Source organism: Noviherbaspirillum cavernae, from assembly GCF_003590875.1.
GTDB classification, from domain to species: domain Bacteria; phylum Pseudomonadota; class Gammaproteobacteria; order Burkholderiales; family Burkholderiaceae_D; genus Noviherbaspirillum; species Noviherbaspirillum cavernae.
On record NZ_QYUN01000002.1, the window covers coordinates 3,666,125 to 3,778,646 of the forward strand.

Annotated in this window: 113 protein-coding genes, 3 tRNA genes and 1 riboswitch (1 of these 117 only partly in view); of the genes, 38 read left to right on the forward strand and 78 right to left on the reverse strand. The window is 62.1% G+C overall.

What is annotated here, in order from left to right; genetic code table 11:
• The 17 genes from D3870_RS17255 to D3870_RS17335 all read right to left on the reverse strand — a co-directional run.
• A protein-coding gene (locus tag D3870_RS17255; RefSeq protein ID WP_119741016.1) for a 2-hydroxyacid dehydrogenase crosses the window boundary here: on the reverse strand, window positions 1-822 show its 5' portion. Its footprint begins 120 nt before the window's first position; the window shows 822 of its 942 coding nt (coding positions 1-822); it begins with the start codon at window positions 820-822; the stop codon falls past the left edge of the window.
• A 64-nt stretch (window positions 823-886) separates the two neighbouring features.
• Window positions 887-2,896, reverse strand: coding sequence for an acetyl/propionyl/methylcrotonyl-CoA carboxylase subunit alpha (locus D3870_RS17260; RefSeq protein WP_119741018.1), 2,010 nt, complete (start codon window positions 2,894-2,896; stop codon window positions 887-889).
• Between the two features lie 54 nt (window positions 2,897-2,950).
• Window positions 2,951-3,982, reverse strand: coding sequence for a biotin synthase BioB (gene bioB / locus D3870_RS17265; RefSeq protein WP_119741019.1), 1,032 nt, complete (start codon window positions 3,980-3,982; stop codon window positions 2,951-2,953).
• Window positions 3,983-4,091: 109 nt separating this feature from the next.
• Window positions 4,092-4,877, reverse strand: coding sequence for an enoyl-CoA hydratase/isomerase family protein (locus tag D3870_RS17270; protein ID WP_119741021.1), 786 nt, complete (start codon window positions 4,875-4,877; stop codon window positions 4,092-4,094).
• 2 nt (window positions 4,878-4,879) lie between these two features.
• Window positions 4,880-6,487 carry a carboxyl transferase domain-containing protein gene (locus tag D3870_RS17275; RefSeq protein WP_119741023.1) on the reverse strand — a complete coding sequence of 536 codons (1,608 nt, stop codon included), beginning with the start codon at window positions 6,485-6,487 and terminating at the stop codon, window positions 4,880-4,882.
• A gap of 110 nt (window positions 6,488-6,597) precedes the next feature.
• A complete protein-coding gene (locus tag D3870_RS17280; RefSeq protein ID WP_119741025.1) occupies window positions 6,598-8,292 on the reverse strand; it encodes an AMP-binding protein in 1,695 nt (564 codons plus the stop codon).
• Between the two features lie 49 nt (window positions 8,293-8,341).
• Entirely contained in the window at window positions 8,342-8,713 is a 372-nt protein-coding gene (locus D3870_RS17285; RefSeq protein WP_242490017.1) for a YchJ family protein, read from the reverse strand.
• A 103-nt stretch (window positions 8,714-8,816) separates the two neighbouring features.
• Window positions 8,817-9,218: a rhodanese-like domain-containing protein gene (locus D3870_RS17290; protein WP_119741029.1), complete on the reverse strand. Its 402-nt coding sequence runs from the start codon at window positions 9,216-9,218 to the stop codon at window positions 8,817-8,819.
• Between the two features lie 12 nt (window positions 9,219-9,230).
• Complete coding sequence (locus tag D3870_RS17295) at window positions 9,231-9,836, reverse strand: 2-hydroxychromene-2-carboxylate isomerase (protein WP_119741031.1); 606 nt, start codon at window positions 9,834-9,836, stop codon at window positions 9,231-9,233.
• A gap of 33 nt (window positions 9,837-9,869) precedes the next feature.
• On the reverse strand, window positions 9,870-11,000 hold the full coding sequence (locus tag D3870_RS17300) for an acyl-CoA dehydrogenase family protein (protein WP_119741033.1): 1,131 nt from the start codon (window positions 10,998-11,000) through the stop codon (window positions 9,870-9,872).
• Between the two features lie 191 nt (window positions 11,001-11,191).
• Entirely contained in the window at window positions 11,192-11,860 is a 669-nt protein-coding gene (locus tag D3870_RS17305; protein WP_119741035.1) for an SDR family oxidoreductase, read from the reverse strand.
• Between the two features lie 139 nt (window positions 11,861-11,999).
• The gene (locus D3870_RS17310) at window positions 12,000-13,181 is read right to left on the reverse strand and encodes an acetyl-CoA C-acetyltransferase (protein ID WP_119742292.1); all 1,182 of its coding nucleotides are present in this window, start codon (window positions 13,179-13,181) and stop codon (window positions 12,000-12,002) included.
• 25 nt (window positions 13,182-13,206) lie between these two features.
• Window positions 13,207-14,997, reverse strand: a complete 1,791-nt coding sequence (gene aceK / locus D3870_RS17315; RefSeq protein WP_119742294.1) for a bifunctional isocitrate dehydrogenase kinase/phosphatase — start codon at window positions 14,995-14,997, stop codon at window positions 13,207-13,209.
• A gap of 2 nt (window positions 14,998-14,999) precedes the next feature.
• On the reverse strand, window positions 15,000-15,941 hold the full coding sequence (locus D3870_RS17320) for a pyridoxal-phosphate dependent enzyme (RefSeq protein ID WP_119742296.1): 942 nt from the start codon (window positions 15,939-15,941) through the stop codon (window positions 15,000-15,002).
• An 84-nt stretch (window positions 15,942-16,025) separates the two neighbouring features.
• On the reverse strand, window positions 16,026-16,463 hold the full coding sequence (locus D3870_RS17325) for a PaaI family thioesterase (RefSeq protein WP_119741037.1): 438 nt from the start codon (window positions 16,461-16,463) through the stop codon (window positions 16,026-16,028).
• Window positions 16,464-16,494: 31 nt separating this feature from the next.
• A complete protein-coding gene (locus D3870_RS17330) occupies window positions 16,495-17,679 on the reverse strand; it encodes an isovaleryl-CoA dehydrogenase (RefSeq protein WP_119741039.1) in 1,185 nt (394 codons plus the stop codon).
• Window positions 17,680-17,819: 140 nt separating this feature from the next.
• Window positions 17,820-18,257, reverse strand: a complete 438-nt coding sequence (locus tag D3870_RS17335; protein WP_119741041.1) for a MerR family transcriptional regulator — start codon at window positions 18,255-18,257, stop codon at window positions 17,820-17,822.
• Between the two features lie 142 nt (window positions 18,258-18,399).
• Between D3870_RS17335 and D3870_RS17340 the strand changes: the two genes are divergently transcribed.
• From D3870_RS17340 to D3870_RS17350, 3 genes are all read left to right on the forward strand, one after another.
• A complete protein-coding gene (locus D3870_RS17340) occupies window positions 18,400-19,464 on the forward strand; it encodes an MBL fold metallo-hydrolase (RefSeq protein WP_119741043.1) in 1,065 nt (354 codons plus the stop codon).
• Window positions 19,465-19,523: 59 nt separating this feature from the next.
• Window positions 19,524-20,453, forward strand: coding sequence for a DMT family transporter (locus tag D3870_RS17345; protein WP_119742298.1), 930 nt, complete (start codon window positions 19,524-19,526; stop codon window positions 20,451-20,453).
• Between the two features lie 304 nt (window positions 20,454-20,757).
• Complete coding sequence (locus tag D3870_RS17350) at window positions 20,758-21,162, forward strand: hypothetical protein (protein WP_119741045.1); 405 nt, start codon at window positions 20,758-20,760, stop codon at window positions 21,160-21,162.
• A 62-nt stretch (window positions 21,163-21,224) separates the two neighbouring features.
• Here D3870_RS17350 and D3870_RS17355 read toward each other — a convergent pair whose 3' ends face one another.
• From D3870_RS17355 to D3870_RS17385, 7 genes are all read right to left on the reverse strand, one after another.
• Window positions 21,225-22,046 (reverse strand): helical backbone metal receptor, encoded by an 822-nt coding sequence (locus tag D3870_RS17355; RefSeq protein WP_119741047.1) that lies wholly within the window; start codon window positions 22,044-22,046, stop codon window positions 21,225-21,227.
• On the reverse strand, window positions 22,043-22,828 hold the full coding sequence (locus D3870_RS17360) for an SDR family oxidoreductase (protein WP_199710692.1): 786 nt from the start codon (window positions 22,826-22,828) through the stop codon (window positions 22,043-22,045). Before D3870_RS17360 ends, D3870_RS17355 begins: the two co-directional genes overlap by 4 nt.
• A 159-nt stretch (window positions 22,829-22,987) precedes the next feature.
• Complete coding sequence (locus D3870_RS17365) at window positions 22,988-23,680, reverse strand: thiol:disulfide interchange protein DsbA/DsbL (protein ID WP_119741051.1); 693 nt, start codon at window positions 23,678-23,680, stop codon at window positions 22,988-22,990.
• Window positions 23,681-23,699: 19 nt separating this feature from the next.
• Window positions 23,700-24,362, reverse strand: coding sequence for an SPOR domain-containing protein (locus D3870_RS17370; RefSeq protein ID WP_119741053.1), 663 nt, complete (start codon window positions 24,360-24,362; stop codon window positions 23,700-23,702).
• A gap of 43 nt (window positions 24,363-24,405) precedes the next feature.
• Window positions 24,406-26,139 (reverse strand): arginine--tRNA ligase, encoded by a 1,734-nt coding sequence (gene argS, locus D3870_RS17375; RefSeq protein WP_119741054.1) that lies wholly within the window; start codon window positions 26,137-26,139, stop codon window positions 24,406-24,408.
• 132 nt (window positions 26,140-26,271) lie between these two features.
• Window positions 26,272-26,673 (reverse strand): gamma-glutamylcyclotransferase family protein, encoded by a 402-nt coding sequence (locus tag D3870_RS17380; RefSeq protein ID WP_119741056.1) that lies wholly within the window; start codon window positions 26,671-26,673, stop codon window positions 26,272-26,274.
• Between the two features lie 77 nt (window positions 26,674-26,750).
• On the reverse strand, window positions 26,751-29,039 hold the full coding sequence (locus D3870_RS17385; protein WP_119741058.1) for a S8 family peptidase: 2,289 nt from the start codon (window positions 29,037-29,039) through the stop codon (window positions 26,751-26,753).
• Window positions 29,040-29,109: 70 nt separating this feature from the next.
• A riboswitch (cyclic di-GMP riboswitch) is annotated at window positions 29,110-29,218 on the reverse strand.
• Between the two features lie 41 nt (window positions 29,219-29,259).
• Between D3870_RS17385 and D3870_RS22380 the strand changes: the two genes are divergently transcribed.
• On the forward strand, window positions 29,260-29,406 hold the full coding sequence (locus D3870_RS22380) for a hypothetical protein (RefSeq protein ID WP_158590495.1): 147 nt from the start codon (window positions 29,260-29,262) through the stop codon (window positions 29,404-29,406).
• A 3-nt stretch (window positions 29,407-29,409) separates the two neighbouring features.
• Here the strand turns inward: D3870_RS22380 and trfA are convergent, their stop codons facing one another.
• The 8 genes from trfA to paaX all read right to left on the reverse strand — a co-directional run bounded on the left by trfA (window position 29,410) and on the right by paaX (window position 39,892).
• Entirely contained in the window at window positions 29,410-30,336 is a 927-nt protein-coding gene (gene trfA / locus D3870_RS17390; protein ID WP_119741060.1) for a plasmid replication initiator TrfA, read from the reverse strand.
• 885 nt (window positions 30,337-31,221) lie between these two features.
• Window positions 31,222-32,667: an indoleacetamide hydrolase gene (iaaH, locus tag D3870_RS17395; RefSeq protein ID WP_119742300.1), complete on the reverse strand. Its 1,446-nt coding sequence runs from the start codon at window positions 32,665-32,667 to the stop codon at window positions 31,222-31,224.
• A gap of 269 nt (window positions 32,668-32,936) precedes the next feature.
• Window positions 32,937-33,698 (reverse strand): helix-turn-helix transcriptional regulator, encoded by a 762-nt coding sequence (locus D3870_RS17400; protein WP_119741062.1) that lies wholly within the window; start codon window positions 33,696-33,698, stop codon window positions 32,937-32,939.
• A 74-nt stretch (window positions 33,699-33,772) separates the two neighbouring features.
• Window positions 33,773-34,549: an ABC transporter ATP-binding protein gene (locus D3870_RS17405; protein ID WP_242490018.1), complete on the reverse strand. Its 777-nt coding sequence runs from the start codon at window positions 34,547-34,549 to the stop codon at window positions 33,773-33,775.
• Window positions 34,546-36,327: a branched-chain amino acid ABC transporter ATP-binding protein/permease gene (locus D3870_RS17410; protein WP_242490019.1), complete on the reverse strand. Its 1,782-nt coding sequence runs from the start codon at window positions 36,325-36,327 to the stop codon at window positions 34,546-34,548. The genes D3870_RS17405 and D3870_RS17410 overlap by 4 nt, the downstream gene beginning before the upstream one ends.
• The gene (locus D3870_RS17415) at window positions 36,327-37,382 is read right to left on the reverse strand and encodes a branched-chain amino acid ABC transporter permease (protein WP_119741065.1); all 1,056 of its coding nucleotides are present in this window, start codon (window positions 37,380-37,382) and stop codon (window positions 36,327-36,329) included. The genes D3870_RS17410 and D3870_RS17415 overlap by 1 nt, the downstream gene beginning before the upstream one ends.
• A gap of 265 nt (window positions 37,383-37,647) precedes the next feature.
• Window positions 37,648-38,784 carry an ABC transporter substrate-binding protein gene (locus D3870_RS17420; RefSeq protein ID WP_242490092.1) on the reverse strand — a complete coding sequence of 379 codons (1,137 nt, stop codon included), beginning with the start codon at window positions 38,782-38,784 and terminating at the stop codon, window positions 37,648-37,650.
• 124 nt (window positions 38,785-38,908) lie between these two features.
• Window positions 38,909-39,892, reverse strand: a complete 984-nt coding sequence (paaX, locus tag D3870_RS17425) for a phenylacetic acid degradation operon negative regulatory protein PaaX (RefSeq protein WP_242490020.1) — start codon at window positions 39,890-39,892, stop codon at window positions 38,909-38,911.
• A gap of 168 nt (window positions 39,893-40,060) precedes the next feature.
• Here paaX and paaA point away from each other — a divergent pair, with 168 nt between their 5' ends.
• From paaA to paaK, 9 genes are all read left to right on the forward strand, one after another.
• On the forward strand, window positions 40,061-41,062 hold the full coding sequence (gene paaA, locus D3870_RS17430; RefSeq protein WP_119741067.1) for a 1,2-phenylacetyl-CoA epoxidase subunit PaaA: 1,002 nt from the start codon (window positions 40,061-40,063) through the stop codon (window positions 41,060-41,062).
• 21 nt (window positions 41,063-41,083) lie between these two features.
• Window positions 41,084-41,368, forward strand: a complete 285-nt coding sequence (gene paaB / locus D3870_RS17435) for a 1,2-phenylacetyl-CoA epoxidase subunit PaaB (RefSeq protein ID WP_119741069.1) — start codon at window positions 41,084-41,086, stop codon at window positions 41,366-41,368.
• Between the two features lie 22 nt (window positions 41,369-41,390).
• Window positions 41,391-42,146, forward strand: coding sequence for a 1,2-phenylacetyl-CoA epoxidase subunit PaaC (paaC, locus tag D3870_RS17440; RefSeq protein ID WP_119742308.1), 756 nt, complete (start codon window positions 41,391-41,393; stop codon window positions 42,144-42,146).
• Entirely contained in the window at window positions 42,140-42,658 is a 519-nt protein-coding gene (paaD, locus tag D3870_RS17445; protein ID WP_119741071.1) for a 1,2-phenylacetyl-CoA epoxidase subunit PaaD, read from the forward strand. The genes paaC and paaD overlap by 7 nt, the downstream gene beginning before the upstream one ends.
• 211 nt (window positions 42,659-42,869) lie before the next feature.
• On the forward strand, window positions 42,870-43,946 hold the full coding sequence (gene paaE / locus D3870_RS17450; protein WP_119741072.1) for a 1,2-phenylacetyl-CoA epoxidase subunit PaaE: 1,077 nt from the start codon (window positions 42,870-42,872) through the stop codon (window positions 43,944-43,946).
• A 46-nt stretch (window positions 43,947-43,992) separates the two neighbouring features.
• Entirely contained in the window at window positions 43,993-44,784 is a 792-nt protein-coding gene (gene paaG / locus D3870_RS17455; protein ID WP_119741074.1) for a 2-(1,2-epoxy-1,2-dihydrophenyl)acetyl-CoA isomerase PaaG, read from the forward strand.
• A 3-nt stretch (window positions 44,785-44,787) separates the two neighbouring features.
• Window positions 44,788-46,311: a 3-hydroxyacyl-CoA dehydrogenase PaaH gene (gene paaH / locus D3870_RS17460; RefSeq protein ID WP_119741076.1), complete on the forward strand. Its 1,524-nt coding sequence runs from the start codon at window positions 44,788-44,790 to the stop codon at window positions 46,309-46,311.
• Window positions 46,304-46,765 (forward strand): hydroxyphenylacetyl-CoA thioesterase PaaI, encoded by a 462-nt coding sequence (paaI, locus tag D3870_RS17465; protein ID WP_119741078.1) that lies wholly within the window; start codon window positions 46,304-46,306, stop codon window positions 46,763-46,765. The genes paaH and paaI overlap by 8 nt, the downstream gene beginning before the upstream one ends.
• A 65-nt stretch (window positions 46,766-46,830) precedes the next feature.
• Entirely contained in the window at window positions 46,831-48,135 is a 1,305-nt protein-coding gene (gene paaK, locus D3870_RS17470; RefSeq protein WP_119741083.1) for a phenylacetate--CoA ligase PaaK, read from the forward strand.
• Window positions 48,136-48,231: 96 nt separating this feature from the next.
• Here the strand turns inward: paaK and paaY are convergent, their stop codons facing one another.
• Entirely contained in the window at window positions 48,232-48,831 is a 600-nt protein-coding gene (gene paaY, locus D3870_RS17475) for a phenylacetic acid degradation protein PaaY (protein ID WP_119741085.1), read from the reverse strand.
• A 127-nt stretch (window positions 48,832-48,958) separates the two neighbouring features.
• Between paaY and D3870_RS17480 the strand changes: the two genes are divergently transcribed.
• From D3870_RS17480 to D3870_RS17505, 6 genes are all read left to right on the forward strand, one after another.
• Window positions 48,959-49,918: an MBL fold metallo-hydrolase gene (locus tag D3870_RS17480; RefSeq protein WP_119741087.1), complete on the forward strand. Its 960-nt coding sequence runs from the start codon at window positions 48,959-48,961 to the stop codon at window positions 49,916-49,918.
• Between the two features lie 26 nt (window positions 49,919-49,944).
• The gene (locus D3870_RS17485; RefSeq protein WP_119741088.1) at window positions 49,945-51,639 is read left to right on the forward strand and encodes an FAD-dependent oxidoreductase; all 1,695 of its coding nucleotides are present in this window, start codon (window positions 49,945-49,947) and stop codon (window positions 51,637-51,639) included.
• On the forward strand, window positions 51,636-51,833 hold the full coding sequence (locus tag D3870_RS17490) for a DUF2783 domain-containing protein (RefSeq protein WP_119741090.1): 198 nt from the start codon (window positions 51,636-51,638) through the stop codon (window positions 51,831-51,833). Before D3870_RS17485 ends, D3870_RS17490 begins: the two co-directional genes overlap by 4 nt.
• A 195-nt stretch (window positions 51,834-52,028) precedes the next feature.
• Window positions 52,029-54,077, forward strand: a complete 2,049-nt coding sequence (paaZ, locus tag D3870_RS17495) for a phenylacetic acid degradation bifunctional protein PaaZ (RefSeq protein WP_119741092.1) — start codon at window positions 52,029-52,031, stop codon at window positions 54,075-54,077.
• Between the two features lie 599 nt (window positions 54,078-54,676).
• Window positions 54,677-55,177 (forward strand): CesT family type III secretion system chaperone, encoded by a 501-nt coding sequence (locus tag D3870_RS17500; RefSeq protein ID WP_119741095.1) that lies wholly within the window; start codon window positions 54,677-54,679, stop codon window positions 55,175-55,177.
• Between the two features lie 22 nt (window positions 55,178-55,199).
• Window positions 55,200-57,536: a flavin monoamine oxidase family protein gene (locus D3870_RS17505; protein WP_119741097.1), complete on the forward strand. Its 2,337-nt coding sequence runs from the start codon at window positions 55,200-55,202 to the stop codon at window positions 57,534-57,536.
• Between the two features lie 299 nt (window positions 57,537-57,835).
• Here D3870_RS17505 and D3870_RS17510 read toward each other — a convergent pair.
• Window positions 57,836-57,912: transfer RNA gene (locus tag D3870_RS17510), tRNA-Met, on the reverse strand.
• Between the two features lie 147 nt (window positions 57,913-58,059).
• A tRNA-Arg gene (locus D3870_RS17515) sits at window positions 58,060-58,135 on the reverse strand.
• 200 nt (window positions 58,136-58,335) lie between these two features.
• Between D3870_RS17515 and D3870_RS17520 the strand changes: the two genes are divergently transcribed.
• Window positions 58,336-59,208: a c-type cytochrome gene (locus D3870_RS17520; protein ID WP_119741100.1), complete on the forward strand. Its 873-nt coding sequence runs from the start codon at window positions 58,336-58,338 to the stop codon at window positions 59,206-59,208.
• 63 nt (window positions 59,209-59,271) lie between these two features.
• Here D3870_RS17520 and D3870_RS17525 read toward each other — a convergent pair whose 3' ends face one another.
• The 5 genes from D3870_RS17525 to D3870_RS17545 all read right to left on the reverse strand — a co-directional run bounded on the left by D3870_RS17525 (window position 59,272) and on the right by D3870_RS17545 (window position 62,035).
• Window positions 59,272-59,955, reverse strand: a complete 684-nt coding sequence (locus D3870_RS17525; RefSeq protein ID WP_119741102.1) for a YiaD family glycine zipper/OmpA-like lipoprotein — start codon at window positions 59,953-59,955, stop codon at window positions 59,272-59,274.
• A gap of 119 nt (window positions 59,956-60,074) precedes the next feature.
• Window positions 60,075-60,470: a hypothetical protein gene (locus D3870_RS17530; RefSeq protein ID WP_119741105.1), complete on the reverse strand. Its 396-nt coding sequence runs from the start codon at window positions 60,468-60,470 to the stop codon at window positions 60,075-60,077.
• Window positions 60,467-60,880, reverse strand: coding sequence for a phage holin family protein (locus D3870_RS17535; protein ID WP_119741107.1), 414 nt, complete (start codon window positions 60,878-60,880; stop codon window positions 60,467-60,469). The genes D3870_RS17530 and D3870_RS17535 overlap by 4 nt, the downstream gene beginning before the upstream one ends.
• A gap of 25 nt (window positions 60,881-60,905) precedes the next feature.
• The gene (locus D3870_RS17540) at window positions 60,906-61,208 is read right to left on the reverse strand and encodes an ElaB/YgaM/YqjD family protein (RefSeq protein WP_119741109.1); all 303 of its coding nucleotides are present in this window, start codon (window positions 61,206-61,208) and stop codon (window positions 60,906-60,908) included.
• Between the two features lie 332 nt (window positions 61,209-61,540).
• Complete coding sequence (locus D3870_RS17545) at window positions 61,541-62,035, reverse strand: energy transducer TonB family protein (protein ID WP_119741111.1); 495 nt, start codon at window positions 62,033-62,035, stop codon at window positions 61,541-61,543.
• Between the two features lie 270 nt (window positions 62,036-62,305).
• On the opposite strand from D3870_RS17545, the gene D3870_RS17550 reads away from it, so the two are divergent.
• On the forward strand, window positions 62,306-62,797 hold the full coding sequence (locus tag D3870_RS17550) for an SRPBCC family protein (RefSeq protein WP_158590496.1): 492 nt from the start codon (window positions 62,306-62,308) through the stop codon (window positions 62,795-62,797).
• A 39-nt stretch (window positions 62,798-62,836) separates the two neighbouring features.
• On the opposite strand, the gene pip is transcribed toward D3870_RS17550, so the two are convergent.
• A complete protein-coding gene (gene pip / locus D3870_RS17555; RefSeq protein ID WP_119742310.1) occupies window positions 62,837-63,808 on the reverse strand; it encodes a prolyl aminopeptidase in 972 nt (323 codons plus the stop codon).
• 263 nt (window positions 63,809-64,071) lie between these two features.
• On the opposite strand from pip, the gene D3870_RS17560 reads away from it, so the two are divergent.
• Window positions 64,072-64,148: transfer RNA gene (locus D3870_RS17560), tRNA-Asp, on the forward strand.
• Window positions 64,149-64,199: 51 nt separating this feature from the next.
• On the opposite strand, the gene D3870_RS17565 is transcribed toward D3870_RS17560, so the two are convergent.
• The 3 genes from D3870_RS17565 to D3870_RS17575 all read right to left on the reverse strand — a co-directional run bounded on the left by D3870_RS17565 (window position 64,200) and on the right by D3870_RS17575 (window position 66,713).
• Entirely contained in the window at window positions 64,200-65,102 is a 903-nt protein-coding gene (locus tag D3870_RS17565) for a recombination-associated protein RdgC (protein ID WP_119742311.1), read from the reverse strand.
• Window positions 65,103-65,150: 48 nt separating this feature from the next.
• Window positions 65,151-66,236, reverse strand: coding sequence for a DNA polymerase IV (gene dinB, locus D3870_RS17570; protein WP_119741116.1), 1,086 nt, complete (start codon window positions 66,234-66,236; stop codon window positions 65,151-65,153).
• A gap of 156 nt (window positions 66,237-66,392) precedes the next feature.
• Window positions 66,393-66,713 (reverse strand): hypothetical protein, encoded by a 321-nt coding sequence (locus D3870_RS17575; RefSeq protein WP_119741118.1) that lies wholly within the window; start codon window positions 66,711-66,713, stop codon window positions 66,393-66,395.
• A gap of 218 nt (window positions 66,714-66,931) precedes the next feature.
• Between D3870_RS17575 and D3870_RS17580 the strand changes: the two genes are divergently transcribed.
• Window positions 66,932-68,131, forward strand: coding sequence for a methyltransferase (locus D3870_RS17580; protein WP_119741121.1), 1,200 nt, complete (start codon window positions 66,932-66,934; stop codon window positions 68,129-68,131).
• Between the two features lie 59 nt (window positions 68,132-68,190).
• On the forward strand, window positions 68,191-68,409 hold the full coding sequence (locus D3870_RS17585; RefSeq protein ID WP_119742313.1) for a hypothetical protein: 219 nt from the start codon (window positions 68,191-68,193) through the stop codon (window positions 68,407-68,409).
• Between the two features lie 18 nt (window positions 68,410-68,427).
• Here the strand turns inward: D3870_RS17585 and D3870_RS17590 are convergent, their stop codons facing one another.
• Genes D3870_RS17590 through D3870_RS17600 form a run of 3 tightly spaced genes read right to left on the reverse strand, consistent with a single transcriptional unit; the run spans window position 68,428 to window position 69,288 of the window.
• Window positions 68,428-68,673, reverse strand: a complete 246-nt coding sequence (locus D3870_RS17590; protein ID WP_119741124.1) for a hypothetical protein — start codon at window positions 68,671-68,673, stop codon at window positions 68,428-68,430.
• Window positions 68,674-68,721: 48 nt separating this feature from the next.
• Window positions 68,722-69,051, reverse strand: coding sequence for a DUF2288 domain-containing protein (locus D3870_RS17595; protein WP_119741126.1), 330 nt, complete (start codon window positions 69,049-69,051; stop codon window positions 68,722-68,724).
• Window positions 69,052-69,078: 27 nt separating this feature from the next.
• Window positions 69,079-69,288, reverse strand: a complete 210-nt coding sequence (locus D3870_RS17600; RefSeq protein ID WP_119741129.1) for a SlyX family protein — start codon at window positions 69,286-69,288, stop codon at window positions 69,079-69,081.
• 121 nt (window positions 69,289-69,409) lie between these two features.
• On the opposite strand from D3870_RS17600, the gene D3870_RS17605 reads away from it, so the two are divergent.
• A complete protein-coding gene (locus D3870_RS17605) occupies window positions 69,410-69,679 on the forward strand; it encodes a hypothetical protein (protein ID WP_119741131.1) in 270 nt (89 codons plus the stop codon).
• A 61-nt stretch (window positions 69,680-69,740) separates the two neighbouring features.
• Here the strand turns inward: D3870_RS17605 and D3870_RS22385 are convergent, their stop codons facing one another.
• The 4 genes from D3870_RS22385 to ahpC all read right to left on the reverse strand — a co-directional run bounded on the left by D3870_RS22385 (window position 69,741) and on the right by ahpC (window position 72,576).
• The gene (locus tag D3870_RS22385) at window positions 69,741-69,893 is read right to left on the reverse strand and encodes a hypothetical protein (RefSeq protein ID WP_158590497.1); all 153 of its coding nucleotides are present in this window, start codon (window positions 69,891-69,893) and stop codon (window positions 69,741-69,743) included.
• A gap of 33 nt (window positions 69,894-69,926) precedes the next feature.
• Window positions 69,927-70,178, reverse strand: coding sequence for a hypothetical protein (locus D3870_RS17610; RefSeq protein ID WP_119741134.1), 252 nt, complete (start codon window positions 70,176-70,178; stop codon window positions 69,927-69,929).
• A 153-nt stretch (window positions 70,179-70,331) separates the two neighbouring features.
• Entirely contained in the window at window positions 70,332-71,921 is a 1,590-nt protein-coding gene (gene ahpF / locus D3870_RS17615) for an alkyl hydroperoxide reductase subunit F (RefSeq protein ID WP_119741136.1), read from the reverse strand.
• Between the two features lie 94 nt (window positions 71,922-72,015).
• Entirely contained in the window at window positions 72,016-72,576 is a 561-nt protein-coding gene (gene ahpC / locus D3870_RS17620; protein ID WP_119741139.1) for an alkyl hydroperoxide reductase subunit C, read from the reverse strand.
• A 247-nt stretch (window positions 72,577-72,823) separates the two neighbouring features.
• Between ahpC and D3870_RS17625 the strand changes: the two genes are divergently transcribed.
• Window positions 72,824-73,285 carry a helix-turn-helix domain-containing protein gene (locus D3870_RS17625; protein WP_119741141.1) on the forward strand — a complete coding sequence of 154 codons (462 nt, stop codon included), beginning with the start codon at window positions 72,824-72,826 and terminating at the stop codon, window positions 73,283-73,285.
• A 26-nt stretch (window positions 73,286-73,311) separates the two neighbouring features.
• Window positions 73,312-73,977 carry an IS630 family transposase gene (locus D3870_RS17630; protein ID WP_242490045.1) on the forward strand — a complete coding sequence of 222 codons (666 nt, stop codon included), beginning with the start codon at window positions 73,312-73,314 and terminating at the stop codon, window positions 73,975-73,977.
• A gap of 18 nt (window positions 73,978-73,995) precedes the next feature.
• Here the strand turns inward: D3870_RS17630 and D3870_RS17635 are convergent, their stop codons facing one another.
• The 8 genes from D3870_RS17635 to D3870_RS17675 all read right to left on the reverse strand — a co-directional run bounded on the left by D3870_RS17635 (window position 73,996) and on the right by D3870_RS17675 (window position 81,429).
• Window positions 73,996-74,598, reverse strand: a complete 603-nt coding sequence (locus D3870_RS17635) for an IS630 family transposase (RefSeq protein ID WP_119741143.1) — start codon at window positions 74,596-74,598, stop codon at window positions 73,996-73,998.
• On the reverse strand, window positions 74,562-74,948 hold the full coding sequence (locus D3870_RS17640) for a winged helix-turn-helix domain-containing protein (protein WP_119741146.1): 387 nt from the start codon (window positions 74,946-74,948) through the stop codon (window positions 74,562-74,564). Before D3870_RS17640 ends, D3870_RS17635 begins: the two co-directional genes overlap by 37 nt.
• Window positions 74,949-75,039: 91 nt before the next feature.
• On the reverse strand, window positions 75,040-75,723 hold the full coding sequence (locus D3870_RS17645) for a DUF3313 domain-containing protein (protein WP_119741149.1): 684 nt from the start codon (window positions 75,721-75,723) through the stop codon (window positions 75,040-75,042).
• A 531-nt stretch (window positions 75,724-76,254) separates the two neighbouring features.
• The gene (locus D3870_RS17650; RefSeq protein WP_119741152.1) at window positions 76,255-76,884 is read right to left on the reverse strand and encodes a glutathione S-transferase family protein; all 630 of its coding nucleotides are present in this window, start codon (window positions 76,882-76,884) and stop codon (window positions 76,255-76,257) included.
• A 114-nt stretch (window positions 76,885-76,998) separates the two neighbouring features.
• Complete coding sequence (locus D3870_RS17655; protein ID WP_158590498.1) at window positions 76,999-78,168, reverse strand: helix-turn-helix transcriptional regulator; 1,170 nt, start codon at window positions 78,166-78,168, stop codon at window positions 76,999-77,001.
• 135 nt (window positions 78,169-78,303) lie between these two features.
• Window positions 78,304-79,425: an NAD(P)/FAD-dependent oxidoreductase gene (locus D3870_RS17665; RefSeq protein ID WP_242490093.1), complete on the reverse strand. Its 1,122-nt coding sequence runs from the start codon at window positions 79,423-79,425 to the stop codon at window positions 78,304-78,306.
• Window positions 79,426-79,610: 185 nt separating this feature from the next.
• The gene (locus D3870_RS17670; protein WP_119741163.1) at window positions 79,611-80,249 is read right to left on the reverse strand and encodes a LysE family translocator; all 639 of its coding nucleotides are present in this window, start codon (window positions 80,247-80,249) and stop codon (window positions 79,611-79,613) included.
• A gap of 139 nt (window positions 80,250-80,388) precedes the next feature.
• Entirely contained in the window at window positions 80,389-81,429 is a 1,041-nt protein-coding gene (locus D3870_RS17675; protein ID WP_119741165.1) for an NAD(P)H-dependent flavin oxidoreductase, read from the reverse strand.
• A gap of 189 nt (window positions 81,430-81,618) precedes the next feature.
• Here D3870_RS17675 and D3870_RS17680 point away from each other — a divergent pair, with 189 nt between their 5' ends.
• Together D3870_RS17680 and D3870_RS17685 are read left to right on the forward strand one after the other, a co-directional pair.
• Window positions 81,619-82,197: a hypothetical protein gene (locus D3870_RS17680; RefSeq protein ID WP_119741168.1), complete on the forward strand. Its 579-nt coding sequence runs from the start codon at window positions 81,619-81,621 to the stop codon at window positions 82,195-82,197.
• A gap of 258 nt (window positions 82,198-82,455) precedes the next feature.
• A complete protein-coding gene (locus D3870_RS17685) occupies window positions 82,456-82,752 on the forward strand; it encodes a TFIIB-type zinc ribbon-containing protein (RefSeq protein WP_119741170.1) in 297 nt (98 codons plus the stop codon).
• A 196-nt stretch (window positions 82,753-82,948) separates the two neighbouring features.
• On the opposite strand, the gene D3870_RS17690 is transcribed toward D3870_RS17685, so the two are convergent.
• The 4 genes from D3870_RS17690 to D3870_RS17705 form a co-directional block, all read right to left on the reverse strand.
• Window positions 82,949-83,896, reverse strand: coding sequence for a homocysteine S-methyltransferase family protein (locus tag D3870_RS17690; RefSeq protein ID WP_119741172.1), 948 nt, complete (start codon window positions 83,894-83,896; stop codon window positions 82,949-82,951).
• Window positions 83,897-84,114: 218 nt separating this feature from the next.
• Window positions 84,115-84,960: a YihY/virulence factor BrkB family protein gene (locus tag D3870_RS17695; RefSeq protein ID WP_119741175.1), complete on the reverse strand. Its 846-nt coding sequence runs from the start codon at window positions 84,958-84,960 to the stop codon at window positions 84,115-84,117.
• A gap of 34 nt (window positions 84,961-84,994) precedes the next feature.
• The gene (locus D3870_RS17700; RefSeq protein ID WP_119741178.1) at window positions 84,995-86,044 is read right to left on the reverse strand and encodes a patatin-like phospholipase family protein; all 1,050 of its coding nucleotides are present in this window, start codon (window positions 86,042-86,044) and stop codon (window positions 84,995-84,997) included.
• 430 nt (window positions 86,045-86,474) lie between these two features.
• A complete protein-coding gene (locus D3870_RS17705) occupies window positions 86,475-86,735 on the reverse strand; it encodes a hypothetical protein (protein ID WP_119741180.1) in 261 nt (86 codons plus the stop codon).
• On the opposite strand from D3870_RS17705, the gene D3870_RS17710 reads away from it, so the two are divergent.
• Window positions 86,730-87,719: a hypothetical protein gene (locus tag D3870_RS17710; protein WP_119741182.1), complete on the forward strand. Its 990-nt coding sequence runs from the start codon at window positions 86,730-86,732 to the stop codon at window positions 87,717-87,719. The two genes, D3870_RS17705 and D3870_RS17710, sit on opposite strands and share 6 nt — an antisense overlap.
• Window positions 87,720-88,343: 624 nt before the next feature.
• Window positions 88,344-89,462, forward strand: coding sequence for an acyltransferase family protein (locus D3870_RS17715; protein WP_158590500.1), 1,119 nt, complete (start codon window positions 88,344-88,346; stop codon window positions 89,460-89,462).
• Between the two features lie 88 nt (window positions 89,463-89,550).
• On the opposite strand, the gene D3870_RS22580 is transcribed toward D3870_RS17715, so the two are convergent.
• From D3870_RS22580 to D3870_RS17735, 4 genes are all read right to left on the reverse strand, one after another.
• Window positions 89,551-90,018: an REP-associated tyrosine transposase gene (locus tag D3870_RS22580; protein ID WP_479724600.1), complete on the reverse strand. Its 468-nt coding sequence runs from the start codon at window positions 90,016-90,018 to the stop codon at window positions 89,551-89,553.
• A gap of 86 nt (window positions 90,019-90,104) precedes the next feature.
• Entirely contained in the window at window positions 90,105-90,482 is a 378-nt protein-coding gene (locus tag D3870_RS17725; protein WP_119741188.1) for a hypothetical protein, read from the reverse strand.
• A gap of 109 nt (window positions 90,483-90,591) precedes the next feature.
• A complete protein-coding gene (locus D3870_RS17730) occupies window positions 90,592-91,128 on the reverse strand; it encodes a hypothetical protein (protein WP_242490021.1) in 537 nt (178 codons plus the stop codon).
• A 175-nt stretch (window positions 91,129-91,303) separates the two neighbouring features.
• Window positions 91,304-93,352 (reverse strand): UvrD-helicase domain-containing protein, encoded by a 2,049-nt coding sequence (locus D3870_RS17735; protein WP_119741190.1) that lies wholly within the window; start codon window positions 93,350-93,352, stop codon window positions 91,304-91,306.
• Between the two features lie 189 nt (window positions 93,353-93,541).
• On the opposite strand from D3870_RS17735, the gene D3870_RS17740 reads away from it, so the two are divergent.
• From D3870_RS17740 to D3870_RS17750, 3 genes are all read left to right on the forward strand, one after another.
• Window positions 93,542-94,522, forward strand: a complete 981-nt coding sequence (locus D3870_RS17740) for an HlyD family secretion protein (RefSeq protein ID WP_242490022.1) — start codon at window positions 93,542-93,544, stop codon at window positions 94,520-94,522.
• On the forward strand, window positions 94,522-95,445 hold the full coding sequence (locus D3870_RS17745; RefSeq protein WP_119741193.1) for an ABC transporter ATP-binding protein: 924 nt from the start codon (window positions 94,522-94,524) through the stop codon (window positions 95,443-95,445). The genes D3870_RS17740 and D3870_RS17745 overlap by 1 nt, the downstream gene beginning before the upstream one ends.
• A gap of 147 nt (window positions 95,446-95,592) precedes the next feature.
• A complete protein-coding gene (locus D3870_RS17750) occupies window positions 95,593-96,717 on the forward strand; it encodes an ABC transporter permease (protein WP_119741196.1) in 1,125 nt (374 codons plus the stop codon).
• Here D3870_RS17750 and D3870_RS17755 read toward each other — a convergent pair.
• Window positions 96,643-97,032, reverse strand: coding sequence for a DUF2917 domain-containing protein (locus tag D3870_RS17755; protein WP_119741199.1), 390 nt, complete (start codon window positions 97,030-97,032; stop codon window positions 96,643-96,645). The two genes, D3870_RS17750 and D3870_RS17755, sit on opposite strands and share 75 nt — an antisense overlap.
• Window positions 97,033-97,208: 176 nt before the next feature.
• Between D3870_RS17755 and D3870_RS17760 the strand changes: the two genes are divergently transcribed.
• Both D3870_RS17760 and D3870_RS17765 read left to right on the forward strand, forming a co-directional pair.
• Complete coding sequence (locus D3870_RS17760; protein ID WP_119741201.1) at window positions 97,209-98,645, forward strand: aminotransferase-like domain-containing protein; 1,437 nt, start codon at window positions 97,209-97,211, stop codon at window positions 98,643-98,645.
• Between the two features lie 298 nt (window positions 98,646-98,943).
• Window positions 98,944-100,425, forward strand: coding sequence for a methyl-accepting chemotaxis protein (locus D3870_RS17765; protein ID WP_147375823.1), 1,482 nt, complete (start codon window positions 98,944-98,946; stop codon window positions 100,423-100,425).
• A gap of 48 nt (window positions 100,426-100,473) precedes the next feature.
• On the opposite strand, the gene D3870_RS17770 is transcribed toward D3870_RS17765, so the two are convergent.
• Window positions 100,474-101,325: an amidohydrolase family protein gene (locus tag D3870_RS17770; RefSeq protein WP_119741206.1), complete on the reverse strand. Its 852-nt coding sequence runs from the start codon at window positions 101,323-101,325 to the stop codon at window positions 100,474-100,476.
• Window positions 101,322-102,308, reverse strand: coding sequence for a Vgb family protein (locus D3870_RS17775; RefSeq protein ID WP_119741207.1), 987 nt, complete (start codon window positions 102,306-102,308; stop codon window positions 101,322-101,324). The genes D3870_RS17770 and D3870_RS17775 overlap by 4 nt, the downstream gene beginning before the upstream one ends.
• A gap of 151 nt (window positions 102,309-102,459) precedes the next feature.
• On the opposite strand from D3870_RS17775, the gene D3870_RS17780 reads away from it, so the two are divergent.
• Both D3870_RS17780 and D3870_RS17785 read left to right on the forward strand, forming a co-directional pair.
• Window positions 102,460-103,695 (forward strand): EAL domain-containing response regulator, encoded by a 1,236-nt coding sequence (locus tag D3870_RS17780; protein ID WP_119741210.1) that lies wholly within the window; start codon window positions 102,460-102,462, stop codon window positions 103,693-103,695.
• A gap of 141 nt (window positions 103,696-103,836) precedes the next feature.
• Window positions 103,837-104,316, forward strand: coding sequence for an SRPBCC family protein (locus tag D3870_RS17785; RefSeq protein ID WP_119741212.1), 480 nt, complete (start codon window positions 103,837-103,839; stop codon window positions 104,314-104,316).
• A gap of 71 nt (window positions 104,317-104,387) precedes the next feature.
• On the opposite strand, the gene D3870_RS17790 is transcribed toward D3870_RS17785, so the two are convergent.
• The 8 genes from D3870_RS17790 to D3870_RS17830 form a co-directional block, all read right to left on the reverse strand.
• Window positions 104,388-105,221: a hypothetical protein gene (locus tag D3870_RS17790; protein WP_119741214.1), complete on the reverse strand. Its 834-nt coding sequence runs from the start codon at window positions 105,219-105,221 to the stop codon at window positions 104,388-104,390.
• 398 nt (window positions 105,222-105,619) lie between these two features.
• A complete protein-coding gene (gene sugE / locus D3870_RS17800; RefSeq protein ID WP_119741219.1) occupies window positions 105,620-105,940 on the reverse strand; it encodes a quaternary ammonium compound efflux SMR transporter SugE in 321 nt (106 codons plus the stop codon).
• Window positions 105,941-106,186: 246 nt separating this feature from the next.
• Entirely contained in the window at window positions 106,187-108,226 is a 2,040-nt protein-coding gene (locus D3870_RS17805) for a primosomal protein N' (protein ID WP_119741222.1), read from the reverse strand.
• Window positions 108,227-109,002: 776 nt separating this feature from the next.
• Window positions 109,003-110,088, reverse strand: coding sequence for a uroporphyrinogen decarboxylase (gene hemE, locus D3870_RS17810; protein ID WP_119741224.1), 1,086 nt, complete (start codon window positions 110,086-110,088; stop codon window positions 109,003-109,005).
• A gap of 92 nt (window positions 110,089-110,180) precedes the next feature.
• A complete protein-coding gene (locus tag D3870_RS17815) occupies window positions 110,181-110,675 on the reverse strand; it encodes a hypothetical protein (protein WP_119741227.1) in 495 nt (164 codons plus the stop codon).
• 87 nt (window positions 110,676-110,762) lie between these two features.
• Entirely contained in the window at window positions 110,763-111,515 is a 753-nt protein-coding gene (locus tag D3870_RS17820) for an SGNH/GDSL hydrolase family protein (protein ID WP_119741229.1), read from the reverse strand.
• Window positions 111,516-111,589: 74 nt separating this feature from the next.
• Entirely contained in the window at window positions 111,590-112,024 is a 435-nt protein-coding gene (locus D3870_RS17825) for a CoA-binding protein (RefSeq protein ID WP_119741231.1), read from the reverse strand.
• A gap of 68 nt (window positions 112,025-112,092) precedes the next feature.
• Window positions 112,093-112,515 (reverse strand): F0F1 ATP synthase subunit epsilon, encoded by a 423-nt coding sequence (locus D3870_RS17830; RefSeq protein WP_119741234.1) that lies wholly within the window; start codon window positions 112,513-112,515, stop codon window positions 112,093-112,095.
• Window positions 112,516-112,522 lie beyond the last annotated feature (7 nt).

Genomic DNA, 112,522 nt, shown 5'->3' on the forward strand with positions numbered 1-112,522 from the left:
GGTGATGCTGATGCGCGCTTCCTGCCAGAACGGATGCGCGGTCGGCAAGGGTTCTTCGCGAAACACATCCAGCTTCGCGCCGGCGATCTGGCCTGTCGCGATCAGGGCCAGCAAATCGGCATCGACCACATGCGCACCGCGTGCGACGTTGACCAGATACGCGCCGCGCTGCAATTTTCCGAGATTCTCCGCGTTCAGGATATCGCGCGTGTCCGCGGTCAGCGGCAGCACGCACACCAGTACTTTCGTTGCGCGCAAAAAGGTGTCCAGACCGGCGTCGCCGGCATGACAGATCACGCCAGCCAGCGTCTTCCTTGTGCGGCTCCAGCCGTGCAGCGGAAAGTCGAAAGCCTGCAAGGCCTGCGCGATCTGCGTGCCGAGCACGCCGAGACCGAGCACGCCGACGCTGAAATCGGCCTTGGCGAACGGCGGCAAGAACTGCCAGCGCCGTTCGCGCCGCTGCATCTCGTATTCATCGGCACGACGGTACCAGGAGAGCACCGCCTGCGTCACATATTCGGCCATCTGCGCGCCCATGCCCGCATCGTCGAGCCGTATCACCGGCACCCCGGCGGGCAGGCTGTCGCCCAGTTGCAGAATCGCATCGACGCCGGCGCCGAGATTGAAGATCGCCTTCAAGTCGCTGCGGCCGGCCAGCATGGCGGCGCGCGGCTTCCAGACGATGGCGAAGTCGGCGGGCGCACGATCGCCTTCCTGCCAGACGCGGATGTCGGCATCGGGCAGCGCGCTGTTCAGGGCCGCCAGCCATTGTTGTTCGGGCGCGCCGGCGGTGGCGTGAAAGAGGATGTTCAGTTTGTCCATTGTGGTAGCAAGAATTTCCTCCCCTTCAAGGGGAGGGAGATGCAATCGAGACCTTCGTACTGAGTTACTTGTGCGTAAACGCCAGCAACTGCGCCCCTTCCGCCACCTGATCGCCGACCGCGTACAACAACTCGTCGACCACGCCGCTGGCAGGCGCTGCGATCGTGTGTTCCATCTTCATCGCTTCCATGATCAGCAATGGTGCGCCTTTTTCGACGGCCTTGCCTTTCTCGACCAGTATCGCGACGATCTTGCCCGGCATCGGCGCGGTGAGCCTGCCGCCCTCGGCTTCGGCCTGGCCGGCATGCGCCAGCGGGTCGTTATACGTCAGCGCGACATGCGCGCCGCCGGTGAAGACATGGAACAGTTCGCCGTCGCGCACTACCGTGCCGCGCACCGTCTCGCCGCCCAGCTTGATCACGAGATCCTTGCCGTCGCGCTGGATCAGGCTCAGGTCGCTCGCTGCATCGCCAACTTGAAAGCTCCAGCCCGTTTTCCGATAGGAAATCGTCACTGCGTAGTTGTTCGTTTCATCGGCATAGTCGAGCCGCCGCTGCAATGCGCCGTTCATGCGCCAGCCGCTCGTGCCGGCCCACGGATCGCTGGCGACGCCGGCACTTTCCGACGCCAGCAATGAAGCGGCGGCCAATGCCAGCACATGCTTCGTTGCCGGCTGCGCAGGCGGAAACAGCTCTGTCTGATGCCGTTCGATCAGACCGGTGTCGAGGTCGCACGTGGCGAACGGTTTGCTCTCCACCAGCCGCTTCAAGAAGGCGATATTGCTGGCGAGGCCGACGATCTGGTATTCCGACAGCGCCTGCGACATGTGCGCCAGCGCCTCGTCGCGGTCGCGGCCCCAGACGATGAGCTTGGCGATCATCGGATCGTAGAAGGGCGAAATCGCATCGCCCTCGCGCACGCCGGAATCGATACGCACCGTGGACGGCGTGCCCGCCATCGCACCGGCTCCCAGCTCGAATGCAACCGCATGCGGCGTGCGCGCATGGCGCAGCGTGCCGATCGACGGCAGGAATCCCTTCTCCGGATTTTCCGCATACACCCGCGCTTCCAGCGCATGGCCATGGATCGCCAACTCTTCCTGTTTCTTCGGCAATGGCTCACCCGCAGCGACGCGCAATTGCCACTCGACCAGATCGAGGCCGGTGATCATTTCCGTGACCGGATGCTCGACTTGCAGGCGCGTGTTCATTTCCATGAAGTAGAACGAACCGTCCTGGTTTGCGATGAATTCCACCGTGCCCGCGCCGACGTAGCCGACGGCTTTTGCAGCGGCGACCGCAGCCTCTCCCATCGCGCGGCGGCGCTCCTCGGTCATGCCGGGCGCAGGCGCTTCTTCCAGCACTTTCTGGTGACGCCGCTGCACCGAGCAGTCGCGCTCGAACAGATAGACGCAATTGCCGTGCGTGTCGGCGAACACCTGAATCTCGATGTGGCGCGGTCGCGTGAGATATTTCTCGACCAGCACCTTGTCGTCGCCGAAGCTGTTGATCGCTTCGCGCTTGCACGATTCCAGCGCCGCCTTGAAATCCTCGCTCTTCTCGACGATGCGCATGCCCTTGCCGCCGCCGCCCGCGCTGGCTTTCAGCAATACCGGATAACCGATCTTGTCCGCCTGTTCGCGCAGGAAATCCGCATCCTGGTTGTCGCCGTGATAGCCGGGCACCAGCGGCACGTTCGCCTTTTCCATCAAGGCTTTCGCGGCGGATTTGGAACCCATCGCGCGGATCGCGGAAGCGGGCGGGCCGATGAAGGCCAGTCCCGCCTTTGCGCAGGCCTGCGCGAAGTCTTCGTTCTCCGACAGGAAGCCGTAACCGGGATGGATCGCCTGCGCGCCGGCGGCGAGCGCGACTTCGATGATCTTGTCGCCGCGCAAATAGCTTTCCTTCGCGGGCGGCGGGCCGATCGGCACGGCTTCGTCGCAGACGGCAACGTGTTTGGCATTGGCATCCGCCTCCGAATACACGGCGACGCTTTTGACGCCCATGCGGTATGCGGTCGCGGCCACGCGGCAAGCGATCTCGCCACGGTTTGCAATCAGGATTTTGTTGAACACGCCGGCTCCTTCGAGGTTGAGCGATGAATCTGTTTTCGTTTTCGGGAACGTTGTCTATGCCGTTACTTCACACTTCGCATCATGCGTGACATGCCGCACCTGCAAGCCCAGCTTGTCGAGCAGCGCACGATCCGCGTCCGCATCTGGATTCCCCGTCGTCAGCAGCTTGTCACCGTAGAAAATCGAATTCGCGCCGGCGAGGAAGCACATCGCCTGCACCGCTTCGCCCAGTTCGCGCCGCCCTGCCGACAAACGCACGCGCGCCTGCGGCATCGTGATGCGCGCCACCGCGATGGTGCGCACGAATTCCAGCGGATCGAGTGGATCGAGGCCATGCAGCGGCGTGCCCTTGACCTGCACCAGATGATTGACCGGCACCGATTCCGGATAGGGATCGAGGTTCGCGAGCTGCGCGATCAGTCCGGCGCGTTGCAGACGGGATTCGCCCATGCCGACGATGCCGCCGCAGCAGACCTTGATGCCGGCATCGCGCACGCGACCGAGCGTGTCGAGACGGTTCTGGTAGTCGCGCGTGGTGATGACGTCGCCGTAGAACTCGGGCGAGGTGTCCAGATTGTGGTTGTAGTAATCGAGGCCCGCGCCTTTCAAACGTTGCGCCTGCCCTTCGCCCAGCATGCCGAGCGTGGCGCAGGTTTCCAGTCCGAGTGCCTTGACTTCGCGCACCATTTCCTCGACATGATCGAGGTCGCGATCCTTCGGCTCGCGCCATGCCGCGCCCATGCAGAAACGCGTCGCGCCATGCGCCTTGGCCTGGCGCGCCGCTTCCAGCACGGTATCGAGCGGCAAAATCTTTTGCGCGGTGACGCCGGTGTCGTAACGCGCCGCCTGCGGGCAGTAGCCGCAGTCCTCGGGGCAGCCGCCGGTCTTGATCGACAACAGCGTCGCCAGCTCGACTTCAGTCGGATCGAAATTCTCGCGATGCACCTGCTGCGCGCGGAACAGCAAATCGTTGAACGGCAGATCGAACAGGGCGGCTACCTGTTCGACCGTCCATGCGGACGCCGTGGAAACGATGTCCGATGCGGCGACTTTCGCCGGGTGAAACGTAATCGGTTGCAACGACATAAAACAACTTCCTTTGCATCAAAATAAAACGTGAATTTGAGAGAAACGCAGGATGAAACAGGCAGACATCCGCCTCGTTCCGCATCCATGCCGGAAAAGGATTTCCCCGCTAGCCCAGCCATGCCGGCTTGCGCTTCTCCAGAAACGAGCGCACGCCTTCCCTGCCCTCTTCCGAACTGCGGATATCCGCGATGCGTTGCGCCGTGTCCGCGATCAAGGCATCGTTCAAGGGTGCATCGGCCACATCGTGCACCAGCCGCTTGGCCTCCCTGACGGCATTCGGGCTGTTCGACACCAATGCCTTGACGATGCCATCGACGCTCGCATCCAGCGCATCGGCCGCAACCACTTCGTGCACGAAGCCGATGCGATGCGCTTCCTGTGCCGAGAACCGTTCCGCCGTCAGGAAATATCTGCGCGCCGCATTTTCGCCCATCGCCTTGATAACGTAGGGCGAGATTGTCGCAGGGATGAGTCCGAGCTTCACCTCGCTGAGGCAGAAATTTGCGTGTTCGGCGACAACCGCAATATCGCAGGCCGCCACCAGCCCCATGCCGCCTGCATAGCAGTCGCCTTGCACTTTTGCCACGACCGGCTTCGGGCAGGCGTAGATGGTGCGCAGCATTTCCGCCAGTTGCGCCGCGTCGGCACGATTTTCCTCGTGCGTGTAGCCGGCCATTTTCTTCATCCAGTTCAGGTCCGCGCCGGCGCAGAATGCAGAGCCTTCCGCCGCGAGCACGATGGCGCGCACCGCCTCGTCGCTTCCGGCTTCGCGGAAGGCCTGCGCGATTTCCGCGATCATGGCTTCGTTGAAGGCGTTGCGCACGTCGGGGCGGTTGAGCCGGATCGCGGCAACGTGATTATCAACTTGCAAGCTGAGTGTCTGATAAGTCATGGTCACATCCTGAACACGCCAAACTTCGTTTCCGGAATCGGCGCATTCAGCGATGCCGAGAGTCCCAGTCCCAGCACCATGCGCGTATCCGCCGGATCGATCACGCCGTCGTCCCACAGGCGTGCCGAGGCGTAATAGGGATGGCCCTGATGTTCGTACTGCTCGCGGATCGGCGCCTTGAATGCCTCTTCCTCTTCGCTCGACCATGTGCCGCCCTTGCCTTCGATGCCGTCGCGCTTGACGGTGGCCAGCACGCTCGCGGCCTGGTCGCCGCCCATCACCGAGATGCGCGCATTCGGCCACATCCACAGGAAGCGCGGCGAGAAGCCGCGCCCGCACATGCCGTAATTGCCGGCACCGAAACTGCCGCCGATGATGACGGTGAACTTCGGCACGGCGGCGGTCGATACCGCCGTCACCATCTTCGCGCCGTTGCGCGCGATGCCTTCGTTTTCGTACTTGCGGCCCACCATGAAGCCGGTGATGTTCTGCAGGAACACCAGCGGTATCTTGCGCTGGCAGCACAGCTCGATGAAGTGCGCGCCCTTCAATGCCGATTCGGAAAACAGGATGCCGTTGTTGGCGATGATGCCGACCGGCATGCCGAAGATGTGCGCGAAGCCGCACACCAGGGTCGTGCCGTAGCGCGCCTTGAATTCGTCGAACTCGCTGCCGTCGACGATGCGCGCAATCACTTCGCGCACGTCGAAGGGCTTGCGCGTATCGCTGGGGATCACGCCGTACAGTTCGCGCGCGTCGTGCTTCGGCTCAAGCGGTTCGCGCAGCACCAGCGAGTGCGATTTCTGGCGGTTGAGATTGCCGACGATGGAGCGCGCCAGCGACAGCGCATGCATGTCGTTCTGCGCCAGATGATCGACCACGCCCGACAGACGCGTGTGCACGTCGCCGCCGCCGAGGTCCTCCGCGCTCACCACTTCGCCGGTCGCCGCCTTCACCAGCGGCGGGCCGCCGAGGAAGATCGTGCCCTGCTCCTTGACGATGATGGACTCATCGCTCATCGCCGGCACGTAGGCACCGCCGGCCGTGCACGATCCCATCACCACCGCGATCTGCGGAATGCCCTTGGCCGACAGGTTCGCCTGGTTGTAGAAGATGCGGCCGAAGTGGTCGCGGTCGGGGAACACGTCATCCTGGTTCGGCAGATTCGCACCGCCGGAATCGACCAGATAGATGCAGGGCAGATTGTTCTGGTCGGCGATTTCCTGCGCGCGCAGATGCTTCTTCACCGTGATCGGGTAGTAGGTACCGCCCTTGACCGTCGCGTCATTGCACACGATCACGCATTCCTGTCCGGCGACGCGGCCGATGCCGGTGATGATGCCGGCCGACGGCGCGGCGTTGTGATACATCTCGCAGGCGGCCAGCTGCGAGAATTCGAGGAAGGGCGTGCCGGGGTCGAGCAGCATCTGCACGCGGTCGCGCGGCAGCAGCTTGCCGCGCGCGACGTGCTTCTTGCGCGCATCCTCGCCGCCGCCCAGCGCGATCTTTTCCACCTTCGCCTTGAGGTCGTCGACCAGGCGTTGCATGACTTCGGCATTCCCCTTGAAATCCTCGCTGCGCGGGTTCAGCTTGCTTTCTATTTGTGGCATTGCTTGTCCTTGTCTTGTTTTGTTTTGTATCGCCTGATTTGTCGCTATTCGCTGTCATTTCGAGCGCAGCGAGGAATGACAGCGAATTGGGCGCATCACGAAGAGAGCATTCACGCCGTCCGGTCTTCCTCGAGCTTCAACTCTTCCTTCATGATTTCGCGCATCCTGAACTTCTGCACCTTGCCCGTCACCGTCATCGGGAAGCCTTCGACGAAGCGGATGTAGCGCGGCACCTTGTAGTGCGCGATCCGGCCGCGGCAGAATTCGCGGATGTCCCTCTCTTCGAGCGCCGCGCCTGGCCGCCGGATGATCCACGCGCACAGTTCCTCGCCGTATTTCCTGTCCGGCACGCCGATCACCTGCACGTCCTGCACGGCGGGATGGCGATGCAGGAATTCCTCGATCTCGCGCGGATAGATGTTTTCGCCACCGCGTATCACCATGTCCTTGATGCGGCCCGCGATGTTGACATAGCCTTCGGCATCCATCGCCGCCAGATCGCCGGTATGCATCCAGCCGTCGGCGTCGATCGCCTCGGCGGTCTTTTCCGGGTCATCCCAGTAGCCGTGCATGACCGAGTAGCCGCGCGTGCACAATTCGCCGGTCGCGCCGATCGGCAGTGTCTCGCCGGAATCGGGATCGGCGATCTTGACTTCGAGGTGCGGCTGCACCTTGCCCACGGTGGAGACACGTTTTTCGAGCGGGGTATCGGTGGTGCTCTGGCAGCTGACCGGGCTGGTTTCCGTCATGCCGTAGGCAATCGTCACCTCCGCCATGTGCATGTCGCCGACCACGCGCTTCATCACTTCGATGGGACAGGGCGAGCCGGCCATGATGCCGGTGCGCAGCGACGACAGGTCGAATTCCTTGAAGCGCGGATGATCGAGTTCGGCGATAAACATGGTCGGCACGCCGTGCAGGCCGGTGCAGCTTTCCTGCTGCACCGCCTGCAGCACCGACAGCGGCTCGAATGCCTCGCTCGGATAGACGATGGTCGCGCCATGCGTCAGGCAGGCAAGATTGCCGAGCACCATGCCGAAGCAGTGGTACAGCGGCACCGGAACGCACAGGCGGTCGCGCGGCGTGAGGCGCATCGCTTCGCCGACGAAGAAGCCGTTGTTCAGGACGTTGCGGTGCGTCAGCGTCGCCCCCTTGGGGAAGCCGGTGGTGCCGCTGGTGAACTGAATATTGATCGGGTCGGTGCATTTCAGGCGCGCGCCGGCCCGCACCACCGCCGCATCGCCGACGTCGCCGCCCGCCAGCAGATCGGAAAAGCGCAGCATGCCGTGCACCGCCTGCTCGCCGAGGTGGATCACCGTCCGCAATGCCGGCAGGCGCGCGGCATGCAATTCGCAGGGCTTGCTCGTCGCCAACTCCGGCGCGAGCGACTGGATCATCTCCACGTAGTTGCCGGACTTGAACGCGGTCATCGTGATCAGGGCCTTGCAGCCAACCTTGTTCAAGGCGTATTCGAGCTCGGCCACGCGATAGGCCGGATTGATGTTGACCAGGATGAGGCCGGCCCTGGCCGTGGCGAGTTGCGTCAGCAGCCATTGCGCATTGTTATGCGACCAGATGCCGACCCGGTCGCCCGGTCGCAGACCGTGGTGCAGCAAAGCGCTGGCCAGCCGGTCGGTATCGCGTTGCAGCTCGCGGTAGGTCTGGCGCCATTGCTGATGGCAGGACACCAGCGCCTCGTTGTCCGGCACGCGCGCCGCCATCGCATCGAAGAAATCGCCTATCGTCTGCTCGATCAGCGGCACCTCGCTGCTGCCGCAGTCATGGCTTGTCGTCAGCGTTGCCATGTCATTTCTCCTGTCGTGAGTGCCGCTGCGCATGAAAAGCGCTGCGGCACTACTTCTCCGGAAAACTTCCATCCACGTAAAACCATCTGCCATCCTCGCGCACGAAGCGGCTGACTTCATGCAGGCGGTGCGCACGGCCGCCAACCTTATAGCGTGCAATGAACTCGACCGTCGCCTCGTCGCCCGCCGGCACATGCCTGCGCACGTCCAGCCCCAGCCACTTGATGCCCTCATCCTGCGCGACCGCCTCGGCCGGCCGCGTGCGCGGATGCCAGGATGATTTCAGATAGGCGTCATCCTTCAGCGTGAAGGCGCTGTAGCGCGAGCGCATCAGTTCCTCCGCCGTCCGCGGCGTCTCGCCGCGCTCGATGAAGCGCCCGCAGCACGCCGCATAGTCCGCTCCGCCGCAGGGGCAGGGCATTGTCCCTTGCTTTTCCCTCATCGCCGCCGCTCCGGCAGCATCGCCATGTCGCTGATCGCCAGCGCCCCATCGCAATCGAATGCGACCATCTCGAAACGCGCCATCAGGATTTCTTCACCTTCTCTGCCACCGGCGCGCCCGCCGCCTTCCACGCGCCGAAGCCGCCCTCGATGTGCGCCACCGGCGCCAGTCCCATGTCCTGCACCGTCTTCGCCGTCAGCGCGCTGCGCCAGCCGGCGGCGCAAAAGAAGACGTACTCCTTGCCCTCGCCGAACACCGGCTTGAAGTAGGGCGAATCGGGATCGACCCAGAATTCGATCATGCCGCGCGGCGCGGAGAATGCGCCGGGGATGACGCCTTCGCGCTCCAGCTCGCGCACGTCGCGCACATCGACGAACTGCACGTTCGGCTGCGCGAATCTGGCGCGCGCCTCCTCGACGGTGTAGGTCTTGACCTGCGCCATCGCTTCATCGACGAGCGCCTTGTAGCCTTTTTTCATCGGCATGATGACTTCCTCTCAGATGTTGCCGTTCTTCAGCCAGGTTTCGATCTGCTCGAAGCGGTCGAAGCCCCAGAACGGCTCGTCGTCGACGATGACGAAGGGCGAGCCGAACACGCCGCGCGCCATGGCTGTTTCCATGTCCAGTTTCATCCGGCCCTTCGTCGCCTCATCGTTTGCACCGGCGAGCATGGCGGCGGCATCGATGTCGAACGCTTCCGCCACGGCGGTCAGGGTTTCCGGCAGCATGATGTTCCTGCCATCGACGAAATAGGCGCGGTACACGGCCTTCGCGAACGCGACCGCCTTGTCCGCGCCGTGCGTCTGCTGCACCCACAGCATCGCGCGGGCGGCGAGCTGGGTCGCCAGCGGGAACGGGTCCGGGAACTTGTAGGGAATGTCGTGCCAGCGCGCAGTGCGCTCGAAATCGTGCAAGGAATACGGTCCCTTGATCGGCACCATCGGCAGCGGCGCGGCGCCGGTCGTCTTGAACACCACGCCAAGCAGTACCGGATGCCACTCCACCGTGCGGCCGTATTTCGCCGCCAGCGCGTCGATGCGGGTGGAGGCGAAGTAACCGTAGGGCGAGGCGAAGTCGAAGTAGAAATCGATGGGGCGTGTCATATGTCTCCCGTGTTATTGGATGAAAGCCGGTTGTCAGGCCAGTGCGCGCCCGATCAGGATTTTCTGGATGTCGCTGGTGCCTTCGTAAATCTGGCAGACGCGCACGTCGCGATAGATCCGTTCGACCGGAAAATCGCTGACGTAACCGTAGCCGCCATGAATCTGGATCGCGTCGGAACAGACGCGCTCCGCCATTTCGCTGGCGAACAGCTTGGCCATCGCCGCTTCCTTCAGGCAGGGCTGGCCGGCATCTTTCAGGCTCGCCGCGTGCCAGATCAGTTGCCGCGCCGCTTCGATCTGCGTCGCCATGTCGGACAGCCTGAATTGCACGGCCTGATGCTCGAACAGCGGCTTGCCGAAACTGGTGCGTTCCTTCGCATACGCCAGCGCCGCCTCGAACGCCGCGCGTGCCATGCCGACCGATTGCGAGGCGATGCCGATGCGCCCGCCTTCGAGGCCGGACAGCGCGATCTTGTAGCCCTGCCCTTCCTCGCCGATCAGGTTCTGCGCCGGGATGCGGCAATTCTCGAACAGGATCTGCGCGGTATCCGACGAATGCTGACCGAGCTTTTCTTCGAGGCGCGCCACGATGTAGCCTGGCGCATCAGTCGGCACCCAGAATGCACTGATGCCCTTCTTGCCCGCCGCCTTGTCGGTGACGGCCATCACGATGGCGACGTCGGCATGCTTGCCGCTCGTGATGAATTGCTTGACGCCGTTCAGCACGTAGTGGTCGCCGTCGCGCGTGGCTGTCGTGCGCAGCGCAGAGGCATCGCTGCCGACGTGCGGCTCGGTCAGGGCGAACGCGCCAAGCATCGCGCCTTGCGCAAGCGGCTTCAGCCACTGCTCCTTCTGCGCCTCGTTGGCATACATCATCGCAATGCTGCACACCGGGCAATTGTTGACCGATATGACAGTGGAGGTGCCGCCGTCGCCCGCCGCGATTTCCTCCAGCACCAGCGCCAGCGAGAGATAGTCCAATCCGGCGCCGCCCAATTCCTCAGGCACCGCGACGCCGAACGCGCCGAGCGTGGCCAGGCCCTTCAATTCTTCCTGCGGGAAGTGATGCTCCCTGTCCCAGCGCGCCGCATTGGGCGCGAGGCGCTCCTGCGAGAAGGCGCGCAGGGCGTCGCGGATCATTTCGTGCTGTTCGGATAGGACCATTGTTCAACCTTGTTCAAATGTCTGTAGGGTGGGCATGCAATGCCCACGCCGATTCGACGATCCGCCGCCGCGTGGGCACGATGGCGACGCAGGGAATTCGGGCAGCATGCTGCCCGCCTGTGGAGCGGTATCCGCTTGCAAGCGGATACGCGCACTGCAAGTGCCCACCCTACCCTTCATTGCATTCGACATCACCATGCGATCACCCGTCCCGAATGACTGCGATAGCTGCCGCTATCGGCCGGTGTCAGGCTGTCGATCACGGTCAGCATGTCGCCGACGCTCTGCTCAACCGACAGCGATGCATTCGGACCGCCCATGTCGGTGCGGACCCAGCCAGGATCGATCACGGCCAGCGTCGCCTGCGGGTAATCGAAGGACGCGCTTTTCACGGCCATGTTCAGCGCCGCCTTGGAGGCGCGGTATACCCACGCCGTGCTGGATTCCGCTTCGCCGATGCTGCCCATGCCGCTGGTGATGCAGACGAGCTTGCCGCCGGCCGCTTCCACCAGCGGCGCGATCATGGGAATCGCCTGCATCGCGCCCAGCACGTTGGTGTGCATCAGCGTGTCGAAATCCTGCATGGTCGGCGCCACATTCGCGCCATCAAGCCGACCGTAGATGCCGGCGACGTAAACCGCGAGATCGAGTTTGACGTCATCGAGTTGCCAGCCGAGCCCTGCCATCGATTCGGGAATGGTGACGTCGAGTTTGAGCGCTTCCGCGCCGGCCGCACGCAACGCTTCCAGCGCCTTGTCGTCGCGCGCGGTGGCATGCACTTTCCAGCCATCCGACAGCAACTGGCGCACGAATTCGTGACCGATGCCGCGCGATGCGCCGATGATGAGTGCGGTAGGCATGATGTGTCTCGATGAAGTGTGGTTGGTTCTGTCAAAGAGGATCGTAGGGTGGGCACATCGTGCCCACGCGGCTGCGGATATTCCGATGAATGCCGATACAGCGTGGGCATTGCATGCCCACCCTACGCGCTGCGGAGAATCACACCAGCTCGATCGCCATCGCCGTGGCCTCGCCGCCGCCGATGCACAGCGCCGCCACGCCCAGCTTGCCGCCGGTCTTTTGCAGCGCACCGATCAGGGTGACGATGATGCGCGCGCCGGACGCGCCGATCGGATGGCCGAGCGCGCAGGCGCCGCCGTGGATGTTGATCTTGTCGTGCGGGATATTGTGCTCTTTCATCGCGGCCATCGGCACTGCAGCGAAGGCTTCATTGATCTCGAACAGGTCGACATCCTTGGTGGTCAGGTTCAGCTTCTTGTACAACTTTTCGATCGCACCCACCGGAGCGGTGGAAAACAGGTTCGGCTCCTGTGAATGGGTCGCGTGGCCGAGGATGCGTGCGATCGGCTTGCAGCCAAGTTTCTTCGCGGTCGATTCGCGCATCAGCACCAAGGCGGCCGCGCCGTCGTTGATGGACGAGGACGAGGCGGCGGTGATGGTGCCGTCTTTCTTGAACGCCGGCTTCAATGAGGGGATCTTGTCGAGCCTGGCTTTGAGCGGGCCTTCATCCTTGTCGATCACGACCTCGCCGCCCTTGGCAGCGACGGTGACCGGCGCGATTTCCCACTTGAAGGAACCGTCGCTGGTGGCGGCTTGCGCGCGCTTGACCGACTCGATCGCATACGCATCCTGCGCTTCGCGGGTGAACTGGTATTGCGCTGCACATTCCTCGGCGAAGGTACCCATCGAACGGCCTTTGTCATACGCATCTTCCAGGCCGTCGAGCATCATGTGGTCGTACATCATGCCGTGGCCGATGCGATAGCCGCCGCGCGCCTTCGGGATCAGGTAGGGCGCGTTGGTCATCGACTCCATGCCGCCGGCGACCACCACCTCGTTGCTGCCGGCCAGCAGCGAGTCGTAGCCGATCATCGCCGCCTTCATCGCCGAGCCGCACATCTTCGACAGCGTGACTGCGCCGGCGGAAGTCGGGATGCCGCCCTTGATTGCCGCCTGGCGCGCGGGTGCCTGGCCCTGGCCTGCCATCAGGCAATTGCCGAACAACACTTCATCCACATGCTGCGGCTCGAGCCCGGCCCGCTCGACGGCGGCGCGAATCGCCACCGCGCCGAGTTCGCTTGCGGTCACACCGGAAAAGTCGCCCTGGAAAGCGCCCATCGGGGTGCGTGCCGCGCCGACAATAACAACAGGATCGTTCATCATGGTCTCCAAAGTTTCAAAATATTCAGGCGGCTTGCGCCGCCGGGATCAGGGGTTTGTAACTGAAGCGTAACTCCTGCGGATAAGGAAACACGTCTTCGATATGGCCGTCCAGGATTCGCTGTCTGGCGTTTTGCCAGTACTGCGGGGTAAGCAGGTCGGCATGGTGTTTCATGAAATATTTTCTGACGTCCGGATTGCCGAGCAGGAAAGTACCGAGCTGCTCGGGAAACACGTCGTTCTTCGCGACCGGATACCAGGGCTCGCTAGCCAATTCATCCTCTTCGTGGCGCGGCGCGGGGATCGCGCGGAAATTGCAATTGGTGATGTATTCGATTTCATCATAGTCGTAGAACACCACACGGCCATAACGGGTGACGCCGAAATTTTTATACAGCATGTCGCCCGGAAAGATGTTGACGCCGACCATGTCCTTGATCGCATTGCCGTACTCGACGATGCCGTGTTCGACGGCGGCACGGTCGCCGCGCCTTTCCGCCTCCATCAGCCAGATGTTCAAGGGCATCATGCGGCGTTCGATGTAGAGGTGCTTGATGATGATTTCATCGCCGTCCTCCTCGACGATCGAGGGCGCGACTTCCTTCAACTCCGCCAGCAATTCATCGGCGAAGCGCGAACGCGGAAAGGCGACGTTGGAATACTCCAGCGTGTCGGCCATGCGTCCCACACGGTCGTGGTTTTTCACCAGCAGGTATTTTTCCTTGACCAGTGCGCGCGTCGTTTCCTTCGGCAGCGGGAAATGGTCCTTGATCACCTTGAACACATACGGGAAGGACGGCAGCGCAAACACCACCATCACCAGCCCGCGAATGCCGGGCGCGTTTTCGAAGCAGTCGGAGGAATGCCGCAGGTGATGCAGGAAGTCGCGGTAGAACGCCGCCTTGCCCAGCTTCTGCAAGCCGAGGATCGTGTAGATTTCGCTGCGCGGCTTGTTGGGCAGCAGCGTGCGCAGGAATTGCACATAGGCCGACGGCACTTCCATATCGACCAGGAAATACGCCCGCGTGAAGGAAAACAGCACCGTGATCAATGTCGGGTCGAACAGCACCGTATCCAGCACCATCTCGCCCTTGCGGTTGTACAGGATCGGCACCACGAAGGGATAGATGCGGTTGCCGTTGATGCCCTTGCCGACCACGTAGGCGCCCTTGTTACGGTAGAACAGGCTGGCCAGCACCTGGATCTGATGATTCGGCTCCATCAGATCGTGCCCGAACATGCCTTGCAGACGCGCCTCGACATGACTCACGTCGCGCTCGAGATCGGCGAAGCGGCCCTGCAGCTGGAAATTGGTGATGATGCGCTTGAGCGTGTAGTGCAAGCCGTCCTTGGCCGGATAGTAGACGCGGTAGGTCGGCTGCAGCTCGTCCGGTTCGATGTATTCGGTGGAAACGGCCGGCCGCACGAAGATGAAATCGTTGTGGAAATAGGTGCGGTGCAGGATGTTGCAGCAGACCGAGTTGAAAAAGGTTTCCGCCAGCTCCGGCTGCTTGTGGTTGATCAGCAAGCCGATGTAATGCAGCTTGACCTCGCGCCACACTTCGTCGGTGAGATCGCCCTCGTCGTATTCGTCTTCGAGGAGGTGCACGCATTCCTGCACGCGCGCGTCGTAGAAGGCGATGCGCTCGCGCGCCCGCGTCTGCGCGGTCTTCCACTCGCGCTGCTCGAAATAGCGTTTCGCATCCTGGCTGGCTTCACGAAACAGGCGGTAATGCTTGTCGAAACCGTCGAGGATCGAGCGCGCGATGTCGAACGCGATCTGCGACGACAGCAGCTTGGGAAAGGCGGCGCGCATGTTCATAGGTCGAATCGGGTTTTCCATGCCGCCAGTTTAGCGAAGTCGACGCCGATGCCGCCGCACACCACGATCATGGGCCGCTGGAACGCCGCCAGTTCCGGCAGATTCTGGTAGGCAACCGCCAGCGCCGCGCCACAGGCCGGCTCGACCAGCACGCGCATGTCGTCGGCGAATCGCAGGCAGGCATCGACCGCCTGCGCGTCCGTCACCGTGACGCTGCGCACGTCGTGTTTGCGGGTCCAGTCGAACGCCGCCTGCGCCACGCGCTTGGCGCCGAGCGTGGTGGCAATCGAGCTGATCGCGGGCAGCGTGACCAGTGCGTCGGCCTGGATCGCGGCGTGCAGCGAGGCCGCACCCTCGGTTTCGGCAGCGATCACCGGCACATGGGCGAGGCCGTTGCGATGCAGGCCCTGCAGCACGCCGCACAGCAGGCCGCCGCCGCCGACCGAGCAGATGACGACATCGAACGGCGTCTGCGCGGCATTGGCCTGCGCCACCGCTTCGTCGATCAGGGTGGCGTTGCCGTCCCAGATATCGGGATGGTCGAACGGCGGCACGTAAACCGCACGCGGGTTCATGCACAGCCGCAAGGCTTCTTCATTGGAGTCATCCCACACGTCGCCGTGCACGATCACTTCCGCGCCGATGGCGCGAATCTGCTGCCGCACCGATTCATGCGTGGTATGCGGCACCACGATCGTGGTGTGCACACCGAGCGCCGCGCCGGCCACCGCCGCCGCAAAACCGGCATTGCCGCCGGACGGACAGACCAGATGCTGCGCGCCGTTGACAACCGCGCGCTGGCACATCGCACCGATGCCGCGCAGCTTGAAGGAACCTGCCGGTTGCAGGCTCTCCATCTTGAGCGACACATGCTTGTCCAGCGTCGCGGAAAGCGAAGGATGGACCAGCAGCGGGGTGGTGATGTGCAGCGGTGTCATCGATGATTGCATTGAATGATTGCAGTTCGAAAGGGAAATTTTCTTGTCGCAGGATGACGATAGCGCCGCCCTCATGCCGCGCCATCACTGCCTCGGCAACACCGCCATCGTCCCGGTGAGTTTGCTGATCAAGGTCTGCCTGTCACCGTCGAGCGCATAGACTTCCGATTCGACCACCTGGAAATTGCGGCCGGGCTTCAGCACCTGGGCGCGGCAGCGCAGCGATTCGCCCGCACCCGGACGCAGCAGATGCAGCTTGAACTCGACCGTCAGGATGTATTGCTGTTCCGGCGTGATCGAAATGGCGGCCGCACCAGCCGTGTGATCGGCCATCGTGCTCTGCACGCCGGCGTGGACGATGCCGGTGTGCTGCAGATGGCGCGGTTGGATGCGCAGTGCCGACTCGCACCAGCCGGGACCGAAATCGACCAGCTCGATGCCGATGTCGGTGACGAAGGCGGCTTGCGCAAAGGCCTGCTCGACGGCGCTGCGGTAATGCGGGTTGGGCGATTCCAGTGGCATGCGATATCTCCGTGCGCGCGGGCCGGTGCCGCTACTTCGTTTCCGCGAACAGTTCGCGCCCGATCAGCATGCGGCGAATCTCGCTGGTGCCGGCGCCGATCTCGTACAGCTTCGCATCGCGCCACAGGCGGCCGGTCGGATATTCGTTGATGTAGCCGTTGCCGCCCAGCGCCTGGATCGCCTCGCCCGCCATCCAGGTGGCCTTCTCGGCGGAATACAGGATCGCGCCCGCCGCATCCTTGCGCAAGGCGCGCACCGCTTCCGGCGTCCTCGCACGGTCGCAGGCCTGGCCGACCGCATAGACATAAGCCTTGCAGGCCATCATGGTGGAATACATGTCGGCAAGCTTGCCTTGCATCAATTGAAACTCGCCGATCGGCTGGCCGAACTGCTTGCGGTCATGCACATAAGGCACGACCGCATCCATGCAGGCCTGCATGATGCCGAGCGGCCCGCCCGACAGCACGGTGCGCTCGAAATCAAGACCCGACATCAGCACGTTGACGCCCTTGCCCAGACCGCCGAGCACGTTTTCCGCCGGCACTTCGCAATCCTGGAACACCAGTTCGCCAGTGTGCGAGCCGCGCATGCCGAGCTTGTCGAGCTTTTGCGCAACGGAAAATCCCTTGAAATTCTTTTCGATCAGGAAGGCGGTCATGCCGCGCGGACCGGCTTCGATGTCGTTCTTGGCATACACCACCAGCACGTCGGCATCGGGGCCGTTGGTGATCCACATCTTGGTGCCGTTCAGCACCCAGCGATCGCCCTTCCAGTCGGCGCGCAGCTTCATGTTGACGACATCCGATCCCGCGCCCGGCTCGGACATCGCGAGCGCGCCGACGTAGTCGCCGGAAACCAGCTTCGGCAGGTATTTCGCCTTCTGTTCGGGCGTGCCGTTGCGCTTGATCTGGTTCACGCACAGGTTGGAATGCGCACCGTAGGACAGCCCGACCGAGGCCGAGGCGCGCGAGATTTCCTCCATCGCAACAATGTGCGCAAGATAGCCCATCGCGGTGCCGCCGTATTCCTCGTCCACCGTGACGCCGAGCAGGCCGAGGTCGCCCATCTTCTTCCACAAGTCCATCGGGAACTGGTCACTGCGGTCGATTTCGGCGGCGCGCGGCGCGATTTCCGCCTGCGCGAATTGCTGCACGGTTTCGCGCAGCGCGGCGATGTCCTCGCCGTGATCAAAGGTCAAGCCGGGCAAGTGGATCATGTCATCCTCACGTTTTCAGAATCGGGAAACTGCAGGAAAACTGCAAGGCGGCCGCACCGGCCGCCGCCGCAAAATCATACCTTCAATTGACGTTAACGTAAACGTCAATCATTCGCACCAAAACGCACCGGAAGGCGGCATCAGGCGACGTCCTTCACACGCCGCGCGGCGGCTTTCTTCGCCGGCGTCTTTGCCGCCTTGTCGCCGTTCAACAGACGCCGGCATTCCGCCTCGTGCGCCGTGATGTCCGCCAGCGTCGCCTCGAGGTCTTCGCGCTGCCGCTCCAGCGTCTCGCGATGCAGCGCCAGCACCGCCTGGAAGCGCTTCAATTGTGCCGCCGTGTCGCGCGGCGACTCGTACATATCGACCAGACTCTTGATTTCCAGCAGGGACAGGCCGAGCCGCTTGCCACGCAACGTCAGCTTCAGGCGCGTGCGCTCACGCGCGCTGTAGACGCGGGTGCGACCGCCCGCGCCTTCGCGCTTCGGACTCAGCAAGCCCTGATCCTCGTAGAAGCGGATCGCGCGCGGTGTGACGTCGAATTCTCGCGCCAGTTCGGTGATGGTATAGGTCGGCATGATGACGGGATTTGTCTGCGCCGGCAGCGGCAGGCGTTTATGTTTAGAATGTTGTGACGACAGTTAACGTTAACGTCAAACATATTGTAGGCGCGTGCGCCGCAAATGTGAATCTCTCAACTTGCCAAGAGAACATGCGCCGATGAATCCGCTGGAATCCCAACTCGAATACGTTTTCGGCGACACGCTGCCCGAGCCGGGCGCCGTGCATGAAGTTGCGCCGGGTATCTACTGGCTGCGCATGGGCCTGCCGTTCGCGCTGAACCATATCAACCTGTGGCTGCTGCGCGATGAAGTCCGCACCGATGCCGGCACACAACAAGGCTGGACCGTGGTCGATTGCGGCATTGCCAGCGATGCCACGCGCGCCGCGTGGGAAACCATTTTCGAGAAGGAATTGCAGGGCCTGCCCATCCTGCGCGTGATCGCCACCCATTGCCATCCCGATCACGTCGGACTGGCGGACTGGCTGTGCACGCGCTGGAACGCTCCGCTGTGGATGACCACCGGCGACTACGGCTTCGCGCGCATGATGTCGGCGGCGCTGCCCGGCGTCGACGGCACGGCGATGCTGCCGCATTTCCAGCGCCACGGCCTGACGGATCCGGCAATCGAGGAACGCCTCGCCGAACGCCGCAGCTACTACCCGACGCTGGTGCCGGCCGTGCCGGCGGCGTATCGCCGCATGCAGGACGAGCAGCGCTTTCGCATCGGCAAACACGACTGGCGCGTGATCACCGGCTTCGGTCATTCGCCGGAACATGCCTCGCTGTACTGCGCCGATCTGAAGCTGCTGATTTCGGGTGACATGGTGCTGCCGCGCATCTCGACCAATGTGTCGGTGTTCGCGGTCGAGCCGGAAGCCAATCCGGTGCAGCAGTATCTCGATTCGCTGGAAAAATATCGCGACCTGCCGGACGACACGCTGGTGCTGCCCTCGCACGGCAAGCCCTTCCGCGGCCTGCACACGCGCATCACGCAGCTGAACGATCACCATCGCGAACGGCTGGCGGAAGTGGTCGAGGCGTGCGCGACGCCGCAATCGGCGGCCGACATCGTGCCGATCATGTTCCGTCGCGCGCTCGATGCGCACCAGCTCACCTTCGCCATGGGCGAGGCGCTGGCGCATCTGCACAAGCTGTGGTTCGACGGCGTGCTGACGCGCGCCACCGGCGACGACGGCATCGTCCGCTTCAAGACCGCCTGACCGATCCGATACCGCGCCGCTTCGCGCATGCGATCGGCGCAATCACCGCCGCCGCCATCATGAACGACGCCTCATCCGCCACCGTTGTCCGTCCCGCCGCCCCCGCCGTGGCGGCATCGGTCTACATCAAGCTGGTGTTCGTCGCGCTGTTCTGGGGCGGCACCTTCATCGCCGGCCGCGTCGTCGCGCAGGCGGTGCCGCACATGATCGCGGCCACCGGGCGCTTCGCGGTGGCCTGCGCACTGCTGCTGCCGCTGGCGTACAAGCTGGAAGGCGGTCTGCCGCGCCTGAACCGCTCGCAGGTACTCGCGACCTTCGCGCTGGGCGCGACCGGCATCTTCATCTACAACATCTGTTTCTTCGCCGCATTGTCGCGCATGGAGGCAGGACGCACCGCGCTGTTCGTCGCGCTCAACCCGGTCGTCACCGCCCTGGCGCTGGCGCTGTTCTTCCGCGAACGACTGAGCGCGCGCAAATGGTTCGGCATCGCGATTGCCTTCGTCGGCGCGGCCGTGATCATCACGCGCGGCGACCTCGCAGGCGCGATGCATGACATTTCGCAATCGGTCGGCGTGGGCGAGCTGCTGATGTTCTGCGCCATTTCGGGCTGGGCCGCGTACACCATCATCGGCCGCCATGCGTTGAAGGGCCTGTCGCCGATCGCCGCGACCACGTATGCGTCGCTGTGGGGCGTATTGCTGCTGGGCGGCGGCGCGCTCTTCGAGCTGCCCGCGCTGGATGCGCGCAGTTTCACGTGGCAGGTGAGCGCTGCCATCATCTATCTCGGCGCATTCGGCACCGTGATCGGCTTCATCTGGTATTACGAAGGCGTGAAGGCGATCGGCCCCGCGCGCACCGCCGTCTTCAACAATCTGGTGCCGGTCTTCGGCATCACGCTCGGCGCGCTGCTGTTGCACGAACCCATCCTGCTGTCGATGGTTGCCGGCGGCGTGCTGGTGGTCATCGGCGTGACATTGACCAACCGCTGATGCGGTCACGGCACCGATGCGCCATGGCACGTGCCGTGGCGCATCGGTGCCGTCACAATGTCGTCCCTTTATTTCGCGTCCCCATGACAAAAATCACCGCTGGCGGGGCCTGCGCCATTGCTTTTCGCCGCAGCGGTTCTAAATCTATATCAAGGACATGAACAGTTACGCGCTGTAACTGTTTGGGGCTTTATAGGCGCGGGCTTTCTTGCAATAATCCGACAATTATTCCTCACACTTTCGGTCACAGTGATTTCTGTGCAACAACAACCAGCATGATGACCATATGGAATAATGCCCAGCGATGAATCCATCCATTGAACGCGAAGGCTTCAGCGAACGCCTGCAGCAGGCGCTGCGAAACGCCGACTATTCACCCGACAGCCCGACCCAGCTGGCGCGGGAATTCAACGTCCGCTTCGAGGGCCGGCCGATCACCGTGCACGCCGCCCGCAAGTGGCTGGTGGGCGAAGCGATCCCGACCCAGGAAAAGCTGCGCGCACTAGCGCAATGGCTGGCGGTGCCGGCCGAGTGGCTGCGCTTCGGCGGTGCCGAAGCCGAAGCGGCGACACATGCAGCGGGCAGCGGCTCGCGCTACGAAGCTGCCGATGTCAAGCTGCTGGCCGACCTGCAACGCCTCGACGAACACCATCAGATGATCGCCCGCGAATTTCTCCGTATGCTGGTACGGATCAACCGCAAGAAGTGACTCTGCCGCAGCCGCCCGCTGCATCTCCCGCACGCACCTTCGCGCACCTTCGCGCACCTTCGTCATCCGGCTTCGCCCAGCGCGAGCCGCCGCATGTAACGCAATCCCGCAATCGCCCTGCTGCCGTACCACGATGTCATTTCGCCGTCGATGAGCTGCACCGGCTTGCCGATCTGCCGCTCCAGCGCATCGGCGTGCGCCTCGGTGAAACGATAGGGCTCGCTCGACAGCAGCACGCCGTCGATCGCGTGCACCAGTTCGTCCGACCATGCGAATTGCGGATAGCGCACGTCCGCTGCGGACGGCGGCGCAGCGCTCCAGCATTGCCAGCCGATCTGCGCCAGCATGCGGGCGATGTAGGTGTCGCGCGACACCGTCATCCACGGGTCTTGCCAGATGCAGTACAGCATGGTCTGCGGCCGCCGCTGCGACTGCCGCAGCAGCGCGTCCAGCGCCATCTGTTCGCGCGCAAATTCCGCGCACAGCGCCTCGGCCTTTTCCTGCGCGCCGAAGATGTCGCCAAAGAGGCGAAACAGGCCCGGGTTGTCAGCGGGCGCCAGCGGATGCGTGACGATAATGTGCGGGATGAATCCGGCCAGCGCATCGACGGTCGGCTTCTCGTTCTCGTCGATGTTGACGACCAGATGCGTCGGTGCGAGCCGGCGGATCTTCTCGATATTGACCGCCTTGGTGCCGCCGACTTTCGGAATCGACTGCACCATCTCGGCCGGATGGATGCAGAAACCGGTGCGGCCGACCAGCCGGTGCGCGAGCCCGAGATCGCACAGCAGCTCGGTCAGCGACGGCACCAGCGACACGATGCGCGGCGTTGCGTGCGGTGCGACGGCCTGGTGTTCCTGACCGATGGCATCGATGAGTGTCATGCCTGCGCTTGCCGTTTCTTGTGCGGCGCTTTCGAGAACGCGAAGTCGTACAGCGGGTTCGGCAACATGCGCAGCAGCTTGGCGACCACGCCCATCTGCCACGGAATCACCCGGTAGCTGACACCCGCATCGATCGCCGCCACCGCCTGCGCCGCGAAGCGCTCGACCGCCATCAGGAAGGGCATCGGGTAGGAGTTGACCTGCGTCATCGGCGTGTCGATGTAGCCCGGCGCGATGGTGACGACCTTGATCCCGCTGGCGCGCAGTTCCACGCGCAGCGATTCGCAATAGCTGATCACGGCGGCCTTCGATGCGCTGTACGCCTCCGCGCCCGGCAGACCGCGGATGCCGGCCACACTGCCGATGCCGACCAGACGGCAGGCGCGGCTGCCGGCCTGCGACTGCGCCTTCATCGCGGCGATGAAAGGGCCGAAGGTCGCCACCGTGGCCGACACGTTGGTTGCCAGAATGCGCTCGAACGCGGCGAGATCCTCCGCGTACTCGGTCAACGTGCCCTGCGAAATGCCGGCATTGGCGATCACCACGTCGGCCCCGCCCGCTGCCGCGATGAAGTCCTGCGCCGCTGCGGCCAGCGCCGCATGGTCGGTGACGTCGAGCGCATAGATGCGATGCCGCTCCGGATGCGGCAGGCGCGCGCGCAACTCCTCCAGCAGCGGCTGCCGCCGCGCCACCAGGCCCAGCATCGCGCCCTGTTCCGCATAACGTTGCGCCAGCGCGGCGCCGATACCGCTCGATGCGCCGGTGATGAATACTCGTTTCATGGAAGTCCCTGGAAAATTCATTGGTCAGCAGAATGTGAAATCGCCACACTGTCATTCCGGGCGCAGCGAGGAATGACACGGCAAGGCGGCATCAACCGCCCCAAACAAAAAAGTCCGTCCTCTTGCGAGCGACGGACTTCGTGACAGGTGCCGTGCGGCTTATTTCGCCTTCTTCGGTGCTTCCGTACCCTTGTCCTTGGCGGCGCGGGCCACCAGCCAGTCCATCACTTGCAGCGTGCCGGTGTGCAGCGCGTCTTCCGATGCGCCCTTCATGCCGGCGCCGACGATCGACGGCGAGGTGAGGTAGCGGCCGTCGATCGCGATCAGCGGCACGCCATCGACCTGGTAGGCGGTCTGCAGCTGCGCGGCGCGGCGCGCCTTGCTCTGGATGCCGAAGGAGTTGTAGACGTCGAGGAACTTCTGCTTGTCCACGCCCTGCTTGACGATCCACTCGGTGATCGCGGCGTCGGTGTCGAGCTGGCGGCGCTCCTTGTGGATCGTGTCGAACACCTTCTTGTGCAGCTCGTCAAGCTTGCCCATCGCTTCCAGCGTGTAGAACAGCTTCTGCTGCGGCACGAAGGAATCACGGAAGGCAACCGGCACGCGCTTGAACACGATGTTGTCACCCTGCTTTTTGACCCACTCGACCAGCGAAGGCTCGATCGCGTTGCAATGCGGGCAGGCATACCAGAAGAACTCGGTGACCTCGATCTTCTTGCCGGAGTCGGTCTGCTGCTCCTTGTCGAGCGTGCGGTAATCGACGCCGTTCTGCGGACTGGCCGGCGATGCGCCTGCCGTGATGGCCACCAGGGAAAGGCTCAATGCAGCCAATGCATGTTGAAGAAAACGCATGAGATTCCTTTTCAAACTATCAATGTTGTTTCGCAATGCGCACCACTGCCGCATCCACGCCATTATCCGACAATTTGCCGCGCACCCGGTTCACCGCCTCCAGCTGCACGAACGGGCCGACCCGCACGCGGTACAGGATGCCGTTTTCGGATTGCCTTTCGGACACGCGCGCCTCGACGCCCATCAAGGCCAGCTTGGCGCGGGCATTCTCGGCATCGGTCGATTCGCGGAACGCGCCGGCCTGCAGGTAGTAGGCCCACTTGTCGTCCGCGCTCTCGCTCTTGATGGCGATTTCCTTGATCGGGTCCTTCGCTTCCGTCGCCTTGACGTCAGCAGTCTTGATCTCGGCCTTTTTCGGTTTGTCACCGGCCGCTGCTTCGGCTGTCGCGGGTTTGACCTCGGGTTTTTTCTCGACAGCCGGTGCTGGCTGCTCGCTGCTGTCCGCTTCCTTGATTTCCCTGGGAGCAGCCTTCGCCGCCTTGCCGTACAACGGCTTGTTGGGATCGGCAGACTGGCTGGCGGTGGGCCCCGCCTTTTCCTGCCGCGCCACCTTGTTGGTGAATGGCATCGGCGATTTCGTGATCGCCATCGCGACCGCCAATGCGATTCCGAGCCCGATGATCAGACCGATGATGATGCCGAGGATGGTTCCGCCGCGCTGCTTGTTGATGTGATTGTGCATACTCCCCGATGACTCCCTTGCTACCTTGTTTTTATATCCTGATTTACATCCTCGATGGCGCCGATACGCCGATCAGCGCCAAACCGTTGCGCAACACCTGGCGCGTCGCGACCAGCAGGGCCAGACGCGCCAGCCTGACGGCTTCGTCATCGACCAGGAAGCGCTCCGCATTGTAGTAACTGTGCAGCTCGCCCGCCAGATCGCGCAGATAGAACGCTACCTGATGCGGCCCGAGTTCGTCGAGGGATTTCTGCAGCATCTCCGGGTACTCGGCCAGTTTTGCCAACAGTGCCGCTTCGCGCGGTGAGGTCAGCGGCGACAGGTCGACCGCGTTCAGCGTGTTCTCGTCGCCGCCCCATTGCGCCAGCACCGAGCAGATGCGCGCGTGCGCGTACTGCACGTAGTAGACCGGGTTCTCGTCCGATTGCGACAATGCCAGATCGACATCAAACACGAACTCGGTATCGGCCTTGCGCGAGATGAGGAAGAAGCGCACCGCGTCGCGGCCGCGCGTCAGGTCGCGCGAACCGTCCGTCGCAGTCGCATCGCCCGCCGACCATTCGATCAAATCGCGCACCGTGACATAGGAACCGGCGCGCTTGGAAATCTTCACTTCCTCGCCGTTCTTCATCACCGTCACCATTTTGTGCAGCACGTAGTCGGGATAGCCCTGCGGGATGCCGATGCCGACCGCCTGCAGGCCGGCGCGCACGCGCGCGATGGTGCCGTGGTGATCGCTGCCCTGCACGTTGATCACCTTGCCGAAGTCGCGCTGCCACTTGGTGACGTGATAGGCAACGTCCGGCACGAAGTAGGTGTAGGTGCCGTCGGACTTCTTCATCACGCGGTCTTTGTCGTCACCGTACTCGGTGGTGCGCAGCCACAGCGCACCTTCCTGCTCGTAAGTCTTGCCGGCCTTGATCAGGGCATCGACGGCAGCGGTCACCTTGCCCTCGGTGTACAGCGAGGATTCCAGATAATAGTTGTCGAACTTGACACCGAAGGCTTGCAAATCGAGATCCTGTTCGCGGCGCAGATAGGTGACGGCGAATTTGCGGATCGACTCGATATCATCGACGTTGCCGCTGGCGGTCACGGGCGCGCCGTCACTGGCGGCCACGGTTTTCTTCGCGAGGAAGTCGGCCGCGATGTCGGCGATGTAGTCGCCGTTGTAGGCTGCTTCCGGCCAGCCTGCATCGCCCGGCTTCAAGCCCCTGGCGCGCGCCTGCACCGAGATCGCGAGATTGCCGATCTGCACACCGGCATCGTTGTAATAGAACTCGCGCGTGACGTCATACCCTTGCGATTCCAGCAAGGCCGACAGCGCATCGCCGAGCGCGCCCTGCCGGCCGTGGCCGACGTGCAGCGGGCCGGTCGGATTGGCGGAAACGAATTCGACCAGCACTTTCTTTCCGGCGCCCGCCTGGTTCTTGCCGTATTGATCAGCTTCCTGCAGCACCGCCTTGACCACGGCCTGTTTGGCCGCCACCGCGAGGCGCAGGTTGATGAAGCCGGGACCGGCGATATCGATCGATTCGACCAAGCCTTCGCGCGCCGGATTGGCGAGCACGGCGACGACCAGCGCCTGCGCCAGTTCGCGCGGATTCTTTTTCAGCGGCTTGGCGAGCTGCATCGCGATGTTGCACGCGACGTCGCCATGCGAAGGATCGCGCGGACGCTCCAGCGCGACGTTGGGTTGCACTTCCGTTCCGGTGACGATGGGCGCGAGCGCGGCCTGGAACAGGTCGATAATCTGTTGTTTTTGCGATGCGAGCATGGAATTCGATGTGCGGGCAGAGGTGCCCGTGAAAGTTTGCCGAGAGAGGTGATTATACCGGTCACCTGCGCGGTCACCTGCGCCTGATCGGGGCGCGGACGGATCGGATGCCGACCGGGAAAATCGTTGTCTTCAGGCCAACTTATCGCGGCAATATGTATCGAGAAACCGCTGCATCTGGAAGGCATCCGGTTCCCACGGAGCATCCGCCAACTGCGCGGTGTCGAGATAGATGTAGGTATCGGCGGCAAGGGTTTCGCCGCCTGCCAGCCTGACCTGCAGCACGTCGCGCCGGTAGGGCGTGCCTTCGAAGATATCGAGCGCGGCGACGTCGTCCGGCGTCACATCGAAATACACCACGCCTGCGACCGTTTGTCCGGGCGCGGTCACCATGCCGGGGTAGGTTTCGCCGCGAATCGCGAAACGCGCATGGTCCGGCGCGACAGCCTGCGTCGAGCGGTATTTGCCGCGCACCACCTTTTCCCAGACTTCCGGGAACATCAGCGAACCGTAGGTGAAGATATTGCTGCTCATGCCAGTCGAAGAACGATTTCGATCCGGCAATTCTAATGCGGCTTGCCTAATGCGGCTTGCGGCCTTCCGTCGGCGCTTCAGAACGACTTCGCATAGCGCATCGCCAGCAACCGTTCGGCGGCCACACCTTCGAGGTTGTTCGGATTGCGCCGCACCAGCAGCGTGAAGCGCAGCGAGGCGTCCTGCGCCAGCGGCATCTGATAATTCAATTCGGTGCGCAGCTCGCGCACCACCGGCACCATCGAGAAGCGCGCACGTTCGCGCGTTTGCGCGCCGTCGGCATCGACGCCGGACAGCACATCGAGCACCAGCTGGCCGGCATAGGTGCGCAAGGGCTGCGACAGCGACAGGCTGAGGCGGTCGCCGGCGGCGATGCGGTCGGAGGCGACCAGCGCCAGCGTGAATGCATTGGTGCGCGCGGCCGTCACTTCCGCGATCAGGCTGCTGCCGTTGACGCTACCCGGCGTCACGCCGTATGAAGCCTGGCCCGCGAGCGCGAGGCCGGGTGCGAGCAGCAATGCGCCGGTCAGCTGCAGCGAACTGGTGGCCGCGCCGGGGCCGAGCGCCAGCGCGCCGCTCGATTGCGCGCCGAGGTAGGCGTTCGATTCGTTGGTGCGGGCGAACGACACGGCGAGTGCCGCATCGCCGAAGGATTGCGATACCTCGATCAGGGCCGAGGCGGCTTTCGGCAGCGGCTGGAACGAGGCGGCCGGCATCCAGGCAAACGGGATCGGCCCTGGCTGCGAGGCGAGCGCCTGGTTCACGCCCGAACTCAGCACGCCGAACTTCACCCTGAGGCCGCCCGCCTGCTGCGCGATGGCGGCGTAGGCAGCGTCCGGCACCAGCGAGAAATACGGATTGGCCAGGGCCGGCACCATGTGGAATGCCGCCGCTTCGCGCAACTGCATGCCGCCGGCACCGAAGTAGTTCGCTGCCATGCCGCCGATGCCGAACGCGGTTTCGCGCCCCGCGGCATTGCCGGAAACGAAGGAGAACGCGGCCAGCCGTGTGCGCTGCTCCTGATCGGCATTGCGCTGCCAGGCCGACGCGCCGCGATCCCAGGCGACCGTCACGGTCGAGCCGTCGGCCAGCACGTGATTGGCCACCTCGATGCGGCTGTCCATGCTGCCGAAGGCCTGTTCCAGCGTCAGTGCGGCCGGCTTCGAAACGGTGGTGGCGAGATCGACGCTGTAGTCGCGCCGGAAATCGTCCAGCCCGATCGCGCGCAAGTTGCCGGAGGCGGCAAGCTGCCACAGCCGGCTGGTGGCGGCCGAGGGTTGCACCGCCGTCGCCAGCAGCCTGATGCTCCGGCCGTTGAAGCTGGTGGTGACGACGTCGCCGATCGGCTGCAAGGCCTTTTCGACATTCAGCAAGCCGCGTCCGTAGACGGCATCGATGCCGGGCGCGCCAAGATCGGTCGCGGTGAGAAACAGGATGTCGGCCACCTGATCGGCGCGCAATGCCGGCCACAGCTGCTTGACCAGCGCCGCCGCGCCGCTGACGACCGGCGTCGCCATCGAGGTGCCGCTCATGATGGCGTACCGGCCGTCGGCAGCGGACGAGTAGATGTTGACGCCGGGCGCGACGAGGAACCACGCGGCGGCGTCGCCGGCGCGATTGGAAAACGAGGCGATGCGGTTGTCGGCATCGACCGCGCCGACCGCGATGATCTGGTTGTTGGCCCAGGCTTCCCTGGCGAAGCGCGCCGGCCAGCCGGGATGGGCCGCGCCTTCGTTGCCTGCGGCGATCACCATCAGCAGGCCGCCGCGCACCGCTTCCTGCAGCGCGCCCGGATCGTAGCGACTGTTCGCGCCGAGGCTGATGTTGGCGATGGCGGCCTTGCCGATCGCATAGCGCAGGCCCTTGTCGAGCGCGGCGGTGGTGCCGCTGCCGCCGTCGGCCAGCACCTTGATCGGCAGCAGCCGCGCATCGTACGCCACGCCGAACATGCCGCCGCCGCCGTCGTTTCCGCGACTTGCGCCGAGGATGCCGGCGACATGCGTGCCGTGGCCCAGCACGTCGGCAACATCGGCTGAACCATTGAAGGCGTTGTAGCCCTGCACCAGCTTGCCGACCCCGGCGAACTCGGCGTGTGCGGCGTTGATGCCGCTGTCCAGCACCGCGATGGTGACGCCGCTGCCGCCGAGCGCGCGACTGTAAGCGTAGTCGGCGTTGATGTGGCCGATCGCCGGCAGCGCATCGCTGCGTTCGGGATCGAGCGCAGCAATTGCCAGGAAATGATTTTGTGTCGTGTGAAGCGCGCCACCCGGCGCGGGGGAAGTGTCATCCGCAAGCGCAGTACCGGCGGCGGCGGCCGTCACCGCCAAGGCAAAGAGGCTCGGCGGGAGGACTCTCGGGGAAAACATGAAACGCCTTTTCTCGGTATCTGCAACGGGGGAAATGATCGAGAAAGGGCCGCGCTGCGCCTGAAACCAGGATGGCGGCTCCGCTGACTGGCAGCGCGCGCCTCATCGTTTCATCGCGTGCGCCCTGCAGTCCGGTGGCTTTGCGTCCCCGCCTCGCGGCGGGTTTGCCCTTGCATCTGCTCCGGAGCGCACGACGAAATGCTTCGTCGGACACTCCAGCATGTTTGCATTCTGCATTGATTCAAAATGCCTGCAAAATTTTTCGATGCCGGCTGCAAACCCGCGTGGCTGCTGCGCTACAGGCGATAGCAGCATGACAATTGAAGTGCAAAAAGCACAATGGATCGTGCGTGATGTTCAGGTGTGATGTTCAGGCGAGCAGTTGCGTGCGGCTGGCGCGCAGCACGGTCACCACATCGGTCACCGGATCGATGCGCCACGACTTCAGGAAGCCCTGCTCCACCAGCAGGTCGAGCGCCTTCTTCAAGCCGTTGCGAAAGTGATAGAGCTGCTGCGCGGACGAGCCGCACAGGCCCTTGAGCGTCTCCACCTTGTAGCCGAACGGCTCGCGATGGGTGAAGTAGAAACCGTGCAGCCACTTCGCCAGCGGCGAACGCAACTTCAGGCGCTGGCGCCAGTCGAGCTGGGTGTAGGCATCCGCGCCGAACAGCGAGATCAACTTCGGATTGAGCCGCACCTTCCACTGCCGGTCGGTTTCATCCTTGAAGGTGAATTCCTGCACCAGCGTACCGCCATAGCCACGCTTGCCGGAACCGGCGTCGAAGCGGATCTCGACCGCGTTCGCGGTCAGGCGCAGGATGCACAGCCGCAGCCGCTCGTAGGACGGTGACGAGGTCGGCCAGCCCATCGACTTCAGCATCGAGTACGCGGTGAACGAGACTTCATGCCCCAGTGGCTGGCTGCGGGCGAGGTGCACGAGGTTCAGGAACACGTCTTCGTCGTCCTGCCGCAATTCCTCGCCGGTGTAATAGATTTCCACGCCCTTGACGGAAGTGATCGGGCGCTCCTTCAGATGCTGGCGCGGCTCGTTCTGGCGCGCCACCGAAAACAGGGCCGAGCGCGCCAGCGGATTGGGCAGGCCGCGCACCTGGTTTTCCCACAGCGGCAGCTGGATGATGTTGAGCGCCTCGGTGACATCACCGGGCAAGGTGTCCGGCCCGCCGCCAAAGCCCAGCTGGCCCTGCGCGGCAGCGACCTTTCTTTTGCTGGCGAGGGTTTCCTCGATTCTCTGCAACGCGTCGGTAAGGGGCTTGTGATGGATGGCGTGGGCTGGCATGGCGCGTTCGGGAAGGTTTTCGGGCGTGATTGACTGTTGACCTAAGGTAACACGGCGATACTCGTCTTTCGAGCGTGGAGACACATCGCTTCAGCGTGGAAACACGTCTTTCGAGCGTGGGCGAAGGAGGCGAAAAAGTCGCGCCACAGGCATGTGCACGCGTTTGTCGAGCGTGGAATCGGGCGGCTTTCCGGGGTTTCGGCGCGTGCACGCGTATTTCGAGCGTGACATCGCCGACCGAAAAGCGAACGGCAGAGCTTCGGCTGCGGCACATCGCCGCCGTTTATCGTTTCCCAAGCGTGGTTTCAGTGAGCAAAAACGGCTGGAATGCATGTGCGGCAACCCATCGTCTTTCCAGCGAGGCGAGAGACTGCCTGAAAAGCCGCCACATATGCAGGTTCGGGGCTGAAAATGCTGCATTGACACGTATTTCGAGCGTGGGATGGCACGCAGTGACGTATTTCCAGCGTGGGTCACCACCGCGATGGCAGCGAAATTGTCGTATTTCGAGCGAGGCAAACCGCGAAATCGGTGCAACTCATGTCTTTTTATTACCGAAAGTGCGGTTCAAAACCCGCAAAGCCATCGTTTTTCACGCGTGGGGACGTGCCGTTTCCCCAGCGTGGATGCGCGTTTGTCCAGCGAGAGGGGCACGTCGCCGGAGCGCGGAACGGCACGTATGCCGAGCGCGGCGCTGCCGTTTCCCGAGCGAGCGGCATTGCAGAAAATCACAATGAATTCAATGAGTTGGACGCGATTTTTCAACGCCTAATCGGTTTTTAATCTTTCTCTAATTCCGCCGATTCCACGCTTGAAGAACGATAGAGGAGCATGGAGGACCATCGGCCGGCAGCACCAACCGATGGCCTTGCGCCTAGCCCTGCCTCAGACCTTGGGCGCGGCCAGCACGCCGAACAGGGCTTCCATCGCCATGCCGATACCAAGCAGCTTCTTGTCGCTGCCCACCGGGCCGTCGATTTCCATCCCGACCGGCAGTCCTGCCGGCGTCAGGCCGGCAGGCAGCGACAGGCCGGGCACACCGGCGTTGCTGCCGGGGTCGGTGTTCCGGATGAAGGTGCCGAATTCATCGAGCGGCGCGCCGCCGTTGATGGAGACGGTGGACGAGCCCTTGACCGCGTCGATCGGGACCGCCGGCAGCGGCGTGGTCGGGAAGAAGATGGCATCGACGGTATTGGCGCTGAAGTAGTTGTCGTACATGGTGCGCAACGCGGGCCGGTGGACATTGATCGCGTCCGGATAGGCGGCGGCGAACGCATCGCCCATGATCGCGCCGAATGCGCCCTTCACGTCCGGGCTGGCGACCTGGGCGGCGATATCGGCCAGCGTGATGCCCGTCACGCCGCTGGCCTGCAGCCAGGCCGGGATGTCGGCGATCGGTTCGTGCAGCGCGATCGGGAACGACATCTTGTCGTTCAGCGTCATCACGCCGGCCATGTCGACGTTGACGAAGACCACGCCGGCCGCCGCCAGCTTCGTCTTCGCGCTTTCCATGACGGCGGCGACATCCTTGTCTAGGTTTTGCCAGAAGGCGGCGGGGATGCCCAGGCGCAGTCCCTTCAGCGATACGGTGGTCGCCTGCGCACTGCGCGTGATGACGGCATCGAGCAGGGCGACATCCGCCACGGTCCGGCCCATCGGTCCGACGGTGTCGCGGGTGTGACTGATCGGCGCCACGCCGGCACCGCTGTAACGGCGTTCGGCACCGCCGTTCCCGACCGAAGGACGCAGGCCGACGATGCCGGTCAGCGCGGCGGGGACGCGCGAGGAGCCGCCGGTATCGGTACCGAGTCCGGCCGGCACGATGCGAGCGGAAATCGCGGCAGCGGTGCCGCCCGAGGAGCCGCCGGGAATCAGCGCGGCGTTGTAGGGATTCTTCACCGCGCCGGCGAAGGGCGAGAAATTGGTGCTGGTGATGCCGAAGGCGAGCTCGTGCATGTTGGCCTTGCCGATAATGATCGCGCCGGCATCGAGCAGTGCCTGCAGGGTCGGCGCGTTGGCATTCGGGGTGAAGTTCTTCAGCGCCGGCGTGCCCGCCGTGGTCGGCAGATCCTTCGTGTTGATATTGTCCTTGACCACAATCGGCATGCCGGCCAGCGCCGGCAGTGTCTGGCCGGCGGCGCGCATCGCATCGATGCGTTTGGCGGCCTCCAGGGCGGCGCTCGCGTTGAGCGTGATGATCGTGTTCAGGCTGCTCAGCGCGCGGGCGCGGTCGAGTGCTGTCGTGATGTACTGGACGGCCGTCAACCGCCCTGCAGAGATGGACTTGATCGCGTCGGATGCCGACAAGGCAAGCTGCTCTTGTGTTGTCATCGGGTCAGTGCCTCCTCCGCCGCATGCGGTCAAAAATCCGCCACAGACAGGCATCGCGGCGATCCCTGCGGTGGTCTTCAAGAATTGGCGACGATCGAATTTTTTTGTTGTCTCCACGATGGTGCTCCGTTGGTAAGGTTGAATGCCGAAAAGGCAATTCATCCTGACACAAGGGATTGCGGAGCAATATCCTCATTATTGAGGACACGGATCGAATGCGGGAATCGAATACGGGTGTCACGGCCGCAGCATCCGCGATCAAATCGCGCTCAGGGCCGCTTGTCGGCCAGCCGCTGTATCAGTTGCGTGCGGCTGTGCACGCCGAGCTTGTCGAAGATGCGCGACAGGTGCGTTCTGACGGTCGAGAATTCGATGCCCAGCTGCTGCGCGATGGCCTTGTCGCACATGCCGCTGCATACGCATTGCGCGATGGCCTGTTCGCGGCGGGACAGCGTGCTTGCCGAAGCGGAATGGGGAATTTGTGCCGGAATTTGTGTCGGCACTTGCGCGCGGCGGGCGCGCGCCCGCTTCAGCGCCGAGGTGAAGACCGGCTGCACGATCGCCAGGATCGCCAGTGTCGTGCGGTCGAAACCGTCGCGCCGCCGGCCGCGCCAGATGCGCATGTCGCCGATGTTGTCGTCGCCATCGTAGGCGTACAGGTTGACACCGTGGTGCAGGCCGTCGCGCGCGAGGAAGTCGTTGAAGAATTCGGTCTTCATCAATTCCGCCTGCGGCATGACCTGCGCGACCAGCGTCGGCAGCCGGCGCTTTTGCAGCTCATGCGTGATCGGATCGTGGAACTGGTAATAGCGTTCGTAGGCCGACAGGTTGTCGAGGCTCATGTTGATCGACACCGTATCGGAGAACGAGCGGGCGGCGGCGTCCCACGAGAAAGAGGCGTAGTAATCCGCTTTCAGCAGGCGCAGCAATTGCTCGCCGACATGGACGCGGATTTCCCGTTCCGAGCAGTCCTGGCCCAGCCAGTTGACCAGTTCTCCAAGCGAAGCAGCCTCTTTTGTTGTGAGATTCATGGCGACTCCCGATTCCGGAAATTCTGCACAAAACCCTGGTTACTGCGTTCTCCGGGAGCGGTCGCTCCCGCTGTTCAGGCCGCCTTTTTCGCCAGGCCCAGATACGTATCGATCACCTTCGAGTCATTCGCCAGTTGCGATGCCGGCCCTTCCAGCCCGACACTGCCGGTTTCCAGCACGTAGGCGTAATCGGCCACCTGCAGCGCGGCGCGCGCATTCTGCTCGACCAGCAGGATCGCGACGCCGGTTTCTTTCAGGCGCACGATGATGTGGAAGATTTCCTTGACGATGCGCGGCGCGAGGCCGAGGCTGGGTTCGTCCAGCATCAGCAGTTGCGGCTTGGCCATCAGGGCGCGGCCGACGGCGAGCATCTGGCGCTCGCCGCCCGACAGCGTACCGGCATCCTGCTTGCGCCGTTCCTTCAGGCGCGGGAACAGCTCGAACACGACGTCGAGCTGGTCTGCATAATTTTTTTCGCGCGCGCGGTAGCGGCGGTAGCTGCCCAGCAGCAGGTTGTCCTCCACCGTCATGGTGGAAAACAGTTCGCGCTTTTCCGGCACCAGGCACATGCCGCGTGCGACCCGCGCCTCGACCGGGACGCTGGCGACGTCCTCGCCCAGCAGCGAGACGCTGCCGCGCATGGTGCCGGTGGTCGGCAAGGCGTCGGCGATGGCGTTGAGCATGGTCGACTTGCCGGCGCCGTTGGGGCCGATCACGGTCACGATCTGGCCGGCGCCGACCTTCAGGTTCACGCCATGCAGCGCCTCGACCTTGCCGTAGGCCACATGCAGGTCCTTCACTTCGAGGATCGGCGTCGTCAGTGCATCCATCATGGGTTCCTTGATTATCATTCGATGCCTCCGAGATAGGCTTCCAGCACCGCTTCATCCTCCTGCACCTCGGTCGGCACACCCTCGGCGATCTTGGTGCCAAACTCCATCACGACCAGTCGGTCGGTCAGGTTCATCACGAAATCCATGTCGTGCTCGACCAGCAGGATGCTCATGCCTTCCGCGCGCAGCTTGCGCAACAGGTCGGCCAGCGCCTGCTTTTCCTTGTAGCGCAGGCCGGCTGCCGGCTCGTCCAGCAGCAGCAATGTCGGGTCGCAACACAGGGCGCGCGCGATTTCGAGAATGCGCTGCTGACCAAGCGCGAGACTGCCCGCTTCCTCATACAGCATATTGCCTAGGCCGACGCGTTCCAATTGCTTTTTCGCCTCGAACAGCAGGACCTGTTCTTCCTTGCGGTTCCAGCGGGCAATGCTGGCGCCGATGCCGTTGACGTCGTTGTACGTGCCGCGCAGATGCGCGCCGATCGCGACATTTTCCAGCACCGTCATGGTGGGCATCAGCTTCACGTGCTGGAAGGTGCGCGCGATGCCGTGCCGCACGATGCTGCGCGAAGGCAAGCCATCGATGCGCTGCAGCTGGTTGCCGACGCGGAAGCGAACTTCGCCCGAGGTCAGCGGCAGCACGCCGGTCACCAGATTGAACATGGTCGATTTGCCCGCGCCGTTGGGGCCGATCAGGCCCATGATTTCGCCGGCCTTGACGTCGAAGCTGATGTTATTGACCGCGACCAGGCCGCCGAACTCCTTGCGCGCCTTGTCGATCTGCAACACCGTTTCGCCCGCTGCGTGCTTGCTGCGCATCGGCAGCGCATCGGCAGATTCCGGCGCGCTGACCTGCCGCTTCTGCGGCAGCCACTTGCGCACGAATGGCCACAGGCCGTCGCGCGCATATTGCAGCAGCACCACCAGCATCACGCCGAACACGATGACTTCGAAGTTGCCGTTCGCGCCCAGCAATTTTGGCAGAACCACCTGCAACTGATCCTTGAGCAGGGTCAGCAGCGTTGCACCGAGAATCGCACCCCATACGTGGCCCGCACCGCCGACCACGGCCATGAACAGGTATTCGATGCCGGCGTTCAGACCGAACGGGGTCGGGTTGACCGCGCGCTGCATGTGCGCGTAGAGCCAGCCGGAAATGCAGGCCAGCACGGCTGCCATGACGAAGATCACGATCTTCATCCACGCCGTGTTGACACCCATCGCTTCGGCCATCACGCCGCCGCCCTTCAGGGCGCGGATCGCACGTCCCGGCCTCGAGTTGAGCAGATTCTGGATCGCCACCACCGCAAGGATCACGACCAGCCAGATCAGGCCATACATTTCACGTCCGGTATTGAGCGTGAGGTCGAAGATGCTGATCGGCGGGATACCGCTGATGCCGTCGTACTTGCCGAGGAATTCCAGGTTGCCGAACAGGTAGAACAGCGACAGGCCCCAGGCGATCGTGCCCAGCGGCAGGAAGTGTCCCGACAGCCGCATCGTGATCGCGCCGATGAAGAAGGCCGCGCCGGCGGTGATGACGATGCCGACCAGCAAGCCAAGCCAGGGCGAGAGGCCGAATTGCGTGCTCAGATATGCGGTCGCGTAGGCACCGAGGCCGACGAAGGCCGCCTGGCCGAAGGAGGTGAGGCCGCCGACGCCGGTCAGCAGCACCAGTCCGAGCGCGACGATCGAATAGAGGCCGATGTAGTTGGCCAGCGTGATCCAGAATTCCGGCGTCGGCAGGATCGGCAGCAGCGCAACGGCGGCGATGAAGATCAGGAAGAACTTGTTCATCATTCCTCTCCTTCATCGACATGCTTCGATGTCAGCGAGCGCCACAGCAGCACCGGGATGATGAGCGTAAACACGATGACTTCCTTCAATGCACTGGCCCAGAACGAGGAAAAGGATTCGAGCAGGCCGACCAGGATCGCGCCGGCGGCGGCGATCGGATAGCTGGCAAGCCCGCCGATGATGGCACCGACGAAGCCCTTCAGGCCGATCAGGAAACCGCTGTCGTAATACACGGTGGTCAGCGGCGCGATCAGCACGCCGCACAGCGCACCCATCGCGGCTGCCAGCGTGAAGGCGAGACGCCCCGCCTGCGTGGTGCCGATGCCGACCAGGCGCGCGCCGAGTCGGTTGACGGCGGTGGCGCGCAAGGCCTTGCCGGACAGCGCACGCTCGAAATACAGGTAGAGGCCGACGATCAGCACGATGGAGACGCCGACGATGACGATGCTCTGGCCCGAAATCGCCAGCTGGCCGATCTCGATGCGAGCGTCGGAGAACGGCGTGGTGCGCGATCCTTCCGCACCGAACATCACGAGGCCCAGGCCCATCAGCGCGAAATGCACGCCGACCGCGACGATCAGCAATACCAGCGTGGTGGCTTCGGCCAGCGGCTGGAAGGCGAGGCGGTAGACCATCGGTCCCATCGGCACCACGATGATCAGGGTCAGCAGCACCTGCAGCACCATCGGCAGGCCCGACACCGCGAACGTGCTGGCGGTGGCAAATACCGCGATCGGGAACAGCACGAATTTCGCGAAGGCGAGCGCGATGCTGCGCGGCGCGCGGCGGCGGCTCTCGGCGGAGCGCAGCACGGCCAGCGTTTCCTGCACGAAGACGAGGATGCCCAGCGCCACCAGCAGCGTCGCGGTATGGGGAAACTTGTCGGACTGCATGGCCGCGAGCGTCAACGCGCCGAACGCGACGAATTCGCCCTGCGGAATGAAGATGACGCGCGTGACGGAAAACACCAGCACCAGGGCCAGCGCGAGCAGCGCGTAGATGGCGCCGCTGGTGGTGCCATCCTGCGCAAGGATGGCGGCAATTGATAAATCCATTCTAAGTCTCGGTAAGGAAGGGTATGCAGGGCAGCGAGAGCGGGAGGTGTTCCGTCTCGCGCACTTCAGATCACACCAAAGTGCTCACATCGCGTCGCCAGGCTCCTTCCCCTGCAAGGGGGAAGGTCGGGATGGGGCTAGGGTCTTCGAACAGGCGCAAAGGCCGGTCGAGCACCCTACCCCCACCCTGGCCCTCCCCCTTGCAAGGGGGAGGGAACCGGACAGCGCACAACGTTCATCAGGCTCCGATACAAGCCAGTCCGGCTCAGTCCGCCGAGCCCGCCAGTTTCCACTTGCCGTTGACGACCTGCACCATCACGCGCGAACGCTGGTCGAGGCCGAGGTGGTCGGTCGGGCCCATGTTGAAGATGCCGTGCGATGCGGGGAGGTTCTTCACGTTCTCCAGTGCATCGCGCAGCGCGGCGCGGAACTCCTTGGTGCCGGGCTGGCCCTTCTTCAGCGCCTCGGGGATGGCTGCGGACAGCAGCACGCCGGTATCCCAGGCGTGGCCGCCGAAGGTGGACACGCTGCCCGCGCCGTTCGCCTTTTCATAGGCGGTCTTGTAGGCCATCGCCGATTTCTTGACCGGGTTGGAATCCGGCAGTTGCTCGGCCACCAGCAGCGGACCGGACGGCAGCAGCGTGCCTTCGCAATCCTTGCCGCACACGCGCAGGAAGTCGTTGTTCGCCACGCCGTGCGTCTGGTAGATCTTGCCCTTGTAGCCGCGTTCCTTCAGCGTCTTCTGCGGCAATGCGGCCGGCGTGCCGGAACCGGCGATCAGCACCGCGTCCGGATTGGCCGACATGATCTTCAGGATCTGGCCGGTGACCGAGGTATCGGTGCGGGCGAAACGCTCGTTGGCGATCATCTGGATCTTGCGCACTTCGGCCAGCTTGGAGAATTCGCGGAACCAGCCTTCGCCGTAGGCGTCGTTGAAGCCGATGAAGGCAACCGTCTTGACGCCGGCGTCGGCCATGTGGCCGGTAATCGCGGTCGACATGTGCGAATCGTTCTGCGGTGTCTTGAAGACCCAGCGGCGGCGCGCATCGACCGGCGACACGATCGCGGCGGAGGCGGCCATCGAGATCATCGGCGTTTCCGATTCCACCGCGACGTCGATCATCGCCAGCGAGTTCGGCGTGACGGTCGAACCGACGATCACATCGACCTTGTCTTCGGCCACCATCTTGCGGGTGTTCTTGACGGCGGTGGTGGTGTCGGAGGCGTCGTCGAGCACGATGTACTCGACCGTCTTGCCGCCGATCTGCTTCGGCAGCAGCGCGAAGGTGTTCTTCTCCGGGATGCCGAGCGAGGCCGCCGGTCCGGTCGCCGATACCGTCACGCCCACCTTGATCTGGGCAACTGCTGTACCGGACGTAGCGGCAAATGCCGCGCACACCATGGCCGGCAATATCGCTTTCAGTAGTGTTGTCTTCATTGTCTTCTCCTTCTTCATTTGCTGAAACTCCATCGTGGGTGATGAATCTTGCCTTTCTGTTTGCGGCGATGCCGAACCAGTATTCTTATTATGCCAATCCGCCGAAGCGCTGATGCACATATGACGCCGCTGCGGGTACATGTTGATCTTCACGCTGCAGCGTCGTCAAGATATATTCCTCGGCCTCCTTGAAGGCAAGCTGGTAAATGTCACGGCACAGCGCATACGCCGGCGTGCCCGGCCATTGCGCCGGCAGCAAGTCTAGCGGCAGTTGCGGATCGTGCAGCTGCACACGGCGGAATGCATGAATCAGCAGGGTGCGGATGATGAAGGCCCGCTCCGGATCGAGCGCGCCTTTCCTGTTCAGCAAGGGCAGCAGCGATTCGAAGCATGCGATGAAATGCCGGTAGCCCTCGATCACCGCGCCCAGCTCCCAGCAGGCGTCCACCAGATCGCTCAGGGGACGCGAGCTGACCTGTCTTGATTCGCTGGCCGAGCACACGAACACCTTGCCGGTCACCTTCACGCGCGCGAGGATTTCCTCCAGCGCCGCGGCCTTCTCGCCGGGATGACCGAACACGCCGGTCCCGACCATGCCGAATCCTTCCCACAGCAGTTCCTTGCGCAGTTGCGAGCGCTGCGCCGCGCTGATGATTTCCGGCGCGGTCAGCACCAGCGTCCAGCTGCCGTCCCACTGCAGGCCCGAGGGCGAATAGATGCGGCGGTAGGCGCGTTCGAGCCGGCGCTGGCCGGCCGCGGTCAGCGAATACTGGCTGCGCCTGCCTTCGCGCGACGCTTCCAGCCAGCCTTCCTCGGCGAGGCGGAACACGCTGGTGCGCACCAGCCGGTCGCTGATGCCGAACGGCGCCAGCAGGGTGATCAGGCTGCCGAGCCAGAACGCGCCGCCGCGCGGCGCAATCGCATCGCCCAGCACCGTCATGGCGACGGATTTGGAGCGCGGCGGATCGCTGGCCAGGCTTTGCTCGATCCATTTGTTGACCGACAGATTCTTCATTCGATAAGGCTGAAAACCCTTGTTGACGATGGCGGCTGGCACCGCAGGTGAACGCATTTATATCACAGCAAGCGGCAACAGGATACATGAATCAGAAATGATTCATAAAAAGTGTTTACATACCTTATTTCGTATCATATGATGAATCCACACTCGAAACGGATTCCTCGAAAATCCGTCTAACCATCTGCCAGAAACTTCACCGCGTTACAGGAGAACCAGACCATGTACGCTCAATTGGTTGACACCGGCGCGCAGCGCGTGCGCGCGCTGCAAGACATGAGCCCGGAGGAACGGGCGTTTCAGGAAAAAATCGACGCCGGCGTCAAGATCGAGCCGAAGGACTGGATGCTGGAGGGTTATCGCAAGACGCTGATCCGCCAGATTTCGCAGCACGCGCATTCGGAAATCGTCGGCCAGTTGCCCGAAGGGAATTGGGTGACGCGCGCGCCGACCCTGAAGCGCAAGTCGATTCTGCTGGCCAAGATACAGGACGAGGCCGGTCATGGCCTGTATCTGTATAGCGCAGCGGAAACGCTGGGCGTGTCGCGCGATCAACTGCTTGCCGATCTGCATTCCGGCAAGGCCAAGTATTCCAGCATCTTCAATTACCCCACGCTCTCCTGGGCCGACATGGGCGCGATCGGCTGGCTGGTCGACGGCTCGGCCATCATCAACCAGATCCCGCTGTGTCGCTGCTCCTACGGCCCGTATGCGCGCGCCATGATTCGCGTGTGCAAGGAGGAATCCTTCCATGCGCGCCAGGGCTACGACATCATGATGGCGCTGTGCAAGGGCACGCCGGAACAAAAGCAGATGGCGCAGGATGCGCTCAACCGCTGGTGGTGGCCGTCGCTGATGATGTTCGGCCCGTCCGATGCCGAATCGATCAACAGCGCGCAATCGGCGCAATGGCGCATCAAGCTGTTTTCCAATGACGAGCTGCGCCAGAAGATGGTCGACCAGACCGTGCCGCAGGCGGAATACCTCGGCCTCACCGTGCCCGACCCGGACCTGAAATGGAACGAGGAAACCGGCCACTACGAGTTCGGCGAAATCGACTGGAGCGAATTCCAGAACGTGCTCAAGGGCAACGGCCCCTGCAACCGCGAACGCCTGCGCACCCGCGTGCAGGCCTGGGAAGACGGTGCATGGTTCCGCGACGGCCTGAACGCCTACGCGGACAAGCAGGCCGCCCGCAAGACACAAGTGCCGCAGGCGGCGTAATCACACCAGCAGGAGAAAGCAATGAACAAGGAATGGCCGCTGTGGGAAATCTTCATCCGCAGCCAGCATGGATTGGCACACAAGCATGTGGGCAGCCTGCATGCGCCCGACGCCGAAATGGCAATCAACAATGCGCGTGACGTCTATACGCGGCGCAACGAAGGCGTCAGCATCTGGGTAGTGAAGGCGGCGGACATCACCGCCAGCGTTCCCGCCGACAAGGGCGCGCTGTTCGAGCCGGCCAACAGCAAGGTATACCGCCACCCGACCTTCTTCCCGATGCCGGAAGAAGTGAAGAATCTGTAAGCGGGGGCTATGGAGAATGGCAATGCCGGATGACAAGTTCAATTTTCTGCTGCGCATGGGCGACAACGCGCTCGTGCTCAGCCAGCGGCTCTCGCAGTGGTGCGGCAAGGGGCCGGCGCTGGAAGAAGACATTGCGCTGACCAACGTCGCGCTCGATCTGCTGGGCCAGGCGCGGCTGTGGTTCGCCTACGCGGGCGAACTCGAAGGCAAGGACCGCGATGAAGATCAGCTCGCCTTCCTGCGCGACGCGCACGATTTCCGCAATCTCTTGCTGGTCGAGCAGCCGAACGGCACGTATGCGGATACGCTGGCGCGTCAGTTCTATTTCGACAGCTGGCACTACTTTCTGCTGCAAGAGTTGACGAAATCGAGCGATGCGCGCGTGGCCGACATCGCCGAAAAATCGATCAAGGAAGTCAGCTATCACCTGCGCCGCAGCGGCGACCTGGTGGTGCGGCTGGGCGACGGCAGCGAGCAGAGCCGCAGCATGATGCAGGCCGCGCTGGACGATTTGTGGATGTACACCGGCGAAATGTTCAAGGCGGATGCCGTCGATGAAGCGATGACGGCGCAAAGCATCGCGCCGGCACCGGCCGATCTGCACGCGCCGTGGCTGGCGCATGTGCAGGGCATTTTCGAGGAAGCGACGCTGGTGCTGCCGCCGGCCAATGCCTGGATGCAGCAAGGCGGACGGCAAGGCAAACACACCGAGCATCTCGGCTACCTGCTGGCGGAAATGCAATTCCTGCAGCGCGCCTATCCTGGAGCGCAGTGGTGAACGCCACACTTCCCGCCACCGAGCAGATCTGGGGCTGGCTGCACGAAGTGCCGGACCCCGAAGTGCCGGCAATCTCGGTGGTCGATCTGGGCATCGTGCGCGACGTCGCATGGCAGGAAGATGGGGACGAGCCGGAATGCGTGGTGACGATCACGCCGACCTACTCCGGCTGTCCGGCGATGGGCGTGATCGCGCAGGCGATTTCGGAAACGCTGCGGCAGCATGGCGTGAACCGCGTACGGCTCGCGACGCAATTGTCGCCGGCATGGACCACCGACTGGATGAGCGAAAGCGGCAAGACGAAGCTGAAAGGCTACGGCATCGCGCCGCCGGTGCAGCAGGCGATCGATATCAGCGGCATCAGCCGCCGGCGCAACACTGCGCCGATCGCCTGCCCGCATTGCGGTTCGACACATACGCGCGTCGTCAGCGAATTCGGTTCGACCTCGTGCAAGGCCTTGTATCGCTGCGACGACTGCAGGGAACCGTTTGATTATTTCAAACCGCATTAACGTCGCATTACGAGAAATAGAGAAGTCAGCAATTTGGACGACCGTCGCAAACTCCGGCTCCTTCCCCTTCAAGGGGAAAGTTGGGATGGGGATGGGTTTCAGGTAGTAACCCATCCCCACCCTAGCCCTCCCCTTGAAAGGGAGGGAACGCTCAGGTTTTCGAGCGCCAAATTTCTGAAGCGAATACCGCGACACTAAACACCAGACCGCAATGAGCAAATTCTATCCACTGACAGTATCCAGGGTGCGCAATGAAACGCGCGACGCGATCGCGGTGACCTTCACCGTGCCGCCGGAATTGAAGGACACCTTCCGCTTCAACCAGGGCCAGCACCTGACCCTGCGCACCACGATCGCCGGCGAAGACGTGCGCCGTTCGTATTCGATCTGCTCGGCGGTGCAGGACGACGCACTGCGGGTGGCGATCAAGCGCACCACGGGCGGCGTGTTCTCGACCTGGGCCAACGACACGCTGCAGCCAGGCACGACGATCGAGGTGATGCCGCCGATGGGGCATTTCAACACGCCGCTGTCGCCCGACAACAGCAAGCATTACCTCGGCTTCGCCGCCGGCAGCGGCATCACTCCGCTGATGTCCATCATCAAGACCACGCTGGCGACCGAAGCGCACAGCAAGTTCACGCTGTTCTACGGCAATCGTGCCTCGTCCTCCGTGATCTTCCGCGAAGAGCTGGCCGACTTGAAGGACACGTATCTGGAGCGTTTCAACCTGGTCTACGTGATGAGCCGCGAGCAGCAGGACATCGAACTGTTCAACGGACGCATCACCGGCGAGAAGTGCGCGGAATTCTTCAAGCACTGGATCGATCTCGACGACATCGACACCGCCTTCATCTGCGGTCCGGAAGAGATGATGCATGCGGTGTCGGATGCCTTGCAGGCGCATGGCATGCCGAAATCGAACATCAAGGTGGAGTTGTTCGCCGCCAGCATCCCGAAGCACAAGCATGTCGCGCAGACGCGCCCGGTCGTCGGCCATGAGGAATGCGAAGTGACGCTGATCATGGATGGCCGCCATACCATCTTCACCATGCAGAAGGACAAGGAATCGGTGCTCGACGCCGGCCTGCGGCAAGGCATCGAGATGCGCTATTCGTGCAAGGGCGGCGTCTGCTCCACCTGCCGCTGCAAGGTAGTCGACGGCAAGGTTGACATGGACGTCAACTATGCGCTGGAAGATTACGAGATTGCGCGCGGCTTTGTGTTGAGTTGCCAGAGCTTTCCGGTGACGGACAAGCTGGTGGTTGATTTCGATCAGGACACCTGACAAGCTGTCAAAAAACAAAATAACGCAGCATCCCTTGGAGACAACGATGACCTACAAGAATATTCTGTTCGAGCTCGGCGACGGCATCGCGCAACTGACGCTGAATCGGCCCGACAAGCTCAACAGCTTCACCGCCGAGATGCACGAGGAAGTGCGCGATGCGCTGAATCGCGTGCAGGCCGATTCCTCGGTGCGCGTGTTGCTCCTGACCGGTGCCGGACGCGGCTTCTGCGCCGGACAGGATCTGGCGGATCGCGCCGTTGCGCCCGGTTCGGCGGCGGTCGATCTCGGCGAATCGATCGACAAATACTATGCGCCGCTGGTGCGCACGCTGCGCGCGCTGCCGATGCCGGTGATCTGCGCGGTCAACGGCGTGGCGGCCGGCGCCGGCGCGAATATCGCGCTGGCCGGCGACATCGTGCTCGCCGCGAAATCGGCCAGCTTCATCGAAGCCTTCTGCAAGCTCGGCCTGATCCCGGACACGGGCGGCACCTACTTCCTGCCGCGCCTGATCGGCACCGCGCGCGCGATGGGACTGGCGATGCTCGGTGACAAGCTCTCCGCCGAACGGGCCGAACAATGGGGCCTGATCTGGAAATGCGTGGACGACGAGCAACTGGCGAACGAGGCGCTGACACTGGCGCGGCATTTTGCCAAGGCACCGACGAGGGGACTCGCACGCACCAAGCAGGCGCTGTATGCGAGTCCGTCGAATACCTTCGACCAGCAGCTCGATCTGGAACGCGACTTCATGCGCGAACTCGGCGTCAGTGAAGACTACAAGGAAGGCGTCGCGGCATTCATGGAAAAGCGCGCGCCGCAATTCAAGGGAAAGTAATCCATGACGAATGCATTACCGAGTTCCTGCACGGTCGCCGTCATCGGCAGCGGTGCGATGGGCGCAGGCATTGCGCAGATCGCGGCGGCCGCCGGCCATCCGGTCAAGCTGTTCGATGCGCGCACCGAAGCGATCGGCAAGGCCATCGCCGGCATTCGCGCGACCTTCGTCAAGCTGGCGGAAAAAGGCAAGATGAGCGCCGACGCCGCGCACGCCGCGGGCGAACGACTGCAGGCGGCGGACAGCCTGCAGGATCTGGCCGGCAGCGCGCTGGTGGTTGAAGCCATCGTCGAGAACCTGGATGCCAAGCGCACGCTGTTCGCCGAACTGGAGCGCATCGTCGGCGACGACTGCATCCTCGCCACCAATACCTCATCGATCTCGGTCACCTCCATCGGCGCAGGGCTGCGCTTGCCGTCGCGCCTGGCCGGCATGCATTTCTTCAATCCCGCGCCGGTGATGGCGCTGGTCGAGGTCATCAGCGGACTGGCGACCGACAAGGCGGTGGCCGACATTGTGTACGCGACCGCTGCCGCATGGGGCAAGAGTCCCGTGCATGCGAAATCGACGCCCGGCTTCATCGTCAACCGCGTCGCCCGTCCCTACTACGCCGAGGCGCTGCGCCTCTTGACCGAGCGGGCTGCCGAGCCGGCCACCATCGATGCCGTGATGCGCGAAGCGGGCGGCTTTCGCATGGGGCCGTTCGAACTGATGGACATGATCGGCCACGACGTCAATTTCGCCGTGACGCAATCGGTGTTCAACGCGTATTACAACGACCCGCGTTTCACGCCTTCGCTGGCGCAGCAGGAGCTGGTGAATGCCGGTTTTCTCGGGCGCAAGTCGGGCCGTGGCTTTTACCGCCATGACGGCAGCGACGCTCCCGCAGTCGGCACTGAAGCACCGCAACCCGCGCCGCATGAAATTGTGTTCATGGGCAGCGGCAAGCTGGCGGAAGCCGTTGCCGCACGCTTTGCCGCCGCAGGCATCGCCTTGCGTCGCCAAGCAGCAGAAAGCGGCGCGCTTTTTGAATGCGGCGGCGCGACGGTATGTCTGACCGACGGCCGCAGCGCAACGCAGCGCGCACGCGACAGCGGCAAACCGAATACGGTGCTGGTCGATCTGGCGCTCGACTATGCGAACGCCACGCGCCTTGCCCTCACCTGCGCCGACCAGTGCAGCACGGAAGCCTTTCAAGCTGTCGTCGGTGCATTTCAGGCCGCCGGCTTCAAGGTCTCGCGCCTCGACGATGTGCCCGGCATGGCGGTGATGCGCACGGTGGCGATGCTGGCCAACGAAGCCGCCGATGCAGTGAATCAGGGTGTGTGCTCGGCGCCGGCAGCCGACCTGGCGATGCAGAAGGGCGTCAACTATCCGCGCGGCCCGCTGGCGTGGGCGGATGCGGTCGGACTCGAGGACGTGATGAGGGTGCTGGACAATCTGGCACGGGTGTATGGTGAAGACCGCTACCGCGTATCGCCGCTGATCCGGCGCAAGGTAGCAAGTGGAGGAAGCTTTCATGCTTGATGCAAAACAGGGAATACCGGCAGAACCCCAGGCGCTGGCGGAAATGACTGCACGCGTGATGTATGCGCGCGATGCAGCCGCGCAAGAGATGGGCATGGAAATCGTCGCGGTCAGGCCGGGTTACGCCAGGATGACGATGCGGGTGCGCGCCAGCATGCTGAACGGCCACCAGACCTGCCACGGTGGCTTCATCTTCGCGCTGGCCGACACCGCATTCGCCTATGCCTGCAACAGCCGCAACCACAACACCGTGGCCTCGGGCTGCAGCATCGACTATCTCAGCCCGGGCCGCGAAGGCGATCTGCTGCAGGCCGAAGCGGTCGAGAAATCGCTGTCCGGCAAGACCGGCGTGTATGACATCGCCGTCACCAACCAGGATGGCAAACTGATTGCGCTGTTTCGCGGCAAGTCGCACCGGATTCAGGGCGAAGTGATTGGCGAAGCCGGCAATTAAGGATTGACCGAGTGTGCCGCGCCGCCAGTGGAGCGACGCGGCGTGAAGTGGAAACAGGAGACAGCATGAACCGCAAACCGAGTCCCGGCGAACTGGAGCCGATCGAAACCGCCAGCAAGGACGAACTGCAAGCCTTGCAGCTGCAGCGCCTGAAATGGTCGTTGAAGCATGCGTACGACAACGTGCCGCATTACCGCAAGAGCTTCGACGCGGCCGGCGTGCATCCGGACGATTTGAAGACGCTGGCCGACCTCGCGAAATTCCCCTTCACCGGCAAGAAGGATTTGCGCGACAACTATCCATTCGGCATGTTCGCCGTGCCGCGCGAACAGGTGGTGCGCGTGCACGCCTCCAGCGGCACCACCGGCAAGCCGACCGTGGTCGGCTACACGAAGAACGATATCGACACGTGGGCCACGGTGGTCGCGCGTTCGATCCGCGCAGCGGGCGGCCGCGCCGGCGACATCGTGCATGTGGCCTACGGCTACGGCCTCTTTACCGGCGGCCTCGGCGCGCATTACGGCGCGGAAAAGCTCGGCTGCACCGTGATCCCGATGTCGGGCGGACAGACCGAGAAGCAGGTGCAGCTGATCCAGGACTTCAAGCCGAACATCATCATGGTGACGCCGTCCTACATGCTCAACATCATCGAGGAATTCACGCGCCAGGGACTGGATGCGGCGGACAGCTCATTGAAGGTCGGCATCTTCGGCGCGGAACCGTGGACCGAATCCATGCGCGCCGAAATCGAGGCGCGCGCCGGCATCGATGCGGTCGACATCTATGGCCTGTCGGAAGTGATGGGGCCGGGCGTGGCCAACGAATGCATCGAGAGCAAGGACGGCCCGGTGATCTGGGAAGACCATTTCTATCCCGAGATCATCGATCCGATCACGGGCGAAGTGCTGCCCGACGGCGAGGAAGGTGAACTGGTATTCACTTCCCTCTCCAAGGAAGCCATGCCGGTCATCCGCTATCGCACGCGCGACCTGACGCGCCTGTTGCCGCCGACTTCGCGCGCGATGCGGCGCATGGGCAAGATCACCGGCCGCTCCGACGACATGCTGATCATTCGCGGCGTCAACGTCTTCCCGACGCAGATCGAGGAACTGATCCTGAAGCAGCCGCATCTGGCGCCGCACTATCAGCTCGTGCTGACGAAGGACGGTCATCTCGACAAGCTGGAAGTGCTGACCGAATTGCGCGCCGCGACTTCCCCGAACGAGACGGCAAATCTGTGCAAGGAAATCGAACACATGATCAAGACCTATGTCGGCGTGTCCACCACCGTGCGCGTGCTGGAGTGCGGCAGCATCGAACGCACCGCCACCGGCAAGGCGCGGCGCGTGATCGACAAGCGGCCGAAATAAGGCCGGCATCCGGGAGCGGGATCGAGGGCCGGTATCGAACAAGATCGAACGATATCGGGACGAAGCAGGCCGCCGCTGGCGACGGCCTTTACTGCATCACTGCTTGTGCTTATGCGAATCCGTCATTGCAGCATCCACGCGAACACGATCGGGCTCGACCTCGGTCAGCGCCTCGACTTCGCGCATCGAACGCAGCGAACGCTCAGTCAACTCGTGGTACTGCTTCGTGCCGGTGATCTTCCATGCCAGCTCGTCTTCGCGCAGGGTGCGCATCACGCGCGCCGGCGCGCCGACCACCAGCGAGGATGGCGGCACGATCATGCCGGCCTTGACGAAGGCGGCCGCCGCCACGATGCTGGACTCGCCGATCTGCGCGCCGTCCATCACCACCGCGTTCATGCCGACCATCGCATTGCGTCCGATGTGGCAGCCATGCAGCACTGCGCCGTGACCGATGTGGCCATCGATCTCGATCACCGTGTCGGTGCCGGGGAAGCCGTGCATCACGCAAGTGTCCTGCACGTTGGCGCCCTCCTGCAGCACGAGGCGGCCGAAGTCGCCGCGCAGGCAGGCAAGCGGGCCGACATAGCAGCGCGGACCGACGATCACATCGCCGATCAGCACCGCAGTCGGATGCACATAGGCAGTGGGATGCACCACCGGCGTCACGCTATCGATTGAATAGACCTTGACCAAGACAGTCTCCAGAGAATGAAAAAATTGTGTTCTACCAGTCTACTCAATCATCCGCATTTGCATAGAACGATTTCAGCGTAACGATACTTTTCCATCAACGGTAACTACCATTCAAACGAGGTCAACGATGACGAAACAATTTGCTTCCCAGGCCGATCTGGAAGAAAAGAAAACCAGCTTCATCAAGCTGTCCGATAACGCCTACGCCTACACGGCCGAAGGCGATCCGAATTCCGGCGTCATCATCGGCGACGACGGCGTGATGGTGATCGATACCACCGCCACGCCGGTGATGGCACAGGCACTGATCAAGCACATCCGCGAGATCACCGACCTGCCGATCAAGTATGTGGTGCTGTCGCACTATCACGCGGTGCGCGTGCTCGGCGCCTCGGCGTATTTCGAGGAAGGCGCGCAGCAGATCATCGCCTCGCGCGGCACGTACGAGATGATCGTCGAGCGCGGCGCGCAGGACATGCAGTCCGAGATCGAACGCTTTCCGCGCCTGTTCGCCGGCGTCGAATCGGTGCCGGGACTGACCTGGCCGACCATGGTGTTCGAGAAGGAAATGACGGTCTTCATGGGCAAGCTGGAAGTGAAGCTCATGCACATCGGCATGGGTCACACCAAAGGCGACACCATCGCATGGATCCCGTCGCAGAAGATCTGCTTCTCCGGCGATCTGGTCGAGTACGATGCCGCCGCCTACACCGGCGATGCGCAACTGGAGGAATGGCCGGCCACGCTGGAGGCGCTGCGCGCGCTGCAGCCGCAGAAGCTGGTGCCCGGGCGCGGCCCGGCATTGATGAATCCGACCGAAGTGAATGCCGGCATCGACTACACCAAGGATTTCGTGACCACGCTCTTGCAAAGCGCGAAGGAAGCAGTCGCCGCCGGCAAGTCGCTGAAGGAAGCGATGGCGCATGCACGCAGCAAGATGGACCCGAAGTTCAGCCAGGTATTCATCTACGAACACTGCCTGCCGTTCGACGTCACGCGCGCGGTGGACGAGGCCAGCGGCATCAAGCATCCGCGCATCTGGACCGCCGAGCGCGACAAGGAAATGTGGCACGCGCTGCAGGATTGAGCGGACATCGATGACATATCAATGACATGAGCACGAATTTTCAGACTCTCGAATTCGCCTGGGCGAAGCCGGCGGACCATGCGGCAAACGCAGGGGAACATCCTGCGCGCCATCCAGTGATCGTGGTCGGCGCCGGCCCGGTCGGCCTCTCCGCCGCGATCGATCTCGCGCAGCAAGGCGTGCCGGTGGTGCTGCTCGACGACGACAACAAGCTGTCGCAGGGTTCGCGCGCGATCTGCTTCGCCAAGCGCACGCTGGAGATTTTCGACCGCCTGCACTGCGGCGACGCGATGGTCGACAAGGGCGTGAGCTGGAACACGGGCCGCGTGTTCTTTCAGGAGGGCGAGGTATACCGCTTCGACCTGCTGCCGGAAACCGGCCATCACCGTCCGGCCTTCATCAACCTGCAGCAGTACTACGTCGAAGGTTATCTGTGCGAACGCGCGCAGGCCTTGCCGAACCTCGACCTGCGCTGGCAGAACAAGGTGGTCGCGCTCACGCAGAACGAGGACGCGGTGACGCTGACGGTCGAGACGCCGGACGGCAGCTACACGCTGCAGGCCGATTACGTGATCGCGGCCGACGGCGTGCGCAGTCCGGTGCGCCACATGCTGGGACTGGAAAGCAAGGGGCGCGTGTTCAAGGACCGCTTCCTGATTGCCGACGTGACGATGAAGGCGGACTTCCCCGTCGAACGCTGGTTCTGGTTCGACCCGCCCTTCCATCGCAACCAGTCGGTGCTGCTGCACAGCCAGCCCGACAATGTGTGGCGCATCGATTTCCAGCTCGGCTGGGATGCCGATCCGGTGGCCGAGAAGGCGCCGGAGCGCGTGATCCCGCGTGTCAAGGCACTGCTCGGCGAGAACGTCGAATTCGAGCTGGAATGGGTCAGCGTGTACACCTTCTCCTGCGCCCGGATGGAGCAATTCCGCCACGGCCGCGTGCTGTTCGCCGGCGACGCCGCGCATCTGGTGTCGCCGTTCGGCGCGCGTGGCGCCAACAGCGGCGTGCAGGATGCGGAGAATCTGGCGTGGAAACTCAGGCTGGTCCTGAACGGCGAAGCGCCTGCTGCCCTGCTCGACACCTACGCCAGCGAGCGGCAATACGCGACCGACGAGAACATCCGGCACTCGACGCGCGCGACCGATTTCATCACGCCGAAAAGCGCGATCAGCAAGCTGTTCCGCGATGCGGTGCTGAAGCTGTCGAAGGAGCATGCCTTCGCGCGCAAGCTGGTCAACAGCGGCCGGCTCTCGACGCCCGCGACCTACCGCGAGTCGGCGCTCAACACGCCGGACCGAGACGGCTTCACCAATGCGATGTGCGCCGGTGCGCCATGCGCCGATGCACCGCTCATGCAGGACGGTCGCGCGACATGGTTCCTGTCGCACATCGGCGATCGGTTCGGCGGCGTGTACTTCAGCGATGGAAGGCCGCTTGCGGCCGACACGCTGTCCGCGCTGCGCGCATTGACGCACGGTGCGCTGCCGGTCAGGCCGCTCGTGATCGTGCCGCAGGGAGCACGCCTGGATGGAGTCGACGGCATCACGGTGCTGGAAGATGTGCAAGGCCTGCTCGCGCAACGCTTCGATGCACGCGACGGCACCTTCTACCTGCTGCGTCCCGACCAGCACGTATGCGCGCGCTGGCGCTCGCTTGACCTGCGCGACGTGAACGATGCGCTCGCCCGCGCCACCTGCAAGGAACTGGAAACCGCATGAGCACGCCATTGATCACCGAACCGAACATCGCACTCGCCGACGAGTTCTACGAAGCATTGATCGAAACCCATCGCGACCTCGATGAGGCGCAAAGCCACATGCTCAACGCGAAGTTGATCCTGCTGCTGGCGAATCACGTCGGCGACCTCGACGTGCTGCGCGAGGCGATGCGGGTGGCGCGGAAGGATATTTAAAACCGGACTCGCGGATGAATCAATAGCGTCGAATTTTCCACTACATTCCCTCCCCTTCAAGGGGAGGGTTAGGGTGGGGATGGGTTAAATCCGCAGCATCAAACCCATCCCCATCCCGGCCTTCCCCTTGAAGGGGAAGGAGAAACCAGACACGCACTACCGATCATTCTTGAATCAAACCCAGGAGAATCCATCATGGCCAACGCGCCCATCATTCAAAGTTTCATTAACGACCGCTGGCTCGGCAGCCAGTCGGCGCAATCGCTGCGCAGCGCCGTCAACGGCAGTGTAATCGGCTATACGCACGCCGAACAAATCGCCTTCGACGAAGCAGTCGCGCACGCACGCAGCCAGGGCTTGCCGACGCTGCTGGCAATGGATTTCCAGGAACGCGCGGCGCGCCTGAAGGCGCTGGCCAAGTTCCTCGGCGAGCGCAAGGAAGAGCTGTACGCGGTCTCCTACCACACCGGCGCAACCCGCGCCGACAGCTGGATCGACATCGAGGGCGGCATCGGCACGCTGTTCGCCTATGCCAGCATCGGCGCGAATGAACTGCCGTCGAGCAATGTCCTGCACGAAGGGCCGGTGATCCGCCTCGGCAAGCAAGGCAAGTTCAGCGGCACGCACATCCTCGTGCCACGCCACGGCGTGGCAGTGCACATCAATGCGTTCAACTTCCCGATCTGGGGCCTGCTCGAGAAATTCGCGCCGACCTTCCTCGCCGGCATGCCCTGCATCGCCAAACCGGCAACCGCCACCAGCTACCTGACCGCAGCGGCAGTGAAGCTGATGCACGAATCGGGCTTGCTGCCGAAGGGCAGCCTGCAACTGGTGATCGGCGGCACCGGCGATCTGCTCGATCGACTGAACGGCGCGGACGTCGTCACCTTCACCGGCTCGGCCGACACTGCAGCGAAATTGCGCGCGCATCCGAACCTGATCCGTCAGGGCATCCCGTTCAACGCCGAAGCCGACTCGCTCAACTGCGCGATCCTCGCGCCGGACGTCTCGCCCGACGACGAAGAGTTCGACCTGTTCGTCAAGGAAGTCGCGCGCGAGATGACGGTCAAGGCGGGGCAGAAATGCACCGCGATCCGCCGCGCCATCGTGCCGGCGAAACACCTCGACGCGGTCGCCACGCGCCTGCGCGAACGTCTCGCGAAAACCGTGGTGGGCGACCCGGCGCAGGAAGGCGTGCGGATGGGCGCGCTGGCCTCGCACGCGCAGCAGGCCGACGTGGCCGAACGCGTCGCGCAACTGCTGCAAGGCAACGAGCTGGTGTTCGGCGAGCGCGACGGTTTCGCTCCGGCAGGCGCGGTGGCGGAAGGTGCGTTCTTCGCGCCGACCCTGATGCTGTGCCGCGACGCCATGCGCGACGACAAGGTGCACGACATCGAAGCCTTCGGCCCGGTCAGCACGCTGATGCCCTACACCGATATCGACGAGGCATTGACACTGGCCGCCAAGGGACGCGGCAGCCTGGTCGGCACGCTGGTCACGCGTGATCCGAAAATTGCAGCGAAGGCGATTCCGGTCGCAGCCGCGCACCACGGCCGCCTGCTGATTCTCGACCGCGAAGCCGCGCCGGAATCCACCGGCCACGGCTCGCCGCTGCCGCAGCTCAAGCACGGCGGCCCGGGACGCGCCGGCGGCGGCGAGGAACTGGGCGGCGTGCGCGCAGTGAAGCACTATCTGCAGCGCGCCGCCGTACAGGGTTCGCCCACCATGCTGGCCGCCGTCACCGGCGAATACGTCCAGGGCGCGGCCGTGCGCGAATCGGACGTGCATCCCTTCCGTCGTTACTTCGAAGATCTGCAAGTCGGCGATTCGCTCCTGACCCACCGCCGCACCGTCAGCGAAGCCGACATCGTCAACTTCGGCGGCCTGTCGGGCGACTACTTCTACATGCACTTCGACGAGATCGCCGCCAAGGAAACCGCCTTCGGCAAGCGCATCGCGCACGGCTACTTCGTGCTGTCGGCCGCCGCCGGCCTGTTCGTCTCGCCAGCACCGGGCCCGGTACTGGCGAACTACGGACTGGACACGCTGCGCTTCATCAAGCCGGTCGGCATCGGCGACACCATCCGCGCGCGCCTCACCTGCAAGCGCAAGGTCGATCGCCGCAAGACGGACGCCAAGGGCGTGCGCCAGGGCGTGGTCACATGGGAAGTGGACGTCACCAATCAGGACGACGAGCTGGTGGCGAACTACGACATCCTGACGCTGGTCGCATTCCGCGGTTGATTTGCCCCGGCAATTGAATTCATTGATGTATTCGGGGATACGACACGCTGCGCAAGTGACAGCATTGTCGTTCCCCGTTGCAGTTCGCACATGCGCTGACATGGTGTGATGCACGAAGCGGAACCGTGACGTAATCGATCCACGTATGCGTCGATGCGCGCTTCGCGACCACGCACTCCTGCTGCATTGTGCAATGACCCGGGCATGCAATGTGCCCCGCACACCCGCCTGTTCTTCTCCTTCGCCAATCCCGTCAGCGATTGCCGCTGACGCATCCCTTGCGCATTTCGCGCCTTCACCAAGCACGCATCGTGTCATGTGAATCCCTGCTTCGCCAAGACGTTTCTTCATACATCTGTAACGCACACGTTACGCTTTCCGACCATCTGAAATTCTTCACGAATAAAACAAGAAAAATCTCGTGAATACATGCCGATTCCGGCCAGTGAAGTGGAACCAGTCCGCTTCGCCGCACGACCCATTCTCCAGTCAGTTGAAGAATTGCGCGGTACGACATCCGCCACGCAACATGCGATGCATTGCATGGTTCTGAATGGGTGTGATTTTTCAAGGAGTTCAATTTTCAAAGGGAGATTTGCATGAGTAAAAGTAGTTACTCAAGCTTGATCGAAGGCTTTTGCAAGCGATCGTGGCTTGACGATCCTGCGTCCGTGATGCGAGGCGGACCGGTGGAAGTCAATGAGGTCAAGTTTTCGCTGATCTACAGCGAAAAAATCAATGCCGACATGTTGTTCATCTATTGCGATTTCGGCGATCCGCCGGTTGGTCGCGAACGCGATGTGTATCGCGCATTGCTGAAAAAAAATCTGTTTCTGTACAAGGGTGACGGGCCGGTGTTTGCGATTTCGCCGGACACGGGCCGAATCATGCTGGCCCGGCATGAACGTCTGGATGCCCTTACACCGGACATCCTGTCCAGCATCCTGACAACGCTGTCATCCCAGGCCAACGCGTGGCGCAAAGAGCCGTTGTCATCCGAGGAGGAAATGCGCCAAACCACGCCTGCGTCACGCTCGGCATCATCCACCTCCGCGTTGCTTGCTCGTGCGCAGATTGCGCGAGTCTCGAAAAATTCCTGAAACTCTTGATGAAAGAAATTACATGACGACTACCCCAACCACACCCATCCTTGGCGTTTCACAAACCACCAATGCCGTTGCTGCGCAGAGGACGATTTCGCAGCCGAACACCGCAGCAGTCATGCGCCAGTCTACGCTCACACACCTTGAACACGGCCCGGTCGCCAATAACGGACGCCCTCTGCCGACGAGCAAGGCAACGCCGATCGGCACGTGGCCCAAAGACGATACGCAACGGGCACATGTCGCCGCAATGTTCAACGCGAATCTCGGGAAATTGGCCAACACGCCGAAAGGTGAACAGCGACTTGCGTTCCAGCGAGAAGTCCATGCGCATTGGCAGCGCCTGAGCGACAAGGAGAAGGTGGATGTACTGAATGAAGCCGGCAAGAACGTCAAGTCCGGAGGAATCAGCCGTATGCCAACGCTGGCAGAAAAAGACGCTCATGCGCTGAATGAGCGCCTTGCAACTCTCTCTGAAGAGGAACAAAAGAAAGAACTTGAAGGCTTGAGCGCCGAGCAACGGAAGCTCCTTGACGCGCCGAAGCTGAGAGGGCCGGCCGTCAACTGGCTGCACCATACACTCGCCGCCATGAGCCCGGCTGCGCGGAGCGGCCTGTTCCAGCACGTGGACAGCGCTGCGAAAGAAGGCCTCGAACTCATTCGGACCAACAAACCGAATCAGAACTTCATCGACACCGACTATGACTACAAGAGCTTTTTGAAATTCAACGAAAACCCGATCACGTTGCCGCCTGAGGCTCGGGGGAAAGAGGTGCTGATCGTCGGCACCGGCGCCGCTGCCGCCACTGCCGCGCGCATGCTGCTGCAAGCCGGTGCCAAAGTGACGATGGTGGAGGCGGAGGATAGAAGGGGCGGACGGCTGGAGTCGCGCCACTACACGAATACGAACGGCACGACCGCACCCGAGTTCTCCGAGATGGGCGCCATGCGCTTCCCGCCGACGGGCCGCACCTGGTTTCACTTCCTCAAGCAGTTTGGCGTTAAAACGATTTCCGATTTTCCCAACCCCGGCAAGGTGCCGACCAAACTGTTCTTCAAGGGAGAAACCATCGACTGGAAGCCTGGCGCCCCCACCCCGGACAGCGTTCTGCTGAAGCAGGTAGGCGCGGACTTTGGCAAATTTGCCTCGCGTCTGACAGCGCCGATCGAGGAGGCCAGAAAAGCGCACGACTCGGAGAAGCTGGAGAAAATCTGGCAGGGCTATATCGACAAGTACGAGGGCAAGAGCTTCTTTGCGGCGGTCAAGGAAGGCATGCAGGAACTCGGCATCAAATGGGGCAAAGATCAACTCGATGCCTTCGGCGCATTGGGTATCGGCACCGGCGGCTTCGGACCGCTGTATCCGGTCGGCTTTCTCGAAATCCTGCGCGTCATGGTCAACAAACTGGATGACGACCAGCATCTGCTGCCCAAGGGCACGACGGACGCGTTGGACCACTTCTACACAGCCGAGATGACCGATCCCGCAGGCAACAGCGTATCGCTCGAAAAGAACGCCGAGATCCGCCTCACCACGACCGTGACTGGCATCGAGGCAAACGCTGGCAAGTCAACCGTGAAACTGAAGGCTGCTGACGGCACCGTGCAGGAAAAGGGGTTCGCCGCCGTGGTGGTTACTGCAAGTCCCGTCGCGATGGAACGCATGGGCATGTCATTGCCTGCGCGCGACTCCGATCCGGTTCTCAGCAAGGATGTCGCGAGCGCGATAACCGATCTGCACCTGATGAATTCATCCAAGCTGTTCATTCGCACCGAAAAGAAGTTCTGGCTGGACGATCAGGGAAATCCGCGCAAGGACATTCCGCAAACCATCCAGACCGATCAATCTCCGCACGGCATCTACTGTCTTGGCTACCCGGGTACCGATCACGGCGTGGTGCTGGTCAGCTATACCTGGGGCGACAAGTCCACCAAGCTGCTGGGCCTCAAGCCCGAAGAGCGCCTTGAGGAATTCAAGAAAGTCATCGCACAGGTCAGTCCGGAATTCGCAGAAAATCTGGTTCCGCTCAACGGCGAGCTGCACAACGTTGACTGGCAAACCAGACCGACGCAATTCGGCGCATTCAAGCTCAACAATCCGGGCCAGGAACCCAATCAGCATGCGGCGTTCTACCAGTATCAAAGCGCCGAGGCCAAGGACCCGCAACCGGATAGCGGCGTCTATCTTGCCGGTGACGGCGTGTCGCACACGGGTGGATGGGTGGAAGGCGCGGTGACAACCGGGATCAATGCCGCAGTCGCTGCTGCCCTGCATCTTGGAGGGGCGGTGGCAGACGGCTCGCCAATGGATATTCGAAAGGATAAATACAACTACGAAGGCAGGTCCGCTGCGTGAGTGTTTGGCACGCAGTGTCTGCGTAGCGTCCATTTCACGGCAGTTTGAGGCTTGAGGGGCCGGACCTTCATGACCGATCCAGTTGACGCTCTCGTTCCCGAATGTCGATGGAACAGTACGCGGTCATGCGATGGTCCGGCATGCGCCCTCGGTCAAGCGTCGTTCCAGCGCATGATCCCGCTGCCCGCAGCGGGATCATGTTCGACCCGTGCGTCCAGCGGAGCGCGGGCTCAACGTTTATTCAGACATAGCCAAACAAAAAGCCCGGCACGTATGGCCGGGCTTTTTGCTTCTTTATTTGGTTGCGGGGACAGGATTTGAACCTGTGACCTTCGGGTTATGAGCCCGACGAGCTGCCAGACTGCTCCACCCCGCGTCTGAGGGGGCGAAGTGTACAGGCTCCCGATCATAAAGACAACCATGAATGAAGGCCGGCATGGAGCAGGCTTGTCATGATGGAATCTTGAATGGCTGAAATTGAAATTCGCCACACTTCGACGAAACTTGTATCAAGTCCTGGAAGTGGCGCGGCTGGCGGGGATCGAACCCACGACCCTTGGCTTCGGAGGCCAATACTCTATCCACTGAGCTACAGCCGCGTAGGAAGACATGTGAAGAGGCATGAAGGATACCGTTTTTCCGGTTTGCCGTCCATGCAAAACACGCGGCTTTCGTTCCAAAGCAGGCGCTTTGAGTCTATAATCAAAGGTTTTTCAGGGTATTGCGCTGCAGCATCTTCAGGCCGGAACGGCCGCTTCACGCAACCGCTACGGTTTCAGAAAATTGCACTGAGGGAATAATGAGCGACGCACACAACGAACACGAATCCGCGATCAAGACGCCGAAGCAGCTCATCGCTGCAGTGATTGCGGGCTTTTTGGTCCCCATCATCTGCATCGTGCTGCTGGTGCAGTATGTTACCAGCGCAGAGCAGACCGGTGCCGGCTCGACCGGCCAGATGCCGGAATCGATTGCCGCACGGATCAAGCCGGAGGCGGACGCAGGCTTCACGCTGAAGGATGTGAACGCGCCGAAGCAGTTGCAGGCGGGTGACACCGTATACAAGGCAACCTGCGCCGCCTGCCATGACAGCGGCGCTGCCGGCGCACCGAAGCTGGGCGACGCGGGCGCATGGTCGGCCCGTATCGGCCAAGGCCAGGAAAAGGTGGTCGAACACGCGATCAAGGGCCTGCGCGCGATGCCGGCCAAGGGCGGCAACCCGGATCTGGACGATGTCGAGGTGGCACGTGCGGTCGTCTACCTGGCGAACCAGTCGGGCGCAAAATTCAAGGAACCTGCAGTGAAGGCCGCGGCTCCGGCTGCTGCCGCTCCAGCTGCTGCCGCTCCCGCAGAAGCTGCTCCGGCCGCCGCTGCACCTGCTGCTGCCGCTGCGCCTGCTGCTGCTCCCGCCCAGGTTTCGGCGGACACCGGCAAGAAGGTGTATGACGCTGCATGCGTGGCCTGCCACGGCGCGGGCATCGCCGGTGCGCCGAAGCTCGGCGACAAGGCGGCATGGGCGCCGCGCATTGCGCAAGGCTCCGCCAAGCTGCACGAACATGCGATCAAGGGCTTCACCGGCAAGGCCGGCATGATGCCGCCGAAAGGCGGCTCCACCGCTTCGGATGATGAAATCAAGGCTGCCGTCGATTACATGGTTGCTGCATCCAAATAATCATCGGAATCCAGCACGACAAAAAGCCGGCCTGCGGGCCGGCTTTTTTATTGGTCCGCGCATTCATTTCGGCGGGGGCGCAGTCTGTGCCGCGGCTTGCTGTTCCGCGACGAAGATTTCCACGCGGCGGTTCTTGGCGCGATTGGCTTCGGTATCGTTTGCCACCAGCGGCTCGCGCGATCCGCGGCCATCGATGTTGAAGCGGCTGGATGAGACCCCGCGCGACACCAAGTAGTCGCGCGTATGCGCGGCACGGTTGACCGACAGAGGGTTGTTGATGGCGTCATTGCCGGTGCTGTCGGTATGGCCGACGATGTTGACGCGGGTGATCGGATTTTCGACGAGGCTGGCGGCGAACTTGTCGAGGATCGAACGGAAATTCGGCTTGATGTCGGCGCTGTTGGTGTCGAAGGAAATGTCGGACGGGATCTCCAGCTTCAGCTGGTTGTCCTGCGTTTGCGTCACCTGCACGCCGGTGCCTTGCGTGGCCTGTTCCATGGTGCGTTTTTGCTGCTCCATCTTGTTGGACCAGATGTTGCCGGCGACGCCGCCGGCCAGTCCGCCGATGACCGCGCCGGTCGCGGCCCGGCTGCCACCGCCGCCGCCCGTTGCAGCGCCGATCACGGCCCCCAGTCCCGCACCGATGCCGGCACCGGTGGCGGTGCCCTTCTGCGTTTCACTCATGTTGGCACAGCCGCCGAGCGCAAGCATCGCTGCCATGGTGGATACGGCCACTCGATTTCGCATGATCTCTTTCCTATTTTGTAAAAACGACAGGAATTCGACATGCGGCAGCTATGTTAGTTCGGCAAGTGCAGATTCTGCACTTGCCGCGCATCAGCAGGCGCGGCCGTGCATGGGAGGCGTCAGACCTGCTCTGGCGCAGCGCCTGCGCGTGATGCTTTCCTTTTGCGCAAGACAAACGTCGCGACAGCACCAAGCAGGCCGATGGCAAGCGCGCCGCCGGCCAGCGGTTTCAGCAGCGAGCGTTTGGACAATGCGGCGATGCCGCTGACGACCAGTGGCAGGATGGTCGGCAGGTCCAGTCCGGCGAAGCCCGCCCCGCTCCGGCCGCCGAACGCTGCCATGGCGGTGGATGCGAGGTGGTTGAACGCATCCGAGGCGAGGGACTCCGGCCGCAGGCCCGCACGGGCGATCTGGCGGGAGCGGGTGATTTCCGAACGAAATGCCGCGCCCTGCGCAATCAGCAACTGCTTGCGTTCGGCTGGCGACAATGCCATCTTGCGATCGGCGCGGTTCATGAGTCGCTCCCGCGCACGTCCAGCAATGCGTCGCGATCCTTGCGCAACTCCGTCATGGTGGCCGGCATCGACAGCTTGCCGTTGCCCAGCAGGGAGCGCACCTGGAAAAGCATGGCCAGCGCCAGCAAGGTGTAGACGACGGCGATCAGCAGCAGGATTTTCCAGCCCCACGTATCCCACGCCAGTACCACCAGCAGCACGGTCCAGCTGGCAAGCGCAAACCAGAAGGCGACGATGCCGAAGGCCGACACCAGCAGGAGGCGGGCGAGATTGCCGCGCACTTCGCCGAGTTCCAGCGCCGCAAGTTCGATCCGGCTCACCAGCAGCCCGAACAGGTTTTTGGCGATGCCGGCCGCGCCTGCGATCAGGCCGGAGTTCGCACTGGAGGAAGTCGATTGTCGGTAGTCCATCGGCACGCCGTGTGATTGATCGGAATTATTTGCGCGATATCAGCAGGCCGACCAGGAGGCCGATGCCGGTGGAAATGGCGACGGCTTTCCATGGATTTTCATGCACGAATTCGTCGGCGGATTGCGCGGCTTCCTTGCCCTTCTCGAAGGCAACGGCCTGCACGTCCTGCGCCTTGTCCATGGCGGCCTCGAGCAGCGCCATGCCGCGCGCGCGCAACTCGTCCGCGCGGTCGCCGGTCACGGATGCCGCTTCCAGAAACAGCGCCTGCGCATCCTTGAGCAGCGCGTTCATGTCGTGTCGTACGGTCTTGATGTTCGATGCCAGCATGGTTGATGCTCCTGAAAAATGTTGCGGCAGCGATTGTGCTGCTGCGTTGGTTGCCCGGTTGCGGCTAATTTACCAGATGTAAAGCTTTTCGATTTGATCCAGCAACAAGGTAGGCAATGCGGCGGCGCATTGGCATGCGGCAACGCGCCCATGAAAGTGGGCATAGGGATTCGCAAATTGTCGCCTGCGGAATGGTCCTCGTTTTTAATAAAGGTGCCGATTCGAGCGACAGGAATGACGGAGAGCCCCATTGTTGGCGGGCAAGGCAGCGAGGCTGCGTGTCAGGAATGAGCGTTTCCCGCGCCGAGGCGGAAGCACCGAGGCAGGCGCGCCTACTGGTCCATTTGCGGCTGCGCGATGGTGCGCAGCTGGAAGCGGCCATCGTTGTTGAAGAGCCAGGTTTCCAGCACCTCGAGCCGGCCGTGGCGCAGCAGGTGCGGCGCGGGACGCGGGAATGGCGCGGCGGTCTTGAGTGTCGCCAGCGCGGTGCTCTCGGTCACGCGATCGCGGTTGGAGCGGTGGATTTCGCTGCGCACGAGGTTGCCGTTCGCATCGATCACGTACTTCAGCACCACCACCGAACGCAACAGTGCCTGCGGGCGGCCGTCGTACACCTTGCCGGAACTGGCTTGCGAGATGTGCAGCGCCAGGTCGCGCTTGTAGCCATCAATGGTGGCGGCGCTCGACGGCGCGGCATGCACCATCTCCCTTCTTTCGGCGGTAGTCGCGGCGCTGCCGACGCCGGCGCGCTCGTTTTCGGGAGCGTTGTGACTGGCGCAGCTTGCGAGCGCGCTGGCGGCCAGCAGAAGCACAATCCTGTTGTTCATGACGGTATCGGGTCGAAGCAATGTGATGCGTTGAGTAATGCCTTGAGAGCTGCGCAAGGCGTGACGGCACGGCAATCATGCATCTTCGAAAGTCTTGCCTTCGGCCAAGTATAGTACGGCCGATTCGCGGCAAAGCGGCGCGCTTGCATATCGATACACTTCTCCTACCCTGTGCATATGCGCCGCCTCATTTCCATGCTGCTCATGCTGTGCCTTCCTGTCATCGCGGCCTGGGCGCAGGATACAGATGGCGTCCCGAGGATGCAGACCATGGTCTCTCGCGCCAGCAAGGATGGGCACACGTTTTTCGAGATCAGCGCGAAGGGCTTCGTGCAGGCCGCGCCGCAGCAGGCGTGGCGAGTGCTGACCGGCTACGAGCGGCTGCCCGAATTCGTGCCCAACCTGCGCTCGTCGAAACTGGTGGCGCGCAACGGCAACGAAGTCATCCTCGAGCAGGAATCGACCGCCGGCTTCCTGTTCGTCGCGCAAGGCATCCACCTCGTGCTGCGCGTCACCGAACAGCCCTATTCCGCCATCGATATCGCGATGGTCGACGGCGACATGAAGCATTACAGCGCACGCTGGGAACTCACGCCTGTCGAACAGAACGGCGTCGCCGGCACCCGCATCACCTATGCGGGCACGATGGAACCGGGATTCTTCATTCTGCCGATCGTGGGCGACATGGTGGTGGAAAAGGACGTGAAGGAGATGATGAATGCGGTGGCGGCGGAGATCGACAGAACGGCGCGCGTGAAATGAAGCGTCGCCGATACCCGGCGGCGCACTGCCTGCGTGCCGTCACACAAAGCTGCCGCGCTTTCTGAAGCGCTCCGTCGCGGCAACCAGCGCAGCCGCGATCCCCGGCTCGACCGCGGCATGGCCCGCATCCGCGATCACCTGCAGCTCCGCCTCGGGCCACGCCTCATGCAGACGGTGCGCCGAGAGCGGCGGGCACACCACGTCATAGCGTCCCTGCACGATCACCGCCGGCAGATGGCGGATGCGGCCGATGTTGCTGATCAGTTGATCGTCGTGCATGAAGCCGCCGTGCAGGAAGTAATGCGCCTCCAGCCGGCCAATGCCGAGACTCACCGCGTCCGAGGAAAAGTCCTCGATCGCTTCCGCGTCGGGCCGCAGGAACAGGCAGCTGCCTTCATAGCGGCTCCAGGTGCGCGCCGCCGGCAGATAGATGTCCGGGTCATCGCTGAACAGGCGCTTCTCGTACGCGCGCAGCAAGTCGCCGCGCTCGGCGTCCGGAATGGCCGCGACGAATTGCGCGTGCACCTCGGGGAAGAACCAGCGCATGCCATGCATGAACCAGTCGACCTCCGCCCGCGTGCACAGGAAGATGCCGCGCAACACGAAGCCCAGACAGCGCCCGGGATGCGCCTGACCATACGCCAGCGCCAGCGTCGCGCCCCACGAACCGCCGAACACCAGCCATCGCTCGATGCCGAGCATCCTGCGGATGCGCTCGATATCGTCGATCAGCAAGGGCGTGGTGTTGTTGCGGTACTCGCCCAGCGGCGTCGATCTGCCCGCACCGCGCTGATCGAACAGCACGATGCGGTAATGCGCCGGATCGAAGAAGCGGCGATGCCGGGGCGACAGGCCGCCGCCCGGCCCGCCGTGCAGGAACAGCACCGGCACGCCGTGCGGATTGCCGCACTCCTCCCAGTACAAGGTGTGCAATTCATCGACCGGCAGCCTGCCGCTGCGATAGGGTTCGATCGGTGGAAACAGGATCGCTTCAGTCTGGGGATGGGTCATGGCGTTTTCCATCGGAATGTCGTCGCTCCATTGTATGCCGCGCGCTTCGCGCAATGGCATGCGGCGCGCCGGGAGGATTGCCGTTCGAGCAAGAGAATGCGCTGCTGCACACCGCGCGGCGGGCGGAGCGGTGCCGGCACGCGGAATCGCCACAAAGCTCTAGCCAGAACCGGAAAACTCCTGTAGACTTCGGGCCCTTCAGACGTGGTGACACACGTCAATGTTTGACCAGCCGATGTACGCCAATCAGACAGTCGATTTCAGGAGCGGTAGTTCAGTCGGTTAGAATACCGGCCTGTCACGCCGGGGGTCGCGGGTTCGAGTCCCGTCCGCTCCGCCAAAACGAAAAAAGACGAACCAAACGGTTCGTCTTTTTTTTCGTCCTTCCGCTTCACTCGGGCTTGAACTCGCCGCCCAGCGCCTCCACCAGATCGTCGAGCAGCTTGCTCAACTCGCCTGTCATCAACGCAAAATCGGTATCGAAACGCTCGTCGTCGTTCTGCGTCATCGCATCGGCGTTTTCCTTCAGCACGTCGAGCGGCGCGACGCGCTTGAGCGTCAGCGACTCGGTCAGCACCAGCGACACGCGGTCGGCCCAGGTCAGCGCGAGCCGCGTGCACTGCTTGCCCGACGCGATATGGCGGCGCACGTCGTCCGGCTCCAGCGTGTGGCGCACGTAACGCACGGTGGCCTTGCCCTCGCTGGTGGAGCGCAGTTCGGTGTCCTGGTCGATCGTGAAATTGCGCGGCGCCTCGTCCGCCGCCAGCCAGTCCGTCATGGCCGCAACCGGCGACTGCTGCACGCGCAGCGTGCCGAGCGGCAGCTGGCCCAGCGATTGCAGCAGCGCCTTGAACACCTCGTCAGCCTTGGCGGGGCTGGCCGCATCGACCACCAGCCAGCCGTGGACCGGGTCGATCCAGACCGAGGTGTTGCGGCGGATGCTGAAGGCGCGCGGCAGCAGCTCGTCGGTGACCTGCTCCTTGAGCTCCTTCATCTGCTTGCGGCCCGGCTTGAAGCCCTGCTGCTCCTCCAGCTCGGCGGCACGCGCCTTGCACACCTGATTGATCACGGTGGACGGCAGCAGCTTCTTCTCGGTGCCCAGCTGCAGCAGCAACTGCTTGTTGACGGTGTGGACCAGCATGCCATTGTCGCGCGGCGACACCCAGCCATTGCTCTGCATCTCGAGGCTGTTGGAAGCCGAGAATGCGCGCGGCGCGAGAGCGTCGTGCAATTGTTCGGAAGTCAACGCCCACGGGGCGGAAAGCCGATAAACCTGAAGATTCTTGAACCACATGGCGCGTCCGAAAAAAGGCGCCATTCTACACGCTGGGTATGACGAAAGTCAGTCGTCGGATCGCGCGTCCGGGTCGAACAGGCCAAGCTGCTGCAGGTCCTCCTCACCCTCCTTCACCCGAATGCCGACGCCGAGCAGGCGCACCGGCCGCCGGCCGCGCTCGTAGCCGGTTTCCAGCAGCCGCGCGAATTGCGGCGCGTCGAGCGCGGTGCCGACGCATTCGACCGTGGTCTGACGGAAGTTGGCGAAGCGCAGCTTGACGAACAGTCCGCGCACATGCCTTTCCGCGCCGGCGCGCCGCACGCGCGCGACCAGACTTTGCAGCAAGTCGGGCAGCTGTTGCAGACAGCCGTCGAGGTCGGGGATGTCATGCACGTAGGTTTCCTCGACGCTGACCGACTTGCGTTCGCGCGTCGCATTGACCTGGCGCGTGTCGATGCCGCGGCACAGGCGGTACAGGCTTTCGCCGAACTTGCCGAAGTGCTGCTGCAGCGCGATCATCGGCCAGTCGCGCAGGTCGGTACAGGTATGCGCGCCCAGTTTCTTCAGCTTGGCCGCCGTCACCTTGCCGACGCCGAACAGCTTTTCCACCGGCAGCGTGGCGACGAAGGCATCGACTTCCGGCGGGCGGATCACGAACATGCCGTCGGGCTTGTTCCAGTCGCTGGCAATCTTGGCGAGGAACTTGTTGGGCGCGATGCCGGCCGAGGCGGTGATGCCGACGGTAGCCGCGATGCGGGCGCGGATGTCCTGCGCGATCAGCGTCGCGCTGCCCTTGAAGTGCGGCGCCCGCGTGACGTCGAGATAGGCTTCGTCGAGCGACAAGGGCTCGACCAGTTCGGTGTAGTCGCGGTAGATGGCGAGAATCTGCTTCGACGCGGCGCGGTATTTTTCCATTGCCGGCGGCAGCACGATCAGGTCCGGGCAGCGTTGCAGCGCCTGCGACATGGCCATCGCGGAGCGCACGCCGAAACGCCGCGCTTCGTAGTTGCAGGTCGCCACCACGCCGCGCTGGTCGGGCCGCCCGCCGACCGCCAGCGGATGCCCGCGCAATGCGGGGTTGTCGCGCATCTCGACCGCCGCATAGAAGCAGTCGCAATCGCAGTGGATGATTTTTCGGGAGGGCGCGTCCAAGGTGCAGGAATGACGAATACGCGGGGCAATGTGCCGTCTATTCTACCGGCGCATGCGGCGCTTGCCATTCCTCGCCGCGAACTTGCCGAAGCGGCAAGGTCGCGACCTGCGTGATTGCGGCGCGCCGGTCGAGCGGCGCGCCGCAGAACTTCCCGCTTACTTGCCCGTGCCGCTCTCGGCATCGGGTGTTTGCATGCCGCCGCTCTGACGCGAGGCTTTCAGTTCGGCTTCGGACATTTCCTTCTCCGACTTGTACTTCTGCTTGGCGCTGTCCTTGTCGGATTTGTATTCGGACTTTGCGGCGGCGTCGGATTCCCGCTTCTTGATCAGGGGATCGCTGGTTCCGGATGTGGAGGTGCCGGCGGCAGCTGCGCCGGAAGTGGCTGGGGATGGAGATGGTTCGGCAGTCTGCGCCTGGGCCATCTGTGCGAATGCAGCGACTGCAAGAGCGAGCAAGATCTTTGATGATTTCTGCATGAGAACTCCTTTTCGAAACATTGAAACCCGGTGGCAACACACCATCGGCACGAATCCGGCCGGTGCTGCCAGCCGCGATTCGTTAGTCAAGGACCCCCGCATGCCGTCAAAGTTCACAAATTGGCAACAAGCATTGCCTGACGGATGCTGCACGAGGGAATGGAGGCGCGATGAATCGCGTTTTGTTAAGCTTCGCGGTTTCAGCTCATTCTTTTCTCATGCCGAGTCATTTCCCCGACGGAACGCGCAACGACACGGCCGCCGCCGCTTCGTCCCCGCCCTCGAACGATATTGCCGCGAGCGATCATCCCGTCCTTCACTGGAGCGAGGCGGGCGAGGCCCGCGCCGCGCGCTGGCGCTCGGAAAACGCGACGCCGCCGCCGAAGCGCGTGGTCGTTGCCGACGACCGCATGACGGCCGACGCCGCCTATCGCCTCGCGTGTGAAGGCACGGCGCTCCTGTGGCACGGCGACTTCCAGAATGCGCGCCAGTTGCTGCAGGCGATGGCGCGGCGTGCGGATCGCAAGCCGCGCAAGCAGGCAGCGTCGCCGACGGATGCCTTTCATCTGCACCGGCAGGCGCAATCGCAGCGCGCCCGCACGCTGGCAATGCTGCTGCTGCCCTTCGATGCGGACTTCCGCATTCCGCTGCGGCGTGCGCCCGATGTGCAGCAGGCCTGCGAGGAAGCCTATGGCCCGGCAGACGCGCCCTTCGTCGCATCGCTGCGCGAATTGCTGGGACTGATCGGCGCGCACGAGTGGCGCAAGAAAGGCGTGGAGATTCCCGCGCTGGGCGCGCGCATTCATCCGCACTATGGCGTGTTCTCGCCGGTGCGCGGCGAATACGTGGAGCTGGTGGCGCAGGCGCCGCTGCCTGCGAAAACGCTGGCCTTCGACATCGGCACCGGCAGCGGCGTGCTGGCCGCAGTGCTGGCGCGGCGCGGCGTGGCGCACGTGGTCGCCACCGATCAGGACCCGCGCGCGCTGGCCTGCGCGCGCGACAACCTGGAGCGGCTCGGATTGAACAGGCAGGTGGAAGTGGTGCAGGCCGATCTCTTTCCCGCAGGACGCGCGCCGCTGGTGATCTGCAATCCGCCGTGGGTGCCGGCGCGCCCCAGTTCCGCCATCGAGCACGCGGTGTACGATCCCGACAGCCGCATGCTGCGCGGCTTCCTCGCCGGCCTCTCCGCGCATCTGGAGCCGGGCGGCGAAGGCTGGCTGATCCTGTCGGACCTGGCCGAGCACCTCGGCTTGCGCCCGCGCAGCGAACTGCTGGCCGCGATCGATGCGGCGGGATTGAAGGTGCTGGGCAGGATCGACGTGCGGCCGCAGCATCCGAAGGCTGCCGATGCGGACGATCCGCTGCACGCCGCGCGCGCGGCGGAGGTGACGTCGCTGTGGCGGCTGGCGGCGCGCTGATTTGCTACACTTTCGCGCCTTCGCGGCGCATCCGCACCGCTTCATCCATCGAGGAAAACATGAGCAACAAACCCGCCCGCACGCTGACGTTCAAGTGCAAGAAATGTTCAAAATCCGTTCAGGTCTCTCTGCAGAAGGTATCGGCCTGCTCGCACATCCAGCCGTATCAGGGCATCTGCAAGTGCGGCGAAGTGATGCGCCATGCCACCGGGCAGAAGGATGCGGTGGAATCCTATCTCGCCGCGCCGGACGGCGACTGGTCGCATCATCATCATTGAAAGCGTGAAGACGGGTAATCAGACTTTCCGGTTCCGCATGGAGTCCTTGGATTTCCTGATGTAATCCGCGCCTTCCATGACTTCCTTGAGTGCCGTCAGCGCCTTCATGCTGCCGAACACGAGCAAGCCATGCTCCACCCCGATATCGAACGGCAATCTGTCGCCGAACTGCTCCCAGACCTCGGCCAGGCTCGTGAGCAAAAGAATGATCCCCACCAGGAACTTGCTGAAGGGATGATCGATCAGGTATGCGATGGCACGCATGATTGTCTCCGTACTCGCGTGGAGTAATGGCGGGCGTGTTACGGCATTTCAGGACGCCCGCATCTGCACCAGAATCCATGGCTTGACCACCACCGCCCACAGGGAGGCGTCGGCCTCGAACCATGCGGTGGCAAGCTGGTCCGACACCTTCGTCACGCGCCCTTGCGCCATCCATTGCGAAACCGACTCCTTGTCGTCGCCGGCGATGCGCGCGGCGACCTCGATCAGGTCGAGATCGTCGCTCACTGCGATCATCGTGCCGGAAGCGAAGTGGCGTTGCAATTCGCTCCACGGGATGCGCGCGGTTTCGAGATTGAGCCTGGCGCGAAGCAGTTCGTCCTGCTTGTCCTGTTTGTCCTGCTTGTCTGTTGCGGTCATTGTCGGGGTTTCACGGGAATGCGGTTGTCAATAGTGCGGCGGTCTTTCATCCGCCGCACCGCGTTCGATGGCGGCGTCGCGCATCTCCTTGATGCGCCGCGCAAGCGCTGAACACAGGGCTTCGAGATCGTCTATCTTCTTCTGCTGCTGATAGACCATCTGGTTCAATGCGTCGACCATGTCGTCCTGGCGGGCGAGCCTGATTTCGATATCGACTAAACGCTCTTCGGTCGTCACGGCGGAACCTCTCTGGATGCACAAAAGGCGCTTATCTTAATCGATCCGTGCAGGCCGGCGCATTCCGCCCTATCCTGAACACCTTCGTTTCGGATCAACCATTTTCCATTGCAGACAATCAATGAGATCGACCAAAGCCAGCGCCGCCGTCAGCCGCCTCAATGCACGCGATACCGCCTATCGTTATTCGATGGGCATGACGGCCAGTGGTTTCTTTTATTTGTTGCGCGCCGAGGGTAATGCGGCGCCCGAGAAGATCAGCGCCGATCTGACGCTGGAGGAATTCGTGCGGTTTGCCGATCAGACCGGGCCGCAAAAGAAGGTCCGGGTCAGCAAGCTCGATGTCGCTTTCGAAAGGCAGCTGGGCAAGAAACACGACGGCCAGACATGAAAAATGCCGGACGGGAAGGCATTCCCGTCCGGCATCGGATCAAGCGATCGCGAATATCGGCTTAGAACTTGTGGCGCATGCCGATATTGAATGTCGAGGGATCGCTGCCCGCGGCAGCCGCACCGCCCAGCCGCGCGCCAGCGTCATTCTTGACGTAGGCGAGGTGTACAGATTGGTGCGCCTGGACAGGTCGCAGGTGTAGCCGAGCGCCCATTGGCCGGCATCGCCGTTCGGCACCAGCTTGTCGTCATGGAGGACGCAGGAAGCGAGGACCGTGCTGGATCCGAACGGTGCGGACAGGCCGCCCCAGCATCGGCAGGTCGCGCATCTGACGCCAGCGCCACTCATGCACGCAGGCACAGTTGTGCCCCCATCCTGAACAAACCATCGCCGCGTCTGCCCGCGGTTCGAGCGTGATCCGGACGATATCGTCCTGCACATCGAGGGATAAAATGGAAAAGCCTTCCCAGAACGGGAGGTCGTGCGCAACATCGATCATGAAGGTAGTGTCTCGTTATCTACTGATTGGTCGCACAACCAGTTTATCGACGATTCACTGCCCTCCTTGTTTTTGGTTGCTCCACGTTAATCCGTGAAGAACCAAAAAAGGGAGGCCGCAGCCTCCCTTTCTCTTGCATTCCCAGCCGGAAACTCAAACAGCAACTGCCTGCTTCGTCTCCGTCGTTTGCGGTTCCTCATCGCCTGAACGAATCAGGTGATCGAAGGCGGACAAGGCTGCTGTCGCGCCGGCGCCGACCGCGATGACGATCTGCTTGAAAGGCACGGTGGTGCAATCGCCGGCAGCGAACACACCGGGGACCGAGGTCTGGCCGCGTGCATCGATCTCGATCTCGCCGAAGCGGGAAAGCGCAATCGTGCCTTTGAGCCATTCGGTGTTCGGCACGAGGCCGATCTGCACGAACACGCCTTCGAGGTCGATTTTGTGCGCGGCGCCGCTGCTGCGGTCGGTGTAGGAAAGACTTGTCACCTTTTGACCATCGCCGTTGATCTCGGTCGTTTGTGCCGACATGATGATCTGCACGTTCGGCAGCGAGCGCAGCTTGCGTTGCAACACCGCGTCCGCACGCAATTCCGTGCCGTACTCGATCAAGGTCACGTGCTGGACGACACCCGCCAGGTCGATGGCCGCTTCCACGCCGGAGTTACCCCCGCCGACGACGGCGACGCGCTTGCCCTTGAAGAGCGGGCCGTCGCAGTGCGGGCAGTACGCTACGCCGTGGTTGCGGTATTCCTTTTCGCCCGGCACGTTGATTTCGCGCCAGCGCGCGCCGGTCGAGAGAATCACGGTCTTCGCCTTCAACACGGCACCGCTGGCAGTGTGGACTTCGGCGATCTTGCCCGGTATCAGCTTGACGGCGCGTTGCAGGTTCATGATGTCCACGTCGTATGCCTTGACGTGTTCTTCCAGCGCGGCGGCGAATTTCGGCCCTTCGGTTTCTTTCACCGAGATGAAGTTTTCAATCGCGAGCGTGTCGAGCACCTGGCCGCCGAAACGTTCGGCCAGGACGCCGGTACGGATGCCTTTGCGTGCCGCATAAATCGAAGACGCTGCGCCAGCAGGGCCACCGCCGATGACGAGCACGTCAAACACGTCTTTCTTGCTCAGTTCTGCCGCAGCGCGAACGCCGGCATTGCTGTCGAGCCTGGAAAGGATTTCCTCGACGCTGGTGCGTCCCTGTCCGAAGTGTTCGCCGTTCAGGAACATCATTGGCACGGCCATGATTTGGCGGTCTTCCACTTCTTTCGGAAACACGCCGCCGTCAATTGTCGTCACCTTGATGCGCGGATTGATCACGGACATGGCGTTCAGCGCCTGCACGACTTCCGGGCAATTGTGGCAGCTGAGCGAGACGAAGGTCTCGAACTCGTAGTCGCCATCGAGGTTGCGAATCTGTTCGATCACGGCGTCATCCAGCTTGATCGTGTGACCGCCGACTTGCAGCAAGGCGAGCACCAGCGAAGTGAATTCGTGGCCCATCGGGATCCCGGCGAACGTGACGCCGATATCGGTCCCGGCGCGCTGGATCGTAAACGATGGGGCGCGCTTGGCGTCACCCTGCTCGCGCAAAGTAATCTTGTCGCTCAACTGGACGATGTCCTGGAGCAGTGCTTGCAGTTCCTGCGATTTCGCAGAGTCATTCAGCGATGCAACGATCTCAATGGGTTGCACCACTTTTTCCAAATAGGCTTTCAACTGTGTTTTGAGAGTGGCATCCAACATGACTTTTTCCTTTTTTTGGGCAACATCATCCCCGGCCGGGAGAAAACCCCGCCGGCCAGGAATCAGAAGTACTACGGAGGTACTACAGGATTACTTAGATCTTGCCGACCAGGTCCAACGACGGAGCCAGGGTCTTTTCGCCTTCTTGCCACTTGGCGGGGCAAACTTCGCCCGGGTGAGCGGCGACGTATTTCGCTGCCTTGACCTTGCGCAGCAGTTCCTTGGCGTCACGGCCGATGCCTTCGGCAGTGATTTCGATGGCTTGGATCACGCCTTGCGGATCGACGATGAAGGTGCCACGGTCAGCCAGACCAGACGGACGCAGGATTTCGAAATTCTTCGAAATTTCGTGGGTCGGGTCGCCGATCATCGTGTACTTGATCTTGCCGATTGCCGGCGAGGTGTCGTGCCAAGCCTTGTGGGAGAAGTGGGTGTCGGTGGAAACCGAGAAAATCTCAACGCCCAGTTCGCGGAATTCAGTGTAGTTGTCGGCCAGATCTTCCAATTCGGTCGGGCAGACAAAAGTGAAGTCAGCGGGATAGAACACAAAAACGGCCCATTTGCCCTTCACGTTGGCGTCGCTCACTTCGACGAACTTGCCATCTTTGTATGCCTGTGCGGTAAACGGTTTGATTTCGGTATTGATAATAGACATTCAGTTTTCCTATAAAGGGTTGGAAACATCGGTAACGCTGCGCCAGTGTACGGGCATATCGCCCATCTGAAAAATTGATTGATTCAATGATTTTGATTTACTCTGACTATTGCAACAGCGCAACACGGCGCCTTTACGCGACCGTGTGCGTATTCTAGCGGCCCTCGGTGAGACTCGTGATGCTCAGGACTAGTGGTCAGACACTCTAAATTTTTCTAGTTCAAAACGATCTAACCGTAGCCAGCTTTTGAAGGAGATCGTGATGAACAAGAAGTATGTGGTGAAGTTGACCGCCGAGGAACGAGCGCGGTACGAACATCTTGTGCATACAGGCAAGTCTGCTGCGTGGAAGATCCAGCGGGCGCAGGCGCTGCTGAAGGCGGATCAAGGGGCGCAAGGGCCAGGATGGGATGACGCCCGCATTGCCGAAGCCTTTGGGGTGACCACGCGCAGTCTGCAAAATTGGCGCAAGCAAGCGGTGGAAGAAGGGCCGGACTCCTTGCTGGAACACCAGTGGGCGCCACGACCGCGGGCAGTGAAGCTCGACGGTGAAGGACAAGCGCGCCTGACGGCGCTGGCCTGCTCGACAGCGCCGGATGGCCGCGCAAGCTGGACGTTGAATTTGTTGGCAAACAAGCTGGTGGAGTTGCATATTGTCGATACGATTTCGCGTGAAACAGTACGGCAGGCGTTAAAAAAAGCGACCTGAAACCGTGGCTGAAGCAGCAATGGTGTATCGCACCGCATGCGGATGCGGAGTTCGCCTGCCAGATGGAGCAGGTGCTGGAAGTGTATCGGCGGCCCTATGATCCTGCGCATCCGGTGGTGTGCATGGATGAACAGCCCAGGCAATTGATTGAAGAAGTGCGTCCCCCTTTGCCGATGCAACCGGGGCAGCCGGAGAAAGTGGATTACGAATACATCCGTCATGGCATGTGTTGCGTATGGATGTTTGTCGAACCCTTGGGAGGATGGCGCGACGCGACGGCCACGGCACAGAAGACCAGCATTGCGTGGGCACAGCAAGTGCGGGCGTTGGTGGATGCGCCGCGCCATGCACAAGCGGAGCGCATCACGCTCGTCTGCGACAACTTGAATACGCATCGGCTCGCCTCGCTGTATCAGGCATTTGAGGCGCCCGAAGCGATGCGGATTGCGCGCAGGTTGGAATTGGTCTACACGCCCAAGCATGGCAGTTGGCTCAACATGGCCGAATCGGAATTGAGCGTGTTGACCCGACAATGTCTGCGCGACCGCATAGGCGATATGCGCCTGATCGCAGCTCGGGCGCAAACATGGGCGCAGCAGCGCAATCAGGATCAAACCGGAATTGACTGGCAATTTCGTACCGAAGATGCTCGGATTAAACTGAAATACCTCTACCCGAAATTTTTAGATTGACGGAACACTAGAGCGGTTTCAGCCTGACTTGCCATAGCCAGAATGGCAAATGTATCGTTCACATTCGGCGGCATTGAATTGATCGAGCAGGGCGCCGAAGGCACACCAGAGGGTATCCATCGTGCGAGCTGCAGTTTTTCTGAGGAGCGTTTTGAACTTGGCAAAGACTTGTTCGATGGGGTTGTAGTCGGGGCTGTAAGGCGGCAGATAACGCACTTGTGCACCAGCGGTCTCGATGGCAGCAGCAATGCCGACGACCTTGTGCGAGCCGAGATTGTCCATCACCACGATATCGCCCGGTTGCAGCACAGGGGCCAGTACCTGTTGTACCCAGGTGCGAAAGGCATTGCCATTGATCGGGCCATCGAACACGCAAGGCGCCACCAGGCCGCCGGTACGCAAGGCGCAGACGAAGGTGGTCGTATGCCAGTGGCCGCAAGGCGCTTGCCCGAGACAGCGAGTGCCTTTCACGGAGCGTCCTCGGGCCGGCGTCATGCTGGTGCCGGCCCAGGTCTCATCCAGAAATACCAGGTGGCGCACGTCAAAGCAGCCCTGCTCGGCGGCCCAGTCACAACGCGCCTGCGCTACGTCCGGGCGCTCCTGCTCGGCGGCATGGAGCATCTTTTTTTAAGGCTCAGCCCAAGCCGGGCCAGCGTCTTCCACATGGTAGTCACGCTCACCTGAACGCCATGCTCGGCATGCAGCCATTGGCACAACTGTTCCAGCGTTTGATCATTGATGGCTTGTACGCGCGCGGCCAGCACGTCTTCCAGTCCGCTCAGTTTCAACGGCACATGGTTGTGCTGGACACCCGCCGTATCATCCCCGAGTCGGTGCCGCCGCGAACGGGCCCTTGCCACGTACGATTTGCTTACCCTGAAGCGGGTCGCCACCTCGGCTATGGAACCGCTCGCGTTTAGCACGCGATCCCGTAAATCTTGCCCGTAGGCTTGTCCTGGATGCCACGCCATGACCGTGTCTCCTGCCGCTGCCAATCCCATTCGATCCTGCACCGATCCCGTAGTTCAACAGCTTTGTGACGCAGGTCAGGACAAAACTGCTCTAGTGCATGTCGCCGCGCAGGCGATCCAATCCTTGCCGCAGCCCTTCCCCCCAATATTCGGTGATCGCCGTCAAATCCTGCCAAGTGATCTGCTGCCCCTGCGGCAGTGTCTTGTCGCCTTTGCGATTGGCGGTGGCAGCCGCAACGCGCTTGCCCTGAGGGTCGAGCAATTCGATCTCGGCCGTCATCTCCTCGACCCGGGGCGCCGTGCCCGTGACTTCCCGCCCCAGATTGAATGCCGCTTTGATCGGAATGAGGTCAGTGACGTTGCGATCGGGCCTCACGGCTTGCACGCCCGTGATCGCCGTTCTTATTCGCAGGACGTCCGGTCCGGCCGTGGTCACGATCTGATATTTCGGATGGAGCGCCTTTTGGAACGACGTCATCAGGTCCGCGGTCATGCGCGCTATCGCCTCGGACGGCACGCGGGATTGATCCGCGCTCGGCGTCACGATGATTTGCACCGGATCGAACATGAGTTTGCTGTACTGGCGGAAATCCACGGATCGGTCGGCATACACCAGTGCACCTTCTCGCTTGGGGTCCGGTTTCAGTTGCGAGTAGTCGCCGAGAAATCCCGAATTGCTCGGCACGGCCTCGTTCCGGACAGAATTCATCATGGGGGAATGACATCCGGTGGCCAAGGCAAGAGTGACGAGTATCAGTCCTGATCGCATCTTCATGGTATTCACTCCACTCTAGGAAATTGAATTCGAGCCGTCCGGATGCGGCTCCTCATGATGCCGACTCGCCTCATCATTCTTACGCAGACACGGCTGCCTAATTGATTGACTTCTTGTCCATAAGTTCTCTGTCGAGCCCTCCGAGAATCGGACAAGCGACTCGCCTGCCCTGGAAGCATGCAGAAATACTTCGTCTTCCTCGAGCCCGTTTCAGCGGCTCGCATCCGTTTTCAGAGTTGCAATATTTGCGCGATTTTCAATTTTATTAAGCGCTCCATCACCGAAGTAGTGCTGCATTCACCGCTTTTCTTTGGTTCTTCACGTTAATCCGTGAAGAACCAAAGAAAAGCCCGCCCGCCTCTCGGCGAACGGGCAAGGTCACTTCAACCTTTGGAAGTAGAAGCGTCTGGTCTGATGGAGACCGGCGAATGATGCCGCAAGGAAATGACGTGGCGATGACAGCTGCTGCTCGATGCAAACGGCGTCAGCGTCCTCGTTTCACATGCGCACCAAGCGGTGTGCGATCCGGGCTCATGCCTGCGCGGCAGCCAGTTCGGCATCCTTCTTTCTCGCCCGCGCCACCGCCGGGCGTGCGCTGGTGCGCTCGATGTAAGCCTTGATCAGCGGCGTCTCCGGCACCAGCTTGAACATGGTGGTCCACAGCAGCGCCGTGCCCCACAGCGCGTCGGCGGCAGTGAATTTCTCGCCGAGCAGATATGGCCCCCTGGCGAGCTGGTCCGTCAGCGTTTTCAGCATGGTGTCGAAGTCGCCATAGGGCGAGACCGATGGCGGTGCCGGCGGATTGTTCTGTGCGCGATCCGCCAGCGCCGGCTCGAAACACGATCCGTAGTACACCATCCACCGCAGGTAGGGTCCGCGCAGCGGATCGCCGATCTGCGGCGCAAGACCCGCTTCCGGGTAGAGGTCGGCAAGGTACATGTAGACCGCCGCCTGTTCGGTGACCAGCGCGTCGCCGTGCAGAATCGCCGGTACCTTGCCCATCGGATTGATCGCGAGATATTCCGGCGCGCGCTGCTCGCCGGTTTTCATGTTCAGCACATGCAGCTGGTAATCCGCACCGAGTTCTTCCAGCAGAATCAGTGCGCCGGTCGAACGGGTGTTGGGCGAATGAAAGAAGGTGAGCTGACGGTTCGCGGTCATGGGCGGCATTCCTTTGGTGGCGTTGAGGGTTTGTCAATATAGCAGACGGCGAATCCGCGAAATGCGTCGGAAAAATCGCCGAACATGCAGCGACGCTTCGTCATCGATAGAGGGTTAATCCGTCGTCGTGCGCTCGGCAAGGAAGTAGGCGGGACTTGCCAGCAGCAGGGACACCAGCTCGGTCTGGCGGTTGGTGCCGGTCTTGGCGAAGATGCTCTTGAGCTGGGTTTTCAGCGTATGGGGCGAGATGGTGCGCTCGTGCGCGATATCGTCGAGCGTCCTGCCGCTGCACAGGCCGACCGCCAGTCGGGCTTCGGCATCGGTCAGGCCGAACAGCTTGCGCACGCGGTCCGGAGTCAGGCTGGGCGCGTAGTCGGGATCGAACACGAAGACCAGCGCCGCACCGTGTGTCTGCCCCGCTGCGATGCGCACCGGCGCGACCATCAGCATCAGCGGCAGCCGTCCCGGCCGCGGCAGCAGCACCACTTCGTTCAGCGTGGTCGTGCTGCCGCGGCTGGCCTGGATCGCATTGCCGATCTCGAAATTGAGCTTGCGGCTGGCATCGACATCGCTCGCCACCAGATGCCCCTGCTCCAGCTTGAGCAGCTTGCTGTCCGCCAGCAGCGTCCTGGCGCGACTGTTCATGTGCGCGGCGCGGCTGTGCTCGTCGAAGAACAGCGCCGGCATCGCCAGCAGGTCAAGGCCGCCCGCCAGGAAGTCCTGACCGAACTGCAACTCGGTAAAGCGCGCGCGCATCTGGATCGCGCGCTGCATGTGCGGCATGAGCCGGTCCAGCGTATCGAGATCGTCGCGCGAAAAGCCGGGTTGCACGGGCGAGCGTTGCACGATCATTTGCGTGAACCATGCGCCTTCGCGCAGCACGATCGCGCCGGCCGCGTACTCCACGCCCTGCGGCGACAGCCACTCGCGATAGAAGCGGCTGTGCGGGACCTGCTCAGGATGCGCGATATCGAGATTGCTGGCGTAGAAATGCGCGACGGGCGACGTCATGATGTGCTGCGCCAGCACATCTTCCTGGGCATAGTGGAGCGCATAGCGCTCGACCCAGCCCGCCGTGATGCCGCTCAGCCAGAGCCCCTTGACCTCGTGCGTATCGCCGTTGCGGATGATCAGCGTGACCGCCTTCAAGCCGAAACTCGCCGTCAACGCCTCGATGAAATCCTGAAAGCCGCCTGGCGCAGTCACCCCGTCGTACAACTTCGCCAGCAGCGGCTCGAATGCCGCCTCTGGCTGCCCTGCTTCGTGCATCGATACCTCGCCCATGGTCGCAACTCCTCCTGCGGCTAGCATGCCTCTGGCGGGAAGATGTTGTCAAATTGTTCATCGAATCGGTGCAAGTGACGAGCGATGCACGCAACGCGTGCGCCGTCGGGAAGGGCGCGGCGCGGCCTACCCGGCCTACCCGGCCCCTCCGCGCCACTGCATCATTCGCGGCAGCCGCCGCAATGCCGCCCCGGTCAGATACCTGGAATAGTCGCGATAGTCAGCGTCCCCCGCCACCACATCCATGTGCTTCCTGATCAGTCCGCCGCCTGCGCCGAGTGCGCGTACGAAGAGCGGTTCGAGCGGGCGCGAGAACACGAGGTAGCGCAGCAGCCGGCCATCATCGAACAATCCGGCGATGCTCCCGTAGCGCTCCCTGTAGAAGGACAATGCGCTCCTTGCGCCATGCGCGGCGCGCGCCTCGATCACGGCGTGCGCCGCGTGATATCCGCTCAGGATCGCGAAAGCGATGCCCTCGCCCGTGATCGGTTCGACCAGGCCCGCCGCATCGCCCGCGAGCAGGACCGAACCCTCGCCGGGCTGCGCGAGGTAATTGCCGAACGGGATGGGATGGCGCAGCAGCGGCAGCGCCGGCACGCTGCCGATCGCCATGCGCGCGAAGCGTTCGAAGATCGGCCGCATGTCGGGATTTTCCGACGATAGTCCGCCCACGCCCACCGTCAATGTGCGCTCCTTGGGGAAGATCCATGCGTAGCCCCAGCGCACCAGACCGAGATAGATTTCCGGCGCACAGATGTCGCGCGAAACAAGCGATCTCGGCACCTCCATTTCCAATCCGACCGCAAAGCCGCGCTTGTCGATCGCGACCGAGGCCAGTTCCTTGCGGATGCGGCTGCTCGCGCCGTCGGCACCGATGATGAAGGGCGCTTCGTGACGCACATCGTCGTTCGCGAGGACCGCAGTGCGGTCGGGGCTCAAACCGCTTGCGCCGGCGCCTTCGATGACCTCGACGCCGAACGCGCGCGCCATGTCGAGCAGGTAGTGGTCGAACGCGCTGCGCGAAGTGAAGCAGATGGGCTTGTAGTCGCGGACTTCATTCAGCAGTCGCTCGCGGAAGAAAACCTTCGCGCCTCTGGCCTCGGCCTCGATGGGCGGATCGCATTGGGGGCCGAATGCCTGCCGCAGCGCATCTCGGCAGCGCAGGCTGATCAGGCCGCCGCACAGCTTCTGCCGCGGAAAGCGCGCCTTGTCCAGCAAGACGGCCTTCAGGCCCGCGCGCGCCAGCGTGATCGCCACCGCCGACAACGATTGCGTCGTAGCTGCGCATGATATTTACAGAAGGAATCGGGCTGACATGAGGACGGCTGGATGCCGCCTTCTGCACTATAACCTTGGCTGCCGACGAAGCAATCGGCACGCGGCCGGATCAGCGAGATCGTTTGATGCGTCGCAAGCCCGGGACGCATCCCGTGCCGCCAACGCTAAGCGGCGCGTCGCTGTTCGAGCGCCAGCCGTATCGCCAGCGCGGCCAGCACAAAACCCATCACGCGGCGTTGCGCCGCGAGCCAGAACGGATTGCGCGCGAACCAGGAAGCGATGCCCGCCGCCGACAGCGCGATCAGGAGATTGACGACAAAGCTCACGGAAATCTGCGTGACGCCCAGCGTCACGCTTTGCAGAAAGACCGAGCCATGCGCCGGCACGACGAACTGCGGAAAAATCGACAGATAGAAAATCGCGACCTTGGGATTGAGCAGGTTCGTCAGGAACCCCATCAGCAGCAGTTTGCGTGGCGCATCGGGCGGCAACTCCTTCGCCTCGAAGGGCGAGCGCGCTCCCGGCTTCACCGCCTGCCATGCCAGCCACAGGAGGTACAAGGCGCCTGCATACTTGAGCAGTTCATAGGCAAACGGCACCGCCATGAAAATCGCCGACAGGCCGATCGCCGCAGCCAGCATATGGACAACGAAGCCGGCGACGACGCCGAACAAGGAAATGACCCCGGCACCACGTCCCTGACAGATGGAGCGCGAGAGGATGTAGATCATGTTGGGGCCGGGGGTCAGCACCAGCAGCAGGGCAGTGCCGGCGAACAGCAGCAAGTCATTCAGGGGGATCATGTGTTCTCCGGCAGTTCAAGAAGTAGATGTAGGGTGGGCACGCAGTGCCCACGCAGAAATCGCAATATTCCTGAATATTGTCGCCAGGCCTGTCCATCTTTGCCGCGTGGGCACTGCGTGCCCATCCTACCCGCTTATCCTATTGCAAGCCTGCCGCCAATTCCCGCGTAAGCTCCGCCGCCGGAATCTCCCGGCATCCGCTCGCATTCTGGCCGGACCACAGCGGCGAGAACTCGCCGGAACCTTCGCTCTCGGCCTTGGCGCGCAAGGGCGCGATGGCAGCGGTTGCCAGCGGAAAGGCGGGCGGCGCGGCACTGATCGGGCCGAGCTCGCGGATGATGCGATTCACGATTCCGCGCGCAGGCCGGCCGGTGAACAGATTGGTGAGCGCAGTGTGGCGGGCGGCCTCGCTTTTCAGCGCGGCGCGGTGCACGGCGCTGGTCATCGCCTCGGGACAGAGCAGATAGGCCGTGCCAACCTGCATGCCGGCAGCACCCAGCTTCATCGCCGCCGCCACGCCTTTCGCATCGGCGATGCCGCCGGCGGCGATGACGGGCAGCTTCACCGCGCGCACGATCTGCGGCAGCAGGGCAAACGTGCCCACCTGGGTGGTCAGGTCGTCCGACAGGAAGATGCCGCGGTGCCCGCCCGCCTCCAGACCTTGCGCGATGATGGCATCGACACCCTGCGCTTCGAGCCAGCGCGCTTCCTCGACGGTCGTGGCCGAGGACAGTATCTTCGCGCCCCAGCTCCTCGCGCGCGCCAGCAGATCGGCCGAAGGCAGGCCGAAATGAAAGCTGACCACGGCAGGCTTGAATTCCTCCAGCACGTCGGCGGCTTCGGCGCTGAAGGGCGCGCGCCCCGGCCCGGCGGGGATGGCATCCGCATCGATCCCGTATTCCCGGTAATACGGCGACAGCGCAGTGCGCCATCCCGCCTCGCGCTCGGCGTTGACGGCCGGCGGCGTGTGACAGAAGAAGTTCACGTTGAACGGCTTGCCGGTGTTTTCCTTGATCGCCGCCAGCTCCTTGCGCATGGCGTCGATTGTGAGCATGGCGCAGGGCAGCGAGCCGAGGCCGCCGGCGTTGGAAACGGCAATCGCCAGCGCGCTGCCCTGCACGCCGGCCATGGGGGCTTGAATGATCGGCAGCTCGATGCCGAGGAGGGATTGCAGTGTCATTGACTTGTCTCCGAGTGGTTTGCGTTCGCCGTACCGTCTTGCCGATGCGCTGTTTCACAGGCGGTGTTACCGACATCTCGCGATGTCGTCGTGCGCAAGATGCGCGTTCCATTGTCCTGCATTGCGGCGGATTGCCGCGTGTCCTGGAGATATACTTCTTGCTTCATAAAAACAAACAGGGAGGATTTGATGAAAAAGTTTACTTTAACTGCACTTGCAGCCGCAGTGCTGCTGTCCGGCTGCGCGACATCTCAACCGGAAAAGGATTCCGCGCAGACCACGGGACCCGCAGTACCCGCAGCCTCCGCATCCACTCAAAAGGCCGTGCCCGTGCCTGCCGCATCCTCCCGCAAGCTTGTGCTGAACATGTCCGGCGCAAAGACCTCGGTCGAGGCAAGAGACTGGTCCGGCTTCAAGGAAGAATGGCGTGCTGTCTTCGAAGAACATGCGAAGGAAGCCGGCATCGCGTTCGCCATGCAGGAAGGCGAGCCTCGTCCGCTCGGCGAAGCCGGCACTCTGCTCGCCGTGCATGTCAACGACTACCGCATGGTTGGCATTGGTTCGCGCATATTCTTCGGTGTGATGACCGGTAACGCCTATGTGGATGCCAGAGTCCGCTTCACCGACCTGAGCACCGGCAAATCCTTCGGCGAGCAAGACTACAACACCAGCTCGTCAGCCTGGCACGGCATCTTCGCCAAAATGACGCCGCAGCAGGTGGACGCCATCGCCACTGGCGTGTTTCACGAATTGAAGCGCGCGCACTGAACCGGCAAGGCGGGATCGCCGCTTGCAGGGGGCTGGTTTTTCGAACTGGCACGCTGTACCCACCCGACCCGGCATATAGCGATTTGGCATGATGCAAGCGGAGCGAGCCTGGAACGTTCTCCATAGCAAGTTTCCGTTTGCCCCCCCTTGAACTGCGTGAGTCCGCACCGCATATCAGGAATTCAGATCGCTGTTTGACCCTGGCTCTTGGCGCATTGGTGCGTGGAACGCACTCCCATTTGAATGAAGGAATGATTCATGGACTGTCCTGTATGCAAGAACGTGAAACTTGTCATGTCTGATCGGCAAGGCATCGAGATTGATTACTGTCCGACCTGCCGCGGCGTCTGGCTCGATCGCGGCGAACTCGACAAGATCATTGACCGCTCAGTCGGCGTTGCCCCGCAGCCGGTTCCGCAACAAGTCCGGCATGATCCCTACCAGGGGCAGCAGCAGCCACAAGGATTCGGACAGTCGCAGGGCTATCCGCAACAGGGTTACCACAAGAAAAAGAAACGCGAAGGCTTTCTTGGGGAGCTGTTTGACTTCGATTGATGCCTTGTGAGCGGCGATGGACAGGTCTGGCGCAGCCTGTTCAAAATCAAGAGGTGAAACAAAAACCGCGTGGGCACCTGGTGCCCACTGCCGCCAGACGGAAAGCGGTGTTCCTGCAAGTGGTCGTGACAATTGATCGTGGCAATTGAGCGTGGCGCTTGCTCAAGCACCACCTCATCATTCCGGCAGCCTGTGTTCAGACCGTCCCCGCCAGCGCCTTGCACATTTCCTCGACATGCCGCTCATCCGTTCCGCAGCACCCGCCGATGACACGCAACTCTTTCAGCATGCGCTTCGCGTCACGCGTCTCTTGTCCGAGTTCCACCGGGACACCATCATCCAATTCCGTCGAGGCATCCAGTTCCGCATGGCTTTTCTTCGATGCATTCGGCCTCAAGCCGCGAATTCTTGATCCCCATTCGCCGTCTGCCGCGAAGGTGTTCGCGAAATGCGTCGGATGCACGCAATTGATCATGTAGTAGGCTGCATGGCCCTGCGTGGCTGCATCGGTTTTCTCGATCGCGTCCTTGAGCGACTGGCCTGAAGGCAACTTCCCGTCGGTTTCCAGCGTGAACGAGATGACCGCCGGCATGCCTGCAGCCTTTGCCGCGTTGACGACGCCGATTGCCTCCTCCACATAGTTGATGGTGAACGCCGAAACCATATCCGCGTCCGTCTGCGCGAAGGTCCGGATTTGTTCGGCATGATAGTCCTGCGCCGCGACGGCGCTCATCTTCGCGGACGGCACATAGCCGTCGCCGCGCGGCCCGATATTGCCGCTGATGACGATCTTCGTGTGTTCCGTTTCGTATGCATCCCGGATCTCGACAAGCATGGCAATCGCCTGCCGGTTGATTTCCGGCAAGGCATCGGGCGGCAAGCCGACCTTCTGCGCCCAGTCGCGGTTGGCGCGCCATGTCGGACTTTCGAGAACCAGCCCCATGCCGTAGCGTCGCGCCATTTCCGCATAGAGGCGATAGTAGTCCCGCAGCCGCTGTCTGCCGGAATCGCTCTGCAGCAGGACAAAAGAGGCGAACTCGGGCAAGTCGATGCCGTCCCGGAAAATCAACGTGGTTTCGAGTCCGCTGTCGGTGACAAACATGCCTTGCGATAACTGCGGCAAATGCGATCGGTACTTGGCCATCGGAATCTCCTGCGATGGGTGGAACAGGACATTGCCACTATAGGATTCAGCGCCGCGGCATATTGCGCGACATGGCCGATTCCTTGATCTGCCACAAGCGGAAAGAAAGCGGATGGCACCACCACGAAGCGGGGGACGACAGCGTGCCGGGTCGACACATTGCGGCCATGCAAACCATTTCAACAACGCGATGCCCGCTCGTTCAATCAGCACGGTACCTACCGTGCTCGGTCATGCTGTTCGATGACGGCATTCACCTCGGCGCCGAACAGCATGACCGCAGAGGAGAGGAAGAAGTACAACAGCAGCGCGATGATGGCGCCGATGCTGCCATAGGTGGCGCTGTAGTCGCCGAAATTGCGCAGATAGTAATTGAACCCCAAGGACGCCGCGATCCAGGCAAGGACGGCGATGGTCGCACCGGGACTGATGAAATGGAATTCCTGCTCGGCGTCGGGCGCAACGTAATAGATCAAGGCGACCACCAGCATCAGCAGCAGCAAAGCCGCCGGCCAGCGCAGCCATGCCCACAAGATGACAAACAACTGCTCCACTCCTGCCTGGTATGCCAGCCATTGAATCGTTTGCGGGCCGATGGCCAGCAGCACGATGGCGGCGATCAGCATGACGGCAATGCCTATCGTGTAAAAAATCGATAACGGAAAGCGTTTCCATACCGGACGGCTTTCGCTCACATCATGGGCAATGTTCAGCGCATGCATCGTGACGCGCATCGCGGCGGACGCGGTCCAGAGCGTCATGATCATGCCAAGCGATGCCAGACTGCCGTTCTTCTGCTGAAGCTCATCGATGACGGCGTTGACCGGCTGCATTGCCTCTTGCGGCAGCAGGATTTGCGCGCGTTCCTGCAGCCACTCGAAGAAATCGGACAGCTCCAGAAAGCCGAGCAGGGCGATGAGAAAAATGATGAAGGGGAAGATGGAAAACAGCACCTCGTACGCAAGCGCGGCGGCATGGGTCACCATGTCGTCGTCGACGAACTCCTTGACCGATGTCGTGACAAGTTCCAATGGACCGATCCCGCGCAGGCCGGGTATTCGCATTCGTCATGAATCCTTCGCCGCACGAACAATCGATTCAGACCAGCGTCAGCAATTCATCGAGATCGAGCGTGGAGGTTTTGCCGATATCGTGCCGGTGTTCCTGGTAGAAGGTGGCGGCGGAAAGGCGGCCATGGTCGCGCAGCATGCACAGAAAATCCCATTCGGCATTGAGCTTGGAGGAGGAGCCCAGATCCTCCAGCGCCGTGCCCGCGATGCGATGAATGCGCATACTGGCCCAGCGCGCTCCCTCGGTCTTGCCAAGGTCGGCTATTTTCCGCAGCAACGCGATCATTCGCAGCTCCTTGAGCAGGGGGGCATTGAAGGCGATTTCGTTGAGGCGATTGTGAATCTCCCGCGCCGTGCGCGGCAGGCTTTTGCGCAGCACCGGATTGATCTGGACCAGGATGGTATCCCGGCATTGCGAGTCCCGTACCAGCGGCGTGATGGTGGGGTTGCCGGCAAAACCCCCATCCCAGTAAGCCTCGCCATCGATCTCGACCGCCTGGAACATGGTTGGCAGGCACGCCGAAGCGAGCAGAACATCCGGCGTGATTTCCTCATTGCGGAACACCCGCCCCCTGCCGGTGTGCACATTGGTCGCCGTCACGAACAAGTTGATGGACGACTTGGCAAGCCGATTGAAGTCGATGCATTCTTCCAGCACGTCCCGCAGCGGATTGGACCCATTGGGATTCAGGTCGTAAGGTGAAAACACGCGTGCCGCGATGTCCGCGGCAAGGTATAGCGGAGAGTTGTCCAGCGACCAGCGCCCCATCAGGACATCCATGGGGGAACGCTGGAAAGGGCTGAAGCGGGCCGCTTCGGAATTGCGCCGCCAGAATCGCTCCAATGCGGCGCGCCCGCCTTCCGGCCCGCCTTGTTCATAGCCATCGATCATCACTGCGGCATTCATCGCGCCGGCCGAGGTTCCGGAGATGGCATCGATGCGCAGCCACGGCTCCTGCAGAGCGCGATCCAGTACGCCCCAGGTGAAAGCGCCATGCGAACCTCCGCCTTGCAAGGCGAAATCCACAAGCACCTCTTCACCATTCCTGGCATGAGTTTTCGCAGTCGTAGTGGCCATCACCCCTCCCAATCAAAAGATCGCGCGATTGAATTTGAAAAGATTTCCGCTCGTGTCCGCCGGCCTGACGCTCGTCTGAAAGTTGCCATTGACCGGCAGAAAATCGGCGCGACATCACGTAAAAAAGCACAATTACTCGGCAAAAAACGGATGCGATTGAGGATATACCCAGCCAAAGCACGCCACGGCAGGAACTGCACCGGCACTACGACTGGATCAATCAATGGCCTGCGTTGTCGCTGACAAGAAACATACGCAGAGGAGCGCAGCAAGCGCAGGGGCGCTCGGCACACCAATTCCGAAGGTTCGATCAGCGAATATCCCGCAGGGAAGAAATGGCGCGTGGAACGACCCTGCGCTGCTCTCGGAGTCGCCGCAGCCGCACACCGCGCGACATGAGCGATTCCTCGATCTTTCGCAAGCGGGAAGATCAGAGGCATTTTTGAGAAATCGCGCCGTGCAGAAACGCCCTATCTGCGCCACCCGATTTACGCGGAGCGGAACCATCCCCTATCTGAAAATCACTCATGGGAATCCCGGCCTCCGGCATGACGTCAATGCGCTCAGGTTGGAACATCAAATGCCGTCGTTGGCATAGCGCCTGTTTCAGAAATGAAGGGAACAGGCGCTTTTTCCCCAGATATTCACAAGTCATTTGAACATACAAGGCGAGGACCAAACCATCATGCATATTTCCCCCATTCGCTCCAATCAAACGCCACCCGTTACTGCCGCGCAGGACAGTCAAAATCCGACGATTACCCACCACATGGATATTGACTCGGACGAAGAGGGGAAGCAGGAATCAAACAACGCGGGAAAAAGAAGTTCTCTGCGCTTGCATCAGCAGAAGCTGGTTAGAGATGCGAGATTGACGCAGGCAAGAAAAGAACTCGGCGTCATGCCGTTGGACCACTCGAACAATGATGTGTCGGAATATTTCACAATACCGTTATCCCCAGGTGTCAACGGCGTCGGTTATACCGCCGAGGAGGCGCACAAGAGGATCAAGGAAAAACTTGAGGACTCTGCCCGCACGGAGACGTCGCTGGATGCCTTTAAAGAGGAAAGTGGCGACGCGACAGATAAGGCTGGGAAATGGAAACTGCCGCTCATGGCGTTCGCACTGCGGGAGGAGGCGGCCAGCCTCACCGGGAAGAATGCAACAGACCCCATAACCAGCACTTACAGCAAGCACAATGATGATCCCAACGATTCCCGTCGGGAATATCACACCTATACCGAATATACGGAGAATATTGTTACCCTTCCTCGCAATGCCAGCCATACACCGAATCCGCATAGTCGCGATCCAAGCGAAAACACGGGCGTGCCCATTACGGACCTCAATGGAAAACCTGTTCGGTATGAAAAAGCGCACCAGGCAGCGTTTCAATTTACCGGACAGGCAGGCGGTACGGTATGGGTACCTACGCAGGGAAATCAGGCAGTCGATTCGAGATTGGAACGATTCATAAAGGCGGGTAAAGCGGGCGGCTTCATATACCGCTACGACACCGCAAATGAGAGCAGTCTGTATGCGGTTCGGCGGAACGCCGACGACGGTTGGGAATTACGCCAGGCGTCCTACAAGCGTCGACAACAATCCCTAGGCACCTCAAGCAGTGGCCCGACGAGTGCCAGTACCAATGATGGCAGTTCAGGCATGGACTGAACTGCCGAGACTGGAGTCGTCCGTTTCATTGTCTTTCTGACTGGATGCGTCATTGACGGGCATACGAATCGCATCATTGGCTAGCTGAAGTCCGATTTGACCGACCCTGCAACGAGAGCAGGGGGTTATGGAGGGCGCGCCAATTCCGAAAGCTCAATCTCATAGATGAGAAATGGTGCGTGGAACGCACCCTACGCTTTCTGCACGAACATCCTCTATGGCATTGCGCAAGGCGATGCGAACCGGCTCGTCGCACAGGAGGGGCCGACGACGATAGGCGACCATCGTGAAGAAACAAGTTGATCCGGCAACCGAAGCGCGACGATAGCGTGACATGGTTGCGTATTTCAAGGCGGGAGACGGCGGGAAAACCGGATGGTGAGGATAGGGCGAATTTCGTAGGGTGGGCATGTAATGCCCACCCGGATGAATTCGGACGATGACATGATGATGTTGGGTTATCGAAGAACCGTGTGGGCATATGGTGCCCACACTACCCGACTATAATCACGAACGCCCCAACATGGCTATCGGCGACATCCCCCAAACAGAAACCGGCCTTAGCCACTTAGTTTCAACTTTCAGGCCGCTTCAAAAATGGGGCTTACCATAGAAAAGCACTGTATGAAAAAAATTCTAGGATTTGATGCGCTTCGAGCTCTATCAGTTGTGCTTGTGATCTTGTCCCATGTTGGAATCATCGGCTCTGTTTCTTCGCCGATATTGAAGGCCTTTTTTACAGTCTTTAATGCGAATACGGGCGTCACCATCTTCTTCGTTCTATCCGGTTTCCTTATTACCAGCCTCTTGATTTCCGAGTACAAGAGCACCGGCAGCATAAGCATCAAGAATTTCTTTATTCGCAGGGCATTGCGTATCCTGCCTCTGTACTATCTGGTTGTTGCGATGACGATGCTGATTTACTTGGTCGGTGAATTTCGCAACTTTCCGTATGTACGCTTTCAGACGATCCTGCACGCGCTCACTTATACCTATAATTTCATTCCATCAGCGCTGGAAAAAAATTTCCTGAGCCATTTGTGGAGCTTGGCGGTTGAGGAGCAGTTTTATTTGCTCTGGCCTTTTGTATTTTTTCTTTTAATCGGCAAGACCTATAGACTCGTTCTCTTCTGCATTGCGTTTGTCGCATGCTGTTTCGCATTCTATTTTGTGAGCGTCAATTGGGGTGAATTGCAGGGGACGTTTTCCCTGGATAGATGGTTTATTCCAGCGGCCTATCCAATCATCGTCGGCTGCTTGTTCGCGCTACTGATTAACGGAGTGAATGCGCGTGAAAGGTATGCGAAAGTCTTGTCGTCACCCTTGGCTTTGGCCTGTTCGTTCATCCTTGTCTGCAGCCCGCTCTTTCTGCCGCAAACGGTCAGCTTTGTGGTTCATAAACTGGCGATCGTGCTTGGGATAGCAGGAATTATCTCTTGGATTTTCTTGAATCAGAGCTCGCTGTTAGTCAAACACATGGACTGGGGGCCGATTGGGTATATCGGCACAATTAGCTATGGGCTCTATGTATGGCAGGGCGTCTTAACGGGCAACGGTAGCTATCGGGAGATATGGTTCTTTCCACCTCCTCCACTGCTTGGCGCTCTATTAACTTTTTTAGTTGCACCGTTGTCATACCACTACTTTGAAAGGTGGTTCTTGGTCCGGAAATCCAGGTACTCCAAAGACTCGGTTCCAGTCACTGTTCACTCGGCAGCGAATGAACATTTACAGCTGCGATAGTTGAAGCGATCAAATTGGCTTTCTACGATGTGACCAGGCTGCTCGTATGGCCGACATAGTGGGTGATGGTGTAGTTGCTCTGGCTTGCCTACAGCACGGTAGCACGGTAGGTTGGGCTGCAAAGCCCAACATTCTCGGTGGCCCTCGTCGCGTGACCGTGTTTTACGGGATTGAAGTACACATAGGCCACATGCTTTTCCAAGTCATCATCATCCCGAATCTGATGTTCCCAATAGCGATGCTGCCAAATGCCGCGTTCGCGCTTCATCCTCCGGCTCGGCCGTATTGCTTCGGTTTTCGGCAGCGCTCGTGAAAACGCCGCCTTGGTCAACGACCAGCGCAACGGGAAATCGGCATCGCCCTCCGGCATGCGCCAGATGGCGTGCAAATGATCCGGCAATACCACCATCGCGACGATTTCGAAGGGATGGGTTGCCGGCTTTTTCGCACCGCATCGCGCAGCGCTTGAATGTAATCGGTGAGGAGGCTGCTTTTCCGATCCGCCAGATTGACGGTGAAAAAACAGGTGGCGCCAGGGATGTTCGATCTTCGATATCTCATGGGCGTGGCGTTATTGGACGAGGATGTTGGGCTTTGCAGCCCACCCTACCAGGCCGGGTGCCCACGCTACCCGGCTTTCATTTATTTAGCGAACCAAAATCGTATAAGCGCAAAAGACAAAGCAAACAGATAGCCATATGTAAAGCGGTCAATGCGAAGCACTTCTTCGCCACGCTTACTGCGCCACCATCCCAAAACGCACATAAGCACCCCAACTACGACTGGCGTAACAACCAAATTAACTGTTTTCCAGGCACCTTCCACCAAATAAGAAGGAAACAAAAAGAGACTTATACCACCAGCAATCATTCCAAAAATGGTATATCCGAACGCTGCGATCCACGGGTTAGGCGGCCTGCGAAACGGTTCAGCCAACGAGTGAAAGCCCAGTTCTACCAAAACCTCCACCGCAATCTGGAGTAACAACTCACCAACTACCTCGAAAACGAACTCAATCATGCTGATGGTTACATAAAGCCAACGTTAGACATCGTTCGCGCCCTCTCGCAGATTCCTACAGAAGAACCGCGTGGGCACGATGTGCCCGCCCTACCCGACTTGCTAGTGCTCATTGTTCGCGCTCCACGCGGGCAAAGATATGACCACCATCCGACGCCTTTTGGCCAAAGAACTGCAGCATCTCAAAGTCGGAGTACAGAACAGCGCACGCGCGCATGAAGGCAACTCGCGGGTTTGAATGCTCTTCATGTGCGACGCACTTAAGCGCTAAGCACTTGTCCTTGATGTGTGCGGTTGTGAATGCGATTTTGGTGTGCTGGGTTTTGTGTGCTACCTGGTGAGCAAACTCGTTCCTGATGTCGCGAATGATGTGGAGATCTGAGCGGATAGTGTCGGTGACTAGGCCTAGAAGGCGGCTCAGGTCGATTTTGGACGATAGATTTGCCAAAGGTCCGCTTCCAGCAAAGAGTCTCTTCCATGAGTTGGGCTCATGGTGAAGAAAGAACTCTAGTGCTGCTGTGATTGACTCTTCAACCCACGCCATCGCTACTATGGCCGCGCCCCGGTCCGACTGCTCTTGAATCTCTTCAAGGAGCGTCGTCATGCGCTGTAAGCCTTCGGCTGAGTAAGGATCAATCTTCTTCATGTGGATGCGTCTAACTTGATTTACACAGCAAGGCCTGTCCTTATAACTCGGCGCCTGCTGTATAACGTGACGCCGAAGGAATGGTCGGGAGCCGCGCCAATTCTCGCTTGCGCGGCGACATATGCAATTTCATGCAGTATTAATTAAACCGCAAAAAGCGGCAAGCACTCGGCACCTACGCCACCTTCGCCTTCCCCAACAACGCCTTCAAATTCGCCAGCCGATCCTGCGGCGTGAGCACTTCCTCTTCCTTCGGCACCGCGTCACCCTCATCCAGCTTCATCTCCTTGATGAAGCGCGAGACGTCGCAGTTCACGCTCTCTCTTGCACGTTTGCGCTTCTTGCACCACGTGATGTGCAGGCTGCGTTGCGCGCGCGTGATGCCGACGTACATGAGGCGACGTTCTTCCTCGATGCGGGCGGCAAGCGTTTCGATCGGCGCATCGGGGTCGCCCTTGTGCGGCAGGATTCCTTCTTCGACGCCGACCAGGAAGACGTGCGGGAACTCCAGTCCCTTCGAGGCGTGCAAGGTGGACATGCGCACGGCGTCGGGTTCTTCGTCGCGGCCTTCCAACATGCTCATCAACGCGACCATTTGCGTCAGTTCGAGCAGGCTCTTTTCTTCGTCGGTGCCGTCGCGGCCGCCCTTGCCCTTGTCCTTCAGCCAGGTGGTGAAGTCGATCACGTTCTGCCATTTGTTTTGCGCCTGGCGGTCGTCGAAGGCGTCGTACAGATAGGCTTCGTAGTTGATCTCTTTCATCATCTCGTCGAGCAGCTCGGCGGCGTTTTCGCCTTTCTTGCTGGCGCGTGCTTCGAGGCCGTTGATGAAGCGGCAGAACTCGCGCAGCGGGGTCAATTGCCGGTCGGCGAGTTTGGATTCGATGCCGCCCTTGAAGACGGCTTCGAACAATGAGCATTGCCATTGGCCGGCGAAGGCGCCGAGCGCCTCCAGCGTCGATTGGCCGACGCCGCGCTTCGGCGTGGTGACGGCGCGGATGAAGGCGGGGTCATCGTCGCCGTTGGCGATCAGGCGCAGGTAGCTGATGATGTCCTTGATCTCGGCGCGGTCGAAGAAGCTCTGGCCGCCGGAGATGGTGTAGGGGATGCGTTCCTTGCGCAGCGCCTGTTCGATCACGCGCGCCTGATGGTTGCCGCGATAGAGCACGGCGTAGTCGGAGAATTTTGCGCGACGCTCGAACTTGTGCGCGGAGATCATGATCGCGACCTGCTCGGCTTCCTGCTCGTCGTCCTGCATCGCGAGGACCTTGACCGGGTCGCCGAGGCCGTGTTCGGACCAGAGCTGCTTCTCGAACAGCTTGGGGTTGTTGGCGATCACCGAGTTCGCGGCTTGCAGGATGCGCGTGGACGAGCGGTAGTTCTGTTCGAGCTTGATCACCTTGAGGTCGGAGAAATCGACCTGCAACTGCTTGAGGTTTTCGATGGTCGCGCCGCGCCATGCGTAGATCGCCTGGTCGTCGTCGCCCACCGCGGTGAACATCGGCTTCTTGCCGAGGCCGGTAACGAGCAGCTTCACCAGTTCGTACTGGCAGGTGTTGGTGTCCTGGTATTCATCGACCAGCAGGTAGCGCAGCTTGCGCTGCCACTTGTCGCGCACGGCTTCGTTGTTGCGGAACAGTTCGACCGGCAGGCGGATCAGGTCGTCGAAGTCGACGGCCTGGTACGCGGCGAGCGTGGCGACGTAGTTGCGGTAGATGCGCGCGGCCTGCGCCTCGTCTTCGGTGACGGCCTGCTTCAGCGCGGTGTCGGGATCGACGAGGCCGTTCTTCCACAGCGACATCGCGTTCTGGATGCGGCGGATCAATTGCTTGTCGGTGGTGATGGCGAGGTCCTGCACGATGGAGAAGCAGTCGTCGCTGTCCATGATGGAGAAGCGGTCCTTCAGGCCGAGTTCCTTCGCTTCGCGCCGCAGGATCTGCACGCCGAGCGAGTGGAAGGTACAGACCGTGAGGTTCTTCGCTTCCTTCGGCTGCTTCAGGAGCTTGGCGATGCGCTCCTGCATTTCCAGCGCGGCCTTGTTGGTGAAGGTGACGGCGGCGATGTTCTTCGCGTCATAGCCGCAATCCTCGATCAGGTGCGCGATCTTTTGCGTGATGACGCGCGTCTTGCCGGAGCCCGCGCCGGCCAGCACCAGACAGGGGCCGTCCATGTACTTGACGGCTTCGCGTTGCGGGACATTCATGCCGGAGGGGGCGGGATGGGACATGGGAAAAACCGGAGGGACAAAGCGGGCCATTGTAGCAGTGCAAGGCTTGCGAAATTGCAGTGTTGCAAGCTTTGCCACGGCGCTTTCGGGAGGCGATTTTGGGCGATGTCTTGCGTCAAGCCTATTGCGTAAAGTCCATGATGCCGGATTGACATTGCCCTACCATCAAGCTCATCACTCGGGAATGACATGAGACTTGCGCGCACTCGGATGGCATGGGGCATTTCGGCTTCGCTTGCAGCCGTGCTGATGGCATGCGCAGAAAAATCGAGCGACTATTTTCCCGGCTATGCCGAAGCGGAATACGTGCGGCTGGCGTCGCCGATTGCCGGTGCGCTGGTGAAGCTTCATGTGCAGCGCGGCGACCGGGTGGAGGCGGATGCGCCTGCCTTCGTGCTGGAACAGGACAGCGAGCGTGCGGTGCGCGAGGCGGCGGCGGCGCGTGCGCGCACGGCGCGGGCGCAGCTCGACAATCTGCTGAAGGGAAGACGGCCCGATGAACTCGCCGTGATCCGGCAGCAGCTGGCGCAGGCGGAAGCGGCCCTGCAACTGTCTTCGGCCACGCTGGCGCGGCAAAGACAGCTGGTGGCGGACAAGTTCGTCTCGCCGTCGACGCTTGATGAGGCGCGTTCCGCAGAGGTGCGCGATCAGGCCCGCGTGCAGGAGTCGCGCGCGCAATTGCGTGTGGCGCGGCTCGGCGCGCGCAGCGACGAGATCGATGCCGCGCAGCAGGAACTCAAGGCCGCCGAGGCGCAGCTCGCGCAGGCGGAATGGCAGGTGGCGCAGAAGACGCAGCGCATGCCGGCGGCGGGCGTGGTCAACGATGTGCTGTACCGCGAGGGCGAGTACGTGCAGGCGGGCAGCCCGATCATCAGCCTGCTGCCGCCGCAGAACATCAAGGCGCGCTTCTTCGTGCCGGAAACGGCGGTCGGGGCATTGCGCATCGGGCAGGAGGTGCAGCTGCAATGCGACGGCTGCGATGCGCCCATCCCTGCCAGGATCAGCTTCGTGTCGAACGCGCCGGAGTACACCTCACCGCTGATCTACAGCACCGAGAATCGCGCCGCGCTGGTCTTCATGGTCGAGGCGCGCCCCGCTGTCGACGATGCGCGGCGGCTGCATCCGGGGCAGCCGGTGGAGGCGCGGCTGGCGGCGCAGGGGACACGCTGATGGAGGCGATCATCGACGTGCGCGGGCTGACCAAGCGCTACGGCGAGCGCACCGTGGTCGATCATGTGGACATGCGCGCCGAGCGCGGCCGCATCTACGGCTTCCTCGGTCCCAACGGCAGCGGCAAGACGACCACCATCCGCATGCTGTGCGGCCTGCTCACGCCGGACGACGGCAGCGGCACCTGTCTCGGCTACGACATCCGCACCGAGTCGCGCGAGATCAAGCGTCGCGCCGGCTACATGACGCAGCGCTTCGGCCTGTACGAGGACCTGAGCATCGAGGAAAACCTGTCCTTCATCGCCCGCGTGTACGAAGTGCCGCAGCGCGAACGGAAGGTGCGGGCCACGCTGGAGCAGCTCGGCCTCGACAAGCGCCGCACGCAGCTGGCCGGCGCGCTGTCGGGCGGCTGGAAGCAGCGGCTGGCGCTGGCCGCCTGCCTCCTGCACGATCCGCAGCTGCTGCTGCTCGATGAGCCGACCGCAGGCGTCGATCCGAAGGCGCGGCGCGAGTTCTGGGATCGCCTGCACGAGCTGGCCGCAGCGGGATTGACGGTGCTGGTTTCCACGCATTACATGGACGAGGCCGAGCGCTGCCATCAGCTTGCCTACATCTCCTACGGCCGTTTGCTGGCGCAGGGCACGGCGGAGGAGCTGATCGCGCATGCGGGGCTGGTGACGTGTGAATTGAGCGGGTCGGGACTGGACGCGGCGGCAAAGGCGCTGCGGGCGAATCCCGCGCTCAATGTCGCCGCCTTCGGGGCGACGCTGCACGTGAACGCGAAGTCCGAAGGCGAACTCGATGCCGCGCTTGCGCCGTACCGCAAGGCAGGTACGGGCGGCATGCGCATCGTGGCGGTCGATACCAGTCTCGAGGATGTGTTCATCGCCTTGATGCAGGCATCGGAGGACAGGCAGGGATAGGGTTTTCGAACCGCCGAAGGTCTGTCATTCCGAACGCATGTGAGGAATCTCCATCGCCTGCGCTGCATTGACATTCGAGATTCCTCACTGCGTTCGGAATGACGGACCGTCGGAATATCGACTTGATTGAAACGGACTGAAGTCACCATGAACTGGTCGCGCTTCCTCGCCATCCTCATCAAGGAATTCCGCCAGCTGCGGCGCGACCGCCTCACGTTCGCGATGATGGTGGGCGTGCCGATCCTGCAGCTGGTGCTGTTCGGCTTTGCCATCAATACCGATCCGAAGCGCCTGCCGACGGCGGTGGTGGAAGCGGACCAGAGCGAGTTATCGCGCAGCCTGATCGCCGGGCTGGAGAACTCGGCCTACTTTCGCATCACGCAGCGGCCGCGCAGCGAGGCGGAGGGCAATCGCCTGCTGGCCGAAGGCGAGGTGCAATTCCTGCTGGTGATTCCGCCCTCGTTTTCGCGCCAGCTGCTGCGCGGCGAGCGCCCTGCCGTGCTGCTGGCCGCCGATGCGACCGACCCCGCCGCCTCCGGCAACGCGCTGGCGGCGCTGAACGCGATCAGCCTGCAGGTGCTGGCGCGCGACCTGCAGGGGCCGCTGCGCGCGCTGCAGCCGGGCGCAACGCCGTTCGAAATCCGCGTGCAGCGCCGCTACAACCCGGAAGGCATTTCGCGCTACAACATCGTGCCCGGCCTGATCGGCGTGATCCTAACGATGACGATGGTGATGATGACTTCGCTGGCGATGACGCGCGAGCGGGAGCGCGGCACCATGGAAAACCTGCTGGCGACGCCGGTGCGGCCGCTGGAAGTCATGGTCGGCAAGATCGTGCCCTACATCCTGATCGGCTACGTGCAGGTCACGGTGGTCCTGCTGGCGGCCTGGCTGCTGTTCAATGTGCCGATGGTCGGCAGCCTGGTCCTGCTGCTGGCGGCGCTGGCGCTCTTCATGGCGGCCAACCTCACCGTCGGCTTCACCTTTTCCACCATCGCGAAGAATCAGCTGCAGGCGATGCAGCTGACCTTCTTCTTTTTTCTGCCGTCGATATTGCTGTCGGGCTTCATGTTCCCGTTTCGCGGCATGCCGGACTGGGCGCAGGCGATTGGCGAAGTCCTGCCGCTGACGCATTTTTTGCGCATCGTGCGCGGCATCATGCTGAAGGGGAACGGCGCGGCGGAGATCGTGCCGGAACTATGGCCGCTGGCGCTGTTCATGCTCGTGATGGGCGGCGTGGCGCTGAAGCGTTACCGGCAGACGCTGGATTGAGCGCACCAAGGTTTTCATTCCGGCTTTCCATCCTTGCAACAGACGGCCGATCACGCTACGCATCGGCGCCTGCATGAAGATGCGCGCGCGGCCGTGCCCGACGCCTTCTGCCAGCACCAGCCTGTCGTGCGGAATGACAAACACATCACCGGGATGCAGGAAGATATCGTCGAGTCCGCCATATGCAGTGATCCACAGCACACCCTCCACGCATTCCATGCGACGGCCCCTGGCATTTGTCAGACGCAGCGGATGATTTTCATGGAGTGCGCATTCGATCTGGTGGTCCGATATCGTGAGTATGGTAGGTTGCATGGCGTTCCTCCGTCGTTGAACTCGTTGCAGACAGAGTACGCAGCGCCGGGACTTCGCAACAGGCGCAGCGAATCGAAATTGTTACCATGTCAGTTCATGCCGCCGCCAACTGTCATGGTCGAAAAAGCGCCCAACTGTATCTTGGTCGGAACTCGGCCGCAGCGCACAATCGCATCATGTCCGCCCAACTCAAGCTGTACGAAAACCTGGCCGACGAGCTCGGCACGCTGATCGCCAGCAGGGTGTTCGCGCCCGGCGACCGCCTGCCCTCGATCCGCCACCTGTCGCAGCAGAAGCGGCTGTCGATCAGCACCGTGATGCAGGCGCTGCGCCTGCTGGAAGACCGCGGCCTGATCGATGCGCGGCCGCAGGCGGGCTTCTATGTGCGGCACCGCGCGCGGCATCCGCATCCATTCGCCGCCAACGAAGCACAAAGTCTCGATGCGCCGACCTATGTCGGCATCAATAACCTGCTGATGCGCGTGCTGCGCGCCAACAAGTCACCCGATGTGCTCGATCTGGGACTGTCCTGCCCGCAGGCGGAGATGTTGCCGGTCAGGCGCCTGCAGCAAATCATGGGCGCGGTGGCCCGTCGCCGCCCCGACCTGCTGACGCAGGATGGCTGCTTCGACACCAACGAACCGAACTTCGTGCGCCAGGTGATCCGCCGCGCGGTGGACTGGGGCCGTCTCGATCCGCAGGAAATCATCGTCACCAATTCCTGCACCGAGGCGATGAGCCTCTCCCTGCGCGCAGTCGCCAGGCCGGGTGACACGATCGCGATCGAATCGCCGACCTACTTCGTGCTGCTGCAACTGATCGAGAGCCTGGGCATGAAGGCGCTGGAGATTCCGACCGATCCGAAAACCGGACCGTCGATCGATGCGCTGGAACTGGCGATGCGCGAGGGCCTGGTGCAGGCATGCCTGTTCGTCCCGAACGGCAACAACCCGATGGGCAGCGTCATGCCTGACGAGAACAAGAAGCGCCTCGCGGGCCTGCTGTCGCGTTACGACATCCCGCTGATCGAGGACGACGTCTATGGCGATCTCTGTTTCGCAGCGGAGCGGCCATGGCCGGTCAAGGCCTACGACAGCACCGGCAATGTGCTGCTGTGCTCGTCCTTCTCGAAGGTTGCCAGTTCATCGGCGCGCGTGGGTTATGTCAGTGCGGGACGCTACACGCAGCAGCTCGCGCTGCTGAAGAACGTGTCCAGCGGCGGCACCAATCATTTCTTCCAGGCGGTGCTGGCCGAGTTCATCGGCAGCAGCGCCTACGATACCCAGGTGCGCAAGATGCGGCGCACGCTGACGCAGCAGATCGCGCGCATGTCGGATGCGGTGGCCGAACACTTTCCATCGGAATGCTCGGTGTCGGAACCGCAAGGCGGCTTCACGCTGTGGGTGCGGCTGCCGGAACGGGTGGATGCGCTCGCGCTGCATCAGGTCGCACTCGCGCAGCGCATCGGCTTCATGCCCGGTCCGCTGTTCTCGGCATCGGGACGATTCGCCAATTACATGCGCATCAATTGCGGCAGAACCTGGGATGCGAAGACGGAACTCGCGGTGCGGCAACTCGGCGCGCTGGTCCGTGCCCATGCGGAGCGAATCTGACGCGGATCGTGCCCGAATGATGCGCGCTGTCCATGCACCTGTTCCTCGCCGCGATGCGGCTTTCATCGTCATGCAAGAACCGGCATGCATCCTCTGTCATTCCGAACGCATGTGAGGAATCTCGAACGTCGACGCCGCGCAGGCGATCGGCGCACCTCAAGATTTCGCTTGTCGCGCCGATAAATCCGAAGAGTGCGTTTTCGCCATGAGCCACCCGCAGATAGTTGACCATCGGTGGCAGGCGGATCCGCAACCATCCGTATCAGTTCAGACTCACCCAGCTTCGGAAGCAGATGACATGACTCACCCTTCGATTCACACAACGCCCCACCAGCAACCCTCGCCGCTGCATGCGATTTGGCGCACGGCAGACGCACTGTTTCTCATCACACTGATCGCATCCGGCATGCTGGCGCTGGCGATCGGTTATCAATATGGCAGCTTCGCGCTGGGCGCCGCCGTCGCGTTCGGCTTGATCGCACTGGGCGCGGCGGCCTTCGTCGTCGCGCGCGGCACGCTGACCTCGTGCCTTGCGCTCGCCTTCTGCAATGTGGCCATGGTTGCGCTGCACATCCAGCTCGGACGCGGCACCGAGGAATTCCACTTCGGCGTGTTCGTGCTGCTGGCGCTGATGCTGGCCTATCGCGACTGGCGGCCGGTGCTGTTCGTCGCCGCGCTGTTTGCCGTGCATCACGTGGCGTTCGACCGGCTGCAGGCGATGGGCATGGGCGTCTACTGCACGCCGACGCCGGACTTTTTCAAGATGCTGGTGCATGCCTCTTACGTCATCGTGCAGACCGGCGTGGAACTGGCGATCGCGCGCTACATGCACAACTCGACGCTGCAGGGCGCGGAACTGACGGCGATCGTCGCGGTGCTCAACCGCGACCGGCACATCGCGCTCAACGTCGAACATGTGGCGGTCGAAACGGCAGGCGGCCGCGCGCTGAAAGACGCAATCCTGAAGGTGAAAGGCGCGATGGAGAACATCACCGACACCAGTCACAACATTGAAAGCGCGGTGGCGGAAATCGCCTCCGGCAACGAGAACCTGGCGCAGCGCACCGAGCAAACCTCGGCCAGCCTGCAGCAGGTCGCCATGTCGATCGGCACCATCACGCAGAACGTGACGCAATCGGCGGCAGCCGCCTCGCAGGCCGATGCGCTGTCGCGCTCGGCCTCGCTTGCCGCGCATGGCGGCGCGGATGTCGTGCACCAGGTGGTGGAAACCATCCACGGCATCCAGGCCAGCTCGAAACACATCGCAGACATCACCAGCCTGATCGACGGCATCGCGTTCCAGACCAACCTGCTGGCGCTGAATGCCGCGGTCGAGGCCGCACGCGCCGGCGAACAGGGGCGCGGCTTCGCAGTCGTCGCGGCAGAAGTGCGCAACCTGGCGCAACGCTCGGCCGAAGCCGCCCGCGAAATCCAGGCCGTGATCAGCAACTCGCTGTCCCGCATCGACGAAGGTGCGCGGCTCGCGACCAGCGCCGGCGCGTCGATGGACAGCATCGTCGATTCGGTGAAGAAGGTGGAGAGCATCCTGCATGACATCGTCCACGCGGCGCAGCGTCAGAGCGAAGGCGTCAACGACATCAACAGCGCGGTGCTGCAATTGGATGCGAACGCGCAGAAGGATTCGACGACGGTCGACGAGCTGGCGGCCGTCGCGATGCACCTGCGCGAGCACGCGCACGCCCTGTCGGCATCGATCGACAGCTTCGATATCGGCAGTCGTGCGAGCGGTGCGAGAAACGCCGTTTTGCTGGCGGCATAGACGGATTGCGCAGGGTCCGGCCGCACGGCGCACCGGCCCTGCCCGCTTTCATTTCACGTCAAACAATTCCATCCCGTTGCGGTAGGCGATGCGCTCCGCGACATCGCGCGGCAACGCCGACAGCATGCGCCGGTAAAACGCCGCCATCTCCTCCACCTGGCCCCAGCGCGGCGTGATCCAGGTATCGGTGCCGACCACGAAGCGGCTCGGATAGCGCAGCATCAGCTGCTTCCAGCGCGGACTGAGCGCGCCGTCCTGTTCCACGTCTGAACGGTAGGACAGTTCGCCGACGATGGTCGGATGCTGCGCGAACATCTGCTCCACCTTGTCGAGCGGCGTGGTCATGCCGGTATGCGCCCAGATCAGCTTGACGCCCGGCGCGTGGCGCAGGATGCGCTCGACCGCGTCCGCATCGGCGTGCGCATGCAGCCACAGGCCGCGCTCCCTCGCGAGGCGGGCGATCTTCGCCACATAGGGTGCGTCGGCGTCGGCGCCGAAGATGTGGAATTCGCCGATGCCGCGATAGATGCCGCGCTGCAGCTCCTTCTCGACAAGGGCCTCGACGCCGCTGTTGCTGAACCAGTCGTAGCGGTCCGGCTGCACGCGATAGGGCCGCAGGAAGGGCACGATGGTGATGTCGGGCGCGTGCTGCGCGATGAGATCGAGCGTGCCGTCGTTCGGCCGGCTGGTGGCGAGCACGGCGCGGATGCCGGCCTTGCGCCAGAGTGCGATGACCTGCTGCGGCGACAGCAGCGAGCGTGCCTCGACGTTGTAGTGCATGTGCGCGTCGAACAGCGGCAGAGGCGGCAGTTTGTCGGGTTGCGGCTGGCCCTGCGCGAACGTGCATGTGGCGAACGCCGCCAGCGCGGCCAGTGCGGCGGCGATGCGCCGGCGCATCATTGCACCACTCCGAGCTTGCCGCTGTGACTGCCCATGTACCACAACCGCCCCTTCGCATCGACGATCATCTTGCGTATCCCCTCGTTTTTGGTCGGCAATTCAAACACGCGGAATTTCTCCGTGGCCGGATCGAACAGCGTCACCGTATCCGTGCCGATTTCGTTGGCCCATACCTTGCCCGCGCCGTCGAGCGTGACCGCATACGGATTGGCGCGCGGGCCGGCGGGCATGTCGAAGCTCTTGATGAGTTTCGCGGTTCGGGCATCAATGTGACTCAGCTTGCCGTCGCCGTAGCGCACCACCCACAGGGTGTTGTCGGGCGCGGCGGCGATGCGGCGCGGCATCGAGCCGCTGCCGAGGTCGATCTCGCTCACCGCGCCGGATTTCGCATCGATGCGGCCGACGCGCTGGCCGCTGGCCTGGCAGAACCAGATGTTGCCGTCGCGATCCATCGCCAGCCCGTACGGGCCGTCGCGCGAGCCGTATTCCGTCATTTTTTTACTGCTGCGGTCGTAGCGCGTGACCTTGTTGGCCGATTGATTGGTAAACCACAAGGCGTCGCGGCCGTCGAAGATGATGGTGTGCGGGCTGCCGCCGGACGGCGTCTTGTGCGCCACCATCTGCCCGGGCCGGCCTTTGTCGAACGGGATTTCGAGCAGCGTGCCATTGCCGTTGCCGGTCATCCACACCGTGCCTTTTTCATCGACCACCAGACCGTGCGGCCGCGTGCCCGGCGGCAGATCCCACTCGTCGAATTTTTCCGAGACGGGATCGAAACGCGCCAGCTTGTTGCCGTGCATGACGGCAATGTAGATCATGCCGTCGGGCGCGGCGGCCGGATCGCGCGCGAATTTCGGCGTGGGCACCGGCCATTCCGACACCTTGCCGGTGGGCTGCGAGATGCCGGGAGTCACGGTGTAGTTCGAACCGCCGGCCTGCGCCAGTGCGGGAAGCAGGATCAATAGCGGCAGCAGGATTCGCATGGTTCGCTCCTTTCGGGGAAGTCCTATTCTGGCGCAGGCGAGGAACGATTGCACGCGGATTGCACCTCCCTCCGGACCATGCGCAAAGTGGCATAATCCGCAAGTCGCGAAAGACTACCCTTCCGCCTGAATCCCCGAAGAACGCCCAGCCATGACCAACGACAGCCAGACGCCGATTGCCGGACTGAATTTTCTGATCGCAGAAGATGATGAATTCCAGCGCCGCTGGCTCACGATGATGCTCGCGAAACTGGGCGTGCAAAACATCATCGAGGCCGACAACGGCCGCACGGCCCTGCGCCTGTTTCAGGACGAGGGCAATGACCAGCGTGCACGGCGCACGATCGACATCGCCTTCATCGATCTGAACATGCCGGACATGGATGGCATCGAGCTGGTGCGGCATCTGGCGAAGGGCCATACGCAAACCGCCATCGTCCTCACGACCGCGCTCGGCTCCTCGCTGCTGTTCTCGGTCGAGACAATGTCGAAGGCGTATGGCATCGACGTGCTCGGCACCTTCGAGAAGCCGGCGACGCCGGAGCTGCTGCAGGAACTCATAGCCAGATACCGGCCGCCGCAACGCGCGCGGAGCAAGGTCGACGATGCCCGGCCCGCCTTCACGCCGGACGATATCCGGCAAGGCCTGGAGGCTGCGCAATTCGACGCCTTTTACCAGCCCAAGGTGGAGCTGGCGACCGGCAAGGTAACCGCGGTGGAAGCGTTCGCGCGCTGGCGTCATCCGCAGCACGGCATCGTGCCGCCGTCGGCCTTCATCCCGGTGCTGGAAGCGGGCGGCGACATGGAAGCCCTGACCTGGCTCATCATCGAACGCGCGGTCGCCGCCTGCCGCGCATGGCATGACATCGGCCTGCCGCTGTCAGTATCGATCAACCTGTCGGCCACCGCGCTCGCCGAGACGGGTCTTGCCGAAAGGATTCTCGCGCACATCGAGCAGCACAAACTTGACACGCAATACATCACTTTCGAGATCACCGAGTTGATCGCGATGACGGACGTGCCGGTGTGCCTGGAGAACCTGGCGCGGCTGCGCATGAAGGGCTTCGGCCTGTCGGTGGACGACTACGGCACCAGCCACTCCAACATGCAGCAATTGCTGCGCATCCCCTTCCTCGACCTGAAGATCGACCGCTCCTTCGTCGCCGGCGCGTCGCACAACCGCGAACTGCGCATCGCCTTGCGCTCGAGCCTGGAGCTGGCGCGCAAGCTGCACCGCAACTCGGTCGCGGTGGGTGTGGAAACGCGCGACGACTGGGACTTGTTGCGCGACATGGGATGCACCTATGCACAGGGTTATTACATCGCACGGCCGATGGAGCGCGATGCCATTCCCGCCTGGATCAAGGAGTGGTCGCACTTCTTTTGACGCCACGCATTCTTCCCTGACGCCAATGCGCGGATGCAATGCATGCGATCGGTGCCGCATGACCCGATTACCCTCCATTCGCCGCATATCGCGCTACACTGTCTGAATGCGCTTTCAACCAATCTCCCTCATGCAGTGCCCATGAAATTTTCCCACCTGATCGAAATCAACGACCCGCTCAACCCTCTGATCGAACGTCTGTCGCGCGGACAGCTGTGGCGCGGGCTGGTACTGCGGGCGGAAAAACCGAAGGCCTTCGTGCCGTGGCTGGATCGCTGCAACATTCTCGATCGTGCCGAGGCATCGATTTCGCGCGAGTTGCACTACGGCGAGTTGATCGTGCACGACCGCGTCACCTTCTTGCCGCAGGAACAGGTGCGTTACCACGTGCCGCAGCAGAAGGACATTCCGGAATCGACGCTGACCATGACGATCGAGGAGCCGGAGCCCGACATCCTGTTCGTGCGCTTCGAATATGACGACGGCGCCAGCGAATCAGCCGATACGGCCGACGCGTTTTACAACGAGTTCCGGCGCACCGCCTACCAGGAATCCGATATCGATACGATCCGCACCATCAGGCAGATGGCGGCAGAGGGAGTGCTTGGCGAAGCGCAATAAAAACGCCCCCGGCCACCCGTGCGCGCGACGACAAGCGGCCGGACCTCGCCCGGCGCTTGCCCGCAATCAAGTCAATGCCGGATGCTGTCCTTCACCCGCTGCGCGCCATAGCGCACCGCATCCTTCACCTTGTCCCATGTGCTGCCCGGATGGCTGGATTCCCAGTCGTTGCGCAGATCCGGTTCCACATCTTCCCAGCGATAGCTTTTGAAGCGCTCGGTAGCGGAGAGCGTCGTGCCATAGCGATAGGCGGCGTCATAGTCCTCGTAGCGGCCGCCCGATTGCCCATACGCGCTTTGCCAGTGACGGCGGAAGTCGGCATCGTCGTCATCGATGGACCCGATTGACGGGTCGTACGCCGGCGTTTCGCCAGCGCGCTGGTATACCTGCACACCGGCGCGCGGCTGACCGGCTTGCCCGCGGTTCTGCTGCATGTTCACCATCGAGTCGGAATCGCGGCTTTGCGCATAGCTGGCGCGCTCCTTGAGAACATCCTCCTCGCTCATGACGGGAATGGAATCGTCATAACCGCTCCAGCCCTGGCTCCTCCAGAACGTGGAACGCTCCTCGATATCGACCGGATCGTAACGGTTCATGATCTCCGTCGCGCGATCGCGCTGCTCGTCGAGCTCGGCGTTGACCGTCAGCACGCAGCTGCCGCGCCGCACCGCTTCCATGTAGGCATCCCGCTGCGGGTGCTTTTCCTCCATCCCGAACAAACTGCGGAAGAAATGGCCGATGCGCGATTCATGCGGCTCGCTGCCGCTTGCCGTGGCCGCTACCGACATCTCCTGCTCCGGATTCAGCTGCACGTCGTCGGGCGCGAATCCCGAAGACAGCAATTCGTTCATGGCATTTTGTGCCTGCGTATAGCTGTCATACACGCCAATTACGGTATTTCCCATGATTCACCTCCGAGGTTGCGGTACGTGATCGCGAGACTTGCGCATCCGAATGCTTGTGAGCAAACCGCAGCGCACTCTCGCGGCTTTCCAGCCGGTGAATATCAACATGACGCATAAGGCATGCCCGCCGTTTTCAGGTTCCTCGACGCGAACCATTCGCGGTCCATTGGCGCGACGGGCGATTGGCGGATTCACGACAGCACCGCTGGAAATTTCCCGGTGGAGAGACATGCGCAAGATTACGGCCCCCTGCAGAACTTACATGGTGGGCGAACGGCCTGTTTCATCGCGATGCAGCGGAGCATGCGATGCGCTCCTCTGGCCTGATGGTGTTGCGGCATGAAAAACGGGCGGACGAGCCTGCGCTCGGTCCGCCCGCCGTGAGGTGCCTTACCGGGTTATGCCGGGGTCGCCAGCTTGAGTCCGACGATGCCCGCAATGATCAGGCCCACGCTGATCAGGCGCGCCGCGTTTGCCGGCTCGCCCAGCAGCACAATGCCGAGGATGACAGTGCCGACCGCGCCAACACCGACCCACACTGCGTAGGCCGTGCCGACCGGCAATGATTTCATCGCGATGCCCAATAGCACGACGCTCACGGTCATCGCCACTGCAGTACCGACGCTGGGCCACAGACGCGTGAAGCCTTCCGTGTATTTCAGGCCGATCGCCCAGACGATTTCGCAGAGGCCGGCAATGAGAAGAATGAGCCAGGACATGGTTTTTCCTTTCCAGAAAGCGGGCCGTCCCGATTGTCGTTGGAGCGGTGAGGTCGTCCCCACTTCCTGATGGAGTGCGCGTGCGTCTGCTGTAGAGCCGCCGGCGCGGAATACTGTAGCGCAAAACCGCAATGTTTGCCGGGACAGCGGTGACCGCAAATTGTCATTTCGCACAAGAAAGGCTCCTGCTTCGGCATGGCAGGCGCGCAGTGCATGCAAGACATGCATTGCACTTTTTGCACGCTCTCAGATATCGACTGGATCGACTTCCAGCGACCATTTCACGCGCGCCTTCATGCCGCGCAGTGCGACCATCCATTCCCTCAGAAAAGCCTGCAATGCAGGACGCGAAGCCGATTCGACCAGCAGCTGCGCGCGCTCGACATTGGCAACGCGCGTGAGGCTCATCGGGATCGGATCGTTGATGGTGATGGCGGGATACGCAATGGCGCGCGATGCTTCCTGCAGGAAATCGAGCGCAGTCTGCAACTCTTTCGACTCGGCGCGCAGCAAGGCCTGATAAATGAACGGCGGCAAGCCCGCATGCTGCCGCTCTTCCAGCAGGCCGAGCGCGAAACTGTCGTAGTCATGCGCCATCACTGCCGCGTACAAGGGGTGCTGCGGATAGCGTGTCTGGATCCACACCTCGCTCGGATTGCCGCCCTCCTTCTGCGCCGCTCGCCCGGCACGCCCGGCGACCTGCATCAGTTGCGCAAACAGGCGTTCGCTGGCGCGGTAATCGTGCGAGAACAGGGCCGTGTCGGGATTGAGCACACCGACCAGCGTCAGGTTGCGGAAGTCATGTCCCTTGGCCACCATTTGCGTGCCGATCAGGATATCGATCTCGCCGCGATGCACGGCGTCGAATGCCGCCTGCGCGCTGCCCTTGCGACGGGTCGAATCGGCATCGATGCGCATGATGCGCGCCTGCGGAAAAACCTGTTGCAGCCCTTCTTCCACACGTTGCGTGCCGCGTCCGAGCGGTTGCAGATCGACGTTGCCGCAGGTCGGGCAGGAACGCGGGATGCGTTGCTCGCATCCGCAGTGGTGGCAGCGCAGCCGCTGCTCCGGCTTGTGCAGCACCATGAACGCGGTGCAGCGCGTGCAATTGCTGATCCAGCCGCAGGCATCGCAGGCGATCACCGGCGAGTAGCCGCGTCGGTTCAGGAACAGCAGCGATTGTTCGCCGCGGTCGAGCCGCTGCTTGAGCGCCGTGACCAGGGTCGAGGTCAGCCCTTCCGCCGGCTTGTCGCGTTCCATGTTGATCAGGCGTACCCGTGGCAGCACGGCATCCCTGACCGCACGCTCGCGCAGTTCGAGCTTGCGGTAGCGGCCCGATTGCGCATGCTGCCATGACTCCAGCGACGGCGTGGCGGAGCCGAGCACGATCGGGATCGCCAGCTGATGCGCGCGCCAGACCGCCAGATCGCGCGCCGAGTAGCGCAGCCCTTCCTGCTGCTTGTACGAAGGATCGTGCTCTTCGTCGATGATGATCAGCTTCAGGTGCGGCAGCGAGGCAAGAATCGCCAGCCGTGTGCCGAGAATGATGCGGGCGCGGCCGAGATGAACCGACAGCCATTGCGCCAGCCGCTCGCCTTCGGCCAGACCGCTGTGCAGGGTCGCCAGTTCGACGCCGGGAAAGCGCGTGCGGATATTGTTTTCCAGTTGCGGCGTCAGGTTGATTTCCGGCACGAGGATCAGTACCTGCGCGGCGGTGCCATCGGCTTCGGCGCGTGCAAGGATTTGCGCCGCGGCCTGCAGATAGACCTCGGTCTTGCCGCTGCCGGTCACGCCATACAGCAGCATGGGCGCGAAGCCCTGGGCCGCCGCAATCGCATCGGCCGCCTGCTGCTGGGCGGCATTGAGCGGCGGCATTGCACGCGGCGCAGGGTCGTGCATCGCTGCGTCTTTGGCAATTTTCTTGAGTGCACGATCGAGCGACACGGTCTTGATAGCCCGCAGGTTTTTCGGCAGACCCGGGATTGCAACCTCGCCCAGCGGGCGCTGATAGTAGTCGGCGGCGAACCGGCACAGCGCCAGCCATTGCGGCGACAGCGGCGGCAGTTGCGCGCGCAGGGCCAGCACATCCTTCAACTTGTTCGCGGGAACCTCGCTTTGCGTTTCGACGGCGATGACTACGCCGACCGCTTCCCGCCTGCCGAACGGAACCACCACCAGCTGGCCGGGCAGCGGCGGTTCGGCGGACTCCGCACTCGCGCTCCAGCGGTAATCGAAGCAGAAGTCAAGCGGTGTATCGAGCGCGATTTGCAGGATGCGATGTTTCACGAACCTAAAGTAGTTGTTGAAATAGTGAGCTAAATAGCGGTTTCATAAGCGCTTTTTCCACTATCCACAAATCCTGTGGATAACTTTGTGGACAAGCACCTCTTGACAGTCGGAAAGCCTTGAACTGGCGCGGTTTCCAATAAATTGCTTATTCGAAAAGCAAAAATAATTCCGTTTAAAATCAATGAGTTATAAAATTCGAATATCCGCACAGAAAAATTTTTATGGCGAACTTATGGTTGCGGGCAAGTTTTCGCAGCATCTATTGTTTGTGAATAAGTTGTGCCGCAGAACTTCAAAAATGTGTCACTTGGGGACATTTTTCGTCCGCCAGCCGTCGCAAATTGTATCGTTCACGCAATGCAGTTTTCGCAAGTTCGACCCAGTATTTCCGTCGAAGTCAAGCGACCCACCTACCCTTCTGCAAGCGGCATGTGCTTGCAGAACTTGAGACGATTTTTCATGAAATGCGCTAACTCCGCGTTTCATAAGCTTTTTTTCAGCTATCCACAAATGCTGTGGATAACTTTGTGGACAACAGCCTCTTGACAGCGCCAGAGCCTTGATTTGACGCGGGTTTCAATAAACTGCCAATCCGACAAGCAAAAAACAAGTCTTTTTAAATCAAGGAGTTACAGATATTGCTCGAGGAAAGAAAATTTATTTTGCGAAATATTTTTGTTGCTGCGCACAAGCCCGCCATATGTGAATAAAGTTCCGCCGGCAGCGGAAAATTCATATGCTTGTGCGCATCACCGGTGCGGCTTGCGCGCCGTTCATGCCTTGCGCATGCTGCGGCTGATGTCGTGCACGGCTTCCACCAGCACCGAGACGGCTTCCGGCGGCGTGAATTGCGAAATGCCGTGGCCGAGATTGAAGACATGGCCGGTTCCCGCCTGCGGCGTCCCGAACGACGCGAGCACCTTGTTCACCTCGGCACGGATCTGCTCCGGATTGGCAAACAGCACGACCGGATCGAGATTGCCTTGCAAGGCGACCCGCTCACCCACGCGGGCGCGCGCCTCGCCGAGATTGACGGTCCAGTCCAGCCCGACCGCGTCGGCGCCGATGTCGGCGATCTGCTCCAGCCACAGGCCGCCGCCCTTGGTGAACACGATGGCCGGAATGCGGACGCCATCCTTTTCACGCTGGAGCTGCGCCATGACTTCGCGCATGTAGTGCAGCGAGAATTGCTGGTAGGCACCATCGGCCAGCGCGCCACCCCAGGTATCGAAGATCATCACGGCTTGCGCGCCGGCATCGATCTGCGCATTCAGGTAGGCGGCAACGGCGGCGGCATTGGTTTTCAGAAGGTGATGCATCAAGTCCGGGCGCTTGTAGAGCATCGACTTGACGGTGCGGAAGTCGTCGGAGCCGCCGCCTTCCACCATGTAGCAGGCCAGCGTCCACGGGCTGCCGGAAAAGCCGATCAGCGGCACCCGGCCGTTCAGGGCCGTGCGAATCTGGGTGACGGCATCGAACACATATTGCAGCGTGCCGAGGTCGGGCGCCTGCAGCGCCAGCACGGCTTTTTCATCGCGCAGCGGCCGCTCGAATTTCGGACCTTCGCCTTCGGCAAAATACAGGCCGAGCCCCATCGCATCGGGCACGGTGAGGATGTCGGAAAACAGGATTGCCGCGTCCAGCGCATAGCGGTCGAGCGGCTGCAGCGTGACTTCAGTGGCGTAATCCGGATTCTTGGCGAGGCCGAGGAAGGAGCCGGCGCGCTTGCGCGTCGCATTGTATTCCGGCAAGTAGCGGCCAGCCTGGCGCATCAGCCACAACGGTGTGTATTCGGTCGGTTGGCGCAGCAGTGCGCGCAGGAAGGTATCGTTCTTGAGGGGGGCGAATTTTGATGACATGGAGGACTTTCGGTAAGTCCGTCATTATCGCCCATACGTCGGCGCTTTGCGTCGATGCGCAGTCGGCCAGACACATTGCCATCGTGTCACGCCTATTGCAGCAGATGATGGCGCTCCTCGTCCGCCACGCGCCGGATATAGGCGGCGAAATCCGGATCTTCCCCGCGCAATAGTTGCGGCAGGAAATAGTAGAAGTCCTCCCGCCGACACCATTCGCGCATGTAGTCGTCCCACGAGTTCCAGCGCCGCAGCGCCACCCCCTTCAGGTCAGGTTCGTAGGACACGATGTAGGCGCGCTCGAACAATGCAATCAGCATTTCAAAGATGATCAGCGTGCGTTCGCGCTGATCGTCGCTCATGTCGAGCCGCGTACTCGCATTGCGCCGCAATTGCAGGTCGGGATTGTCGAGCACGATTTTCAGGAAGTCGTTGTAGGCGTTTTGCAGCATCTGATACGCCTCCTCGTCTTCGGAATCGCGCTCCCTGCGCTGCTCATACAGAAAAAGAAAGATCGCGAACGGCAGACCGAACACGGTCACGACGAAGCTGGCGGTTTCCCAGAAATCAGGGTTCGAAAGGAAATCCATGACATCAGGCGGGCTGTTGAGGTTACGGCTATCGTAACGCCAATTGCCCTTGCGCCAAAGAAAGGCATGTCGCTGACGCGCGGCAGCTCATGGTTTCTCATTGAATATCCCGCTGTGCAGACACTGCTCGGCGAGCTGTTGTGCCCATGCATTGCAGCCGCGCGCGGAAGGATGATAGCCATCGACTGCCATCAACGCGGGATCAGCCGGATCGAGCGCCAATGGAACGTGGAGCAAGCGCGGTATCGTCCTTGCCAAATCACAGGCAGCGGCATCGAGTGTGCGGGCTTTCATTCCCATGATCCAGCGTAGCGGTTGCGGCAATGCCGGAAAATGCTGCAGCGGCGGCACGCCGGACAGCAGGATGAGTCGCGGCGTGCAACGTTCCTGCAATGCGGCCAGGACGTGGCCCAGGTCGTCGCGCCATCGCGCCACCGAACGAAACGCGGTTGTATCGTTGACGCCGAATGCAACAAGTGCGACATCGATTTGTCGCTGCGGAAGTTGCGGCACCAATATTTGCAGCGCGTCTGCCGCCGTCGCGCCGTTCTTGCCCAAGGCTTGCCATGCAACAGACTGATGCAGCCGCCCGGACAGTGCGTGGGCGAATTGCCCGGTAATCGCTTCGGCATGCGTGCCGACGCCGACGCCTGCCACTGGCGACTCGCCCAGCGTCAGCAAATGCAATGGCTTCGTCGTGCCATATGTCTCGCCAGTGATGCCGGAAGTCGGCCCGGAGGCTTCGGGCAGGCGCGGCGTGACATGCCGGGTGTATCTGCCCTGCGCGATGAGAAACGGCAGCAGCGGCAGAGCAATCAATTCGGGCAGCCAGTGGCGCATGGGAAGGAATCCATATACGAAGGAACGACGCGAATGCCGAAGTGGAAACTTTCCGGAGGTGGTGGCGGACGGGCCTACTGCGTCGCCTGCATATGCTCGATCTTGAGACACTTGTCCATCACCACGGCCAGTCCCGCCTGCCCGGCGCTTGCGGCGGCCGCCTGATTCACGATGCCGAGTTGCATCCACACGCAGCGCGCCCCGATCGCGATCGCCTCTTCCACGATTGGAGGGATATCTTCCGACTTGCGAAAGCAATCGACCAGATCGATTGCCATTCCTTTTTCCGACAACGCTGCAGCCGCCTGTACGAGCGTGGCATGGCAATGTTCTCCAAGAATGTGAGTGCCTGCATACGTGGGATTGACAGGGATGATCCGGTAGCCGTGTGCCTGCAGATATTCGGCAACCTCATGGCTCGGACGATTCGTTTTGGCTGACAGGCCTACCACGGCAATCGTGCGGCAATTCGCAAGCAATTCCGGAATGGAGGGAGGAAGTTGGCTCATGGAGAAAGTCGCCTCGGAAAATGAAAAAGGCAGCCGAAGCTGCCTTTTCATTGTACCGCCTGCCCGAATCAGCGTTTTTGACGCAACTTCTGAATCGCCTGCAATTGCGCAATCGCTTCGGCCAGTTCCGCCTGCGCTTTCGCGTAATCGATCTTCGATTCCTTGTTGGCCAAGGCTTCCTCCGCCAGTTTCTTCGCTTCAGCCGCCTTCGCTTCGTCCAGATCGTGCCCGCGAATCGCGGTATCGGCCAGCACGGTGACCTTGTTCGGCTGCACTTCGAGGATACCGCCAGCCACGAAGACGAATTCATCTTCGGCCTGACCTGGCACCTTGATGCGCACCGAGCCCGGACGAATGCGCGTGATCAAGGGCGTGTGCATGGGATAGATGCCCAGCTCCCCCGACTCACCCGGCAATGCGACGAACTCGGCCTCGCCGGCGAAGATTTCTTCTTCGGCGGAGACGACGTCTACATGAATAGTGTTTGCCATGTGGTTT

Bases quoted from the DNA above. Each gene is read 5' to 3' on its own strand.
- bioB (WP_119741019.1), bottom strand. From the start codon at position 3,982: ATGTCGTTGCAACCGATTACGTTTCACCCGGCGAAAGTCGCCGCATCG.
- D3870_RS17270 (WP_119741021.1), bottom strand. From the start codon at position 4,877: ATGACTTATCAGACACTCAGCTTGCAAGTTGATAATCACGTTGCCGCG.
- D3870_RS17275 (WP_119741023.1), bottom strand. From the start codon at position 6,487: ATGCCACAAATAGAAAGCAAGCTGAACCCGCGCAGCGAGGATTTCAAG.
- D3870_RS17280 (WP_119741025.1), bottom strand. From the start codon at position 8,292: ATGGCAACGCTGACGACAAGCCATGACTGCGGCAGCAGCGAGGTGCCG.
- D3870_RS17285 (WP_242490017.1), bottom strand. From the start codon at position 8,713: ATGCCCTGCCCCTGCGGCGGAGCGGACTATGCGGCGTGCTGCGGGCGC.
- D3870_RS17290 (WP_119741029.1), bottom strand. From the start codon at position 9,218: ATGCCGATGAAAAAAGGCTACAAGGCGCTCGTCGATGAAGCGATGGCG.
- D3870_RS17295 (WP_119741031.1), bottom strand. From the start codon at position 9,836: ATGACACGCCCCATCGATTTCTACTTCGACTTCGCCTCGCCCTACGGT.
- D3870_RS17300 (WP_119741033.1), bottom strand. From the start codon at position 11,000: ATGGTCCTATCCGAACAGCACGAAATGATCCGCGACGCCCTGCGCGCC.
- D3870_RS17305 (WP_119741035.1), bottom strand. From the start codon at position 11,860: ATGCCTACCGCACTCATCATCGGCGCATCGCGCGGCATCGGTCACGAA.
- D3870_RS17310 (WP_119742292.1), bottom strand. From the start codon at position 13,181: ATGAACGATCCTGTTGTTATTGTCGGCGCGGCACGCACCCCGATGGGC.
- aceK (WP_119742294.1), bottom strand. From the start codon at position 14,997: ATGCGCGCCGCCTTTCCCAAGCTGCTGTCGTCGCAGATCGCGTTCGAC.
- D3870_RS17320 (WP_119742296.1), bottom strand. From the start codon at position 15,941: ATGACACCGCTGCACATCACCACCCCGCTGCTGGTCCATCCTTCGCTT.
- D3870_RS17325 (WP_119741037.1), bottom strand. From the start codon at position 16,463: ATGCCACTGGAATCGCCCAACCCGCATTACCGCAGCGCCGTCGAGCAG.
- D3870_RS17330 (WP_119741039.1), bottom strand. From the start codon at position 17,679: ATGATCCACTTGCCCGGCTTGACCTTTGATCACGGCGAGGACATCGCC.
- D3870_RS17335 (WP_119741041.1), bottom strand. From the start codon at position 18,257: ATGCCGACCTATACCATCACCGAACTGGCGCGAGAATTCGACGTCACA.
- D3870_RS17340 (WP_119741043.1), top strand. From the start codon at position 18,400: ATGAATCCGCTGGAATCCCAACTCGAATACGTTTTCGGCGACACGCTG.
- D3870_RS17345 (WP_119742298.1), top strand. From the start codon at position 19,524: ATGAACGACGCCTCATCCGCCACCGTTGTCCGTCCCGCCGCCCCCGCC.
- D3870_RS17350 (WP_119741045.1), top strand. From the start codon at position 20,758: ATGAATCCATCCATTGAACGCGAAGGCTTCAGCGAACGCCTGCAGCAG.
- D3870_RS17355 (WP_119741047.1), bottom strand. From the start codon at position 22,046: ATGACACTCATCGATGCCATCGGTCAGGAACACCAGGCCGTCGCACCG.
- D3870_RS17360 (WP_199710692.1), bottom strand. From the start codon at position 22,828: ATGAAACGAGTATTCATCACCGGCGCATCGAGCGGTATCGGCGCCGCG.
- D3870_RS17365 (WP_119741051.1), bottom strand. From the start codon at position 23,680: ATGCGTTTTCTTCAACATGCATTGGCTGCATTGAGCCTTTCCCTGGTG.
- D3870_RS17370 (WP_119741053.1), bottom strand. From the start codon at position 24,362: ATGCACAATCACATCAACAAGCAGCGCGGCGGAACCATCCTCGGCATC.
- argS (WP_119741054.1), bottom strand. From the start codon at position 26,139: ATGCTCGCATCGCAAAAACAACAGATTATCGACCTGTTCCAGGCCGCG.
- D3870_RS17380 (WP_119741056.1), bottom strand. From the start codon at position 26,673: ATGAGCAGCAATATCTTCACCTACGGTTCGCTGATGTTCCCGGAAGTC.
- D3870_RS17385 (WP_119741058.1), bottom strand. From the start codon at position 29,039: ATGTTTTCCCCGAGAGTCCTCCCGCCGAGCCTCTTTGCCTTGGCGGTG.
- D3870_RS22380 (WP_158590495.1), top strand. From the start codon at position 29,260: ATGTTTGCATTCTGCATTGATTCAAAATGCCTGCAAAATTTTTCGATG.
- trfA (WP_119741060.1), bottom strand. From the start codon at position 30,336: ATGCCAGCCCACGCCATCCATCACAAGCCCCTTACCGACGCGTTGCAG.
- iaaH (WP_119742300.1), bottom strand. From the start codon at position 32,667: ATGACAACACAAGAGCAGCTTGCCTTGTCGGCATCCGACGCGATCAAG.
- D3870_RS17400 (WP_119741062.1), bottom strand. From the start codon at position 33,698: ATGAATCTCACAACAAAAGAGGCTGCTTCGCTTGGAGAACTGGTCAAC.
- D3870_RS17405 (WP_242490018.1), bottom strand. From the start codon at position 34,549: ATGATAATCAAGGAACCCATGATGGATGCACTGACGACGCCGATCCTC.
- D3870_RS17410 (WP_242490019.1), bottom strand. From the start codon at position 36,327: ATGAACAAGTTCTTCCTGATCTTCATCGCCGCCGTTGCGCTGCTGCCG.
- D3870_RS17415 (WP_119741065.1), bottom strand. From the start codon at position 37,382: ATGGATTTATCAATTGCCGCCATCCTTGCGCAGGATGGCACCACCAGC.
- D3870_RS17420 (WP_242490092.1), bottom strand. From the start codon at position 38,784: ATGGTGTGCGCGGCATTTGCCGCTACGTCCGGTACAGCAGTTGCCCAG.
- paaX (WP_242490020.1), bottom strand. From the start codon at position 39,892: ATGCGTTCACCTGCGGTGCCAGCCGCCATCGTCAACAAGGGTTTTCAG.
- paaA (WP_119741067.1), top strand. From the start codon at position 40,061: ATGTACGCTCAATTGGTTGACACCGGCGCGCAGCGCGTGCGCGCGCTG.
- paaB (WP_119741069.1), top strand. From the start codon at position 41,084: ATGAACAAGGAATGGCCGCTGTGGGAAATCTTCATCCGCAGCCAGCAT.
- paaC (WP_119742308.1), top strand. From the start codon at position 41,391: ATGCCGGATGACAAGTTCAATTTTCTGCTGCGCATGGGCGACAACGCG.
- paaE (WP_119741072.1), top strand. From the start codon at position 42,870: ATGAGCAAATTCTATCCACTGACAGTATCCAGGGTGCGCAATGAAACG.
- paaG (WP_119741074.1), top strand. From the start codon at position 43,993: ATGACCTACAAGAATATTCTGTTCGAGCTCGGCGACGGCATCGCGCAA.
- paaH (WP_119741076.1), top strand. From the start codon at position 44,788: ATGACGAATGCATTACCGAGTTCCTGCACGGTCGCCGTCATCGGCAGC.
- paaI (WP_119741078.1), top strand. From the start codon at position 46,304: ATGCTTGATGCAAAACAGGGAATACCGGCAGAACCCCAGGCGCTGGCG.
- paaK (WP_119741083.1), top strand. From the start codon at position 46,831: ATGAACCGCAAACCGAGTCCCGGCGAACTGGAGCCGATCGAAACCGCC.
- D3870_RS17480 (WP_119741087.1), top strand. From the start codon at position 48,959: ATGACGAAACAATTTGCTTCCCAGGCCGATCTGGAAGAAAAGAAAACC.
- D3870_RS17485 (WP_119741088.1), top strand. From the start codon at position 49,945: ATGAGCACGAATTTTCAGACTCTCGAATTCGCCTGGGCGAAGCCGGCG.
- D3870_RS17490 (WP_119741090.1), top strand. From the start codon at position 51,636: ATGAGCACGCCATTGATCACCGAACCGAACATCGCACTCGCCGACGAG.
- paaZ (WP_119741092.1), top strand. From the start codon at position 52,029: ATGGCCAACGCGCCCATCATTCAAAGTTTCATTAACGACCGCTGGCTC.
- D3870_RS17500 (WP_119741095.1), top strand. From the start codon at position 54,677: ATGAGTAAAAGTAGTTACTCAAGCTTGATCGAAGGCTTTTGCAAGCGA.
- D3870_RS17505 (WP_119741097.1), top strand. From the start codon at position 55,200: ATGACGACTACCCCAACCACACCCATCCTTGGCGTTTCACAAACCACC.
- D3870_RS17520 (WP_119741100.1), top strand. From the start codon at position 58,336: ATGAGCGACGCACACAACGAACACGAATCCGCGATCAAGACGCCGAAG.
- D3870_RS17525 (WP_119741102.1), bottom strand. From the start codon at position 59,955: ATGCGAAATCGAGTGGCCGTATCCACCATGGCAGCGATGCTTGCGCTC.
- D3870_RS17530 (WP_119741105.1), bottom strand. From the start codon at position 60,470: ATGAACCGCGCCGATCGCAAGATGGCATTGTCGCCAGCCGAACGCAAG.
- D3870_RS17535 (WP_119741107.1), bottom strand. From the start codon at position 60,880: ATGGACTACCGACAATCGACTTCCTCCAGTGCGAACTCCGGCCTGATC.
- D3870_RS17540 (WP_119741109.1), bottom strand. From the start codon at position 61,208: ATGCTGGCATCGAACATCAAGACCGTACGACACGACATGAACGCGCTG.
- D3870_RS17545 (WP_119741111.1), bottom strand. From the start codon at position 62,035: ATGAACAACAGGATTGTGCTTCTGCTGGCCGCCAGCGCGCTCGCAAGC.
- D3870_RS17550 (WP_158590496.1), top strand. From the start codon at position 62,306: ATGGTCTCTCGCGCCAGCAAGGATGGGCACACGTTTTTCGAGATCAGC.
- pip (WP_119742310.1), bottom strand. From the start codon at position 63,808: ATGACCCATCCCCAGACTGAAGCGATCCTGTTTCCACCGATCGAACCC.
- D3870_RS17565 (WP_119742311.1), bottom strand. From the start codon at position 65,102: ATGTGGTTCAAGAATCTTCAGGTTTATCGGCTTTCCGCCCCGTGGGCG.
- D3870_RS17575 (WP_119741118.1), bottom strand. From the start codon at position 66,713: ATGCAGAAATCATCAAAGATCTTGCTCGCTCTTGCAGTCGCTGCATTC.
- D3870_RS17580 (WP_119741121.1), top strand. From the start codon at position 66,932: ATGCCGAGTCATTTCCCCGACGGAACGCGCAACGACACGGCCGCCGCC.
- D3870_RS17585 (WP_119742313.1), top strand. From the start codon at position 68,191: ATGAGCAACAAACCCGCCCGCACGCTGACGTTCAAGTGCAAGAAATGT.
- D3870_RS17590 (WP_119741124.1), bottom strand. From the start codon at position 68,673: ATGCGTGCCATCGCATACCTGATCGATCATCCCTTCAGCAAGTTCCTG.
- D3870_RS17595 (WP_119741126.1), bottom strand. From the start codon at position 69,051: ATGACCGCAACAGACAAGCAGGACAAACAGGACAAGCAGGACGAACTG.
- D3870_RS17605 (WP_119741131.1), top strand. From the start codon at position 69,410: ATGAGATCGACCAAAGCCAGCGCCGCCGTCAGCCGCCTCAATGCACGC.
- D3870_RS22385 (WP_158590497.1), bottom strand. From the start codon at position 69,893: ATGGGCGCTCGGCTACACCTGCGACCTGTCCAGGCGCACCAATCTGTA.
- D3870_RS17610 (WP_119741134.1), bottom strand. From the start codon at position 70,178: ATGATCGATGTTGCGCACGACCTCCCGTTCTGGGAAGGCTTTTCCATT.
- ahpF (WP_119741136.1), bottom strand. From the start codon at position 71,921: ATGTTGGATGCCACTCTCAAAACACAGTTGAAAGCCTATTTGGAAAAA.
- ahpC (WP_119741139.1), bottom strand. From the start codon at position 72,576: ATGTCTATTATCAATACCGAAATCAAACCGTTTACCGCACAGGCATAC.
- D3870_RS17635 (WP_119741143.1), bottom strand. From the start codon at position 74,598: ATGCTCCATGCCGCCGAGCAGGAGCGCCCGGACGTAGCGCAGGCGCGT.
- D3870_RS17640 (WP_119741146.1), bottom strand. From the start codon at position 74,948: ATGGCGTGGCATCCAGGACAAGCCTACGGGCAAGATTTACGGGATCGC.
- D3870_RS17645 (WP_119741149.1), bottom strand. From the start codon at position 75,723: ATGAAGATGCGATCAGGACTGATACTCGTCACTCTTGCCTTGGCCACC.
- D3870_RS17650 (WP_119741152.1), bottom strand. From the start codon at position 76,884: ATGACCGCGAACCGTCAGCTCACCTTCTTTCATTCGCCCAACACCCGT.
- D3870_RS17655 (WP_158590498.1), bottom strand. From the start codon at position 78,168: ATGGGCGAGGTATCGATGCACGAAGCAGGGCAGCCAGAGGCGGCATTC.
- D3870_RS17670 (WP_119741163.1), bottom strand. From the start codon at position 80,249: ATGATCCCCCTGAATGACTTGCTGCTGTTCGCCGGCACTGCCCTGCTG.
- D3870_RS17675 (WP_119741165.1), bottom strand. From the start codon at position 81,429: ATGACACTGCAATCCCTCCTCGGCATCGAGCTGCCGATCATTCAAGCC.
- D3870_RS17680 (WP_119741168.1), top strand. From the start codon at position 81,619: ATGAAAAAGTTTACTTTAACTGCACTTGCAGCCGCAGTGCTGCTGTCC.
- D3870_RS17685 (WP_119741170.1), top strand. From the start codon at position 82,456: ATGGACTGTCCTGTATGCAAGAACGTGAAACTTGTCATGTCTGATCGG.
- D3870_RS17690 (WP_119741172.1), bottom strand. From the start codon at position 83,896: ATGGCCAAGTACCGATCGCATTTGCCGCAGTTATCGCAAGGCATGTTT.
- D3870_RS17695 (WP_119741175.1), bottom strand. From the start codon at position 84,960: ATGCGAATACCCGGCCTGCGCGGGATCGGTCCATTGGAACTTGTCACG.
- D3870_RS17700 (WP_119741178.1), bottom strand. From the start codon at position 86,044: ATGGCCACTACGACTGCGAAAACTCATGCCAGGAATGGTGAAGAGGTG.
- D3870_RS17710 (WP_119741182.1), top strand. From the start codon at position 86,730: ATGCATATTTCCCCCATTCGCTCCAATCAAACGCCACCCGTTACTGCC.
- D3870_RS17705 (WP_119741180.1), bottom strand. From the start codon at position 86,735: ATGCATGATGGTTTGGTCCTCGCCTTGTATGTTCAAATGACTTGTGAA.
- D3870_RS17715 (WP_158590500.1), top strand. From the start codon at position 88,344: ATGAAAAAAATTCTAGGATTTGATGCGCTTCGAGCTCTATCAGTTGTG.
- D3870_RS17725 (WP_119741188.1), bottom strand. From the start codon at position 90,482: ATGATTGAGTTCGTTTTCGAGGTAGTTGGTGAGTTGTTACTCCAGATT.
- D3870_RS17730 (WP_242490021.1), bottom strand. From the start codon at position 91,128: ATGAAGAAGATTGATCCTTACTCAGCCGAAGGCTTACAGCGCATGACG.
- D3870_RS17735 (WP_119741190.1), bottom strand. From the start codon at position 93,352: ATGTCCCATCCCGCCCCCTCCGGCATGAATGTCCCGCAACGCGAAGCC.
- D3870_RS17740 (WP_242490022.1), top strand. From the start codon at position 93,542: ATGAGACTTGCGCGCACTCGGATGGCATGGGGCATTTCGGCTTCGCTT.
- D3870_RS17745 (WP_119741193.1), top strand. From the start codon at position 94,522: ATGGAGGCGATCATCGACGTGCGCGGGCTGACCAAGCGCTACGGCGAG.
- D3870_RS17750 (WP_119741196.1), top strand. From the start codon at position 95,593: ATGAACTGGTCGCGCTTCCTCGCCATCCTCATCAAGGAATTCCGCCAG.
- D3870_RS17755 (WP_119741199.1), bottom strand. From the start codon at position 97,032: ATGCAACCTACCATACTCACGATATCGGACCACCAGATCGAATGCGCA.
- D3870_RS17760 (WP_119741201.1), top strand. From the start codon at position 97,209: ATGTCCGCCCAACTCAAGCTGTACGAAAACCTGGCCGACGAGCTCGGC.
- D3870_RS17765 (WP_147375823.1), top strand. From the start codon at position 98,944: ATGACTCACCCTTCGATTCACACAACGCCCCACCAGCAACCCTCGCCG.
- D3870_RS17770 (WP_119741206.1), bottom strand. From the start codon at position 101,325: ATGATGCGCCGGCGCATCGCCGCCGCACTGGCCGCGCTGGCGGCGTTC.
- D3870_RS17775 (WP_119741207.1), bottom strand. From the start codon at position 102,308: ATGCGAATCCTGCTGCCGCTATTGATCCTGCTTCCCGCACTGGCGCAG.
- D3870_RS17780 (WP_119741210.1), top strand. From the start codon at position 102,460: ATGACCAACGACAGCCAGACGCCGATTGCCGGACTGAATTTTCTGATC.
- D3870_RS17785 (WP_119741212.1), top strand. From the start codon at position 103,837: ATGAAATTTTCCCACCTGATCGAAATCAACGACCCGCTCAACCCTCTG.
- D3870_RS17790 (WP_119741214.1), bottom strand. From the start codon at position 105,221: ATGGGAAATACCGTAATTGGCGTGTATGACAGCTATACGCAGGCACAA.
- sugE (WP_119741219.1), bottom strand. From the start codon at position 105,940: ATGTCCTGGCTCATTCTTCTCATTGCCGGCCTCTGCGAAATCGTCTGG.
- hemE (WP_119741224.1), bottom strand. From the start codon at position 110,088: ATGTCATCAAAATTCGCCCCCCTCAAGAACGATACCTTCCTGCGCGCA.
- D3870_RS17815 (WP_119741227.1), bottom strand. From the start codon at position 110,675: ATGGATTTCCTTTCGAACCCTGATTTCTGGGAAACCGCCAGCTTCGTC.
- D3870_RS17820 (WP_119741229.1), bottom strand. From the start codon at position 111,515: ATGCGCCACTGGCTGCCCGAATTGATTGCTCTGCCGCTGCTGCCGTTT.
- D3870_RS17825 (WP_119741231.1), bottom strand. From the start codon at position 112,024: ATGAGCCAACTTCCTCCCTCCATTCCGGAATTGCTTGCGAATTGCCGC.
- D3870_RS17830 (WP_119741234.1), bottom strand. From the start codon at position 112,515: ATGGCAAACACTATTCATGTAGACGTCGTCTCCGCCGAAGAAGAAATC.